Source organism: Streptomyces sp. NPDC021356, assembly GCF_040641015.1.
Classification (GTDB): domain Bacteria; phylum Actinomycetota; class Actinomycetes; order Streptomycetales; family Streptomycetaceae; genus Streptomyces.
Genome location: NZ_JBFACU010000016.1, coordinates 137,857 through 228,901, shown reverse-complemented (window position 1 = coordinate 228,901; position 91,045 = coordinate 137,857). Strand labels below are relative to the sequence as shown.

The following is a 91,045-nucleotide window of genomic DNA, read 5'->3' as shown; positions in this document are numbered from 1 at the left end:
ACGGATACGCACCCGGCTCACCCAGCTTCACCGCCGGGTCCCACCCCTGAAGGGCGTCCGGCCCGTACACCGGCTCGATGGGCAGACCCGACTCGGACTCGCGCGCCATGGTGTGTGCCTCCGCGTTCTTGGTTACTTGCCAGTTACTCGCCGGTACGGCCGACCCTCGCGACGGACTGTAGCGGCGGCCGTGCGCCGGGTGCAGTGGCCCACGCTGGGACCTTGCTCACAGAAGGTGTCCCACTCCCTACTGCTGCCCCTGTCCCAGTCCCTGTTCCTGTCCCTGCTCCTGTTTTCTGATTCTGTCCTTGTTTCCCACCATGCCCCGTGGTTCGCCACCGGTCACGGATGGAAAGACTTCTCGGTGGAGTGCCGCAACCACGGCGACGGGCACCGCAACACCGTTGAGACGGCGGGGGGCCGCATGGGCATCGGGGGTATGAGGAGAGCGGTCGTCGGCGTGGCCGCGGCCGTGGCGCTGACGGGGGCGGCCGGCTGCACGGTGCAGCCGGCCGGCTCGGGCACCGGTCAGGGCCCGGGCTCCGGTCCGTCCTCCGGTTCCGGCGCGGCCGGACGCCACCGCTCCCCCGTGCACATCGAGGTGCCGACCGCCCGGCCGTCCGACGGCGGCGGCAAGGGCCACGGTGACAGCAGCAACGGCAAGGGCAGGGGCACGGCCCGGGACGAGCCGCGGGCGTCCCAGGGCCCGGGCGGATCCGGCGGGAGCGCGCGCACGGCCCCGGCCGCTCCGCCCGCCGCCGCCCCCGTCCTGTGGTCGCGGGGCGCCGGCGGCCTTGCCGTGCGCGAACTCCAGGCCCGGCTGCGGCAGATCGGCTGGCTGTCCGAGGGGCCGACCGGGACCTACGGTCCCGCGACGGAGCGGGCCGTCCGGGGCTTCCAGGGCAAGCGCGGCCTGCCCGCCACGGGCCGCACCGACACCGTCACCTGGCAGCGGCTGCGCGGGATGACGCACGAGCCGGGCCAGTGGGAGCTGTACCTCATGGGCGGCCAGCCGGCCGGCGCCCCGGACGCGCGGTGTCTGACGGGCCGGGTGGTCTGCATCGACAAGACGACCCGGACCCTGCGCTGGATGGTCGACGGGCGGACCGTGTCGACGATGGCGGTGCGGTTCGGCACGGAGGCCACACCGACTCGTGATGGCGTGTTCCAGGTCTACTGGAAGTCGCGCCACCATGTGTCGACGATCTACCACTCCGCCATGCCGTACGCGATGTTCTTCAGCGGCGGACAGGCGGTCCACTACTCCTCGGACTTCGCGGCCCGCGGTTACGCCGGTGGCTCGCACGGCTGCGTCAACGTACGGGACGAGGCGGCGATCGCGCAGTTGTTCGCGCAGGTGAAAGTGGGCGACAAGGTCGTCGTGTACTGGTGAGAGCGGCACCCGTGCCCAGGGAGAAGCGGGGGCGCGGGCGGGACCGGGGGAACGTGTCCCGCCCGCGCCAGATGCACGAGCCGTGGGTACGGGGGGAACCCCGGCTTCGTGCGAGGGCCGATGACCAGTCGGCTCACTCATTACTGCGCCGGGGCGGCCAAAAACGTCACACCTCGCCGGGAGAAAGTTTTCGGCACCCTTAAAACTGCAGGTCAGAGGCTTTCCGACGGGCGAGGTGAGGCCGCCTTGCCGGGGGTCGGCGGAGCGAGTGAGGGGCGGGGCACGACGTCCCTGCGCGGCGGTTCGCCGGCCGGGTGGCCGCCCTCTGCGTGGCCGCCGTCGTCGTCACCGCGCCCGCCCTCGCCGTCGCCGTGCCCCTGATCGCCACCTTTGCCGCCCTTGCCTCCTTTGCCGCCGTTTCCGCTGTCGCCGCCCTTGCCGTCCTTGTCGCCCTGGCCGCCTTTGCCGCCCTGACCGTCCTTGTCGCCCTGACCGTCCTTGCCGTTCCGGTCGGTGTCCTTGTTCCTGCCCTGCCAGGTGCCGTTCCCCTGGCCGGAGCCATGGGCCTCGGCCGCCTTCAGCACGCCCTTGCAGTACGTCCAGACCCGCGAGGAGCCGCCGGCCGCTCCGTCCAGCACGTTCTTGCGGCCGGTGCCCAGGTCCTTGCCGTCCCGCAGGTCCTGGCAGGCGGCGACCAGCCGGCCCCAGCGACCGCCCGGGCCGCTCCGGTCGCCGTCCGGGCCGGTCGCGGTGTCGTGGCCGGCGGCGCTGTCTCCGTCGCCGGCGGAGTCCGAGGCGTCGCCCGCGGAGGAACCGGGCGTGGTCCCGCCGGGGGCCGGCGTCCCGGAGCCGCCCGTCCCCCCGCTGCCGTCGCCGCCCCGGGCGAACGGCGGCGACGGTGCGTCCGAGGCGTCCGAGGGCGTCACGGACGTGGCGGGAGCGGGCTCGTCACCGCCGAACGGGCTCGGCAGCACGCCGGTCGTGGCCGCGGCGGCGACCCCGCCGAGCGCGCCCGCGGCCAGCGTGGCGGACAGGGCCAGGCGGACGGGCCGGCCCAGGCGCGCACCGGGGCGCCGGGAACGCGCGGTTCCCGCGTCCCGCGCCGGGCCGCGCCCGTGCGCGGCGATCCGGACGAGTCCGGCGTCGGCGGAGCCGGCCGCCGTGTACCGGCCGGGGGTCCCGGCGGAAACGGCCTGTCCGGCGCTGGCGGCGGCCTGCCCGGCACGTGCCGTGCGGAAGGCGGCGAGGGCGGCTGCCTCACCGGGCAGCTCGGCGGCGGCCGCGGAGGGGTGGGCGGCCGCGGATTCGGCGGAAAGAGCTTTCAGTGCCTCGGCGAGCCGTTCCGCCCGGTCACGGACGGTGACGTCGACGGTGTCCGGCACCTCTCCGCGAAGCAGGCGCTCCGCGGTCTCGCGGTCCAGCCATCGGTACTGCTCGTCGGCCATCACATGTCCTTCTGCGTCCGGGCGCGCATATGCGTCACACCGGCGGACGTCACCGTGTGGCCTCGCGGTTCTCGTGGGAGCGGCATCGCGCCGAGCGCGTCCACGGATTCCGCATCATCACCGAGCAGCTCCGCGAGCCGTTTCAGACCGCGGTGCGCGGCGGTGCGTACGGCGCCGGGCCGCTTGCCGAGCGTCTCGGCGGCGGTCTTGACGTCCAGGCCCACGACCACGCGCAGCACCACGGCCTCGGCCTGGTCCTGGGGAAGCCGGGCGATGAGGGAGAGGGTGCTGCCGGTGGCGAGCGCCTCGATGGCCTCGCCGGCGGTGTCGGAGGCGGCGGCCTTGCCGGCCAGTTCCGTCTCGTCGCCGCCGATGGCGGGGCGGCGGCCGCGCATGCGTATGTGGTCGAGCGCGCGGTTGCGGGCTATCCGGGCGGCCCACCCGCGGAACCGGTCGGCGTCGCCGCTGAAACGCTCCAGGTCGCGGGCGATCTGGAGCCAGGACTCGGACGCCACGTCCTCAGCGTCGCTCTCGCCGACCAGGGTGCGTATGTAGGCGAGCAGCCGCGGCTGCACGGCGCGGTACACAGTCCGGAACGCGGTCTCGTCCCCGGTCTGCGCGGCAAGCACCGCGGCGGTCAGCTCCGCGTCGTCCCCCAGCACCCCGTGGTTCCTCAGTAGATCGAGCAGGATCGTCGCGGCGTCACGGCCGTCGAACGTTGCGGTGATCATGCATCTTCCGCGCCCGGCGCGAAAGGCACGTTACGACCTGAAACCGCCTCTCGTCCATGACCGTACAACGTGCAACCAACCACTCCGACGGTGAGGTGTGACAGAAAACGCACTCATGGCGCTGAAGGAAGTACGGGTCGCCGCGCGGCCCGTGCCGCGCGACGGCCGGGGCCTCTCCTGTGGGGGGTGGCGGCCCCGGTCGTTGCCTCGGCAGGCCGCCCCCCTGCCTCAGCCCAGCCGCCCGGCCAGTGCCTTGAAGTCAGCCCAGGACAGCGCCGGCTTCCCCGGGTCCCACAGTTTCTGCACGGTCGCGCGCAGCGGCATGCGGATCCCGGCGGCCACCTGGTCCTGGGTCTGGGAGTGCGCGAGGTCGCACCAGACGGCGAAGCCGCCGCCCAGGATCTGGGAGTCGTAGCGGGCGGGCACCGCGTCGGTGCCGCGCAGCACGCGCGGGGTCCACTGTTCGTAGATCCGCTGCCCGGTCGGGTAGACGAAGGTCTGCGGCTGGCCCAGGACGTAGTAGAGGTACTCGTCGTTGTAGTTGATCACCTGGCGGCCGGCGGCGAGGTACTCGGCCGGCGGGCGGGCACCCAGCTCCTTGCCGGTCCAGTAGGCGACCTCGATGTCCTTGTCGGGCCGCACGGAGGTGTGCCGGAAGAAGCCGTCGTTCCAGGCGCGCGGGGCGCGGTGGCGGGCGCGGACGGTGGCGGCGCGGTCGTTCAGCCAGCCGGCCGTCAGGTCGGCGACGGTGCCGCCGGAGCCGTAGGCCTTGCGCGCGGCGGCGGCCAGCTGCGGGTAGGACGTCTCGGGGCTGCGGACGGTCAGCGCCTGGTACTCGTCGCCGCCCAGGTGCCAGTAGCCGCCGGGGAAGACGCCCGCGAACTCGTTCAGGAGGTCGTCGACGATCCGCGCCGAGCCGTCCTTGGAGATGTCGATCGCGCCCTTGGTCGCCACGCCCCGCGCGTCACGCAGTTGCAGATCGGGGTGGGCGGCGATCACCGCGCCCAGGTGGCCGGGCGAGTCGATCTCGGGCACGACGGTGATGTGCCGGCTGCCGGCGAGGTCGACGATCCGCTTGACCTGGGCCTTGGTGAGGTGGTCCTTGGAGACGATCTCCGGGTGGGTGTCGGACTGGAGGCGGAAGGACTGGTCGTCGGAGAAGTGCAGGCCCAGCTCGTTGTACTTGAGGTCGCCCAGCTCCCGTATTCGGTCCTCTATCCAGTCCGCCGTGAACGGTTTGCGCGCGATGTCCAGCATGAACCCGCGCCGCGGCTTTGCGGGTGCGTCGTTCACGACGCCCTCGGGGGCCGTGCCGCCCGCGTGCACCTCCTGTTTCAGGGTCCGGGTGCCGTAGAAGACACCCGCGTCGCCGCCTCCGCTGATGGTGACGCGTCCGCCGCTCACCGTCATGGAGTACGACTCCGGGTCGCCGCCCCTGCCACCGCCCAGCGCGAGGCGTACGTCGCCGTCGCGGACGTCGTCCCGTAACCCCGCGTACGTCAGGCCCAGCTCGCCGGCCAGCAGTTGCCCCTCGTCGGCGAGGGACGCGTCGCCGACCACCACCCGCCCGCCGCGCGCCGGGCGCCAGCCGGGGCCGCGGGCGGCGGTGTGCGAACGCACGGCGGGAATGGTCCGCGGCGCCCGGGAGAGCGGGTAGGTCCGGGTCGGGCTGGGGGCGGGCGGGGTCGGGGAGGGCGTGGCCGTCGCCGGGCCCGCCACGTCCGCGGGGCCGCCGCCGTCACCGCCCGAGGCCCACACGCCGAGACCGGCGCCGAGTCCGGCCGTGACGGCGAACACCCCGCCGGCCACTGCCCACCTGCGCCGCGGGTCGCGCGCCGGGGCACGGCGCCGCCTGTGCTCACTCACACGGCCAACCTACGGCCTCGTCCCGCGCCGGGTGTCCACGAACCGTTCTCAAACTCTTCCGTCCGAGTGAAATCGGGGCATCGGCCGGACACGTCCCGCCCCCTGCCGATAACGTGGCGACACATCTCACACCATCCCCTGCCGACTCACCCGGAACGCCCGTCAGCGGGCGTGCCGTCTCCCACGCCGAGGACCCACGCTGCCCGCGCAGACCCTGGAGCACTTCAACACCGCCCCGCCCGACGAGGCCCGCCGCGCCCTCCTGGCCTGCCTGCGCAGCCCGCGCTGGGCCCGTCGCGTCGCCGCCCACCGCCCCTACCCGGACCTGCCCGCCCTGCTGGCGGCGGCGGACGAGGCGGCGTACGACCTGGGCATGGCCGATCTCGCCGAAGCCCTGGCGGAAGAACCCCTGCCGGCCCTCCCCGACGGCATATACCTGGCCGCCTCCACGGCCCTGAGCGCCGCGTACGCGGCCTACGAGGCGAGATTCGGACACACGTTCGTCATCTACCTGGACGGCGCCGCCCCGGAGGAGGCCCTGAACCGGGTACTGGCGGCGATCCGGTCACGATTGACGAACGATCCGGAGGAAGAGCGCGTGGTGACGGCGGAGGAGCTGCGGCACCTGGCCAGGGGGCGGCTGGTGCGCGCCCTCGGGGGTGCGGGGCGGCATCGGTCAGCGGCTCCGCCGTGGGGGGCGACCAGCGCCGACGCGCCGGCGGTCGGCGCATGACCGCCCACGCCCGCCCGGCGGCCCTCCCCGCTCACCCGTCCGTGCTCCTTTGAGTGCCACTTTGATCACACCGGCAGGCCCGCTGTAAGCACCACTCCCCCACGTCGCTACGATGCTGGGGGCCGGTGGACCGTACCCGGCCGGGCCCGACCGACACCGAAGCCGGCGCGGCCCTAGTCCCCGCTCCCGGAGGGTTCTTCCGTGCCGGCTGGAACGCTGTACCGCGGCCGGGAAGGAATGTGGTCCTGGGTGGCTCACCGAGTCACCGGCGTCCTCATCTTCTTCTTCCTGTTCGTTCACGTGCTGGACACCGCACTCGTCCGCGTGTCTCCCGAGGACTACGACAAGGTCGTGTCCACGTACAAGACCCCGATCGTCGCGTGCCTGGAGTACGGCCTCGTCGCCGCCATCCTCTTCCACGCGCTGAACGGTCTCCGTGTCATCGCCGTCGACTTCTGGGCCAAGGGTGCCCGCTACCAGAAGCAGATGCTCTGGACGGTCGTCATCGCCTGGTTCGTGCTCATGCTCGGGGCGATCTACCCCGTCCTGGGTCACGCCTTTCGAGTCGTCTTCGGGAGCTGACGCGTATGTCCACCACTGAAACCACCGCTTCCGGTGTGGGCCCGGTCGAAGGCGCCTCCTACAACGTCGACAACCCGGCTCCGTTCATCGAGGCCCCGCGCAAGCGCACCAAGAAGACCCCGAGGTCGACCCGGGGCAACTTCGAGATGTACGGCTGGCTGTTCATGCGGCTGTCCGGTGTCGTGCTGGTCGTCCTGGTCATCGGCCACCTGCTGATCCAGCTCGTCCTGGACGGCGGTGTCTCCAAGGTCGGCTTCGCCTTCGTGGCGGGCCGCTGGGCCTCGCCCTGGTGGCAGGTCTGGGACCTGCTGATGCTGTGGCTGGCCATGCTGCACGGCTGCAACGGCCTGCGTACCGTCATCAACGACTACGCGGAGCGCGCGAACACGCGGCTGTGGCTGAAGGGCCTGCTCTACACCGCCACGGTGTGGACCATCCTGCTGGGCACGCTGGTGATCTTCACCTTCGACCCGAACATCCGCTAGGCACGGGGCTGAGGTAATCCACTCATGAAGATCCACAAGTACGAGACCGTCATCGTCGGCGCCGGCGGCGCCGGTATGCGCGCCGCCATCGAGTCGACCAAGCGCAGCCGCACCGCCGTGCTGACCAAGCTCTACCCGACCCGCTCCCACACGGGCGCCGCGCAGGGCGGCATGGCCGCCGCGCTGGCCAACGTGGAGGAGGACAACTGGGAGTGGCACACCTTCGACACGGTCAAGGGCGGTGACTACCTGGTCGACCAGGACGCCGCCGAGATCCTGGCGAAGGAGGCCATCGACTCCGTCCTCGACCTGGAGAAGATGGGCCTGCCGTTCAACCGGACGCCGAACGGCACGATCGACCAGCGCCGGTTCGGCGGTCACTCCCGCAACCACGGCGAGGCCCCGGTCCGCCGCTCCTGCTACGCGGCCGACCGCACCGGCCACATGATCCTCCAGACGCTGTACCAGAACTGCGTCAAGGAGGGCGTGGAGTTCTTCAACGAGTTCTACGTCCTGGACCAGCTGATCACCGAGGTCGACGGCGTCAAGAAGTCGGCCGGCGTGGTGGCGTACGAGCTGGCGACCGGCGAGATCCACATCTTCCAGGCGAAGTCCGTGATCTACGCCTCCGGCGGCACCGGCAAGTTCTTCAAGGTGACCTCCAACGCGCACACCCTGACCGGTGACGGCCAGGCCGCCGTGTACCGGCGCGGGCTGCCGCTGGAGGACATGGAGTTCTTCCAGTTCCACCCGACCGGCATCTGGCGCATGGGCATCCTGCTCACCGAGGGCGCCCGCGGTGAGGGCGGCATCCTGCGCAACAAGGACGGCGAGCGCTTCATGGAGAAGTACGCGCCCGTCATGAAGGACCTGGCGTCCCGTGACGTCGTCTCCCGCTCCATCTACACGGAGATCCGCGAGGGCCGCGGCTGCGGTCCCGAGGGCGACCACGTCTACCTGGACCTCACCCACCTGCCGCCGGAGCAGCTGGACGCCAAGCTGCCCGACATCACCGAGTTCGCGCGGACCTACCTCGGCATCGAGCCGTACACGGACCCGATCCCGATCCAGCCCACCGCGCACTACGCGATGGGCGGCATCCCGACCAACGTCGAGGGTGAGGTCCTGGCGGACAACACCACCGTCGTCCCGGGCCTGTACGCGGCCGGCGAGGTGGCCTGCGTGTCCGTGCACGGCGCCAACCGGCTGGGCACCAACTCGCTGCTGGACATCAACGTCTTCGGCCGCCGCGCGGGCATCGCCGCCGCTCAGTACGCGCAGAAGGCGGACTTCGTCGAGCTGCCGGCGGACCCGGAGAGCCTCGTCGTCGAGCAGATCGAGCGGCTGCGCTCCTCCACGGGCACCGAGCGCGTGGCCACGATCCGCCGCGAGCTGCAGGAGACCATGGACGCCAACGTCATGGTGTTCCGCACCGAGCAGACGATCAAGACGGCGGTCGAGAAGATCGCCGAACTGCGCGAGCGCTACAAGAACGTGGCGATCCAGGACAAGGGCAAGCGGTTCAACACCGACCTCCTGGAGGCCATCGAGCTGGGCAACCTGCTGGACCTGGCCGAGGTCATGGCGGTCTCCGCCCTGGCCCGCAAGGAGTCCCGCGGCGGTCACTACCGCGAGGACTACCCGAACCGCGACGACGTCAACTTCATGCGCCACACCATGGCGTACCGCGAGGTCGGCGCCGACGGGTCCGAATCCATCCGTCTCGACTACAAGCCGGTCGTCCAGACCCGCTACCAGCCGATGGAGCGTAAGTACTGATGGCAACCCCTGTTCTGGACAAGGCGGACGCGGCCGGGCAGCCCGAGCCGGGATTCGCCGACTCCCCCTACATCACCGTCACCCTGCGGGTCCGCCGGTTCAACCCGGAGGTCTCGGCGGAGTCCACCTGGGAAGACTTCCAGCTGGAGATGGACCCCAAGGAGCGTGTCCTCGACGCGCTGCACAAGGTCAAGTGGGACCACGACGGCACGCTCACCTTCCGCCGCTCCTGCGCCCACGGCATCTGCGGTTCGGACGCGATGCGGATCAACGGCAAGAACCGCCTCGCGTGCAAGACGCTGATCAAGGACATCAACCCCGAGAAGCCGATCACGGTGGAGCCCATCAAGGGCCTCACGGTGCTCAAGGACCTCGTGGTCGACATGGAGCCGTTCTTCCAGGCGTACCGGGACGTGATGCCCTTCCTGATCACGAAGGACACCAACGAGCCCACGCGCGAGCGGCTGCAGTCGGCCGAGGACCGGGCGCGCTTCGACGACACGACGAAGTGCATCCTGTGCGCGGCGTGCACCTCCTCCTGCCCGGTGTTCTGGAACGACGGCCAGTACTTCGGTCCGGCCGCGATCGTGAACGCCCACCGCTTCATCTTCGACAGCCGTGACGAGGCGGGCGAGCAGCGCCTGGAGATCCTCAACGACAAGGACGGCGTGTGGCGTTGCCGCACCACCTTCAACTGCACCGATGCCTGCCCCCGCGGCATCGAGGTGACGAAGGCGATCGCGGAGGTCAAGCGGGCGCTGATCACCCGCCGCTTCTGAGGCCGCCGCCCTCCGGCACGTCCGGATCAGGGCCCCGTTCCCTCCTGGGAGCGGGGCCCTCGGCGTCCCTGCGCCGGGCGGGTGACCTGACGGGCCGTCCCGCGGGGTGTGCGCGGGGGTGCACGGCAGGGGCGTACCTAACCTGATCACATGTCAGATGACGAGTCGTACGAGCTGCTCGGGTTCGACAACGTGCTGCTGGCCGTGGGCGATCTCGGCGAGGCCGTGGGGTTCTACGAGCGGGCCGGGTTCGCCGTGGCGTTCCGGCTGGACGAGGCGGGGATCGCGCTGCTGAAGGTCGGCGGTGAGACACCGGGAATCCTGCTGCGCAAGGAGGAGGCGCTCGGGCACCGGCCGCCGCCGTGGCACACCCCGCGCCTGTGGCTGGAGGTCCCGGACGCCCGCGCGGCGGCCCGGGCGCTGGCGGCGGCCGGCATCGAGCCGCTGGACGAGCCGTCCGCCCAGGCCACCGGCTGGACCGTGGAGGTCGCCGACCCCTGGGGCAACGTCCTCGGCCTCACGGACTACACCAAGCGCCCCGAGCTGGGCCGCCGCCCCTGAACCACCGCCCGCCCGGCCCGCGCGGGGCCACTGGCTAGGCTCTGACCGTGCCCGAGAAGAAGAGTCCCGACAGCAAGAGCGGCGGCGGCGGCGCGTCCCCGGCCCAGGCCCCGGAACCCGCGCCGGCCCCGGCCTCGGACCCCACGCCGGCCCCGGCCGCGGCCCCGAGCAAGTCCGAGCAGACCCGGGCCCTGATCCTGGAGACGGCGATGCGCCTGTTCCAGGAGCGCGGCTACGACAGGACCACCATGCGGGCCATCGCCCAGGAGGCCGGGGTCTCCGTCGGCAACGCGTACTACTACTTCGAGGGCAAGGAGCACCTGATCCAGGGCTTCTACGACCGGATCGCCGCCGAGCACCAGGAGGCGGTGCGGGAGGTCCTGGCCCGGGAGAGCGGCCTGGAGGCGCGTCTGGCGGGCGTGCTGAAGGCCTGGCTCGACATCGCCGCGCCGTACCACGAGTTCGCCGTCCAGTTCTTCAAGAACGCGGCCGACCCCGACAGTCCGCTCAGCCCCTTCTCCCCCGAGTCGGAGCACGCGCGCGTGGAGGCCGTCAGCGTCCACCGGCAGGTGCTGCACGGGGCGCGCACCAAGGTGCCGGCGGAGCTGCGCGAGGTGCTGCCCGAGCTGATGTGGCTGGCCCAGATGGGCCTCGTCCTGTACTGGGTGTTCGACCGCACGCCGGGCCGCGAGCGCAGCTACCGGCTCGCCGAGCGCGGGGCCCGGCTCACCGCGCGGGGGGTCTCGCTGGCCCGGTTCCGGGCGCTGCGGCCGCTGGTGCACGAGGTGCACGAGCTGTTCACGGACTTCCTGCCGGGGATGACGAAGGCGCTGCCGGACCCGGCCCGCAGGAGCCGCCAGGACGGGTGAGGGGCACCGGCGCGCCCTCACGGGTGCCGGTGCCCCTCACGGGTGCCGGTGCCCCTCACGGGTGCCGGTGCCCCTCACGGGTGCCGGTGCCCCTCACGGGTGCCGGTGCTCCTCGGGGGGGCCGGTGCCCCTCGGGGGGGCCGGTGCCCCTCTCCCGTGCCCGGGAGGCGGGCTCTGCGCCCGGTGCCTCAGATCCAGTTGAGCTTCCAGAGCCGGAAGACGCCCGTGCCGTCCGACAGGTACTGGCCGCCGCCGACGTCCTCGCTGGTGACGACGTACTCCTTCTGCTGCCACAGCGGTACCAGCGGCACGTCGTCGGCCACCTTCGCCTGCAGGGAACGGAAGTCGGACGCCGCCCGGCTGCGGTCGGTGTACTGCCGGCTGTCGGAGACGAGCGCGTCGACGGCCTTGTTGCTGTAGCCGGTGTTCATGCTGCTGCCCGAGCCGACGAGCGGGCCGCCGAAGGTGTCCGGGTCCGGGTAGTCGGCGACCCAGCCGACCGCCCAGGCGTCCATCTTCCCGGCGGTGTACCGCTTCTGGAAGTCGGTCCACTCGTAACCCTTGACGTCGACCTTGAACAGGCCGCTCGACTCCAGCTGCCGCTTGATCTCCGCGGCCTCCTCGGCGCCCTGGCCGCGCCCCTCGCCGTAGCCGTAGGTGAACCGCACCGGGGTCGAGACCCCCGCCTCGGTCAGCAGCTGACGGGCCTTCTTGACGCTCTGCGCCGGGTAGGCGTCGAAGAAGGAGGTGGTGTGTCCGGTGATGCCGGCCGGGACCAGGGAGTACAGCGCGTCCACCGTGCCGTCGTAGACGGAGGTGACCAGCTGCTCGCGGTTGATCAGCCAGGCGATGGCGCGGCGGACCCGGACGTCGTGCAGCGGGGAGGAGGCGTGCGTGTTGAGGTACAGGTTGCGGGTCTCGGCGCTGTCGGACTCCGACACGCGCTGCGTGGGGTCGCTCGGGTTCAGCGCGGCGAGCAGCTTGGGCGTCAGCGTGCGGGTGGCGGCGTCGACCTGCCGGTCCTGCCAGGCCTTGTCGAGGGCGCTGCCCTCGGTGAAGTAGCGGACCTGGATGGGCCGTCCGGTGCCGCCGATGGCGCCCTTGTAGGAGCCGTTGGGCTTCAGGTCGGCGCTCTTGTCCTTGGTGTATCCGGTCAGGCGGTACGGTCCGGTGCCGTCGGCGTCGGTCCCGGTGCGCAGCGAGTTCAGCGCGTAGCGGGTGTGGTCGACGATGGAGCCGGCGCCGGTGGCGACCTTCAGCGGGAAGGTGGTGTCGGGCGTGGAGAGGTGGAAGGTGACGGTCATGCCGTCGGCGCCCACGGAGCCGAGGGTGGAGAACAGGGCCGACGGGCCGACCTTGGAGTCGATCTTCTTGACCCGGTCGAAGGAGTACTTGACGTCCTCGGCGGTCATCGTCCGCCCGCTCGGGAACTTCAGGCCGTCGCGCACCGTGCAGCGGTAGGTGCGCAGTCCGCCGCCGACGAAGCCGCAGTTCTTGGCCGCGTCGGGCACGGGCTGGGTGCCGTCGGGCTCGAAGGTGAGCAGCGACTGGAAGACGTTGCTGTACAGGGCCCAGGAGCCGGCGTCGTAGGCGCCCGCCGGGTCCAGCGCGGTGACGGCGTCCGTCGTGCCCAGGGTGATCGCCTTGTTCTTGTCGCCCTGGGACGGCAGGAGTTGCCAGCCGCCCACACCGACCACCGCCAGGACCAGCAGCGTCAGCAGAATCCGTATGCGAACCGACCGCATCGGTGATGCCCTCCCCAGGCCCTCAGGCCCTTCGCGAGCCGCTATGCGTATGCCACACCCCTCAGGGCCGCGCACACATAATCACACGACCCTCACGACGGGGAAGAGGATTCTGGAGGGGACGAAAAGACGTTATGAAGAAGTGTTTTCTCTTTGTTTCACAGGATGTCCTCAGGTGTCCCTCAGCGTGGCGATCAGCGCGCCTTTCGCACCCTTTGACCGATTTCGCCGACACGGACAGTAATGCATCGCGCATTTCGTCGATGACGTACATCACACCCCTACCGGACATCCCGTCAGCCGGATCCGGCGGCCGGAGCGTTATGACGTCCCGCGCAGTGCACGCAGTCCGCGCAACCCGAGGCCCCCGATGACCGTCCCCAATACGAAGGAGACGACCGCCAGCGTCAGGTGCACCCAGAAGTACGCCGTCGGATGACCGTCGTCGAACGCGAGCCCGCTGCTGTCCTTGACGAGATTCTTGACGAAAGTGACCCAGATGACCCAGCTCCACACCCCGAAGGCGAGCAGGAACCAGGAGACGGGGCGGCTGAGCTTCATACCTTCAGTATCGCTGCCGGGCCCCCGGCTCCGCGGCCGGGGTCGGGCCGGCAGCGGGGCCCGGGGCCCGGCCCCCGCGGACACGGCAGGTACGTTTCCGACCGTGTCCGCACCCTCCGCGACCGTCCGCCGCTCCGTCCTGGTCGCCTCCGCCGCCCTGCTGTCCGCCTCCCTCACCGCGCCCGCCGCCCTCGCCGCGCCGGCCCTGAAGACCGACTCCCCGGCCGCTCCCCCGGCCCACATGTCCGGCGTGGGCGGCACCCGGCTCGGGCAGGCGGGGACGCAGGTCAACCTGACCCCCGGCGTCCCGGTCCTGCCCAAGGACCTCTCCGGGCGCTCCTGGATCGTCGCGGACGCCGAGTCGGGGCAGGTGCTCGCCTCGCACAACGCGCACTGGCGGCTGCCCCCGGCCAGCACCCTGAAGATGCTGTTCGCCGACACGGTCCTGCCCAAGTTCCCGAAGACTCAGAAGCACAAGGTCGCCCCGAGCGACCTGGCCGGCATGGGCGAAGGCTCCAGCCTGGTGGGGATAAAGGAGAACGAGACCTACGCCGTCCACGACCTCTGGCTCGGCGTCTTCCTGCGGTCCGGCAACGACGCCGTGCACGTGCTGTCCGCGATGAACGGCGGCGTCCCCCAGACCGTCAAGGACATGAACGCGCACGCCCAGGACCTCCAGGCGCTCGACACGCACGTGGTGAGCCCGGACGGCTACGACGCGCCCGGCCAGGTGTCGTCGGCGTACGACCTCACCCTGTTCGCCCGCTCCGGGCTGCAGAAGAAGGACTTCCGGGAGTACTGCTCGACCGTGCGGGCCGAGTTCCCCGGGGAGACGAAGAAGGACAAGAAGGGCAAGACGTCCCGCGGTTCCTTCGAGATACAGAACACCAACCGGCTGCTGAGCGGCGACCCCGGCCTCTCGGTGTACCCGGGCATCGCGGGCGTCAAGAACGGCTACACCACCAACGCGGGCAACACCTTCACCGGCGTCGCCGAACGCAACGGCAAGGTGCTGCTCGTGACGGTGATGAACCCGCAGAAGACGGAGCACGACGAGGTCTACCGGGAGACCGGCCGGCTCTTCGACTGGGGCTTCAAGGCGGTCGGCAAGGTGCAGCCGGTGGGCACGCTGGTGGCGCCCAGGAGCGCCGCGGCCGGCGACGGGCAGCCGGGCTCGGCCCCGGCGGCCGGGCAGGCGGGCGGCCGGACGGCCGGGAGCGGGGCGAGCGCGTCCGCCAAGAGCGGCTCCGGCGGCATGGGTGTCGCTCTGGGGATCGCCGGGGGCGTGCTGGTGCTGCTCGCGGCGGGCGCCTTCCTGGTCAACCGCCGCTGGCCGCTGCCGGAGCTCATGCGGCGCCGCTCGCGCCCCTGAGCCTGCCGTCCGGGCCGTCCTCGCCGCCGTCCCCGCCACCGTCCTTGGGGCGGGCCTCGCCGCCCGCGTCCGCCTTGCTGCCGGTCGCGGTCCAGGACGCGCAGTACAGGACCAGTTTGGACGTGAAGTTGATCCACAGCAGCAGGGCGACGGGGACCCCGAAGGCGCCGTACATGCTCTTGGCCGCCACTCCCTGGATGTAGCCGCTGAGCAGCAGCTTCAGCAGTTCGAAGCCGATCGCGCCGAGCAGGGCGGCGACGAGGAGCCGGCGGCGCGGCGGTTCGGCGCCGGGCAGCAGGGTGAGGACGTAGAGCAGCACCAGGAAGTCGGCCAGCACGGCGACGGCGAACGCGATGACGCGCAGCACCACGCTGCCCGCGCCGTCCTCGCCGAGGCCGACCTGCCGCGACGTCCACCCGACGGCGGCCGAGGCGACGGTGGAGACGGCGAGCGTGACGACCACCGCGCCGCCGAACCCGACGAGGATCCCCGCGTCCTGGACCTTGCTCAGGACCGGGTTCTTCTCGGCGTCCGGCAGCTCCCACACCGCGCGCAGGCAGTCGCGCATCTGCCCCACCCAGCCCATGCCGGTGAACAGCAGGGCGGCCGCCGCGATGATCCCGACGGTGCCGGCGTTCTGCGCCAGGGAGGTGATGTGCAGCTGGTCGCCGAGGCCCGGGAACTGCTGGGCGATCTTGCCTTCGAGCGTGTGCTGCTGCCTGGTGCTGAGGGTGGCGGTGCCGATCGCGGCGGCCAGCGTCAGCAGCGGGAACAGCGCGATGAAGCTGACGAACGTCATGGCCGCGGCGAGGCGTGTCCACTTCACCCGGTCCAGGCGCTCGTACGACCGCCACGCGTGCGTCCGCATCAGACGGGCCAGCCACGGGCCGATCACGGGGAGGTTCTTCAGCCAGTCCATGATCGGACTTGTGCCCGCTCAGAGGCCGCGTCAACACCGCGTTTCTACGACAGAACGCCCATAAGCGGACGATACAGTCGTCTGCCGTGAAGGATGCCCTGGGTCCGCTGCCCCGTCCGCCCCGTTCGAGCCGTCTCCTGCCGCCGCCGGGCCTGGCCGGTCTCGGCGGCCGTGCCGAGGCCGGGCGGCTTCCCCGCTCCCTGCTCGTGCTCGGCGGCACCTCCGAGATCGCGCTGGCCACCGTCCGCCGGCTCGTCGCGCGCCGCACCCGCACGGTGTGGCTGGCGGGCCGGCCGTCCGCCGCGCTGGAGGAGGCGGCGGCCAGGCTGCGCGCCCTGGGCCCCGAGGTGCGCACCGTCGCCTTCGACGCGCTCGACCCCGGCGCCCACGAGGCGGTGCTCGGCAAGGTGTTCGCGGAGGGCGACATCGACATGGTGCTGCTCGCCTTCGGCGTTCTCGGCGACCAGGCGTACGACGAGCGGGAGCCGCTGAACGCGGTGTACGTCGCCCAGACCAACTACACCGGGGCGGTCTCCGCCGGCCTGGTGACCGCGCGGGCGCTGCAGAACCAGGGGCACGGCTCGCTGGTCGTCCTCTCCTCCGCCTCCGCCGAGCGGGCCCGCCGCACCGACTTCATCTTCGGCTCCAGCAAGGCGGGGCTGGACACCTTCACCGAGGGCCTGGGGCACGCGCTGCACGGGACGGGCGTGCACGTCATGGTCGTACGCCCGGGGTTCGTACGCTCCCGCGCCACCGCGGGCCGCGAGGTGCCGCCGCTGGCGAGCACGCCCGAGGAGGTCGCGACCGCCGTCGAACTGGGCCTGCGGCGACGCTCGGAGACGGTGTGGGTACCCGGCGTCCTGCGCGTGGTCACCACGGCACTGCGGCATCTGCCACGGAGGGTGTACCGGCGGCTGCCGCTGTAGGGCCACCGGGCGGGGCCAGACGGGAATCCGGCGACAGGACCTCTAGCGGGCGGGCAGGGTGCCGCGGTCCACGGAGGTCGCCTGCGGGGGGACGACCGTACGGCCGCCGAAGGAGAACTCCCGCAGCTTGCGCCACACCCCGTCGGCGCCCTGCTCGTGCAGGGCGAAACCGGTGCACGGCCACTGGGCCTCGTACCCGGCCAGTTCCTCGAAGGCGCGGTCCATCGCCGCGTCGTCGATGCCGTGCGCCACGGTGACGTGCGGGTGGTAGGGGAACTGGAGTTCGCGGGCGACGGGTCCGGAGGCGTCGCGGACCCGCTCCTGCAACCGGCTGCACGCCTCGGCGCCCTCGACGACCCGCAGGTACACCACGGGTGACAGCGGCCGGAAGGTGTCGGTGCCGGACAGCCGCATCGTGAAGGGCCGCCCGGCCGCCGCCACCTCGGTCAGGTGGGCCTCGACGGCCGGCAGCTCGGCGCGGTCCACCTCGGTCGGCGGCAGCAGCGTGACGTGCGTGGGGATACCGTGAGCCGCGGCGTCGCCGAAGCCCGCGCGCCGCTCCTGGAGCAGGCTGCCGTGAGGCTCCGGGACCGCGATCGACACGCCGATCGTTACGGTCCCCACGTCGTCTCCTGTCGTCGTGCCGGTGTCTGCTGTCGAGCAGGCTCGTCTTCTGTTGCGTTCTCGCGTGCGCTCGGGCGTTCTCGCGTGGTCCGTGCGTTCGCGCGTTCTCGCGCGTTCTTGTGCGGCCTCGCGTCGTCTTGCGCGTTCTCGTGCGTTCCCGGCCGTTTCGTCCCGGCCGTCCGGCTATCGACTGTACGACCACGGACCGGCGATGGGCAGGCGCAGCGGCAGTGATGTGCGGCGCTCTGCCCCTCGCGGATGCGAGCGGTGGTGCGCCTCAGTGCTTGGCCGGCAGGAAGCCCACCCTGTCGTACGCCTGGGAGAGGGTCTCCGCGGCCACCGCACGCGCCTTCTCGGCGCCCTTGGCCAGGATGGAGTCCAGCGTCTCCGGGTCGTCCAGGTACTGCTGGGTCTGCTCCCGGAACGGCGTCACGAACTCGACCATGACGTCGGCGAGGTCCGTCTTGAGCGCGCCGTAGCCCTTGCCCTCGTACTTCTGTTCCAGGGCGTCGACGGCGGTGCCGGTGAGGGTCGAGTAGATGGAGAGCAGGTTGCTGACGCCGGGCTTGGTCTCCCGGTCGAAGCGGATCACCGTGTCGGTGTCGGTGACCGCGCTCCTGACCTTCTTCGCGGTGGTCTTCGGGTCGTCCAGGAGGTTGATCAGGCCCTTGGGCGTGGAGGCCGACTTGCTCATCTTGATCGACGGGTCCTGGAGGTCGTAGATCTTCGCCGTCTCCTTGAGGATGTACGCGGAGGGGACGGTGAAGGTCTCGCCGAAGCGGCCGTTGAAACGCTCGGCGAGGTCGCGGGTCAGCTCGACGTGCTGGCGCTGGTCCTCGCCCACCGGGACCTCGTGGGCCTGGTAGAGAAGGATGTCGGCGACCTGGAGGACCGGGTACGTGAACAGGCCGACGGAGGCCCGGTCGGCGCCCTGCCGGGCGGACTTGTCCTTGAACTGGGTCATCCGCGACGCCTCGCCGAAGCCGGTGAGGCAGTTCATGACCCAGGCGAGCTGGGCGTGCTCGGGGACGTGGCTCTGGACGAAGAGCGTGCAGCGCTCCGGGTCGAGGCCGGCGGCCAGCAGCTGGGCGGCGGCGAGCCGGGTGTTGGCGCGCAGCTCGGCCGGGTCCTGCGGGACCGTGATCGCGTGCAGGTCGACGACCATGTAGAAGGCGTCGTGGGACTCCTGCAGGGCCACCCACTGGCGGACGGCGCCGAGGTAGTTGCCGAGGTGGAACGAGCCTGCGGTGGGCTGGATTCCGGAGAGCACACGCGGACGATGCTGCATGGCGAAGCCATTCCCCTGAGGGCGGTGGTGGGCGACGGGCGGGCGGTCGTTGGCCATGCTCACCATTCTCTCAGGAAACGGTGCCCGATCCGGAACGGGCCGGAAACAGGTGGGAACCGGGTAGAGAGCCGCGGGCGTCGGTCGTCGCCGATGAGACGGGGAACACAGTGCGTGCGGCGGCCCGGCGTGGGGCCGGGCCGCCGTGGGAGGGGCCGGGACGGGAGCCGGCGGAAGCTGACCGCAGCCGACGGGAGCCGGCCGGCCGGTGGGGGCCGGGTCAGCCGAGGTCGATCTCCGGGTAGAGCGGGAAGCCCGCGACGAGGTCCGTGGCCCGGTGGGCGATCTCCTCCGCGATCTTCGGATCGAGGACGTGCTGGGCCTTGGAGGGGCCGCCCTTGGCGGTGGTGCCGGGCTCGGTGGCCGTCAGGACGCGGTCGATCAGTCCGGCGACCTCGTCCATCTCGGCGGTGCCCAGGCCACGGGTGGTCAGGGCCGGCGTCCCGATGCGGACACCGGAGGTGTACCAGGCGCCGTTGGGGTCGGCGGGGATCGCGTTGCGGTTGGTGACGATGCCGGATTCGAGCAGCGCGGCCTCGGCCTGCCGGCCGGTGAGGCCGTAGGAGGAGGCGACGTCGATCAGGTTGAGGTGGTTGTCCGTGCCGCCGGTCACCAGGGTCGCGCCCCGGCGCATCAGGCCCTCGGCCAGGGCGCGGGAGTTGTCGACGATGCGCTGGGCGTAGTCCTGGAAGGAGGGCTGCCGGGCCTCGGCCAGCGCGACGGCCTTGGCGGCCATGACGTGCGGGAGCGGGCCGCCCAGGACCATGGGGCAGCCGCGGTCGACCTGGTCCTTGAGGGAGTCGTCGCACAGGACCATGCCGCCGCGCGGGCCGCGCAGGGACTTGTGGGTGGTGGTGGTGACGATCTGGGCGTGCGGGACCGGGTCGAAGTCGCCGGTGAGGACCTTGCCTGCGACCAGGCCGGCGAAGTGGGCCATGTCGACCATGAGCGTGGCGCCGACCTCGTCGGCGATCTCCCGCATGATCCGGAAGTTCACGAGACGGGGATAGGCGGAGTAGCCGGCCACGATGATGAGCGGCTTGAACTCGCGGGCGGTGGCGCGCAGGGCCTCGTAGTCGAGGAGGCCGGTGGCCGGGTCGGTGCCGTAGGAGCGCTGGTCGAACATCTTGCCGGAGATGTTCGGGCGGAAGCCGTGGGTGAGGTGGCCGCCGGCGTCCAGCGACATGCCGAGCATGCGCTGGTTGCCGAAGGCGCGGCGCAGCTCGGCCCAGTCCTCGTCGGAGAGGTCGTTGACCTGGCGGACGCCGGCCTTCTCCAGGGCGGGCAGTTCGACGCGCTGGGCGAGGACGGACCAGAAGGCGACGAGGTTGGCGTCGATGCCGGAGTGCGGCTGGACGTAGGCGTGGCGGGCGCCGAAGAGTTCCCTGGCGTGCTCGGCGGCCAGCGACTCGACGGTGTCGACGTTGCGGCAGCCGGCGTAGAAGCGGCGGCCGATGGTCCCCTCGGCGTACTTGTCGCTGAACCAGTTGCCCATGGCCAGGAGGGTGGCCGGGGAGGCGTAGTTCTCGGAGGCGATCAGCTTGAGCATCTCGCGCTGGTCGGTGACCTCCTGGCCGATGGCGTCGGCGACGCGGGGCTCGACGGCGCGGATCACGTCGAGGGCGGCACGGAAGGCGGTGGACTCGTTGGAGAGGGGCGCAGACATGTCGGGGGACCTCCGGACGTGGCGTTCGGCGTTCACGGTACGGCCCAGGCGCACGGCACACTTTCTGCTCGGGCCGCTTCCCGATGGTCGGTCCCATCTTCGGCCCCCGGCACCACGCCAGGGTCCTGCGCGCCAGTCACGGCCCGCAGGTCAGCCTACCGGGCGGCCGGTCCCAGGACGCCGCGACGTCCACCATGCGAGCGGGGGTCAGGCGTCGGCGGCGCCGACGACGCGCCAGTGGCCGACCTCCTGGTGGGCGGAGTCGTGGACGGCCGAGCCGTCACCGGGTACGAGCGCGTAGTGGTGGAGGTTGCCGCCCCAGTACCGCAGGATGCGGCCCAGTTCGCGCGCCCTGTCCTCGGCCGGCTGTGCGGCGTCCACCGTGACCTCCAGGACGAACTTCACGTCCGTCGCCTCCCCTCGGGCGGGGTCCGGGCGTGCGGCGGCCCGGGCCTGTGTGAGTCTGTGGTCTCCATTGTTTCATTCAAGTGCTCATGGGGACTTTGCTCGCCTTCCCGGCTGGTCGGGCGGGACGAGTGTCCGGAAAGTCTCAACCAGGGGGGAGGGACCGAATGGCAGGCCGAGGGGAAGACAGGGACCGGGCGGAGGACCGGAGGGAAGGCCGGGTGGAAGGCCGGGTGGAGGGCCGGGTGGAGGGCCGGGGGCGGATCGGCGAGCTGGCGCGGTCGGCGGGGGTGTCGGTGCAGCAGGTCCGCAACTACGTCGACAGCGGGCTCCTGCCGCCGGTCGGGCGCACCGCCTCCGGCTACCGGGTCTTCACCGCCGCGCACGCCGACGCCCTGGCCACGGCCCGTGAGCTGGCCGGCGGTCACGGGTGGCCGACCGCGCGGACGGTCATGCGCGCCGTCCACGCGGGGGACCTGCGGACGGCACTCGCCGCCCTCGACGCGAGCCATGCCCGGCTGGACCGGGAGCGCGCCGAACTGGCCGCCGTGGGCGAGGCGCTGGCGACCGTCCTGGCGGACGGCACCTTCGCCCCGTCCGCCGGGCGCCGCCCGCCGCGCATCGGGGAGGCCGCCCGCGCCGTGGGGGTGAAACCGCCGGTGCTGCGCCTGTGGGAGGAGCGGGGGCTGCTGCGGCCGGACCGGGAGCCGGGCACGGGCTACCGCCGCTACCCCGGGCCCGAGCTGCAGGCGGCGCACATCGTGGCGCTGCTGCGCCGGGGCGGGCACCCGCTCGCCGCCGTCGGGACGGTCCTGGCCGAGTTGCGGGCCGTCGGCGATCCCGGGCGGGTGCGTGGTGAACTCGCCGCGCGGGAGGACGAGCTGCACCGCCGCAGCCTGCGGCGGCTCGCGGCGTCCGCCGCCCTGCACGCCCACCTGCGCAGCCTCGGCCACCTCGCCTGACCGCCGGGGCCAAAGCGGGACGCCTCAGGTGAGCGCTCCGGAGGCGGTCAGAGGATCACGTGCGGGACGAAGCGGGCGTACTCGTCGGTGATCAGGCCGGACGACTCGCGGATGCCGAGCCCGGCGGACTCGTCCTCGACGACCCAGGCGCCGAGGACGACGTGGTTGCCGTCGAAGGCGGGCAGCGGGGCGAGGGCCTGGTAGCAGCAGGCCTCGTCGCGCAGGACGGGAGCGGCGCCCGGCGCGTGCAGGGTCACTCCGGCGCCCTCGCGGCCGAGCAGCGGTTTGGCGACGTAGCCGGTGGAGTCCGCCAGTTCGCGGGGGCCGTCGAGGTAGGCGGGGAGGAGGTTGGGGTGGCCGGGGTACAGCTCCCAGAGGATCGCCAGCAGCGCCTTGTTGCTCAGCAGCATCTTCCAGGCGGGCTCGATCCACAGGGTGGAGCCGGTGCCGCCGCCGTTGTCGAGGGTGTCCAGGACGTGACCGGCGAAGCGGTCCGTGGTCAGCCACTCCCACGGGTAGAGCTTGAAGATGCTGCGGATGAACCGCAGGCCGTTGTCCACGAAACGGCCGGACAGCGGGTCCCAGCCGATCTCCTCCACGGAGGTCCACTCGGTGTCCAGGCCGGCCTGCTCGGCGGTCTCCTTCAGGTAGGCGACCGTCATCAGGTCCTCGCCGAGTTCGTCCTCGACGGAGTGCGCGAAGTGCAGCGGGCTGCCCGGCGGCAGCAGGCGGGCCTGTTTCCGCCAGGCGGCGACGAGGCGGTCGTGCAGCGAGTTCCACTGGTCGGCGCCGGGGAAGCGGTCCTCCATCCAGAACCACTGGGGCGAGGCGGCCTCGACCAGGGAGGTGGGCGTGTCCGCGTTGTACTCCAGCAGCTTGGCCGGTCCCGAGCCGTCGTAGCGGAGGTCGAAGCGGCCGTAGACGGAGGGGAGTTCGGCGCGGCGCCGCCAGGCCTCGGCGACGGCGTCGGCGACCCGCGGGTCGGTGATGCCGAGGTCCGCGAAACGGCCGGTGGTGACGATGTGTCCGGCCGCGGCCAGGCACATGCGGTGCAGTTCCTCGACGACGTCCTCCAGCGCCTCCACCTCGGGGAGCGAGAAGACGTAGCAGGCGCTCTCGTCCCAGTAGGGCACCCAGGCGTCGTCGGGGACGGGTCTCCCCGCGGCCCGGGCGGCCTCGAAGTCCGGCGGGAGGGTGAGCGGGTAGATCAGCCCCTGCGCCTCGACGGTCTGCTGCCAGCCGGGCCGGGGTTCGAGGGTGCGGCGCTCCATGTCCGGCCTCAGCCGCCGGACTTGCCGTGGCCGCCGCCGAAGCCGCCGCGGTCGACGCCGCCGTGGCTGCCGCCGGACCCGGAGCCGCCGGAGCCCTTGCGCGGCTTGGTGAACGAGCCGCCCTGGACCCAGCCGCCGCTCTTCTTGCCGCCGTAGTACCAGGTGCCGCCGTAGGAGGACTTGGTGGACTTGCAGTTCTTGTCGGAGACGACCCGGTAGCCCTTGGAGAGGGAGTAACTGTCACGGTCGACGCACCGCTTGTCCGGGTCGGAGGAGCAGGAGGTGAGCGCGGCGGCGAGCAGCCCCATGCCACCGAGTACGACCGTGCCCGAACGAAGTCGCCGACGTGTGTCCGCCATGTCCCTGTCTCCCCGTTGTCGTTCCCGCTGCCGCTGCCGTGCGATTGTCCGTGGTGCGGTCACCCGGCGGCCAGGTCCCGTCGGCCGGTTCCTGACATTCGCGTCGGCCAGCCTAGAGAGCGGTGAGAACACCGGTGCGGGCGGCCCCGCCCTCCTCCGCTCGCCTACAGTCACTTCGTGCTCTTTGGAATGGTGTGCGCGCTCGGCGCGGCGGTGTGTTTCGGTACGGCGACGGTGTTCCAGGCGGTCGCCGCCCGGGCAGCGGCCGGTTCGGGCGGCGGAGGGACGGGTGCGGGCGGGGACGCGGCGCTGCTGCTGCGGGCGCTGCGGCAGTGGCGGTACCTGCTGGGCCTGGGCCTGGACGGCCTGGGATTCGTCCTTCAGATCGTGGCCCTGCGGTCCCTGCCGATCTACGCCGTGGGCGCCGCGCTGGCCTCCAGCCTGGCGGTGACGGCGGTGGTGGCGGCCCGGCTGCTGCGGGTACGGCTGAAAGGCACGGAGTGGGCCGCGGTGGGCGTGGTCTGCGCGGGCCTCGGGATGCTCGGGCTGGCGTCGGGCGCCGAGGGCCACCAGGCCGGTTCGGCCGCCCTGAAGTGGGCGATGCTCGCGGCCGGGCTGGCCGTGCTGGCCCTGGGCGCGGTGGCCGGACGCCTGCCCGAACGGGGCCGGGCGCTGCTGCTCGGCCTGGGCGCGGGCCTCGGTTTCGGCGTGGTCGAGGTGACGGTACGGCTGATCGACTCGCTCGCCCCGTCGACGCTGTTCACCAACCCGGCGACGTACGCCCTCGTCCTGGGCGGCGGCGCCGCGTTCCTACTGCTCACCTCGGCCCTTCAGCGCGGCTCGGTGACGACGGCCACCGCCGGCCTGGTCATCGGCGAGACGATCGGCCCGGCGGCGGTCGGCGTGGTGTGGCTCGGGGACCGCACCCGGGACGGTCTGGCGTGGCTGGCGGTGCTCGGCTTCGCGGTGGCGGTCGCCGGGGCGCTCGCGCTGGCCCGGTTCGGGGAGGCACCGGTGGAGGAAGCGGCGCAGGAGGAGACCGCCGGGTCGGTCTGAGCCCGACCGAAGCAGGCTCGTACGGCAGGCGCCCGGGGGCACCCCTGAGCGGCCTCGCGACGCAGGCGGCCTGAGCCTCGTCGCGGGACCGGCGCGCGGGACGAGGGACGGGGTGCCCGACGCAGGCTCGTACGGCAGGCGCGCGGGGCGAGGGTCGCAGTACGCCCGGACCAGGCCCGTACGGCAGGCGCGCGGGCGGCCCGGGTCCGCTCGCGCGCCGGGCACCCGAGGCGGGCGGCCCGGCCACGCTCTCCAGCCGGGCGCACCACGCGGCACCGGGCCCGTTCGCTCGGCAGCCGGGTCCGCGCCGTGTTCAGGGCAGGGCCCGGCACAGTGCGGCCAGGGCCGCCGGCCAGGCGTGGTCCGGTGGGGTGGCGTAGCCGACGACCAGGGCGTCCACCGCGGGCCCGGTGGCCGCCTCGTGGCGGAAGCGGGTGAGGCCGTAGAGCGCGAGGTCCTGCCAGGCGGCTGCCTGGACCACGGCCTGTTCGGTGCCCGTGGGCAGGCGCAGGACGGCGTGCAGGCCGGCGGCGATGCCCGTGGGGCGGACGGTGGGGGCCTCGTCGGCCAGCGCCTCGACCAGGGCGTCACGGCGACGGCGGTAGCGCAGGCGGGCGGCGCGCACATGGCGGTCGTAGGCGCCGGAGGTGATGAACTCCGCCAGGGTCAACTGGTCGAGGACGCCGCAGACCTCGGCGTGGCCCTTGGCGGCGGCCACCGCCTCCGCCAGGGGCGGCGGCAGCACCATCCAGGCCAGGCGCAGGCCGGGGGCCAGGGACTTGCTGGCGGTGCCGAGGTAGACGACGTGGCCGGGCAGGAGCCCTTGGAGCGCGCCGACGGGCTGGCGGTCGTAGCGGAACTCGCCGTCGTAGTCGTCCTCCAGGATCAGCCCGCCGGTGCGCCGCGCCCAGTCGGTGACGGCCGCGCGCCTCTCCGGCGGCAGGGCGACGCCCATCGGGAACTGGTGCGAGGGCGTGAGCAGGACCGCCCCGGTGTCCGCGTCCACGCCGGTGACGGTGCCCCGTTCGTCGAAGGGCAGCGGGCGGGTGCGCAGCCCGGCCCGGGTCAGGAGGTCCCAGTGCAGGTCGAGGCCGTAGGACTCGACGGCGACCGTGGTCGTCCCGCGTTCCCGCAGCACCTCGCCGAGGATCCGCAGACCGTGTGCGAACCCCGCGCACACCAGGATGTTCTCCGGTGCGGTCCGCACCCCGCGCACCCGGGCGAGGTAGCCGGCGAGGGCGGTGCGCAGTTCCGGACGGCCGCGCGGGTCGCCGTAGCCGAGGGCGTGGTGGGGGGCTGCGGTCAGCGCGCGCCGCGCGGCCTTGAGCCACTCGGCGCGGGGGAAGGAGGCCAGGTCCGGGCTGCCGGGGCGCAGGTCGTGCAGGGGGCGGTGGGGTGCGCGGCGCGGGCCGGGGGTCCCGGTGGGCGGGGCGGCCGGTGCCCGGTCGGCGACGTGCGTGCCCGAGCCCTGGCGGGCGGTGAGCCAGCCCTCGGCGACGAGGTCGGCGTAGGCGTCGGCGACCGTGTTGCGGGCGAGGCCCAGGTCGGCGGCGAGGCTGCGGGAGGAGGGCAGCCGGGTGCCGGGGGCGAGGCGGCCGGTGCGGACGGCTTCGCGCAGGGCGTCGGTCAGCCCGCGGCGCACACCGCCCCCGGCCGGTTCCAGGTGGAGGTCGATGCCCAGAGTGGCCCACGTTCTCGCCATGGAAATGGACCATACTCCTGGGACGCTTCCCGCCTAGGGTCGAGGGCATGAGCACTGCTGAGGAAACCGTCGAGTACGCCGCCGAACAGGCGCCCCGGATGCCCTGGGCCCGGCACGCCCCCGAGGTCTACAAGGCCATGATCCGCCTGGACACCGCCGCCAAGCAGGGTCTTGAGCCCCGGCTGCTGGAGCTGGTGAAGATCCGGGCCTCGCAGATCAACCACTGCGGCTTCTGCCTGGACATGCACACCAAGGACGCGCTCGCGGCGGGCGAGAGCGTCGAGCGGATCGTGCAGCTCAGCGCGTGGGCGGAGTCGCGGCACTACTACACCGGCAAGGAGCTGGCCGCCATCGAGCTGACGGAGGCGGTCACCGTCCTGACCGACGGCTTCGTGCCGGACGCGGTGTACGAGAAGGCCGCCGCGCACTTCGAGGAGGCCGAACTGGCCCAGCTGATCGCCGCGATCGCGGTGATCAACGCCTGGAACCGGTTCGGCGTGAGCACCCGCATGGCGCCGGGCCACTACCAGCCGGGGCAGCACAAGTGAACCGTTCCCGCTTCCTGGACCCGCAGGTGTTCCAGGCGATGTCCGCGCTGAGCGCGGCGGCGAAGAAGGGGCTGGGCGACCCGGTCCTCGCCGAACTGGTCATGATCCGGGCCTCGCAGATCAACCACTGCGCCTTCTGCCTGGACATGCACCTCCGGGCCGCCCGGAAGGACGGCGAGTCGGAGGACCGTCTCCAGCTCCTCGACGCCTGGGAGGAGACCGAGGACCTCTACACCGCGCGGGAGCGTGCCGCGCTGGCGCTGACCGAGGCGGTGACCGTCCTCACCGACGGGTTCGTGCCGGACGCGGTGTACGAGAAGGCCGCCGCGCACTTCCAGGAGGCCGAACTCGCCCATCTCATCGCCCTGATCACCGTCATCAACGGCTGGAACCGCCTGATGGTCACCCGCCGCGTACCGCCGGGAGGCCTCCAGACATGAGCGGTTCCGCCGTCTTCCGCGCCCTGCACCACCGGCGCCCGCCCGGTGATCCGCTGGTCCTTCCGGGCCCCTGGGACGCGGCCAGCGCCCGGGTGTTCGCGCAGGCCGGGTTCCCCGCGCTCGCCACGCCCAGTGCGGGCGTCGCCGCCTCCCTCGGGTACGAGGACGGGTCCACGCCGGTGGAGGAGATGTTCGCCGCCGTGGCGCGCATCGCGCGGGCGGTGGACGTGCCGGTGTCGGCCGACGTCGAGGCAGGGTACGGGCTCCCGGCGAAGGAGCTGGTGGAGCGGCTGCTGGAGGCCGGCGCCGTGGGCTGCAACCTCGAGGACTCCGACGGGGGTGTCCTCAAAGACCCGCACGAGCAGGCGGAGTTCCTCGCCGAGGTCCGTGCGGCCGCCGGTGACCGGTTGTTCCTCAACGCCCGCGTCGACACGTTCGCGCACGGCGACGGCGATCCCGAACAGGCCGTCCGCCGGGCGGCGCTCTACGTGGCGGCGGGCGCGGACTGCGTGTATCCGATCCTCGCCCCGGTTCAGGTGCTGCCCCTGCTGCGGGCCCAGATCCAGGGCCCGCTGAACGTGCTGGCCCGGCTGGACGACGGTGGTCCCTCGCCCGCGGAGCTGGGCGGGCTCGGGGCCACCCGGATCACCTTCGGGCCGGGGTTGCAGCGGCGGGCCGCGCAGGCGCTGCGGGGGATCGCGCAGGGGCTGACCGGGACGGCCGGTCCGGCCGGGCTCGGCTGACGCGGCTCAGGACAGCCACTTCCGCCACACCGAGGGGTGGCTGTCCACCCACTTCTTCGCCGCCTGGCCCGGGGCCGTCTTCTGGTCGGCGATCATCAGGGAGACCTCGTTCTGGTCCTGTGTCGTCCACTTGAACTTCTTCAGGAACGCCGCCGCCCTGCCGCCCGACTTCGCGAATCTGGCGTTGAGGTACTTCTGCAGCGGGGTGCGCGGGTAGGCGCAGGCGGCCTTCGCCGCGTCCGCGTCGCAGCCCTCCCGGTACGGCGGCAGCCTCACCGGGTGTCACCCACAGGGACCGGCCTGCCCCTCCCCTCGGATTGCATGCGCGATCGATGGGCCGCTTGTGAGGGGTGGGACGTGCGGGGAACGCCGCGGGGCGGCGCGGACGGCGGGCCTTCGATCAGCTCGTGAAGGTGGACGTGGTCGGGGACGCGGACGTGGACGAGGACGAGGACGTGGACGTGGAGGCAGGCGCCGGGCAGACGGAGCCGGGCGGGCAGAACCAGCCCAGTGCCGTCGTGAGGACCCGCAGCTCGTCGTCCGTGCCGTCGGCGGCGGGGCCGTAGGAGGCGATCGCGTAGATCTTGCCGTCGGCGGACCGGAAGCGTTCGTCGAAGACGTGCCAGGTGCCGATGTCCGGCTCACCCTTGAGGGAGTCGGCGACGTACTCCATGCGGGAGCCGCTGACCCCGTCGGTGTCCACGTGGTGCAGGGCGAGCTTGTGGAACCCGCGGGGCTTGGGGACCTTGTCGGAGAGGTACTGCCGGAAGGACTCGTCGGGCGAGGCCTCCGCCACCTGGTACACCTGGATCCGCCGGTCGCCGGAGCCGCTGCGGTAGTTGACGACGTCCATGCCGAACTGGGAACTGACCGTGCGGCGCCCCCAGCCCTCGGGCACGGCTATCCGGAAGCCCTCGGGGTCGTCGTGGAGGGCGTAGCCGTCGGGCGGCAGCGTCGCGGCCGGGGACGGGCTGCCGGTGACGGCCTCGTCGGACACGTCCGGGGAGGGCGGCTGCTCGGAGCGCAGGGCCGGGGCGGCGGACGGGCTCACGGCCGCCGCGCCCTTGTCGCCGCTCCCGCCGCCGAAGCCCAGCACCGCCACCAGGCTGGCGACGACACCGACCCCGGCCGCGGCGGCCACCACCGTCAGTACCGTACGGCGGCTGTACCCGCCGAACGCGCGGGGCGGACCCGGCGCGACCGGCGGAACCGTCACCGTGGGCGGCCCCGCCACGGCTGAGTCGCCCGGCGTGAATGCCAGGCCTGGTGCGGACGCCGGGCCTGGTGCGGACGCCGGGCCTGGTGCGGACGCCGGGCCTGGTGCGGCCGAGGCGCCTGTGGTGGGCGAAGTGCCTGCCGCCGGCGAGATGCCTGTCGCGGGCGGGGCCTCCGGCGCGGGCGGGGCGCCAGTCGTCGGCAAGGTGCCTGCCGTCGGCGAGGTGCCCGGCGCGGGCGGGGCCTCCGGCGCGGGCGGGGCGCCAGTCGTCGGCGAAGTGCCTGCCGTCGGCGAGGTGCCCGGCGCGGGCGGGGCCTCCGGCGCGGGCGGCGGAACCGCCGTGGCCGACGGGCCGGTCCCGGTCCACCAGTCGGCGGGTGCGTCGGGGTGCCGGACCGGGCCGGGCGGGGGCGCCTGCGGCGCTCGGCCCGGCCGGGCGGGCGGGGGCGTGGTCGTTCGGGGCAGGTTTCCTCCGGTGTCCTCCCAGCGCTGGGTCTCCTCGTTCCACTGCCGCCCGCCCCCGTTCGTCACGGTGTGCTCCTCTCACATGCCGATCAGGCCGGCCACCGTCCCGGCCGACGCGAACAGGGTCAGCACCGACTGGGCGTCGGTGAGCAGTTCGCGCAGCCGCTGCCGCCTGCTCTCCCCGGCGGTGCCGGTGCGGGTGATCTCGTCCTCGGTGTCGGCCAGGCTCGCGTCCAGGCTCCGCGTCTGGTCGGTGTCCCGGACGCGGCGCAGGTCGGCGCGGAGTTCCCGGACCGCGGTCAGCAGTTCCTGGGCGGCCGGGTCGGCCGGGGCCGCGTGGTGGTGGCTCTCGGCGTGCGCGTGGCTGCCGATGGCGAAGGTGCTCTGCGAGACGTCACCGATGCTGACGCCGGGCTCATCCGCTGTGGTCATCGTTGCCGGTTCCCTTCTGCGGTTCGGGACCGCCGGTGCTGGAGGAGGCGGAGGAGTTCTCTCCGACGGCGAAGGTGCTGCCCTCGACGCGGCCGATGTGCACGCCCCCGTTGCTGATGTTGTTGATCTGCTGGACGAACTCGCCGGTCTGGTAACCGGCTTCGGCGAGCGCGGCCCGCACGCCGTTCGCCACCCGGTCCTGGATGCTGGTGAGGTAACGGGAGACGTCCATCTCCTGGAACTGCGAACCGGCCTCGGCCGAACCCAGCTCCCGCACGGACAGCGCGGGCCCGTCCGGCAGCGCGCCCGCGTACCCGCCGGTCAGCAGCCGCCAGCCGTAGACCACGGACCTGCCGAGGACGACCAGGGAGCCGGCCAGCGAGCCCGGCACCCGGGTCACCGCCCACACCGCCTTGCCCAGGACGTTGTTGTTCCGGAACCGGTGGGCCGCACGGTCGGCTTCCTTGAAGTCCGGGCGCACCGGCAGCAGCACGTGCGGGGCCATCTCCAGCATGAGCATGCCGCCCTGGGTGTGGATGCGCACGAAGACGGTGACGACCAGCTCCTCCTCCCAGCCGCCGACGCGGATGCGCAGGAAGTGACGGCGCTTCTCGGCGCCCTCCTCGACGGCGTGCGCCCGGTGCTCGTCGAAGGCCTGCGGGTCGTACGGGGCGTCCTCGCGGCGCAGCAGCCCCTCGGCGGGCAGGAACACGCACTCGTCGATCTCCAGCCAACGCAGCCGGTCGCGCACCCCGGCGCCCGCGTACGCGGCGGGCAGCCGCAGCCGCTCCACCAGCGGCCGGATCTTCTCCAGCACCAGCCGGTTGCTGATCGGCTGCTGCTTCTTGAGCGCGTCGGGCTTCAGCTCGACGGCCAGCACCCAGTCCGGGTACGCCTCACCGGCACCGCAGAACGGGCGCGCCTCGTGGTACATGATCAGCGGCGCGTGCTGCTCGGTCCTGATGCGCTGCTTGAGCCACTGGAAGCGGTGGCTCTCGCCCCGCTCGGCGGGGTCGTTCGCGGCGTCCGGGAAGCGCTGCGGTGACAGTTCGGCGGCCAGGACCCGTGCGAACTGGCCGCGCTGCCCGGCCAGGCACAGCGCGATGAGCGCCAGGAGCACCAGGGTGGCCCAGGCCTGCCAGGGCTTGAACACGTGTGCGAGCCCCGTGGAGCCGAGCACGAGGAGGTCGCTCCAGCCGAGCCCGCCGGGCCGGCCGTAGGGGCCGTAGGAACCGGAGGAGCCGGACCAGTCGTAGGAACCGTAGGAGCCGTAGGAGTGGTACGAGCTGTCGTCGTTCCCGGCGCCGAACGCGGCCAGCACGGTGAACAACAGCAGCAGTGTGAAGGTGATGCGGCCCCACCAGCGCAGGAAGAAGGCGGGCACCACCCGGTACAGGGGCGCCTGCGAGGCTCGGCCCCTGATCCAGCGGCCGATCGCGAGATACAGGCTGGGGGCCAGGAAGACGGCGAGCAGGCCCTGGGTCAGCGCCGCTCCCACCAGCCACAGGCCGAGAACCGCCCCGGCCCACTGGATCTCCTGGCGGCGGGCGCGCAGCGCGTGCGCGAGGACGCGGGCCGCGTCGAGACCGAGTGAGGGCGCCACGAACCGCTGCCCGTTGAGGTGCAGTTCGTCGATCACCCGGTGCCGGTACCCGGCATCCAGGTACGTGCCCGCGCACAGCAGCCGGGTGGCCTCACTGGCGTGCGGCGAAGTGGCCGGTGGCGCGGTCGGCGGCGCAGGCGTCGGTTGCGGTTGCGGTTGCTGCGGCACATAAGCGGTGCTCACGCGAGTCCCCCGAGGCGTGGAAAGTCACTGCTCTGCAATGAGTTGACGAGCCATCAGCATAGAGTGACCCGTGCCACAGGGGAAAGCCGAATGCGGGCACGCGGGCCTGCGGGCACCTCGCCCGCGCGCTCACGCCTCCGCGAACCCGCCGCGCACCCGCGCCTCGCGCACCCGCCGTGCACCCGCGCGTCCGCGAACCCGCCGCGCACCCGCGCCTCGCGCACCCGCCGCGCACCCGTGCGTCCGCACACATGACGGACGCCCGGCATCCCTGCGCGGGATGCCGGGCGTCGCGGGGCTTGTCAGATGAGGCCGAGGCCGCGGACCGCCTCGCGCTCCTCCGACAGCTCCTTGACGGAGGCGTCGATGCGGGCGCGGGAGAAGTCGTTGATCTCCAGGCCCTGGACGATCTCGTACTCGCCGTCCTTGGTGGTGACCGGGAAGGAGGAGATCAGGCCCTCCGGGACGCCGTAGGAGCCGTCCGACGGGATGCCCATGGAGACCCAGTCGCCCTCGGCGGTGCCGTTGACCCACGTGTGGACGTGGTCGATGGCGGCGTTGGCGGCGGAGGCGGCCGACGAGGCGCCGCGGGCCTCGATGATGGCGGCGCCGCGCTTGGCGACGGTCGGGATGAAGTCCTCGGCCAGCCACTTCTCGTCGTTGACGACTTCGGCGGCGTTCTTGCCGGCGACCGTGGCGTGGAAGATGTCCGGGTACTGGGTGGCGGAGTGGTTGCCCCAGATGGTCAGGCGCTTGATGTCGGCGACCGTGGAGCCCGTCTTCTTCGCGAGCTGGGTCAGCGCGCGGTTGTGGTCCAGGCGGGTCATGGCGGTGAAGCGCTCGGCCGGTACGTCCGGGGCGGCGGCCTGGGCGATCAGCGCGTTGGTGTTGGCCGGGTTGCCGACGACCAGGACCTTGACGTCGTCCGCGGCGTGGTCGTTGATGGCCTTGCCCTGCGGCTTGAAGATGCCGCCGTTGGCCTCCAGGAGGTCACCGCGCTCCATGCCCTTGGTGCGCGGGCGGGCGCCGACCAGGAGGGCGACGTTGGTGCCGTCGAAGGCGACGTTCGGGTCGTCGCTGATGTCGATGCCCTGGAGCAGCGGGAACGCGCAGTCGTCCAGCTCCATGGCCGTGCCCTCGGCGGCCTTCAGGGCCGGCGTGATCTCCAGGAGGCGGAGCTTGACCGGCACGTCCGCGCCGAGCAGCTGGCCGGAGGCGATGCGGAAGAGCAGGGCGTAACCGATCTGGCCGGCCGCGCCGGTGACGGTGACGTTCACGGGAGTGCGGGTCATGGCGTTCTCCGTATGACAGCTGGCGGTCGGGGCGTCCCTGCCCCGGGGTGCAGGATCCCCGCGTACGGTTGGCGGCCGTACGCCCACCGCGATGATCGATCACGCGTACGGATGATCGATCTCTTGGCGTCAAGAGAGATCCAGCGGTCAGGCTATCGCGCATCGGGCACCCCGCACGGCCGGGCCCCTGTGGCCCGTCCCACAGAGTGAACCGGAACGGGCAGGTGGCGGGCAGGTGGGGACACGGGAGGCGGCCGCCCGTCCGGGAGAGGAGAGACGAAGGCGGCCGCCGGATGGGGGTACCGGAGCACCGGACTCCCGTGGGGGTGAGGTCCACGTGCCCCAAACGGCGTGCCCCATGCACACCGCGGCACAGTTCTTCACCTCATCTCCGCGCCCTGTCCCCGGCGCCCCCTCATGGCACTACTTCGTGCACCCCTGCCGCCCCGACGCCAGCGTCACGCACGCCGTCGCCTGCGCCGCGTCGCGCACGGCCACCATCGGCGTGTACCCGATGGTGTCCCCAGCGGTCGTGACCGTGTCGGTCTCCGTCCGCGCGCCGACCGTGACCTTCACCCGGTCGCCCTGCGCCGCCTGCGTGATACGCCCCCACGCGGCACCGCAGGCCCTGCTGTAGCGGACCTCGACGACGGTCGTGCCGACGGTGACGCTCCGGTCCGTGCTCACCAGTTCGCCACTGCACCCCATGGCCTCGGCGTCCTTGCCGGTGCAGCCGGTCCCGGCGCACTTCACGCCGGGCGGCAGGCTGGGCGCCTTGCTGGCGGAGGGCGAGGGGGACCTGGTCGCGCCCTGCGCCTTCGTCCCCAGGGTGCCGCCCGTGAAGTAGAAGACGACCCCGATCACCGCCAGGGTCGCGACCATGCCGGCGAGGAACATCGCCAGCTGCCGCCGGAATGTTCCGCCGGAGCCGGGTGGGGTGGGGCCGGGGCTCGGGCTGGGGTCGGGAGCGGCGCTCGGGCCGGGGTGAGGGGCGGCGCTCGGGCCGGGGGGAGGGGCGGCGGGGGCAGGCGCGGGGGCGGGGGTGCCGGTGCCCGCGTCGGCGCCGGGGGTGAGGGCGGTGGCGGGCGTGGCGGCGACGGGAGGGGTGGGACCGGGGAGCGCGGGGGCGGCCGGGGGCTGGAGCTGGGGCTGGGGCTGCGGTGCTTCGGCGCCGGGCGCCCGCGCGCCCTCGGGCACGCGCTTGCCGCCCGCCGGGGACGGCCCCCGGTACCCGGCCAGGCCCCACGAGTTGGCCTTCGGGGACGGAGGGACGGCCGGGCCGGCGCAGGCATCGGCACCGGCGACGGAGTCGGCACCGGCGACGGAGTCGGCAACGGCCACGGAGTCGGCAACGGGGCCCGAACCCGGGTCCGGGCTCGGCCCGCGCCCCGCCCGCTCGCGCGCGTCCGCGTCGGGCGCCGTCGGCTGCGGCGGCACCGTCGGGGACACGCCCGCCGGGCCCGCGATGCCCGTGGCGTGCGCTCCGTACGCCAGGGCACCGGCCCACCGGGGGCCCTTCGCCCGCTCGGCCGCCCTGCCCGCGCCGGGCGGGCTGCCGTTCACCGTGTTGCCGGGCGCCGTATCGCCTTTCGCCCTGCCGCCACCCGGCCTGCCACCGTCCGGCCTGCCGCCCTCCGCCTTGATGCCGCTCGGCCTGCCACCGTCCGCCCCGCTTCCTTCCGGCCGCCCGCCGTCCGGCCTGCCGCCCTTCGCCTTACTGCCGTTCGCCCTGCCGTGGGTCGCCGTACCGCCGGCGGGCCTGCCCCCGTCCGGCGAGGCGTCGTTAACCTCGGTTCCGCCCGCCTTGGACCCGTTGACCCGGGACCCGTTCACGTGGGACCCGTTCACGTAGGACCCGTTCACGTAGGACCCGTTTACCTGGGACCCGTTTACATCGGCTCCGTTCGCCTCGGCTCCGATCGCCTTCGTACCGCCGGCCTCTGCCCCCGGCGCCGCCGCCCCCGGTGCCGACGCGCCGAACTCCCCCAGTGCGGCGCGGGCCTGGGCGATGCGGATGGCCTCCATCGTCCGGTCGTGGCGCAACTCGGCGCGGCTCCACGCCCGTTCCGCCAGTTCCCACATCGTGGTCAGGTGGACCGGATTGGTCTCCGTGACCTCGGCGAGGGCGACCACGGCCCCCTTGGGCGCCAGCAGCCGGCCGTTGAGGTAGCGCTCCCAGGACGTCTTGCTGTAGCCGGTGCGGTCGGCGAGCGAGGCGACGCTCAGGCCGCCCCGGTCCACCAGCCGCCGCAACTGGCTCGCGAACTCCTTGACCTGCGGGTCCAGTTCCTCGGGCAAGGCCTTCCAACGAGGCATTGCTGCTTCCCCCTCTTTCCCCCCGGTACGTACCGGTACTTCCCCGCGCGTGGTGCCCGTTCGGGCGGGGGCACGCGCCGTCGTGCTGATGGTCCACGCTAGCCGCGCCGCCGGACGACCCGGCCCCGGCTTCCTATTTTGTCCACACATCGACACACCACGGCGGAGCGCCCCGCCGGTGTCGCGTCACCCCAGCGCGACGGCGCTCACGACCGCGGTCACCAGCAGCGCGGCGAGCAGGGCGACGGCGTACAGGAGTAGACGTCCGCCGGGCCCGCCCCGCGGCGCTCCACCCCGTTCCTCGGGCCGGTCCCACCAGGGGACAGTGGGGACCTCCTCGTAGGCCGCCACCGCCTCGCCGCCGGAGCTCTCCGCCCCGTATCCCGGTGCCCGCCCCGGTCCCGGCACCGGCACGGGTGCCGGTGCCGTCCTGGGCCAGACCTTGACGGCCATCTCCCAGCGCACGGTGTGGCGTTCGGCGTCCGCGCCGACCAGGCCCGCGACCCGGCACAGGGCGGCGACCGCCTGCCGGGGCGGGGGCTGGGTGGCGTTGAGGTAGCGCTGCCAGGACGACTTGCTGTACGCGGTGCGCGCACCGAGGGCGACCAGGCTGAGGCCGGTCCCGTCCTTCAGGAGTCGCAGTTGCTCCACGAAGTGCCGTACCTCCGGCGGCAGATCGTCCGGCAACGGCTGCCAGGCGCCCATCGCTCACCTCCCGGCGTCCCACGCCGCCCCTCGCGCTGCTCCGCGCACCGCTCCTCGCCGCGAGTGACGACGAAGGCGCGGCGAACGGTTCCCGCGCTGGTCACGGACATGGTTGTGGCGAAGCGCGGACACCGTGGCGGAACGGTCACTTCCGTGCCACAGCGCACGGACAGGCGTTGAACCGCCGTTCCCCGTGCCGCAGGGTTGGTCCCGGCGGCGGCCCGTCCTGACTCGGGGGAGAGGATGGGCCGCCGTCAATCTACTGAGGATGATGTAGGAATCGCGTCAGCGGTTGCGCACCGTGTAGTGCAGTACGTCGTCCAGGAACGGGATCTCCAGCCACGGCTGGGGCTGCGCCATCAGTGCCAGCAGCACGATGACGATGCCGAGGATCCCGTAGGTGACGATGTCCGTGAAGCGGGAGCGGACCGCGAGCATGCCCACGCGGGGCAGCAGCCAGCGCATCGCGGACCCGCCCAGCAGGCCGGCGCCGATCAGCAGCAGCCCCACCCGGAACGCGTCGAGGGCGGTCACGAGCAGACCGAGCCCGACGACGATCAGCACGGTGAGCAGCGGCCACTGCCGGGCGGGCGCCGGGGCGTCACCGGGAGCGGCCCGCCCGCCGCCCTCGGGGCGTGCGGTGTCCTTCGTGAACAGGGGGAAGCGGCGCGTGCCCCGGCGCGCGCGGCGCTTGTGCCCGGCCCCGGCCCCCGACTCGGCCCCGGAACCGGAGCCGGAACCAGCCCTGGACCCCGGCCCGGAGCCCTCCGGCGTCTCACGCCGGGCCTTGCGCCCGGCTCCCTCCCCAGCCGTCTCCCGCACGGCGCCGCCCGCCTCAGCCGACACTGCGCTCCGCCGCCTCGACCACGTTGACCAGCAACTGGGCCCGGGTCATCGGGCCGACCCCACCCGGGTTCGGGGAGAGCCAGCCGGCCACCCCGGCGACGTCCGGGTGGACGTCCCCGACGATCTTGCCCTCGTCGTTGCGGGAGACACCGACGTCGAGGACGGCCGCGCCCGGCTTGACGTCCTCGGCGCGGATCAGGTGCGGGGAACCGGCCGCGGCGACGATGATGTCGGCCCGCTTCAGGTGGGCGGACAGGTCACGGGTGCCGGTGTGGCACTGGGTGACCGTGGCGTTCTCGCTGCGGCGGGTGAGCAGCAGCGGCATCGGGCGGCCGATGGTCACACCGCGGCCGACGACCACGACCTCGGCGCCCTTGATCTCCACGCCGTAGCGGCGCAGCAGGGTCAGCACGCCGTTGGGGGTGCAGGGCAGCGGGGCCGGCTCGTTCAGGACGAGGCGGCCGAGGTTCATCGGGTGCAGGCCGTCGGCGTCCTTGTCCGGGTCCATCAGCTCCAGGATGCGGTTCTCGTCGATGCCCTTGGGCAGGGGCAGTTGGACGATGTAGCCGGTGCAGGAGGGGTCCTCGTTCAGCTCTCGGACGGCCGCCTCGATCTCCTCCTGGGAGGCGGTGGCCGGCAGCTCGCGCTGGATGGAGGCGATGCCCACCTGGGCGCAGTCGCGGTGCTTCCCGGCGACGTACTTGCGGCTGCCGGGGTCGTCGCCGACCAGGATCGTGCCGAGGCCGGGCGTGACGCCCTTCTCCTTCAGCGCCGCCACGCGGGCGGTCAGATCGGACTTGATCGCGGCTGCGGTGGCCTTGCCATCGAGAATCTGGGCGGTCATGGTCCCATCCTCGCGGATGACCGGCCCCCTGTTCCAATCAGGGCGGTCCGGCCGCTTCCTGTCGTGCGCATCCATGATCGCGATGTTGCACTCGCACAACACATGACTGATACGACTGGACAAGTAAGCATTCGGTCAAGAACGATGAGCAGCACAGTGCCGCGGGCAGCTCATCGGGGGGATGGACCGCTTTCTGTAGAACTCTCCTCCGTACGGTGCCGCGCGTCGTCCCCGCACTTGATCCACGGAGGAAACCACCGCCATGAGTTACGGCGACCCGAACAACCCCTACGGCGCCCCGCAGCAGCAGCCCGGTTACGGCCAGCCGCCGCAGGGCCAGGCGCCCGGTTACGGCTACCCGCAGGCCCCGCCCGTCCAGCAGCCCTACGGCGGCGGCGTGCCGCAGACCATGCCGGGCAACGTGAGCGCGGCCCGCGTGATGCTGTGGGTGATCGTCGGCCTCCAGGTGATCGGCGCGGGCATCTTCGCCGTCGCGGCGGCCACCATCAACGCCGCCCAGAAGGACGACAGTCTCAAGGACAACTCCGCCTTCCAGCAGCTCGCCGACTACTCGACGGGCAGGCTGTGGGCGCTGGTGGTCTTCGCGATCGCGTGGGGTGTGTTCGCGGCCGTGCTGGCCACCAAGTTCACCTCGGGCGGCAACGGCGCCCGGATCACCATCCTGGTCTTCGGCATCATCACCGCGGTGCTCGGCCTGTGGCCGTTCACCATCGTGGGCCTCGTCCACCTGGTCCTCGCCATCCTGATCGCCTGCTTCGTCGGCGGTTCCAAGGGCAAGGCCTGGTTCAACCGGCCGCGTTACTGAGGTCCGGGCCGACCGTCCGACCATCGCACAGGCCGGCACAGGCCACTTCGCGCCATTCACTCCCAGGGCCGTGTCTCACCCCGCGCAAGGGGGGACACGGCCCTGGTGCGTCGCCCTAGTCTGGGGTCCGTAGCCGTCAGGCACGGGGAGACGCACCTTGTACAGCATCATCGTGGTACCTCCGCCGACCACGGAGGACGAGCGAACCGGCAGCCAGTTCCGGCTCGCGCCCGGCGACCGCCTCGCCTTCGGGCGCTCCGCCCCGGACAACGACCTGGTGATCGGGCACGACGGGGTCTCCCGCCGGGCCGGGCAGATCACCGCGCACGGGGCCTTCTGGATACTGAGCAACCTCTCCGCCCACCAGACCTACGTCGTGGAGAACCCGGAGGGGGCGGGCGAGCACATCAAGGTCGGGCCGGGACGCCTCGACGCCCCCGTCCCCTTCGAGTTCTCCCGGATCGTGCTGCCCGCCGCCGGTGACCTGCTGCCCATCGAGGTGTGGGCACCCCGGCACGACTACCTGGCCGGTTCGGGCGGCCCGGACGGCGAACCCACCGCGCCCGCGTTCTCCGTCGACCGCGCCAAGCGCTACTTCGCCGTGCTCGCCGCCCTGTGCGAGCCCCGGCTGCGGGGCGACCCGCACGCGCCGCTGCCCACCGTCGACCAGGTCGTGGAGCGGCTGCGGCCCGCCTGGCCCGCCGCGTCCCGTACGTCGGTGCAGTGGAACATCGACTACCTGGCCGTGAAGCTCCGTCTCAAACCCGGCCCCGACACCGCCGAGACCGGCCCGCGGCTCAACGGCAAGAAGGAGTCCCTGGTCTCGCTCGCGCTCCGCTTCGACCTGGTGCGCGAGGACGACCTGGTGGTGCTGGCCGCACCGCCGCCGCGGACGGTGCGCGGCGGGCTGCCGGCCGCGCCCGGCCCGGTGGAGCGGTGAGCGAGCCGTACGCCGTGCCGGTGCCCCGCGGCTACCGGGTCGGCGTCTGGGAGGTACGGCGGCCCATCGCCACGGGCGCCTTCGGCAGCGTGTACGAGGCCCGGCGCACCGGGGCGGGAGGCGGCACCGGAGCGGGTAGCGGCGCCCGAGCGGGTGAGGGCACGGGAGCGGGAAGCAGCGCCCGAGCGGGTGACGGCACCGGGGCCGGAAGCAGCGCCCGAGTGGGTGACGGCGTCGGGGCCGGCGGTGGGCCCGGCGCGGGCAGCGCCCCGCCCGACCTGCCGCGGACGGCCGCGCTGAAGTTCCTGCCGACCGGCACCGGCACCCCGCGCCGCCTCGCCCATCTGCGGGAACTCGTCGAACGCGAGGTGACGCTGCACCGCCGGCTCCGCCGCCCCCGGCTGATCCGGATGTACGAGACCCTCACCGTCGACGACCCGGATTGCCCCGGCCTCGACGGGGCCACCGTCCTCGTCCTGGAGAAGGCGGAGGGCTCCCTGGCCGCCCTGCTCGCCGCCGGGCCCCGGCCCGCCGCGGGACCCGCGCTGCTCGCCGAGATCTGCGAGGGCCTGGCCCAGCTGCACCGGGCCGGCTGGGTCCACGGTGACCTGAAACCGGCCAACGTGCTGCTGATGCGGGACGGTTCGGCACGCCTGGCCGACTTCAACATGGCCGCCGAACTCGAAGGCACCCACGCCTACTCCCCCGCCTTCTCCACCCCCGACTACACCCCGCCCGAACTGCTCTGGTCCGAGATCGGCGAACGCGGGCGCCAGGTCCGCCCGTCCGCCGACATCTGGGCCTTCGGTGTCCTCGCCCATCTGACCCTCACCGGCAGCTTCCCGCTGCCCGGCGGCACCCCGACGGCCCGCCGGGACGCCGCCGTCGCCTACGCCCGCGGCACGGACGGGCTGACCCTGTGCGCCGAACTCCCCTGCGCCTGGCGGGAGATCCTGCGCGACTGCCTGACCCGTACGCACGCCGACCGGATCGGCACCGAGGCCCTGCTGCGGCGCGTGGAAGCCGCGGCGGGCACCGCCCGCCCGCCCGGCGTCCTGCGGCTGCGCGTCCGAGGCACGCCTGGCGTACGACGGGGCCCCTGGGGCGTACGGGGCGTTCCGCAGGGCGGCCGTGCCCGGCTGTTCACGGGCGGCGTGCTCGTCACCGCCGCCGTCGCCGCGCTCGGCTACGGCATCGGCGCCCTGGCGAACGACCCGCCGCCCTCCCCCGCGGCCACCGCGACCCGGCCCCAGGACACCGCGGCCCTGCCGGCCGCGGTCGCCCCCGCCACCTACGGCGCCCCCGAACTCCGTACCGACCAGGGCGTCCCGCCCTCCTACCGGCCGCTGATCGTCGACGCCGCGCACGCCTGCCCGAACCCGGACGTCACGCCCGCCCTGGTCGCGGCCATGCTGAAGGCGGAGAGCGACTTCGACCCCAACCTGTCCGATCCGGCCAAGGACGAGTACGGCATCGCCCGCTGGACCCCGCGCGTGCTGCGCTGGTGGATCCGGCCCGACGGACAGCCCGCGGCCACGATCCCCCGGCCCCCGTTCCCGGCCGCCGTGTCCATCCCCGCCATGGGCCGCTACCTGTGCTTCATCGCCCCGAACCTGAAACCGGGCCTGCCCGGCGACAAGCGGGTGCTGATCGCCGCCGCCTACCGGACCTCGTTCCGGAAGGTGAACGGCGCGGGCGGAGTTCCCCCGAAGTACCGCGACTACTGCGCCCGCGTCGCTCACTACCTCAAGGAGTACACGCCCCCGGGCCGCAAGTGACCCTGAGACTTCCGAGGTACCCGCGGGACGCGGCCCCTGCCACGGTGGAACCACTCCGCTCCGGCGGAACGACCACCTTCGTCACATGGGGGAACCTGTGAACGTGAAGAAGCCCGCAGCGCTGCTCGCCGCAGCCGCCGCACTGATCGCCGGCACCTCGGTCGCGGCCTCCGCCGCCGATCCGGCCGGCACCCGGGTGACCGGTCTCCAGCAGCAGGCCGAGCAGGTCCTGGCCGGTCACCCCAAGGCCCTGCACGTGTCCGCCGACGCGGTCCGCTACGACGGCCTGACCGTCACCGCCGCGCCCAAGGGCAAGGCAGCGATCAAGGACCTGGCCTGCGCCTACGGCCATCTCTGCATGCTCGTCAACGGCCAGAAGTTCGACTTCTACAAGTGCCAGACGTGGAACCTCAACAACTGGACCGGCAACGGTCCCTTCACCAACAACCAGACGCCGGGCACGGTCGCCAGGTTCTTCAACAAGGACGGCAGCGTCCGCTGGACGTCCACGGCCTACCAGGCCGGTACGGCCACGTGGGACCCGATCTGGTCCCTGCGCCCCTGCTGAGCCGGGCCCGCCTGACGGCGGTGGCCTCCGGCCCCTCCTGGGGGAGGGCCGGAGGCCACCGCCGTCGTGCGTTCACTGGTTCTTGAGTGCGGAGAGGAACGGTGTCCAGGCGCTCCGCTGGAGGAGGAGGACGGGTCCCCCGGGGTTCTTGGAGTCGCGGACGGGGATGAAGGTGACGGGAGAGACCCCTACTTCGACGCAGTCACCGCCGTCGCCGTTGCTGTAGCTGCTCTTGCGCCAAGCTATGGTGCGCGGGTCAATCCATTTGCTCTGCTTCATGTTTGTAGGTCCTCGCTGCATGTTTCATCAAAGCCAGGGACGCCTGTGGTGACAGCGCGACGGCCCTCAGCAGGTCGTACTTACGACGGTACGTCGCCACCTCAGCCGGGTAGTCGATGAGCTGCCCCGTGTGATCGCCCTCTGTGTATACCAACGGCGGGGCGTCGGCAAAGGTCATGATCTTGACCATGCCGTAGTCGAGCGGGCACCAGAAGGACGTTTCCGGGACCACTTGGATAACGCTCCGCGTGGAGCGGACGATGTCGAGGATGTGTTCCACCTGCTCAGCCATGACTGCCGGGGTAACCGGCGCTTGCCGGATGGCCGACTCTCGGACGATCCCCCAATAGGTGGGACGGTCCGGGCACTTCCACAACTCGCCACGCGCCAGTCGCCCATGGACGCGCTTCTCGACCTCCTCCGGAGACGCCTCCGGGTCGATGCATTCGATGCGACCGCGGAGGTACGCCCCGGTCTGAAGAAGACCCGGCAGGCCGATAGGCGCCCACTCTTCTACCGTTAGCGCCCGTTTCTCCATATCCGGGATGTCGGCGTAGTACCACGCGTGCCCGACCTGCCGCGCCTTGGCGACGTCTTCACACCGCCGCTGGAAAAACCCGTCCGTCCCCAGCCTCTCGTCCACGTGCCGGGCGAGATCGACCGGCATCCGCCGCTCCCCCCGCTCGATCTGGCTCAGGAACGAGATCCCCCGGAAGCTCCCCTCGGCCAGCTGCTCCAGCGTCAGGCCCGCCGCTTCCCGCTTGAAGCGCAACTCCGCGCCGTAGAAGGAAGGGACGCTCGTCGACGCGTCGGGGTCCTTGCGAGCAGGCACAACTCATCACCGCCGTTTACCAGTTACCGTGCGCAACCCAAACTCTTCTCACGGTACGCCGCCCCACGCCACTGTGTGAGTGCTTCGTCACGCATCGCACACAGAAAGGCGTACGTCCGTGCCGCACCCCCACGTCCAGGAAGCCGAGGCCCACCTGGAGGCACTGCGCGCCGCACTCGCCGCGCACGGCATCACGCTCCCCTCGCTCGGGCTCGAACCGCCCTCGTTCGCGGGGACGTACGCCGCCCCGCTCATCGCACTCGGGAACTGCAACCTGACCACCGCCGAGGCCCTGGCCGCCGCGCTGCGCAAGGGAGCGGCGGGGTGAGGCCACCGCTGGCGCTGGATCTGCTCGCGCTGCCCAAGGCCGTGCCGGAGGTGCGGCGGGCGGTGCGCGAACACCTCGGCGTGCCGTGCCAGGACGTGCAGCTGTGTGTGAGCGAGCTGCTGGCGAACGTGATCCGGCACGTGGGAGAGGGCACCCCCGTGTCCGTACGGGTGCAGGACACGGGCAGCGGCCGGGCCCGGGTGGAGGTCACCGACCGGGAGCCGCACGGGTGGCTGGTGGTGCGGCACGCGGGCGCGGAGGAGGAGGCCGGGCGCGGGCTGCTGCTCCTCGACACGGTCGCGCTGCGCTGGGGCGTGCGCCAGGAGCCGGACGGGAAGACCGTCTGGTGCGAGGTGCCCGTCAGCTGATCCGGGGATCGGCGGCGGAGTGGCGTTCGTAGACCGTCACCCGCCGCCCCCGCACCCGTTCGTCGGCGACGACCGTGAAGTGCTCGCGCAGGACGGCCAGTTTCGCGCCGTCCCGCGCCACCAGCGCCGTACCGGCCGACGGGGACGCGTCCGTGACCAGCAGGACCCGTCGCTCGGCCAGGGTCAGCGCACGGATCGTGGCCGGATCCGCCTCCTCGCCGCCGAGCGTGCCGGACTCGGCGGGGCCGCGGACCAGCGCGATGTCCCGCAGGCCGGTGAAGGCGCCGGGCGAGACCAGCGCGGTGTCCCGCCGGAACGCGGGGACGAAGAGGACCGCGTCCCCGTCCCCGTGCAGCCCGCGCACGTGGTCGGACACCGCCAGCACGTCGTCCACCCTGCTGCCCGGCGACCGTACGGCCAGTGACTGCGGCAGCAGCGCGGCCACCGCCGCCACGAGCGCCACGGGGGCCAGCCACGGGGACGCCCTCGGGAATCGCGGCGCCGCCGCCCGTGCCGCCGCGTCGAGGGCGGCGCCGATGAGCAGGGCCAGCCCGAGCTGACTGAACGTGACGTACCGGTCCAGGAACACCGGCTGGACGAACGAGAGGCCGATCAGGCCGAGTTGCGGCATGGCCAGCAGCGGCAGCCCGACCGCCGCCACCGACAGCCGCCCGGCCCGCGGCCGGTCTGCCAGGGCCGCGAGGCCGCCCACCGCCAGCAGGACGGCGGGGCCGATCACCATGTGCCAGGTCAGCGGCGGTATCCAGGTCACCTGGCCGGCCTGGGCCCGGCTGTAGAGGACCAGCGGCAGCACCCCGGCCACCGCGCACGCCGACGCCCCCGCCCACCGCGCCCACGCGCCGCGCCCGGCGCGCGTCCAGAGCAGGGTCACGGCGTGCGCGGGAAGCACCAGCAGGGACAGCCAGTGCAGCAGCCCGGTCACGAGGACCACACCGGCGTAGGCGGCCCACCGCCCCGCCCCGCCGCGTCCCTGGAGCAGCGTGACCAGCAGCAGCGTCGAGGCTCCGGCACCGGCGGCGACCAGCGCGTAGGAGCGGCCGTCCTGGAGCTGGAACTGGACCGCCGGGAGCAGCGCCAGGGCCAGCCCGCCCACCAGTCCCGCCCGTACTCCGCGAAGGCGGCGGCCGATGACCGCGACGCAGGCCGCCGCCGCGGCCATGGCAAGGACGGACGGCAGTCTGAGGGTCGTGATGCCGGGCCCGAAGCAGACGAAAAGGGCGTGCATCCACAGGTAGTAGAGCCCGTGCACGGCGTCGACGTGCTGGAGGGTGTGCCAGATCTGGCCGGTCGGCCGCTGCGCCACCAGCCAGGTCGCGGCCTCGTCCCGCCACACGCTGTGCCGCCGGGTGAGCCCCCACAGGCCGAGCAGGACGGTCCACACCGCCGGGAGGGACCAGACGGGCAGGCGCGGGCGGGGCCGGTGACCGGCCGGGTGAGAGGTCATGAAGACGGCCGGTCCTCGCAGCGGTGATCATCCGGATGGGCCGCACAGGGTACGTGCGGCGCCGGCCCGGATGACCACCGACCGTAAAGAACCGGCCAAGGGTGCTGCTCAGGAGAACCTGAGGGAGGTGCTCAGTGGAAGAAGTGCCGCGTGCCCGTGAAGTACATGGTCACGCCCGCCTTCTTCGCGGCCTCCACGACCAGCTCGTCGCGGATCGAACCGCCCGGCTGGACGATGGCCTTCACCCCGGCCGCGATCAGGATCTCGGGGCCGTCCGGGAAGGGGAAGAACGCGTCCGAGGCGGCGTAGGAACCGCGCGCCCGCTCCTCGCCCGCCCGCTCGACCGCCAGCTTGCAGGAGTCGACGCGGTTGACCTGGCCCATGCCGACGCCGACCGAGGCGCCGTCCTTGGCGAGCAGGATCGCGTTGGACTTCACGGCCCGGCAGGCCTTCCAGGCGAAGGCGAGCTGGGCCAGTTCACCGGCGGACAGCGCCTCGCCGCTGGCCAGCGTCCAGTTGGCCGGATCGTCACCCTCGGCCTGGAGGCGGTCGGTGACCTGGAGCAGCGCGCCGCCGTCGACCGGCTTGACCTCGGCCGGGTGGGAGGGCGCGCCCGCGGCCTTCAGCACCCGGATGTTCTTCTTCTTGGCGAGGGCCTCCAGCGCCCCGTCCTCGTAGTCGGGGGCGACGATGACCTCGGTGAAGATGTCCGCGACCTGCTCGGCCATCTCCTTGCTGACCGGCCGGTTCACGGCGATCACGCCGCCGTAGGCGGAGACCGGGTCGCAGGCGTGCGCCTTGCGGTGCGCCTCGGCGACGTCCGCGCCGACCGCGATGCCGCACGGGTTGGCGTGCTTGATGATGGCCACGCACGGCTCGTCGTGGTCGTACGCGGCACGGCGGGCGGCGTCCGTGTCCGTGTAGTTGTTGTACGACATCTCCTTGCCGTGCAGCTGCTCCGCCTCGGCGAGGCCGCTGCCGGTGCCGTCGACGTAGAGCGCGGCGGGCTGGTGCGGGTTCTCGCCGTAGCGCAGGGTGCTCTTGCGCTCCAGGGTGGCGCCGAGGAAGTCGGGGAAGGCCGAGTCGTCGACGGGGGCGTAGGAGGCGGCGAACCAGCCCGCCACCGCGATGTCGTACGACGCCGTGTGCTGGAAGGCCTCGGCGGCGAGCCGCTTGCGGGTGGCCAGGTCGAAGCCGCCGTCCTGCACGGCGGCGAGGACGTCCGCGTAGCGCTCGGGGCTGGTGACGACCGCGACCGAGGGGTGGTTCTTGGCGGCGGCGCGGACCATGGAGGGCCCGCCGATGTCGATCTGCTCCACGCACTCGTCGGGCGAGGCACCGGAGGCGACCGTCTCGCGGAACGGGTAGAGGTTGACGACGACGAGGTCGAACGGCTCCACACCCAGCTCCGCCAGCTGCCGCCGGTGGTCCTCCAGGCGCAGGTCGGCGAGGATGCCCGCGTGCACCTTCGGGTGCAGGGTCTTGACCCGGCCGTCCAGGCACTCGGGGAAGCCGGTCAGCTCCTCCACCTTGGTGACGGGCACGCCGGCTGCGGCGATCTTCGCGGCGGTGGAGCCGGTCGAGACGAGTTCGACGCCGGCCTCGTGCAGCCCGCGCGCGAGCTGCTCCAGACCGGTCTTGTCGTAGACGCTGACGAGCGCGCGCCGGATGGGCCGCTTGTTGCTCTCGGCGGTCACTGGATAACTACCTTTCGTCCCTCGATGCGATAGCCGTGGCGGGCGAGCCGGCTCACGACCTCGACGAGCAGCCTTCGCTCGACTTCCTTGATGCGCTCGTGCAGCGCGCTCTCGTCGTCCTCGTCCCGGATCTCGACCACGCCCTGGGCGATGATCGGTCCGGTGTCGACGCCGTCGTCGACGAAGTGGACGGTGCAGCCGGTGACCCTGGCGCCGTACGCGAGCGCGTCACGGACGCCGTGGGCCCCCGGGAAACTGGGCAGCAGTGCGGGGTGCGTGTTCACGAACCGCCCGCCGAACCGCGCGAGGAACTCCTTCCCCACGATCTTCATGAACCCGGCGGACACGACGAGGTCGGGTTCGTGGGCGGCGACGGCCTCGGCGAGCGCCGCGTCCCACTCCTCGCGCGTGCCGTAGTCCCTGACCTTCCGCACGAAGGTCGGCAGCCCGGCGCGCTCGGCGCGCGCCAGCCCCTCGACGCCCTCGCGGTCGGCGCCCACGGCGACGACCTCGGCACCGTAGGCCTCGGCCCCGGACTCGGCGATCGCGTCGAGGAGCGCCTGCAGATTGGTGCCGGATCCGGAGACCAGCACGACGAGGCGCTTGGCCACGGGCTTGGCGGCCACGGTGGGGCCCTTTCTCGGGGAAGCTGTCTTTGTACGGTCGTACGAATGCTTCGCGTCCCCGGATACGGGGAAGCCTACGAAGCAGCCGACCGCCAGCAACGATACCGGCACTCCGGACGGCCCCCATGGGACGGGGGCGTGGCCGGAAGGTAGCGTCTGCACAGACCTGGTACGGGAACGCGCCGGGGACGCCCGGGGAAACCGGGGGAACGCACTCCGCGCTCCGGGCGTTCAAGGGGTGAGGGACCTGTCGGACCGCCCGTCCGATCGCCTTCCGGATCGCCTTCCGGATCGCCTTCCGGATCGCCTTCCGGATCGCTTTCCGGATTGCTCTCCGGATCGCCTCGCGGATCGGACGACGGGCCCGCCGGGTCCGCCGGACCAGTCGACCAGTCGTGACTCACCAAGGGGAAGACGCTCACTTGAAGCCCGACCGCAGCCCGCGACTCCTCACGCTCCCTCCGCTGTCGGTGCAGGGAGGGGAGCGCGGCGCCGTGCTGCTGCGGGAGCGCCCCGCCTCACCGCCCGACGCGCCCACGGGCGGGGACGACGGCGGCGGGCGCGGCGGCTCCACAGGCGGCACCGGCAGCGCCGGTCAGGACGACAACCCCTTCGCACCGCCCGCCGAGGGCACGCCCGACCGGCCCTGGCAGCCCCGCCACCCCTCGGGACAGGGCTCCGGCTCCTCCGGGCAGGGCCAGGGCCAGGACCAGGGGAACGGCCAGGGGAACGGTCACGGGCAGGGCGGCGGGCAGTCTCCCTGGGGGAGCCAGTGGAGCGACCGTCAGCCCGGCCGCTCCCCCGGCGGCTTCGGCGAGCGGCCCGAGCGGCCCGGCGGTGGCGACGGACAGCCCGGCGGTGGCCCCGGACAGCCCGGCGGCGGGCCGAACAGGCCCGGCCCCGGCACGCGCTGGGACCCGACGGACCCCACCCAGCGCCGCGCCCGGTTCTCCCTGCTGTCCGGCATGTGGGCCTTCTTCTTCGTGCTCTTCGGCTGGGCGCCCGTCGCACTGCTGCTCGGTGCGCTCGCGCTGTACTGGGGCATCAGCGCCCTGCGCGCCAAGCCCCGCAAGCCCGACCCGCACAGCCCGGCCCCGGCCGCGGCCCCGGCGCCGGAGACCAACCGCCCCCAGGTCACGGCGGCGGTCAGCGGCCTGGTCACCGCGTCCCTGGCACTCGCCCTGGTCGCGGCGGGCTTCGCCGCGCAGTTCGTCTACCAGGACTACTACTCCTGCGTGAACGACGCGCTCACCCACCAGGCCAAGCAGTCCTGCGACCAGCACCTGCCGCGGGAACTGCGCGGCATGCTGGGCACGGACGGCTGAGAAGGGCTGAACGCGCCGGGGCACTGCCGCACTGGCGCACAGCGTCAGTAGGTCCGCGCAGGCGTCAGTCGGTGCGGGCGCGCGTCAGTCGGTGCGGTCGGGCGGCTGTTCGGTCCGTACGGTCGGCTTGAGCGGGTCGGTGCGCTCGGACGGCTCGGTGCGCTCGTCGGCGGCCTCGGGCCCGGACTTCAGCTCCGGCTCCGGGTCCGGGTCCGGTTTGACGGGGTCCGGCTCGGCGGGGCCGCGGTGGACGGGTCCCGGTTCGACCGTCACCGGCGAGAGCGAGCCGGTCGGGGCCGGGCCCGGGTCGGCCGTGGCCGGGTCCGGCCCGGACGGGCCCGGACCCCTCTCCCAGGAGGCCACATCGAGGGCGGCGGGCGGTTCGAGGGGCAGGACGTCGTACGGTTCGAGGGTGACGTCGTAGCGCGCGGGCAGCCGCCCGGCGGTGTCCGCGAGCCGGGCCGGCCGGGCACCGCTGCCCCCGCCGCCCTCGCGGGGTTTCCCGATCCGCTGCCCGGCTGCCGCGCCGGCCACGAGGACCCGGCCGCCGCGGCAGCGCCAGGCCCGTACCACCACGGCCGTCGGCACGGCCGCCGCCGACGTCCACAGCAGAGCGGCCCCCATGACCTGCCACCCCACCGGTCCGAAGGCGTCGAGGGCGGCGTTCCCCAGCGGGCCGCCCGCCAGTTCGGCGGCCAGCCCGAGTCCGATCGCGCACAGCAGGCACGCCAGCGCCGCCCCGCCCGCCGTCCGCCGCCAGGACCAGGCCCGTACCCCGTCCCGCGCGTCCCGCCGGTCCCGCACCGCCCCCTCCCGAACCGCCGCGCCCGCGACGAACCAGCCGATGGTCACTCCGGCGGCCACGGGCACCGCGGTGGTCACCAGGTGCAGCGGGGAGCCGGGCCCCGCGTCCGGCACCGCCGCGAGCAGCGGGAAGGACGGGAGCAGCGGGGCCGGTGCGGAGGCGAACGGGTCGACGGTGTGCCCCACGCCGAGCACGAAGCCGGGGCCGAGGGCGTACGCCGCCGCCCACAGCACCGCGTTCGGCAGCAGCGCCAGGCAGAGCAGCAGCACGGCGAACCGTCCCGACCAGCCCTCCGTAAGCTTCAGGAAGGCGCCCTGGGCGGCTCCGCCGTGACCCACCAGCGACACCCCGAGCACCAGTGCCCCGCCCCCGACGAACACCACGCCCCCCGCCCCGGCGGCGCGCGCCGAGGCGCCCAGCCGCGCCCGAGGCCCCGGCCCGAGCAGCAGGCGCCGTACGCCGGGCGACAGCGCGCCGAGCGCCCGGTCCAGCGGGGCGCGCGGGCAGCCGTACGCCGCCCAGACGCCGCCGGCCGCCGCCGACGCGGCGACGAACGGCACCCACACCACCGTCGAGAACCACGCCGGGTGCAGCGCGCCGCCGGCCGCGTAGACCGCGGCGCCGACGGCGACGGTGAGGTAGCCGAGGAGGACACCGGCCCAGGCGGTGCGCGGGGGGACGAGCGGTCCGCCGTCACCGCCGTCGGTGGCGTCCCGCGCCGCGCGGTGCACCAGCAGGAGGGGCAGCACGGCCGGCAGCAGCGGGGTCAGCCCGATCGGCGCGGGCACCGAGGTCAGGGTGTCGGTGCGGACCAGTTCGGCGCCGTGCGCCAGCAGCCACAGGGCTGCGGCCACGTGCAGCGTGCTGCCCGGACCGCTGTCGGGGTACGGCGAACTGATCCACAGCACGATGTCGAGCACGGCGAACGAGCCGAGGCCGAGGCCCGCCGCGACGGCACCGCCCAGGAAGCCGGCGCCGAGCCCGGGTGAACGGTCCCGTACCCGGGTGCGCAGACGTGGCAGCGGTGGACGTCGAGGGGTCGTCTGGATCACGCCCGCCATGCTCCCAACGTCACACGCATTCCCGGCGCAACAGGCGAACCTCCGCTGTGTCGCTCAATATACGTTTATGTGCCTATTCACACGGAGGGACGCACGGTGACGTACAGTCATGCGAACCCACGGCCACCGCACTCGACGGACCGGCCCCCCGGCGCGAGCCCCGCACCGACCGGCACTCAGGTCGCCGGAAACACCGACGTGAGCACGCGGGAGCCTCTGACACCCGCTCAGGCCTTCGACGCGCTCTACGAGTTCTGCGCCCCGGCCCTCGTACGCCAGGCCTACCTGCTCACCGGCCACCGCGAGCGGGCGCGCGAAGCCGTCGAACGCGCCTTCCAACTCGCCTGGCAGGACTGGCCAAAGGTCGCCCGCGACCGTGACCCGGCGGGCTGGGTCCGGGCGACGGCGTACGACTGCGCGCTGTCCCCCTGGCACCGCTGCATCCCGCGCAACCGCATCCCCGACCCGCCGCCCGCCCCGGTCGACCGCGCGTTGCAGCACGCCCTGCTGCGCCTCCCGCCGTCGTACCGCCGCACGCTGGTCCTCCACGACGGTGTCGGGCTCGATCTGCCGGAGACCGCGGCGGAGACCGAGGCGAGCACCCCGGCGGCGGCGAACCGGCTGATGCACGCCCGCGAGGCCGTCGCCGCATGCCTCCCGGAACTCGCGGACCCGGCGGAACTGCACCGGCGCCTGGTCCGGCTCGGCTCGGCCTGGCACCTCGCCGGGGCGGGCGCGGGAGCCGCAGGGACGACCGGGGCGGTGGGGGCGGGAGCGGACACGAGCGCGGCCGCGGGGGCGGCGGTGACCGCCGGGGCTGCAGTGGCCGCCGGGGCTGCGGTGGCCGCCGGGGCTGGGGTCGCGGTGGGGGCGGGGGTCGTGGCGAAGACGAGGGCGGCGGCCGTGGCGCGGGCCGGGGCGGGGGCTGCGGCACGGGCCGGGGCGGGGGCTGTGGGGTGGGCCGCCGGGTCGGTGCCGGCCTCGGCGGCGCCCGTGGCACCCGCGCCGCCCGCGACGGTGCGGACCGCCGGGGAGCGCAGCACCCGCTTCTGGACGCGGTCCGCCATCGCGTTCACGGTCACCATCATCGGCGCCACCGCGCTCACCCTCCGGACCGCGCCGACGCACTACCTCGCGCCGGTCTCCCCCGGTCACGCGGTGCAGGGCCTGCCCGCCCAGGGCCTGCTCGGGTCCTTGTCGCGACGCGAGCAGAAGCTGCGCGCCGTACTGGAGAAGGAGGTGACGGCGGGACCGGAGCGGCTGGCGCCGGAGGCCAGGTAGGCCATGTGGCCGACCGGTCGCGGCGAGGGGCGGGTCCGTCCGGACACGGCGGTGGGCCCGCCCCGGCATGTCGCCGGGGACGGGCCCACCGATTCTGCTGGTGTCCGCTGTTCCGCTGCCGCGGAACCGGGCTCAGGCGCTGAGGATGGCGCGCGCCAGCTTGGCCGTCTCGGTCGGGGTCTTGCCGACCTTGACGCCCGCGGCCTCCAGGGCCTCCTTCTTCGCCTGGGCGGTGCCGGACGAACCGGAGACGATGGCGCCGGCGTGGCCCATGGTCTTGCCCTCGGGCGCGGTGAAGCCCGCGACGTAGCCGACGACCGGCTTGGTCACGTTCTTCGCGATGAAGTCCGCGGCCCGCTCCTCGGCGTCGCCGCCGATCTCGCCGATCATGACGATCAGGTCGGTCTCGGGGTCGGCCTCGAACGCGGCGAGCGCGTCGATGTGCGTGGTGCCGATGATCGGGTCGCCACCGATGCCGACGGCCGTGGAGAAGCCGATGTCACGCAGCTCGTACATCATCTGGTACGTCAGCGTGCCGGACTTCGAGACCAGGCCGATGCGGCCCGGCTTGGTGATGTCGCCCGGGATGATGCCGACGTTCGACTGGCCCGGGGTGATGATGCCGGGGCAGTTCGGGCCGATGATGCGGGTCTTGTTGCCCTTCTTGCCGGCGTACGCCCAGAAGGCGGCCGAGTCGTGCACGGCGATGCCCTCGGTGATCACGACGGCCAGCGGGATCTCGGCGTCGATGGCCTCGACGACCGCGTCCTTGGTGAACTTCTCCGGAACGAAGATGACGGAGACGTCGGCGCCGGTCTTCTCGATGGCCTCCTTGACGGTGCCGAAGACGGGTACCTCGGTGCCATCGAAGTCCACGGTCTGACCCGCCTTGCGCGGGTTCACGCCGCCCACGACGTTGGTGCCGTCGCCGAGCATGAGCTTGGTGTGCTTCATGCCGGTCGAGCCGGTCATGCCCTGGACGATGACCTTGCTGTCCTTGTTGAGCCAGATAGCCATGGTGTGTTGGTGTCCTCGTCCTGAGTGATTACTTGGCGGCGTGGGCCAGCTCGGCGGCCTTGTCGGCCGCGCCGTCCATCGTGTCGACGCGCTGCACCAGCGGGTGGGCGGCGTCGGTGAGGATCTTGCGGCCCAGCTCGGCGTTGTTGCCGTCGAGGCGGACGACGAGCGGCTTCTCGACCTTCTCGCCGCGGTCCTCCAGGAGCTTCAGCGCCTGGACGATGCCGTTGGCGACCTCGTCACAGGCGGTGATGCCACCGAAGACGTTGACGAAGACGGACTTGACGTCCGGGTCGCCGAGGATGATCTCCAGGCCGTTCGCCATGACCTGGGCGGAGGCGCCGCCGCCGATGTCCAGGAAGTTGGCGGGCTTGACGTTGCCGTGCTTCTCACCGGCGTACGCGACGACGTCCAGGGTGCTCATGACGAGACCCGCGCCGTTGCCGATGATGCCGACCTCACCGTCGAGCTTGACGTAGTTGAGGTTCTTCTCCTTGGCCGCGGCCTCGAGCGGGTTGGCCGCCGCCTTGTCGTGGAGGGCCTCGAAGTCGGGGTGACGGAACTCGGCGTTGTCGTCGAGCGACACCTTGCCGTCCAGGGCGATGACCTCGCCCGAGGCGACCTTGGCCAGCGGGTTGACCTCGACCAGGAGGGCGTCCTCCTTGATGAAGGTGTCCCAGAGCCTGACCAGGACGTTCGCGACCTTGTCGGCGACCTCGGCCGGGAACTTGGCGGCCGCGACGATCTCGCGGGCCTTCTCCGGCGTCACACCGTCGATGGCGTCGATCGGGGTCTTGGCGACGGCCTCGGGGCGGGTCGCGGCGACCTCCTCGATCTCCATGCCGCCCTCGACGGAGGCGATGGAGAGGAAGGTGCGGTTCGCACGGTCGAGGAGGAAGGAGACGTAGTACTCCTCGACGATCTCGGGGGCCGTCTCGGCGATCATGACCTTGTGGACCGTGTGGCCCTTGATGTCCATGCCGAGGATGTCCGTCGAGCGGGCGACGGCCTCATCCGGGGTGGCGGCGAGCTTCACGCCGCCGGCCTTGCCACGACCACCGACCTTCACCTGCGCCTTGACGACGGACTTGCCGCCCAGACGCTCGGTGATCTCGCGCGCCGCCTCAGGCGTGTCGATGACTTCACCGGCCAGCACCGGTACATCGTGCTTGGCGAAGAGGTCCCTCGCCTGGTACTCGAACAGGTCCACGCGCTTCCGTCCCTATCAGTGATCTCGCGGTTCGTTGGATGCGTGGGCGTGCCGCGAAGGGCAACGTGACGTCCGCTTGTCACAAGGGGGGCGCACACGGTGTCCGAGCGCGCGGCATGTCCATCTCGCAGGTTATCGCCGCTTGCGGGGGCGCCATAAATCGAGGGTCACACCTGAGCGGTGATACCTGTCACATGATGCCGCCTTCCCTGGCACCGCGTGCCGCGCGGGAGGCCTCGGGAGGCCCGCGGGCCGGGGCTTCCGTGCGGGGTCTCACCGGGCTGGGGTTGACCCGGTGAGACCCCAGGAAGAGCCCCTCGGGGCTCGGGCCGACTGATCCCCACCCCAATGGGGACCAGCCGGCCCTTCCGCGGGTTGCCGGGCGGACGACCGGAGAAACCGACGGTTTTCGGCCAACCGGGCCCACTGGTCCCGCGGGGTCGCGTGGCTCTCGCGGGCCGCTGTGGAGTGCCATGGACCGCCGCTGACCGCCGCTGACCGCCGCTGACCGCGGTGAACCGCCGCAACTGTCGTGGACTGCCGTGGCCGCCGCGACTGCCCTGCGGCCCGGTGGCCGGCGGGCCGGCGAGGCACCGATCCTTGCACGCACCTCCCGTCGTGGCGCAAGACCCTGCTACCGATGAGTAGGAAACCTTCCGCCCGCGCTCCCCGCACCTCTGGCCCCCTCCGTCTCGCCTCACGCGGTCTCGGGGACCGGCAGCGGACGCTTCTCGATCGCCGCCGCCATCACCTCCGGGAACAGGTCGGGGGTGCAGGCGAACGCCGGGGCGCCGAGCGCCGCCAGCGCCGCCGCGTGCTCCCTGTCGTACGCGGGGGCGCCCTCGTCGGAGAGCGCGAGCAGCGTCACGAACTGCACCCCCGACGCCTGCATCGCCGCGACTCGCTTCATCATCTCGTTGCGTATGCCTCCCTCGTACAGGTCGCTGATCAGCACGACCACCGTCTCGGCGGGCCGGGTGATCTGCGACTGGCAGTACGCCAGCGCCCGGTTGATGTCCGTGCCGCCGCCGAGCTGGGTGCCGAAGAGCACGTCGACGGGATCGTCGAGCTGGTCGGTGAGGTCGACGACCGCGGTGTCGAACACGACCAGCCGCGTGGTGATCGACCGCATGGACGCCAGCACCGCACCGAACACCGACGCGTACACCACCGAGGCCGCCATCGACCCGGACTGGTCGATGCAGAGGATGACCTCCTTCTTCACGGACTGCGCCGCCCGCCCGTACCCGATGAGCCGCTCCGGCACGATCGTGCGGTACTCGGGCAGGTAGTGCTTGAGGTTGGCCGCGATGGTGCGGTTCCAGTCGATGTCGTGATGGCGGGGCCTGCTGATGCGCGCACTGCGGTCGAGCGCGCCGGTGAGGGTGGCCCGGGTACGCGTGGCGAGCCGCTTCTCCAGGTCCTCCACGACCTTGCGCACCACGGCCCGCGCCGTCTCCTTCGTCGTCTCCGGCATCGCCTTGTTGAGCGACAGCAGCGTGCCGACGAGGTGGACGTCCGCTTCCACGGCCTCCAGCATCTCCGGTTCGAGCAGCAGCGTGGACAGTCCGAGCCGGTCGATGGCGTCCCGCTGCATGACCTGCACGACGGAGGCGGGGAAGTACGTCCGTATGTCCCCCAGCCAGCGCGCCACCGAGGGCGCCGAGGCCCCGAGCCCGGCCGAACGGTCCCGCCCGGCCCGGCCCGCCTGCGGCTTGTCGCCCTTGCCGTAGAGCGCGGCCAGCGCCCCGTCCATCGCCGCGTCCCGTCCGGAGAGCGCGCACCCCGTGCCGTCGGCCGCGTCACCCCCGAGCACGAGCCGCCACCGCCGCAGCCGCTCCTGGACCACGTCCACCGCTCCGTCGTCTCCCCCCTGCACCGACGCCATACCGCCGCCCCCGCCCTTCTCCACCGCCGACGTCATACCGCCACCCCCTCGAACTCGTCGCCCGACTCCCCGCCGAGACCGGAGCGACCGGAACCCGAGCCACGGCCCCAGCCTGGGCCGATGCCGAAGGGCGAACCAGAGGCGGGGCCCGCCCCGGGGGCCGAGTCCGAGTCAGGGCCCGTCCCCGGGGCCGAGCCGACAGCCGCGTCCCGGCCGACGGCCGCGTCCGCGTCGGCGTCCGCATCCGGTGCGCACGCCGCGGCCGGGCCGGGCACCGCGTCGTCCAGGCCCAGCAGCAGGCGCACCACCGGCAGTACCGCGTCGGCCCGTTCCTGGTCGAGGTGGGCCGCGAAACCGGGGGCGCCGGCCACCGCCGTCGTCCCGGTCGTGCGGCCGTCCTGTCCCGGAGCGCGCCGGACCAGCTCGCCGAGTGTTCTGCGCACCCCGGGCTCGTACGCCGAGAAGGTGCGCCGCAGCAGCGGCAGCACGTCGGTGAACGCGTCCGCCGGCACTCCGGTCAGCCAGGCGTCGACCAGCCCGAGCAGCCGCTCGTCGTGCACGAGCAGCATCCCGCCCCCGCCGCCTACGAACCCCTCGATCCACGCGGCGGCGTCCGGCGGCGGTGTGCCCGGGGAGAGCGCGAGCCCCATGAGCCGCGCCGCCCGGTCCTGCGCGACCGCGCCGTCGTCGAGCAGCAGCCGTACCGCCCGGCCCCGGACGACGCCGGGCACCCTGTCCCGCCCCGACAGCACCCGGAGCACGCCGTGCCAGCGGGCGCGCAGATCGCCGTGCCCGGTGTCGAGGGTGTCGCCGAGCAGACCCACGGCCGTGTGGACCGCGTCCACGTGGCGTCGCATCTCCTCGGCCGCGTCCGCGTCCAGGGCGGCGCAGGCCGGGGGCAGGCCGACGAAGACGCGCTCGGCGAGGCCCGCCGCGACCCCGGCCAGGGCCTCGGTGTCCGTGCCGCGCACATCGCCGTAGCGCAGCGAGCGGACCAGGGCGGGCAGCGCCTGGGCGAGGTGCCCGACGTCGGCGTCGAGCGCCGCCCGGTCGGCGAGCACCCGCATCACCACGGGCAGCGCGTCGGACAGTCCCGCCAGCAGGCAGCGCTCGGCGAGCGCGGTCACCTGCGCGAGGACGTCCGCACCGACGGCGTCCGCCTCGGCCTTGGCGGTCGCGGCGGCGAGCACGGTCGTCCCCCACACCCCGGCCTCGGCGACCCTGACCGACAGCTCGGGCTCCCAGCGCAGCCGCCAGGTCTCACGGAAGGTTCCGGTGCTGCCTCGGGAAGCCGTGGGCTCGCCCCAGCCCACGCCCAGCAGCCGCAACCGGTGCAGCAGCCTGCTGCGCCCGGCGTCGGTCTCCTTGCGCAGGTCGAGTTCCACCTCCCGCTCCAGCGCCTCGGGTCTGAGGCGCAGCCGGCGCTGGAGGCGGCTCAGGTCCCGTTGCAGCGGCACGGCGGGCGCCGCTTCCGGCACCTCGCCGAGGACGTCCCCGACCACGAGCCGGTCGTGCACCAGCGCCAGGGGCACGTCCGAGCCGTCCGACATCACCGCCCGTACGGCGTCGGTGGTCTCGCTCAGTCCCGGCAGTGGGCGGCCCCGCATCGCCGCGAGCGTCCCGGCCAGCCGCACCGCCTCGATGACGTGCGCGGAGGACACGATCCGGTCCTCCTCCCTCAGCAGCCCCGCCACCTTCGTCAGCCACCGCTCGACGGGACGGTCCGGCACGCCGAACAGGTGGGCGTACCAGCCCGGCGAGTCGATGCCCGCGCCGTACCCGCTGAACCGGGACAGTCTGCGGTGTGTCCACGGCACCCACGTCATGTCCGCCTTGACCTTGGGCAGCCCCTTCAGCAGTGCCCGGTCCGCGGTGGCGGTGGTCCTCTGCCGCAGCGCGGGGACGTGCCAGGCGCCGCACACCACGGCGACGCCGTCCGCGAACTCGCGCCGCGCCGCCCGTACCCGGAGCCGCATGTGGGCCTCCCGTACGAGATCGCGGTGGCTGCTCCCGAACGTCTCGCGCAGCGCCCCCATGGCCTCCTCCAGCACCAGGAACGGAGCGAACGCGTCCGTCCGCCCCGCGCCCCGGTGCTCGACGACGTCCTCCCACCAGCGCTCGGGATCGTCGTACCCGGCGGTGTCGGCCAGCACGGCGAGCGGATCGATCCGCACCTCGTCGCCGGCCGAGCGTTCCGAGGGCTCCGCGGTCCCCTCCTCCGCGGTCCCCTCCTCCTCCGCGGAACCCTCCGCCCCGGCGGGGTCACCGCCGTCCGTGGGCTCCCCGGCGGTGTCCGTCTCCCAGGCGAGCGTGTGCGTGGCCGGGAGGTCGATGAAGCGGGCCGGGACGCCGTGTTCCAGGGCCCAGCGCAGGGCGACCCACTCCGGGGAGAACCCGGCCAGCGGCCAGAACGCGGAGCGGCCCGGCTCGTCCACGGCGTGGGCGAGGAGGGCGACCGGTGGCCGCATGCCCTCGTCGGCGGCGAGCGGGACCAGCGCGTCGGCCTCCGGAGGGCCCTCGATCAGCACCACCGACGGCCGGGCCGCCTCCAGGGCCGCCCGCACCGCCCGCGCGGAACCCGGCCCGTGGTGCCGGACCCCGAGCAGCAGCGGCTCCGCGCCGGACCCGCCGCGGCGCTCCCCCTCGTTCCTCTCAGCGCCTGTCACGCCGTCCCCCCAGTGCCCGTCGTCCGCCCCGGCCGCCCGTCCAGCTGGGCTCCTCGTCGGCGCCGGCCCGCACCGCGCCGCCCGCCCCCGGGCCCGTCACGTTCACGCCCGCCACCGGTCCCGTCCCGCTCACGCCCGCCCCGCCGCCGCTCACGCGCTCACCTCACGGCAGGCCCGGTAGAAGTCCTTCCAGCCGTCGCGCTCGCGGACCACGGTCTCCAGGTACTCCTGCCAGATGACGCGGTCGGCCGCCGGGTCGCGCACGACGGCGCCGAGGATGCCCGCCGCGACGTCGCCGGCCCGCAGCACGCCGTCGCCGAAGTGCGCGGCCAGCGCGAGCCCGTTGGTCACCACGGAGATCGCCTCGGCCGTCGACAGCGTGCCGCTGGGCGACTTCAGCTTCGTCCGGCCGTCCGAGGTGACGCCGTCGCGCAGTTCGCGGAAGACGGTCACGACCCGGCGGATCTCGTCGACGCCGTCCGGTACGGACGGCAGGTCGAGGGAACGGCCGATCTGGTCGACGCGGCGGGAGACGATGTCCACCTCGGCCTCGGGAGTCTCCGGCAGCGGCAGCACCACCGTGTTGAACCGCCGGCGCAGGGCGCTGGACAGGTCGTTGACGCCGCGGTCGCGGTCGTTGGCCGTGGCGATCAGGTTGAACCCGCGGACCGCCTGCACCTCCTGGCCCAGCTCCGGTATGGGCAGGGTCTTCTCCGACAGGATCGTGATCAGCGTGTCCTGGACGTCGGCCGGGATACGGGTCAGCTCCTCGACCCGGGCGGTCATGCCCTCGGCCATGGCCCGCATGACGGGGCTGGGCACCAGGGCGTCCCGGCTCGGGCCGTGCGCCAGCAGTCGCGCGTAGTTCCAGCCGTAGCGGATGGCCTCCTCCGGCGTCCCCGCCGTGCCCTGCACCAGCAGCGTGGAGTCGCCGCTGACCGCGGCGGCCAGGTGCTCGGACACCCAGGTCTTGGCCGTGCCGGGCACACCGAGCAGGAGCAGGGCCCGGTCGGTGGCGAGGGTGGTGACGGCGACCTCGACGATGCGGCGCGGGCCCACGTACTTCGGGGTGATCACCGTGCCGTCCGGCAGGGTCCCGCCGAGGAGATAGGTGGCCACGGCCCACGGCGACAGCTTCCAGCGCACCGGGCGCGGGCGGTCGTCCTGCGCGGCCAGCGCGGCCAGTTCGGCGGCGAAGGCGTCCTCGGCGTGCGGCCGCAGCGCCTGCGTGCCCTGCTCGTCACCCGTGTTCGCGGGCGCGGAGTCGCTTCGGCTCGGTGTTACGGACGTCGGTCCTACGGTCACAGACATGGCTGAGGCCCCCTCCAGCTCGGCCGGTTCGGATCTGTCACCAACCGTGCACCACGGCACTGACAATCCGTTGTGACCTGCGCAAACGCTCTCGTCGGGTCGATTGTCAGTGGGGGGATCTACCTTCGATGGCATGACTCAGCAGGGGGCGCGCTGGACCGCTGACCAGGTGCTGGCACTGGCGCCTGACGTCGCGTCACGCAAAGCGGGAAGCAAACTCGGCACGGCGGGGCCGTGGTCCGAGGCGGGGAGTTCCGACGAAGGGACGGTGTGGGGGCTGTGCAAGGGAAGCGGAAGCAAGCCGTACCAGACGGTCGTCGACACCGCCGGCGCGGCGGGACCGGCGTACAAGTGCAGTTGTCCGAGCCGTAAGTTCCCGTGCAAGCACGCGCTCGGACTGCTGCTGCTGTGGGCGGGCGGCGACGGCGCGGTGGCCACCGTGCCCGCCGATCAGGCACCTCAGTGGGCCGGACAGTGGCTCGCGGGCCGACGCGGACGGGTCTCGCGGAAAGCGGAGAAGACGGCCGGTGCCGCGGACGGCGGCGCCGATCCGGAGGCGGCGCGGCGCCGGGCGGAGCGCCGGGCCGAGCGGATCACCGCGGGGGCGACCGAGCTGGAGCAGCGTCTGACCGACCTGCTGCGCGGCGGCCTGGCCGCCGCCGAGCAGGCGGGGTACGGACTGTGGGAGGAGACGGCGGCCCGCATGGTCGACGCCCAGGCCCCCGGGCTCGCGGCCCGGGTGCGGGAGCTGGGCGCGATCCCGTCGTCCGGTCCGGGCTGGCCGGTGCGGTTGCTGGAGGAGTGCGCGCTGCTGCACCTGCTGGACGAGGGCTGGTTGCGCCGCGAGCGGCTGCCGCTGGATCTGGCGGCCACGGTCCGTTCCCGCGTCGGCCTGCCCGGCTCCGCGGACGGCCCGCCGGTGCGTGACAGCTGGCTCGTCCTCGCCCGGTACGACACCGCGGACGCGAAGCTGACCACGCGCCGGATCTGGCTGCACGGCACCGGCTGCGGCCGCACGGTCCTGCTGCTGTCCTACGGCGCGGCCGGCCGCGCACCGGAGCCGGCGCTGCCGGTGGGGCTGTGCCTGGAGGCGGAGGTGGCCGCCTATCCCGGCGCGGGACAACTGCGTGTGGCGCTGGGCGAGCAGTTCGCGCCCCCGGCCCCCACGCGCGCCCGTCCGCCCGGCGTGACCACGGCGCAGGCGGCGGCGCGCTACGGCCGGGCGCTGCGGGACGATCCGTGGCTGGAGTCGGTCCCGGTGACGCTGAGCGAGGTGATACCGGTCCCGGCGGGCGACTCCTGGCAGCTGGCCGACGCCGGGTCGGACCACGCGCTGCCCCTCACCGCCGCGGCCCGTTCCCGCCCCGGGCTCTGGCGGCTGGTCGCGCTGTCGGGTGGTGCGCCCGTCACGGTCTTCGGGGAGTGCGGCCACCGAGGGTTCACCCCACTGACTGCCTGGCCCCAGGGCGAGGGCGCAGCGGTGACGCTGTGCTGACCGGATGTACACCGTCTGCGACATCCGCACCGGTCGGCGGGGTCCGCGTGTCCGGCATCGGAGTGACGTCGGAGCACGGAGCGGGGTGTTCCCGGCACAGCGGGAAGTCTCACCCGAAAGGCGCACACAGGCGACGACCACGGCTACCGGCGAACCTCACGAGCCCGCCCTTTCTCACCAGATTCACGCATTTCTTCCGCCCCAGGGGAAACCCGGTCCGGGTGACCCTCCGACCACCCTCAGGCACCCGGCAACGGAAAGGACGCTCATGATCAGGACCTCCGCCCCGGTGGAAGCGCCCGCAGCGGGCGCCTGGGAGGAGTTGGTCACCACCGCCCTGCTCGGCACGGACCGCCGCAGGCCTCCCGCCGGCGCCCCCGGCCGGGACGCACCGGTGGCACTGCTGGACGCGGCGGCCGCGCACACCGTCAGCCGCCGTGCGGGCCTGCTGCCGGCACCCGCGGCCGAACGCCCCCGCCCGGCGCCCGCGGACACCCGCCCCGCCCTGCCCCCGGCCGCGGCCCGCAGGCTCACCCAGCTGCTGGCCGACCGGTCCGGGGCGGGCGGCGGTGGCCGCAGGGGCACGGCGCCGGACCTCATGGAGTTGCTGCCCCAGTGGCTGGCCGCGGCGAACGCGCGCGGCTACGCGGCACCCCCGCAGGCGCTGCCCGCGCTGCTGGACGCGGCGCGCGGGCGCACGGACCTGCGGCCCGCCGCACTGGCCTTCGCCGGCCCGCGCGCGCTGTGGCTGGCCCGGCTGAACCCGGACTGGCGGTTCGCGCTGCGCGCGGCCCCCGGCAGCAGTGGCGCACTGCCCGGCCCCGAGGACACGGACCGCATCCGTCGGCTGTGGGAGGAGGGCCTGTTCGCCGAGCGGATCGCGCTCCTCGCGGAGATCCGCCGGCAGCGGCCCGGGGCGGCCCGCGAGCTGCTCGCCGGCACGTGGGCGAGCGAGCGGGCCGAGGACCGGCTGATGTTCGTCGACTCGCTGCGGACCGGCCTCGGCCCGGACGACGAGCCGTTCCTCGAGCAGGCCCTCGCCGACCGGAGCCGCAACGTACGGGCCACCGCCGCGGAACTGCTGTCGGCGCTGCCCGGATCGGCGCTGGCCGCACGGATGGCGGAGCGTGCCGCGGCCTGCGTGGCCGTCGACCACACCCGCAGCACGCCGACGATCGCCGTTGAGACCCCCCACGAGTGCGACGCGAGCATGGAGCGCGACGGTGTCCTCGCCAAGGCTCCGGCGGGGAGGGGTGAGCGGTCGTGGTGGCTGGGTCAGCTGCTGGAGGCGTCCCCGCTCGGCACCTGGTCCGCCCGGCTGGGCGGCCGCACCCCGCGGGAGATCGTGGCGCTGCCGGTGGCGGACGACTGGCAGGGGGAGCTGCACGCGGCCTGGTGCCGGGCGGCGGTGCGGCAGCGGGACGCCCGGTGGGCCCGGGCCCTCCTCGGGGAGCCCGCGGCACCCGAGGCCGGCGGGCCGGGCGCGGTGTCCCTGGCCGAGCGCGCCAAACTGCTCGGCACCCTGGGCGCCGCCGAACGGGCCGACTGGGTCGCCGGATTCATCGCGGCACACGGGCTGTCCGAGGCGTTTCAGCTGCTCGGGGTGTGTGCGGTGCCGTGGGCCGGGCCGCTCGGACGTGCGGTGGTCGACGCGCTCAACATCGCGCGGGACGCAGGGAGCTACCCATGGAGTTTCAGTGGAGTGATGGGACTGGCCGAGCGGTGTCTGGACCCCGCGCAGGCGGCCCGGCTCGACGGGCTGCTGGCGGTGCCGGACGAGATGGAGGACGCCTCACCCGGGGCCGGCGGGTACTGGGCGGAAGCCTTCCAGCGGCTGGCGACGACGTTGCGGCTGCGCTCGGCGATGGCCGAGGAACTCGGCGCCCGCACCGGCTGAGGCCCACGCCGTGTCGGGGCGGGCGCCTGTGGGCGCCACCCCGGCGAGGAGACGCGTCCGCCCGGCCGGCCCGGGCGCTACGCCTGAGCCGGCTGGCGGACGTTGGCCCTCACCCAGTCCACGATCGACTGGGTGGTCGCGCCCGGGGTGAAGATCTCGGCGACCCCCTGCTCCTTCAGCGGCGCGATGTCCGCCTCGGGGATGATGCCGCCCCCGAAGACGACGATGTCCTCGGCCTCGCGCTCCCGCAGCAGCCCGATCACGGCGGCGAACAGCGTGTTGTGCGCGCCGGAGAGGATGGACATGCCGATCGCGTCGGCGTCCTCCTGGATCGCGGTGTCGACGATCTGCTCCGGAGTCTGGTGCAGGCCCGTGTAGATGACCTCCATGCCGGCGTCGCGCAGGGCCCGCGCGATCACCTTCGCACCGCGATCGTGGCCGTCGAGCCCCGGCTTGGCCACCACCACGCGGATCGGACCGGCTGCCACACCCATCACTGCCTCCATGAAGCGACTACATACGTCCACCACGGGACGGACGCCCCGCACCACGTCGTCCGGGGAAGTGAACGAACGTTATCGCCAGCATCCCGCACCCGGCAGTTTCGCGGTGCGGACCGAGGGGGAAATCACACGGAGGGACAGTTCCCCGGAGGCATCCCGCAGCGGGGGCCCGCACACCACGCATCCTCACACCGCGCACCGTTCCCCGCCGCCGCGGGCCGGGAGCCCCTGCGGGAACAAGCGTCACGGCAGCCGCGGCGAGGTGGTCGTACCACCGCGGAGCAGGCCGGGCACCGCGGAGGCGCGGCGCACCGACGAGGACACGAGGCAGCCCCGAGCGCCGTACACACCGTACGCGCCGCACAGCGGACGGCGGCCTGCTCCGCGTCCCCCGTCCGCGCCCCGTCGGGAGCCTCCGCCGCGACTGCCCACAAGCGCACACGGGGGACAGAGCCGTCCTCCCGCGTGCCGACAGGAGGTCGGCCATGAAGGTCACCAGCGTCGCAGATCCCCTCCTCCCGTTCTGCCAGCGCCTGCTCCCGGGCCGGATCGCGGGGGTGTCGCTGGGCCTGCTCAAGGCGACGGCCCTGGAGCTGGCGATCCTCGCCGGGCACGTTCTCCTCTACCCCTCGGGAATCGTGCAGGAGCGCCGCGCCGCCGAGACCCCGCTCCCCGCACCGGATGCCGCCGCGCAGTTGCCCGTCGAGGCCAAGCCGCCGGTGGTGCTGCTGCACGGCTTCATCGACAACCGCTCGGTCTTCGTACTGCTGCGCCGCAACCTCGCGCAGCACGGCAGGCATCGCGTGGAGTCCCTCAACTACTCGCCGCTGACCTGCGACATCCGCTGCGCGGCCGAACTGCTCGGCCGGCACATCGAGGAGATCTGCGAGCGCACCGGCAGCGAGCGGGTCGACGTCGTCGGACACAGCCTCGGGGGGCTGATAGCCCGTTACTACGTGCAGCGGCTGGGCGGCGACGCCCGCGTCCGCACCCTCGTCACCCTGGGCACCCCGCACGCCGGCACCCGGGTCGCCCCGCTGGCCAACGCGCACCCCATCGTCCGTCAGATGCGGCCGGGTTCGGAGCTGATCGAGGAGTTGTCCCGGCCCGCGCCCGGCTGCCGTACGTACTTCGTCGGCTTCTGGAGCGACCTGGACCACCTGATGGACCCGCTGGAGTCGGCCTGCGTCGAGCACCCGGACCTCCGGGCGGAGAACGTCCGGGTGAGCGGCATCGGCCACCTCGCCATGCCCGTGCACCCCGCCGTCGCGAGCGGCATACGCCAGGCCCTGGACACCGTGCGGCCCGGGGACCCGTCCGCGGCACAGGGCGGAGGGCTCACCGTGGCCTGACCAGCTCCGTGAGCCCGGCCGACCGGCTCCACGACCTGACCGGCCCGGCCCCGCGACCTGGCCCGTCCAGCTCCACGACCTGACCCGACCGGCTCCACGACCTGACCCGACCGGCTCCACGACCTGACCACTCCGGACCCGCGACCTGACCCGACCGGCTCCGTGGCCTGTTCAGACGTGTCTCCGTGGTCCGGCGTTGACCCATCAGGGGTCGAACATCGTCCCGAACACAAGCCCAAGGCCGTGTCCGCAGTCCGCCGAATCACGGCCGATTGCCCGTTTCCCCAGTACGGGAAACCTGCCGAAGATTGTCGCGCCCGCATACCGCCGGGTACAGTCGCCGCACTGCTCTGGCAGCCCTGTCGTCGAGGCGAAAGAGAAGTTGGTGAACGACCGTCACCCGTCGGGGACCGCGACGCCCCCGGCCCCGGCTCCGGCCTCCGACGACGCCTCGGCGCCTTACGCGCCGTACGGCGGGCAGGAAGGCGCCTACGGTGAGTTCACCACGTACGGCGACCACGACGCGACCGGTTCCCCCACCGGTTTCCACACCGGCGTCCACAGCACGGCGGGCTTCGCGGCCGACCCCCTCTTCGGCGACCTCCACCCCGGCAACAGCCAGGCGGGAGACGGCGGGACGACCGGCGCGTACGACGCCACCCAGTGGTCGACGGGCAGCCACCACACCCTGAACCACGACGCGTACGCGGCCCAGCACCACGCCGCCTACGACACCGGTACGTACGACACGACCGCTTGGTCCGCGGGGTTCCAGCACCTGTCCGCCGTACCGCAGCAGCCGGCGCCCGCCGAGGCCACCGGCCAGTGGGACGCGGGTGCCTGGCTCCAGGGCGCCGCCTCCACGACCGCCGCGGACCAGACCCAGCAGTGGGACTGGGGCACCCAGACGTTCGACACCGGCGCCTATGACGCCACCCAGTGGAACACCGGCGGCGCGGCCGACGACGGCACCGCGGCACCGGAGGGTTCCTCCCACCCGCAGCCGTACGGCGAGCAGCAGACGCAGGGCGAGGCGCACCCGTACGACGAGTCCCGTGCATACGACGAGACCCGGGCGTACGACGAGACCCGGGCGTTCGGTGACACCTTCGACGTTCTCGACGCCACCGCCCCCGAGGCCACCGCTCCCGGCGGGGAAGGCGCTCTGGCCGCGACCGGCGAACTGCCCGCCGTCTCCCTCCTGGAGGGCCAGGCAGAAGTCGCGCCGGTGCCCGCACCGCGCGCGGCCTCGCGCAGCGGCGGCCGATCCCGGCGCCGGCCCCCGGCCAAGCGCTCCGCGCTGCTGACCGTGGCGGTGCCCTCGGCCTGCGTGATGGGCGTCGCCGGAATCGCCGCGGCGTCCGTCGGCACCTTCACCGACGGCGGCAAGGACGCTTCGGCGTTCGCCCCCGAGGCGCATCCCGTGCAGCCGTCCACCGCCAACAACAAGCTGGACACCCAGCTCCAGAGCCTGTCCGCCGGGGCGAACGACTTCGCCGACCGGGCCAGCCGCACCCAGGAACGCATCGACCTCAAGGCGCAGCAGGAGACCGAGCGGAAGAAGGCCGCGCAGGAGGCGGCGCGCAAGGAGCGGCTGCGCCCCAAGTTCGTGCTGCCGGTGGCGCAGAAGGGGCTCAGCGCCTACTTCGGCCAGGCCGGCGTCAACTGGATGTCCGTGCACACCGGCATCGACTTCCCCGTCTGGTACGGGACGACGGTCATGGCCGCCACCGACGGCACGGTCCGCACCCAGTTCAACAGCGCCTACGGCAACATGCTGATCCTCACCGCGAAGGACGGCACGGAGACGTGGTACTGCCACCTCTCCCGGTACCAGGTCGTCACCGGCGCCACCGTCAAGGCCGGACAGCCGATCGCCTACTCAGGCAAGTCCGGCAACTCCACCGGCCCGCACCTGCACTTCGAGGTACGGCCCGCCGGCGGGGCCCCCATCGACCCGCTCCCCTGGCTGCGCAGCCACGGCCTGAACCCGACCTGAGACCGGCCCGGCCCCGGCCCCGGCCCGGGTCTGGCCGGGGCCGGGGCCGGGCTGCGGACGCTGCCCGGGCCGCGTCCGCCTTCCGCTCCGTCTCCCGCCCCGCCTCCTGCCCGTCCGTCCGTCCGTCCTACAGCTTCTCGACGGGCGCGTACCGCAGCAGCAGCCGCTTGGGTTTGGTGTCGCCGAAGTCGATCGTGGCCTCCGCGTTCCCGCCCGTGCCCTTGACCCCGACCACCGTGCCCAGGCCGAACTGGTCGTGCGTGACCCGGTCGCCGACGGCGAGGGACACCACCGGCTTGTCCGCGGCCCGCCGGGTGGCGAAACCCGAGGCCCCCGACGCCGACGAACGCGAACGGGACGACGACAGCGAGGCCGCCACGCCGGAGGCCGGACCGGAGGACACCGGCGCGGAACCACCCGTCCGCTTCCAGTCCACGTGCACGGCCGGGATCTCCTCCAGGAACCGGGAAGGCGGGTTGTACGACGGCTGTCCCCACGCGCTGCGCATCGCCGAGCGGGTCAGGTACAGCCGCTCCCGCGCGCGTGTGATGCCGACGTAGGCCAGACGGCGCTCCTCCTCCAGCTCCTTGACCTGGCCGAGGGCGCGCATGTGCGGGAAGACGCCGTCCTCCATGCCGGTGAGGAAGACCACCGGGAACTCCAGGCCCTTGGCGGTGTGCAGTGTCATCAGCGTGATGACGCCGTCGCCGTCCTCCTCGTCGGGGATCTGGTCGGAGTCGGCGACCAGGGCGACCTGCTCCAGGAACTCGGACAGGGCGACCGACTCGCCCTCCCCGCGCTCCTGCTCGAACTCCAGGGCGACGGCGGCGAGTTCCTGGAGGTTCTCGATGCGGGTCTCGTCCTGCGGGTCGGTGGAGGACTGCAACTCCGCCAGGTAGCCCGTGCGATCGAGGACTGCTTCCAGTACCGTGGCGGGGCCCGCGCCCGACTCCACGATGGTGCGCAGCTCCTCCATCAGCGTGTTGAACCGCTTGACGGCGTTCGTCGACCGCGCGGCCATGCCGTACGCCTCGTCGACGCGGCGCAGTGCCTGCGGGAAGCTGATCTTCTCCCGCTGGGAGAGCGCGTCGATCATCGCCTCGGCGCGCTCGCCGATGCCCCGCTTGGGCACGTTGAGGATGCGGCGCAGCGGGACGGAGTCCTCGGGGTTGGCCAGCACGCGCAGGTAGGCCAGGACGTCCCGGACCTCCTTGCGCTCGTAGAAGCGGACGCCGCCGACGACCTTGTAGGGCAGGCCGACGCGGATGAAGATCTCCTCGAAGACACGGGACTGGGCGTTGGTGCGGTAGAAGACGGCGACGTCGCCCGCCTTGGCCTCGCGCGCGTCCGTGAGGCGGTCTATCTCCTCGGCGACGAACTGCGCCTCGTCGTGCTCGGTGTCGGCGACGTACCCGGTGATCCGGGCGCCCGTGCCCGCATTGGTCCACAGGTTCTTCGGACGGCGGGACTCGTTGCGCTCGATGACCGCGTTGGCTGCGGACAGGATCGTCTGCGTGGAGCGGTAGTTCTGCTCCAGCAGGATCGTCGTCGCGTCCGGGTAGTCCTCCTCGAACTGGAGGATGTTGCGGATGGTCGCGCCGCGGAAGGCGTAGATCGACTGGTCGGCGTCACCGACCACGCACAGCTCGGCGGGGTGGAGGTCGTCGGGGCCGGGCGGTACGTCCGCGGGGTGCACGGCGGTGCCGACGAGTTCCCGTACGAGGGTGTACTGGGCGTGGTTGGTGTCCTGGTACTCGTCGACCAGGACGTGCCGGAAGCGGCGGCGGTAGTGCTCGGCGACGTCCGGGAAGGCGCGCAGCAGATTGACCGTCGTCATGATCAGGTCGTCGAAGTCGAGTGCGTTGGCCTCGCGCAGCCGCGACTGGTAGAGGGCGTAGGCCTGGGCGAGGGTCTTCTCGAAACCGTCGGTGGCCTGGGCGGCGAAGTCCTCCTCGTCGATCAGCTCGTTCTTGAGGTTGCTGATCTTCGCGCTGAAGGACTTGGGCGGGTAGCGCTTGGGGTCCAGGTCCAGGTCACGGCAGACCAGGGCCATCAGGCGCTTGGAGTCGGCGGCGTCGTAGATCGAGAAGGACGAGGTGAAGCCGAGCTTCTTCGACTCCCGGCGCAGGATGCGCACGCACGCGCTGTGGAAGGTCATCACCCACATCGCGTTCGCGCGCGGGCCCACGAGCTGCTCGACGCGCTCCTTCATCTCCCCGGCGGCCTTGTTGGTGAAGGTGATCGCCAGGATCTGGCCGGGGTGGACGCCGCGTTCGCCCAGCAGATAGGCGATGCGGTGCGTGAGCACACGGGTCTTGCCGGAGCCGGCGCCGGCCACGATGAGCAGCGGGGAGCCGGAGTGGACGACGGCGGCGCGCTGGTTCTCGTTCAGCCCGTCCAGGAGCGTCGCCGGGTCGACGACCGGGCGGGGGGCGCCGTCGCGGTAGTAGGCGTCCCGGGGGGCCTCTCGGTCCGGTGGCAGGTCGAACTTCCCGCCGAACAGATCGTCCGGAACCGGCTCCGGAGCATGGTCGTCCTCGGGCGGCGGCGGAGGCTCGTCCTCGGAACCGCGAGGGGTCTGGAGGTCCGCCAGGAAGCTGTCGTCAAAGAGGCTGCTCATCGCTCTACGAGTCTAGGGCTCCCCACCGACAACCCGGGGCCGCCCCGGAAACGTGACCGGTTTCACCGGCCGAGACCGATCGGGCGACCGGACCGCACTGCGACGACAACGACCACCCGCCCATCAGGTCACGAAAACATATCGGGCGCATCACGCCTCGATCTTCACAGGCGCCACACCGGTTGGTTACGGTGCCCGTCGGGTCGCGCACCTCGCTCCCTCCACCCCCGGTGGCCCGACCGGACAGGTGGCGACGGCGGGCGGCGGCAGCGGCAGCGGCAGCGGCAGCGGCAGCGGCGGACGAGTGGACTACGCAAGGAGTCGCCTGCTTTGGCGTCGCACATCCGCTTGTACGCCGGCGGCGGGCCCAGCCCCGAAGAGGTCGAACGCGAGATCGGCGAGCTGTACCGGCGGTCCGATCCGGTGGCCGGCGGCACCGGCGGCACCGATGCGGAGGGGGCCACCGGGCAGGCCACCAGGCAGCGCGGCCGGGTCGCCGCACTTCTCGACGGCGTCACCAGGCGCACCGACCGGTCCGGCAGGGCACGCGGCAGACGGGACGCGCCCCCGGCCGGCCGGCCCCGCGCCCGGACCGGGGCTCCCGAGTCCGCGGCGCTCCTCCTCACCGGCACTCCGCCGGGCTACTTCGATCAGGCGCAGTTGATGAGCCGGCTGACCGTCCGCCAGAAGCACCTGTCCGACGCGTACGCGGCGCGCTCCGCAGCCGTGCGGACCCTGCGGGGGCGGGCAGGAGCGGCGGGAACCCGAAAGCGCGGACGACAGCAACGCCAGCGGCGGCAGCGGCAGCAGCGGCAGCGGCAGCAGCGGCAGCGGCAGCGGCAGCGGCAGCAGCGGCAGCGGCAGCGGCGAGAACGCCTGCTGTCCGGCCGGCCCTGCGCAGGACATCAGGGTGGCCAAGGCGGCCGTCCAACGGAAGCTCGCCGACGCCCGCGCGCTGCTGCCACCGGCCCTGAGCGCGCCCGCGCCGCCCGGCGTGCGGGCTCTCCGCGCCGCCCAGGGGCACAAGGCCCTCGCGTTCGCGCGCGCGGAGATCGGCAAGCCGTACGTCTGGGGAGCGGCCGGGCCCGGTTCCTACGACTCCTCCGGCCTCAGCCAGGCCGCGTGGAAGGCCGCCGGTGTCGCCCTTCCGCGCGGCACCCGCGAGCAGAGCGGCGCGGGCACACCGGTGCCGCTCACCGACGCGCTCCCCGGTGACCTGGTCTTCTTCCGGGGCGGCACGGGCCAGGTGGGCGTCTACGCCGGTGACGGCATCATGATCCACGCCCCGCGACCGGGCGCCCGAGTCCGCGCGGAGCCGGTCCTGCGCGCCGGGGCACCGGCGATCCACCGTGTGGTACGACCGGCGTAGCCCGCGCCGCTCCGCACCCCGCCCTGCCGGCACCCCACCCTGCCGCACCCCACCGAACCGTTCACCGCGCCGCTCGGGATCGCCCGCGGGCAGGGCGGCGCGTGCTCCCGCCGGTACGCGCCCCGCCGATGGTTTTGCGTACCGGCGCGCGTGCCCCGGCGCACACGACGTGCAGGGCTTCTAGCATCGGCTTCATGCCCGTCACCTCACCTCTGCGCGCCTGGCTGGCGCAGCGACCGCCCGCGGCCGGGGCCGCGGTGATGGCCAGCGGCATCGTGTCGATCGGGCTGGGGCTGACGGGCCACGAGGTGCTGTCCCTCGCCGTCCTCGCGGTGGCCTGCCTCGCGTGGCTGGCACTGGCCGCGGACTTCACCCTGCGGCTGCTGCGCGAACGGTCGCGCTGGAAGGCCGAGGCGGGGACGCCGGCCGCCCTCACCGGGGTCGCCGCCACCGCCGTGCTGGGCACGCGCTTCTCGAACCTGGGGTGGCAGCCGCTGGCCGAGGCGCTGCTCGCGCTGGCCGTGGTGCTGTGGCCGTGGCTGCTCGTGCGGGTCGTCCGGAACTCCCGGCGGCCCATGCCCGGGGCGGTCTTCCTGTGCTGCGTGGCCACCGAGGGACTCGCCGTGCTCGGGGCGTCGGTGGCCAAGGCCCAGGCCGCGGCCTGGCTGGCACACACCGCGCTCGTCTTCTTCTGGCTGGGGCTGGCGCTCTACCTGTTCGCGCTGTCCCGCTTCGACCTGCGGCAGGTGTTCGAAGGGCACGGGGATCACTGGGTCGCGGGCGGCGCGCTGGCGATCTCCGCGGTCGCCGGGGCGAAGCTGATCGCCGCAGAGGGCGCCGGCCGCTATCTGTGGGACAACGACGACCACGGCGTCCTGCACACCGTCACCCTCGCGGTGCTGGTGCTCGACTTCGCCTGGTACGCCGTCCTGCTCGTGGCGGAGCTGGTCCGGCCCCGGCTGCGCTACGACGTGCGGCGCTGGTCGACCGTCTTCCCCCTGGGGATGACGGCCACGGCGGCGCTGTCGGTCGCCACCGCCCTGCACGTCCCCGAGTTCGAGGGGCTCGGAGAGGTACTGATCTGGGTCGCGGTCGCGGCCTGGCTGGCCGTCGCGGCGGGGGCGGTCGCGGAGGCGCGCACCGAACTCAGGGACGCCGCGCACTGACCTGAGCGCCCCGCGCGGCGCTCAGGTCCACAGCACCGCGATGAAGATGTTCGCCATGGTCAGCAGGCCCACCAGCCCGAACATGCCCTTGTCCACCTTCTCGTCGTCGCGCTTGACGTAGACGAGACCGAGGATCACGATCAGCAGCGCCAGCTTCAGGCCGATCTTGACGGTGTTGACGTGGTGGTCGTCGGCCTGGTTGAGGCCGACCAGGACGACGCCGGTGACCAGCATGGTCAGCGCGCCGTGCAGCATGCCGGGCACGAACCGGGCCGTGCCCCGGCCCATCGCCTTCATCTGGGTGAGGAAGCCGCCGAGCAGGGCGGCGATCCCGATGATGTGCAGGCCGACGAAGAGATGGATGAGTACGTCCATGAGTCCGGAGCCTAACGAGAGGCCACCGGCCTCCCGGACACTGGCCCCTGCGCCGGAGTCCGCCACCTGTTGCGCCGGACTCCGCCACCTGGTCCGCTCACCGACTGCCGCCGCCGACCCACGGCTCCCGCCGCCCGCCCTCTGTCGGCGCCCTGCCGACACCCTGACGGCACTCTGTCCGCACCCTGGCGGCGCATGAATGCGACCCATAGCACCCGCTCGACGCCCTCTGCCCCGGAAACCGTCACATCGGTCATCGCTCTGTGCGAAGGCGCCGCCGCGGAACGCGCCGCACGGTCACTTCCGGTCACCGTTCGATCCGGTCGCGGCAGTTCCGTACAACCTGTCACTCCTCCGGTACGGCGAGTCCTAGCGTCCTTCCCCAGGTGACCGGCTCCCCACCGCCGCCCGGGCCAGGGGCGGCTGCCGGACACCACCGCCAAGGAGTCCGGCGGCGGTCCGTCCCCCTGTGCGGGCCGCCGCCGGACGCGCAGAGCCCGCCGCCCCGCGGCCGGCCGGACGAAGGGACGTGACGGTCCACGTGGCCACGCACCGCAAGCCCCGACAGCGCTCGCTCAGCGGCAGCACAGCCCGTACGGCGGCCACGCTCGCCCTGGCGGGCGCGGCGACGGCGACGGGTTTCGGCGGCACCGGACAGGCCGCCCCGCAGCTGACGCCGGAGCAGGTCAGGGCCAAGGTGGACCGGCTGTACCAGGAGGCGGAGACCGCCACCGAGAAGTACGACGGCGCGAAGGAGAAGGCGGACGCGGCCGGGAAGCGGCTGCGGACCCTCGGCGACGAGGCGGCGCGCGGCCAGGCCAGGCTGAACGCGGCGCGCGACACCCTCGGTTCCATCGCCGCGGCACAGTACCGGGACGGCGGGATCGACCCCACCGTGCAGTTCCTGCTCTCCACCGATCCCCGCCACTACCTGGAGGGCGCCGCGCTGGCCGAGCGGGCGGGTGTCCGGCAGAACGCGGCCGTGGCCGGTGTGCGCCAGGAACTGAGGAAGCTGGACCGACTGCGCAGTGCGGCGCGCACCGAACTGGGGTCCCTCCGCTCGCGGCAGGCGGAACTGCGCCGGCAGAAGAAGACGATCACCGCGAAACTGGACGAGGCCAGGCGGCTGCTGGCCCGGCTCACGCCACGGCAGCGGACGGCGATCGGCGAGGACGGAGCGGCGCAGCGGGCGTCCCGGTCCGCGGCCGGGGCAGCGCGGGAGGCGCTCGCCGCCCCGCGCTCGGCTCCGGCCCCCACCTCACGGGCGGCGGCAGCCGTCGCCTACGCCTACGCGAAGCTCGGCAGCCCCTACGTGTGGGGCGCGACCGGCCCCGACGCCTTCGACTGCTCCGGCCTGGTGCAGGCGGCCTACCGCGCCGCCGGGATCGCGCTCCCGCGCACCACCTACGCCCAGATCGGTGCCGGCCACCGCGTCTCCCGCTCCCAACTGCGCCCCGGTGACCTGGTGTTCTTCTACTCCGGGGTCAGCCATGTCGGCATCTACGTGGGCGGGGGGCAGATGATCCACGCCCCGAACCCCTCGGCGCCGGTCCGGCTGGCGCCCGTCGACCAGATGCCGTTCGCCGGAGCGACCCGGGTGGCGTGACATCGCTCGCGCCCCCGCGCGGCGTGCGTTGCGCGCCCCCCGGCCCGGCCGGTCAGACCAGCCGCCGCGCCGTCGCCCAGCGGGTCAGCTCGTGACGGTTGGACAGCTGGAGCTTGCGCAGTACCGCGGACACGTGGGACTCCACCGTCTTCACGGAGATGAAGAGCTGCTTGGCGATCTCCTTGTAGGCGTAGCCGCGGGCGATGAGCCGCAGGACCTCGCGCTCGCGCTGGGTGAGGCGGTCGAGGTCCTCGTCGACCGGCGGGGCGTCGGTGGAGGCGAACGCGTCGAGGACGAACCCGGCCAGGCGCGGGGAGAAGACGGCGTCGCCCTCCTGGACCCGGAAGATCGAGTCGATGAGGTCGGAGCCGGTGATCGTCTTCGTCACGTAGCCGCGGGCCCCGCCGCGGATCACCCCGATCACGTCCTCCGCCGCGTCCGACACGGACAGCGCGAGGAAGCGGACGGGCCGCTCGGTGTCGGCCATCAGCGCGGCGCAGCGGCGGAGCACCTCGACACCGCCGCCGCCGGGGAGGTGGACGTCGAGGAGGACCACCTCGGGACGGGTCTCGGTGATGACCGCCACCGCCTGGTCGACGTCCGGGGCCTCCCCGACCACCTCGACACCGGTCTCGTCGGTCCGCCCGATCTCGGCCTGGACCCCCGTACGGAACATGCGGTGGTCGTCGACGAGGACGACGCGCGCGTGCCGCCCGGTCGCGCCGCCCGCGGCCGTGGCCGCCGCCTCCGTGGTGTCCGCTGCCGCCGTGCCGTTCGCCTCGGTCGGGTCGCTCATCACGTGTTCTCCGCCCTCTCCATCTCCAGCTCGACCTCCGTGCCGCCGTCCGGCACCGCGCGCAGCCGGGCCGTGCCCCCGTTGCGCTCCATGCGGCCGATGATCGATTCTCTGACACCCATGCGGTCGGTGGGTATCGCGTCGAGATCGAACCCCGGGCCCCGGTCACGGACGGACACGAAGACCGTCCTGCCCTCGACTTCGGCGTACACCTGCACGGCGCCGCCCTCGCCACCGTACTTGGCGGCGTTCACCATGGCTTCCCTCGCGGCCTGCATCTGGGCCCCGACGCGTTCGTCGAGCGGGCAGTCGCCGACCACGACCACCTCTATGGGTACGCCGTGCTTGTCCTCCACCTCGGCGGCGTTGCGCCGCACGGCTTCGGCGAGGGTCGCCGGCTCGTCGTCCTCGTCCTTGCCGTTGCCCTCGGGCTTGTAGAGCCAGGCGCGCAGGTCGCGTTCCTGGGCGCGGGCGAGACGGCGCACCTCGCCCGCGTTCTCCGCGTTGCGCTGGATCAGGGTCAGGGTGTGCAGCACCGAGTCGTGCACGTGGGCGGCGACCTCGGCGCGCTCCTGGGCACGGATGCGCATCAGCCGCTCCTCGGAGAGGTCCTGCGTCATCCGCACGAGGTACGGCCCGGCGAGCAGCGTGATGCCGACGAGGACGGCCAGTCCCGCCTGGAGGACGGAACCGAGATGGGCCGCGGATCCCTGGAGGACGAAGATGGCGGAGACGCCCGCGGTGACCAGCAGGACACCCGCGCCGGCGCGCAGCAGCGTGAGCGTACGGCGGCGGCGGCCGACCTCGACCCAGCGGGCCCGGCGCGCGTTGTCCGCCTGGCGCCAGACCAGGGCGACGCCCGCGGCGACGAGGACGGCCGGCAGGAGGTAGGCCTTCGCGCCGCCGCCCAGGTCGACACTGCCGACGAAGACCGACGCCACGACGACCATGAGGAGCAGGGCGACGAGCTGGCCCTTGTCCGGTTTGCGGGTGACGATCCTGCGGCGGCCGTCCGGCGAGGTCTCCGTGGTGACCAGGGACGGCGGTCTCTGCCCGCCGACGCCGCCGACCCCGAGGGGGACGAAGAACCAGAAGGCCGCGTACAGCAGCGCGCCGAGACCGTCGGCCATGACCAGTCCGGCGAAGACGAGCCGCACCCAGACCACGGGCAGCCCGAGATGCCCGGCGAGGCCCCGCGCCACTCCGCCGAGCCAGCGTCCGTCGCTGCTGCGGTAGAGCTTGCGCGGCGGCCGCGGGTCGTCGAGGGGCAGTGCTGCGGCTTCCGGCATGCCATTGATGGTCACATGCCCGTCGTACGGGGGCATCAGGGTCCGCCCCCGAGACTCCCCTGATCTTCGCGCCCGTCGCCCGTGCGGTCCGCGCACGGGTCCGCGCCGGCCGGTCGAACGTGTCCCCGGCGGGGGCTCAGGGGCGAATCAGGGTTCTGCCAGGGTCGTCCCGACTGCCGCGGCGGCGGCCCGCCCGTCACCATGGACGCATGACGAATCACCAGCACGCCACGACGGGTCCGGGACCCGGCCCCGGCCTTCGCCCGGTCCCGGGCGCGGCCGGAGCCGCCGCGCCCGGCACGGGTGCGGGTGAGGAGCCCCGCGCACACGAGAGGGCGCGGACAGGCCCGCGAGACACGGACGGGCAGCCGGGTGCGGGCGACCGGCCGGATACAGGCGGACAACCGGGTCCGGGCGACGGGCCCGGCCGGACCGGAGAGGCGAATGTGACGGGGACAGCGGGGGCGGCCGGCGGGCCGGAAGCGGTGGCCGAGCCGGGCTCCGCGACCACCGGCGGCCCGGAAACCGGCGGGGGCGACTCGACGCGGTTCCGGCGGGACCGGCGGCACAAGTTGATCGCCGGGGTCTGCTCGGGCCTCGGACGGCGGTGCGACATGGACCCCGTGATCTTCCGGATCACGCTGGCCGTGCTCGCCGCGACGAGCGGCATCGGACTCATCTTCTACGGATTCGCCTGGCTCTTCGTGCCGTTCGACGACGAGGAGGAGAACCAGGTCCGCAAGCTGCTCACCGGGCGGGTGGACGGCCATGCGCTGGCCGCCGTGCTGTTCGCCCTGGTCGGCTGCGGAGTGTTCCTGTCGATGCTGACCAACGGCGACGTGCTCACCTTCAGCGTCGTCCTCTCCCTGCTCCTCGCCGGGGCCGGATACTGGTCACAGCACCGTGGCTCCGCCGATCCCGACCCCCTGGCGGCGCAGGCCGCCGCCGACGCACCGCCGGAGGCCCAGGCGCCGCCGGTCCCCGCGGCCTACCCGTCCTGGTGGCGGGACCCGATCGTCAAGGACGGCACCCACGTCGGCGGAACCGGCTATCTCTGGGGGCCCCAGGAGTCACGCGCCCGAGACGTCGCGGCGGCCGTCAACATCAGCCGGGGCGAGCGCGACAGGCAGCCCGCGAGCCCCTCTCGCCCACGGCCGCCCCGCCCGCGGGGGCCGCGCTGGATCGGCGGCTGGGTCTTCCTGTTCGCCCTGGTGGCCGGCGGCCTCGGCACGCACCTGAGCCGGGACGACCACAACGTGGCCATGAGTCTGCAGACCGGCCTGGCCTGCGCGCTCGGCGTCTTCGGCCTGGGCATAGCGCTCAGCGCCTTCCTGGGCAGGACCGGCGCCGGCACGGTCCTGCTGGCCGTCGTCACCGCCGCCCTCCTCGCCGCTTCCACGACGCTCCCCGGCAACATCACCGCCCACTGGTCGCACGCGACGTGGAAGCCCGCCACGGTGGCGGACGTCCGGCCGAGGTACGACCTCGGCACCGGCGAGGGCACCCTCGACCTGACCCGAATACACATCGGCAAGGACCAGAAGGTGACGGCGCGGGCCGAAGTGGGTGCGGGACGGCTGCGGGTGATCATCCCCAAGGACATGACCCTGCGGGCGCAGATCGACGTGGGCGTCGGCGACATCCAGTTGCCGGGGGACGGCTCGCAGGACGTGGACGTGGCGCCGGGCCGGCACCAGCAGGTCACTCTGGTGCCGGAAGCGGGCGGCAAGAGCGCGGGGACAGTCGATCTCGATCTGCACGTGGGTGTCGGACAGGCGGAGGTGAGCCGTGCTGCTTCATGAGTTCCAGCCCGGAAAGCTGGTGGCGGGCGTCTGCCTCGTCGGCGCGGCCGTCGCCTACGCCGGCGACGCGGACGGCCTGTGGGAGACACCGTGGTACGTGGCCGTCCCCGTGGTGGTGGGCGGCCTCTGCCTGGCAGGTGCGGTGGGGGTCGTCGACCGCACGGTACGCCGGCGCAGGGCGCCCCGCGGCCCCGGCCTCGGTGAGGGCCGGCCGGACGGGGGGCATCCCGGCTAGTAGCGGTAGTGGCCCAGGCCTCGGCGTCGCCGTCCCGGCAGGACGGCGTCCAGGGAGAGCAGGGGGGTGCCGGCCAGGACGAGGGGGATCCAGGCCATCAGGTAGGCGAGGTCGTTGCCGTAGTAGTAGGGGGTGGTGGCCCAGCTGACCGTGAGCCAGAGACTGAGGGAGATGAGCGCGCCGCCGAGCGCGGCCAGGCGGCCCAGCAGGCCGAGCAGGACACCGATACCGACGGCGAGTTCACCGAGGGCGATGGCGTAGCCGAACCCGACCGGGTTCTTCAGGGCCAGGTCGACGAGGGCCGGGACGGCGGAGGAGTCGCGGACCGCGCGCATCGTGTCCCCGAGCGACCCGGGGCCGGCGGCCTTCATGAAGGCGCTGTCGGTGAGTTTGTCCAGGCCGGCGTAGATGAAGGTGATGCCGAGGAAGAGACGGAGAGGAAGGAGGGCGTAGCGGGCGGCGGTGTTCCGCCAGGTGCGGCGCCGGTCGAGGTACGGGGTCTGCGTGTTCGTACGAAGGCCGTGAGTCATCGTTACCAGCCGCCTCTCGCCTCTCACCGCACTGCCGTTCACCTCTCGACAGACCATACGTGTGCGAGAAAGGAGTCGCTCACTCCGGTCGGTCTTTTGTGCGACGTCCGTATGGATTCGGCGTCCGGTTGGCCCTGGGTTCTCACTCCATCGGTGCGCTGCCCCGTCCCGCGCAGGGGACGGCACCCGCTGTCACTCCGTCACGTCGATCGTGTACCGGTTGGTCTCCACGCCCGCCGCGGTCACCAGTTGCACCTCGACCCGGCCCGGTTCCACGTCCGCCGGGACCGGGACGGTCAGCACCGTGTCCGCGGGGTTGCTGAAGCCGCCCGTGACGGGCACCAGGGGCACGTGGACATTGACCGCGCCGATGCGGACCACCATCCGCGACAGCCGGTCGGCGCCCTGCGCTCCCGGGGGGACGAACCCGGCGCCGCGGATCTCGATGTCGTCGCCGGTGCGGATCGGCGCGTCCAGGTCCCCGGCCTCCCGGGCCCTGACCACCGAGAGGATCACCGGGCGCCCGCCCTCCGCGTACTTGCCCGCCAGATAGGTCGCGGCGGACACCAGCGTCACCACCGCCAGCCCCCAGGGCAGGTCGGGCAGCTGATCGGGCCGCCGGGCCAGCCGCACCGCCGCGAAGACCAGGGCGACGGTGCTGATCACGACGTACTGGATGTCCGCGAAGGCGCCGCGTCCCGCGTCGTCGGTCAGCAGGTCGGCCGCGCGCGGCCGGTCCGCGCGTACCTTCTGCAGCCGCTGTCCCAGGACCCGCAGCCCGACCACCCGCCGCACCAGCACGGTGATCCCGCACACCACGGCGAGCACGGTGACGACGCCGGCGCCCCGGGCGAGTTCCAGGCCCGAGATCACGGCGTCGCGCTCCGCGTGGTCCGAGGCGGCAGCCAGTCGGCCCACCAGCACCAGCACCGCGTACGCCACGAACAGCACCCACAGCGCAGCGATCGAACGGGAGGTGGAGAGCCTGTTGTCCTCGCCGATGACCGGGGCCAGCGCGCCGCCGCGCGCCCGGTGGAACCAGGAGGCTGCCGTCAGCGCCACGGCCACCACCGTCGCCGCCAGCAGGCCCGCCGTGCGGGCGGTGCTCCAGCCCGCCCCGATCGCGGTGAGCGCCTGGACCAGAAGCAGCAGGACGACCGCGGCCCAGACCGTGTACGCCGTCCAGCGCCACAGCCGGGCCAGCCAGGCCTCGCCCTCGGCCCGGCGGCGGACGGCGACGAGTTCCGCGGACTGCGTCAGTTCCTCCGAGACCCACTGCCGGGAGGCCGACACGGAGTGGGCCACGGCGGCGGGCAGCCCCTGCCCGGCGGCGAACCCGTCCCGCTTGACCAGGAATTCGGCCACGGCCCGCCGGTGTCCCGCACGCGCCCCGTGCGGGCAGTCCCCGCAGGTGCAGCCGCCCGTGTGGGCGTGCGCCCCCGCCCCCGCGCCGTCTCTCGCTTCCTGCACCGCCACGCCCGACGCCCGCCTTCCCCGGAACCCGCAGCCGCCCTGCGGACAACACCCCTACGCCGACTGCGAATTGTGCCCTACACCACCCCGTGTGCGTCCGCCCGGTCTGGTCAGGGCGGGTGAAGCCCGGGTCGCCGTGTTGACCCGGCTGGGAGAATCGGCGTATGGCCGAGATCATCCAGCGGGACGGGACCTGGGCCTTCGACGGCAGCACGGTGCGGATCACGCCGGGCCTGCACCGGTCGGTGCCGCTGTTCCGGCAGGCGTACAGGGAGATCACGGTGCCGCTGGCGGCCGTGGCGGGCGTGGTCCACGAAACCGGGCGCAGGCGCGGCCGGCTGTGTCTGCGGCTGCGGGAGGGCGCCGATCCCCTGCTCCAGGCGACCGGCGGCCGGCTGCCGGAGGCGGCCGATCCGTACCGGCTGGCCGTGGACCTCGACCGTTCCGGCGCCGCCGCCGAGTACGTCGCGGACGAGATCCGCCGGTCCCTGCTCCTCGACCGCATCCCCCAGGAGCCGGTCGGCGCCTACCTGCTGACGGGGCCGCCGGTGCCCGTCGCCGTCCGCTGCTCGGACGGCACCGTCTCCTTCGACGGTTCCCGGGTCCGTATCGACTGGGCCGACACCTCCGACCGGGTCAAACGGGCCACCGGCCCGCGCACCGTCGCCGTCGGCGAACTGGTCCGGGTCGAGTGGCTGCCCAACAGGGGGCACGAGGACGGCTTCCTGCGGTTCGTGACCCACGGGACGGTGGGCTCCGAGCTGCCGCCCGAGAAGGAGCCGTACACCCTCCACCTGTGGGGCAGCGCCCGCCGGGACCTGCTCACGGCGCTGGTCGCCGCCGCGGTCACCGCCCGGCTGCCGCATCCCGCCGCCCGCGCCGCCGCCGAGGCCGCACCCGGACGGGAGCGCGCGACGGTGCCACCGTCGCGGGCCGGCCGGCACGACGTGCTGCTGCGCCGGCTGCGGGAGCTGGGCGAGCTGAGGACCGGCGGTGTGCTCACCGAGGAGGAGTTCGCGGTGGCCAAGGCGGCCGTGCTGCGGGACTTCGGCTGAGGGCGGCGGGTGGCGGGCGGCGGGCGGCGGGTGGCGGGTGGCGGGTGGCTCAGGTCAGCAGGTCGGGTTCGCCGCGGCTGACGTCCTGCCACAGGGGCTGGTAGCTGATCCAGGCCACCAGGTCCGTGCCGAGCTGTTCGCGGGTCGACACCGCCGCCTTGTGGTCGATCAGGACGGGCCGGCCGGCCGCGCGGGCGGTCAGCTGCACCTGGGCGGAGCGTTCCATGGACAGGAACCACCAGGCGGCGGCGTCCACCGAGTCGCCGACGGTCAGCAGTCCGTGGTTGCGCAGCACCAGTGCCTTGCGGGAGCCCAGCGTCGCCGCGATCCGGCGGCCCTCCTCCGCGTCGACGACGACGCCGGTGTAGGTGTCGTACAGGGCGTGGTCTTCGTAGAAGGCGCAGCTCTCCTGGGTGATGGGGTCCAGCAGTTCGCCGAGGGCCGCCAGGGCCCGGCCGTGCACGGAGTGGCAGTGGGCGACGGCGACCACGTCCGGGCGGGCCGCGTGGACCTGGGCGTGCACGGTGAACGCGGCCTGGTTGACGTGGTGGCCGCCCTCGATGACCTGGCCGTCCTGGTTGGCGAGGACGAGGTCGCCGACGGTGACGTGCTTGAAGGGCATCCCGAAGGGGTTGACCCAGAAGCAGTCGCTGAACTCGGGGTCGCGGGCGGTGATGTGGCCCGAGACGCCGTCCTCGAAGCCGTACCGGCCGAAGATCCGCAGGGCGCCCGCGAGCCGTTCCTTGCGGTGGCGGCGTTCGTCCTCGACCGACTCGTGCCGGGGCGGCATGGCGAACCGCAGTCTGTCGGTGGGCAGGGGCGGGGGCGGTGTGGGGCCGCGACCGTGCATGGGTCCTCCGGCGGGGTGATCGGCGTACGGGCGGAAGGTACCCGCGGACGGCCGGGAATGGCAGCACGGGGGCGTGAAGATGCCGCAGACCCGACCGGAGCCACCCCCGTGCCCGGCGGTGGATGTCCGGTTGCACACCCTGGCGGTAGACGTCCCGTTGCACACCCCGGCGGTAGACGTCCCGTTGCTCACCCCGGCGGTACGTCCGGTTTCGCACCCGGGCGAAGATGTCCGGTTTCATACCTGACAAAACATGTCCGGTTTCCGCGCCAGACTCACCGGCATGGCTATGAACTGGGCGGCTTTCACCGCGACGGAACCCGAACTGGCCGGCCTCGCCGCGGGGCGTTTCGGCACTTTCCGGCACCACGTCCTCGTCACCCTGCGCCGGGACGGCTCGCCCCGCACCAGCGGCCTGGAGGTGCGGTTCCTCCACGGCGAGCTGTGGCTCGGCATGATGCGGGACTCGCTCAAGGCGCTCGACCTGCGGCGGGACCCGCGGTTCGTCCTCCAGTCGAATCCGGGGCCGGACACCTCCCTGACCGGCGGGGACGTGCGGATCGGCGGCCGTGCGATCGAGGTGGACGACCCGGAGGCGAAGGGCGCGTACGTGAAAGAGGTGGAACCGCCGCAGCCGTTCCACCTCTTCCGCACCGAGCTGACGGAGGTCGTGCGGACCTTCGTCGAGGGCGACCGGTATCTGGTCACCCAGGTCTGGCGGCCCGGAGCGCCGGTGCGCACGCTCAAGCGGACCTGACGGGTGGGACTACTCCCACTCGATGGTGCCCGGCGGCTTGCTGGTCACGTCGAGGACGACGCGGTTGACGTCGCTCACCTCATTGGTGATCCGGGTGGAGATCCGCGCGAGCACGTCGTAGGGCAGCCGGGACCAGTCGGCCGTCATCGCGTCCTCGCTGGAGACCGGGCGCAGCACGATCGGGTGGCCGTAGGTGCGTCCGTCGCCCTGGACGCCGACGGAGCGCACGTCCGCGAGCAGGACCACCGGGCACTGCCAGATGTCCCGGTCCAGGCCGGCCGCGGTCAGCTCCTCGCGGGCGATGGCGTCGGCCTCGCGCAGCAGGTCCAGCCGGTCCTTGGTGACCTCGCCGACGATGCGGATGCCGAGGCCGGGGCCCGGGAAGGGCTGGCGCTGGACGATCTCCTCCGGCAGGCCCAGCTCCTGGCCGACCATGCGGACCTCGTCCTTGAACAGCTTGCGCAGCGGCTCGATGAGCTGGAACTCGAGGTCCTCGGGCAGACCGCCCACGTTGTGGTGCGACTTGATGTTGGCGGTGCCGGTGCCGCCGCCGGACTCGACGACGTCCGGGTAGAGCGTGCCCTGGACCAGGAACTCGACCGCCGGGCCCTCGTCCGCGATGATCTCGGCCTGGGCCTGCTCGAAGACCCGGATGAACTCGCGGCCGATGATCTTCCGCTTCTCCTCGGGGTCCGAGACGCCCTTGAGCGCGGTGAGGAAGCGCTCCTCGGCGTCGACGACCTTCAGCTGGACGCCGGTCGCGGCGACGAAGTCCTTCTCGACCTGCTCGGTCTCGCCCTTGCGCATCAGGCCGTGGTCGACGTAGACACAGGTCAGCTGGGAGCCGATGGCCTTCTGGACGAGGGCGGCGGCGACCGCGGAGTCCACGCCTCCGGACAGGCCGCAGATGGCGCGCTTGTCGCCGACCTGCGCGCGGATGGCGGCGACCTGCTCCTCGATCACGTTGCCGGTGGTCCAGGACGGGGTCAGGCCCGCCCCGCGGTACAGGAAGTGCTCCAGGACCTGCTGGCCGTGCGTGGAGTGCATGACCTCGGGGTGGTACTGGACGCCGTAGAGCTTCTTGTCGTCGTTCTCGAACGCGGCGACCGGGACGACGTCCGTGGCGGCCGTGACGGTGAAGCCCTCGGGGGCGGCGGAGCAGGCGTCGCCGTGCGACATCCACACGGCCTGCTCGGCCGGGGTGCCCTCGAAGAGGGTGGAGGACGGCTTGGAGACGGCGAGATCGGTGCGGCCGTACTCGCGCGCGCCGGAGTTGTCGACGGTGCCGCCGAGGACCTGCGCCATCAGCTGGAAGCCATAGCACATGCCGAAGACGGGGACGCCGGCCTCGAAGAGCTCACGGTCCAGGCGGGGGGCGCCCTCCTCGTACACCGAGGAGGGGCCGCCGGAGAGGATGATCGCCGCCGGGTTCTTGGCGAGCATCTGTGCGACCGGCATGGTGCTCGGCACGATCTCGCTGTAGACCCGGGCCTCGCGGACGCGACGGGCGATGAGCTGGGCGTACTGCGCGCCGAAGTCGACGACCAGAACGGTGTCGGGGGCGGCGGCAGCGGGAGTCGCTGATGACACGGGGTGCCTTCCGGCGGTGGGGCGGGTCGTTGTACCTGCGATTCTACCGAGACGGCGGCGGGACCCGCCCCGTGCTCCGGCCCACCCGCCCCGCGAGGCCCGTCCCAGCATCCGAACCGCCTTGGACACCCGCGCCCGCCACGGCATACTGGGCCCATGCTCACGCACGCGACGACCTTCGTCTTTACCTATGGCACCCGGCCCGCCGGCTGCCATGGTCGTGCCGCTTGAGCTACTGACAAGCGACTTCCCAGGCGCCCCGGGCCGACAAGGCCCGGGGCGCCTGGCGTTCTCCCGGTCCTTGAGCCCCGGGGCACCGCACCCGCCTTCCAGTGAGGAGCCCGCGAGATGACCGCCACCGCAGCAGAGAAGACCGGCACGAGCGCCACCGCAGCACAGAAGACCGGCACGGCCGCCGGCACAGCGGAGAAGACCGGCACGGCCGCCGGCACAGCGGAGAAGACCGGTACGTCCGCCACCGCGGCGGAGCACCCCGATACGTCCGCCACCGCGGTGGAGCGGACCGATACGTCCGCCACCGCGGCGGAGCGGACCGGCGCCCGCACCGAGGAGGCCGTGAGCGTCATCACGGGCGCCCGTGAACGCATCGACACGCTCGACGACCGGATCCTGGGCCTGGTCCAGGAACGGATGGCCGTGTCGGCCGTCGTCCAGGAGGCCCGGATCGGTTCGGGCGGCAGGCGCGTGAACCTCTCCCGCGAGATGGAGGTCCTCGGCCGCTACCGTGACGCCCTCGGCAGGCCCGGCACGGCCCTGGCGATGACCCTGCTGGAGCTGTGCCGCGGCAAGATCTGACCTCCCGCGGCCGCGCCTCTCCCCGCCCCGATCCCGGACCGGCCTCACCCGTACGGGCCCCTCACCCGTGCGGCGCGTGACCGCCGCGGGCTCCGCGTCGTTGGTCGGGATGGCCGTGCCAGCCAGGGACGCGCCCGGGAGAACCACGCGTGGCTCTCCGGAGCGGTGAGACGTGCGGATCGTGCCGTACGTCGTGGGACCCCGCTCCAGGGAAGTGGCCGGACGGCAGGGGACAGCAGCCCGGTCACCAGGTGACGGCCGGCTCCGGGGACGCCCGGGGCCGGCCGCGCTCACATGTGTGATGCAAGCCACATGAGAATCCTGTGAAAGACCGCGCAACCATTCACAGGGGCCCCGGGTCACATCAGCGGAACCAACGGCCACACCCGCGCCCCACAGCGGAGGCCTCCCGCAACCTCCGTACCGCTCCACCGCGGTACGCCGGACTCCCCGAGGTCTTCATGAAGCTTCGCCGTGCCATGGCAGCAGTGGCCGCGACGGCCGCGATAGCCCCGCTGGCACTGCTGTCGGCTCCCGCCGCGTTCGCCGAGGAGCCGGCCGGCACCCAGACGACCGCCTCGGCGCCCGCCTCCAGCCCCGAGTCCACTCCGCCCGGCGCCCCGGAGTCGACACCGGCCGGCGCCACGCCCGAGTCCACCCCGCCCTCCGACGCGGCCGGGACCACCACCCCGTCGACCGGCGCCTCCGGCACGACGACACCGTCCGCCACCGCTTCCGCCCTGGCATCGTCCTCGGCCTCCCAATCCGCGTCCGCGTCCGTCTCCGCCTCGGCCAGCCGGCCCGCCGAGCCGTCCGAGGAGCCGTCGCCGTGCACCACGGACGACGTGGACAGCGACTCCCAGCTGACGATCGCGGTCTCCGGCCTGCCCGGGAAGATCGTCGCAGGCAGCGGCTGGCACACCTTCAAGCTGACCGCGGCCAACCACGGAGACCGGTCCCTCGGCCAGGTGCAGTGGCTCGCGCTCATCGACAACGACTCGATGAGCGAGAACGAGAAGGACTGGCTGAGCACCTACGCGCTCCTGGAGTACCTCGACCCCGCCACCAAGAAGTGGGAGTCCCTCGCGGACGAGATCGGCGGCGGCATCTACTTCGGCGAGACGCCGCTCGGCCCCAGGCAGACGGTCGACATCGACCTGCGCGTCAACATCACGGCGAAGGCCCCGGCGGGCGACGGCTACACCGTGGGCCTCGGCGGTTACGTCGACCAGGAGAAGAACTGCGTCCACAACGCGTTCGACTACTACACCTTCACCGTCCTGAAGCCCGGCAGTTCCAACGACGACCCCGGGAACGCCAAGCCGGCGGACGGTGCCGAGCCGGCCGGCGGCAAGCGGCCGCAGGGCGGTGCCGAGGAGATCCCGCCCACCGGCAGCCTCGCCGCGACGGGCTCCAGCTCAGTGGTGCCGACCCTCGGTCTCGTCGGCGGCATCGCGGTCGTCGTCGGGGCCGGCGCGCTGGTCGCGGTGCGGCGCCGCAAGGGCGGTGCGGACGCGTAACGCGATCCGTCATCCCACAGGACGAGAAGGACCTGCGCCAGGAGGGGGGCGCGGGTCCTTCTTCACTTCTCCCCGCTGTTGCTACTTCTGATCCTGCTGCTGCTCCTTCGGCGGTACCGCCGGTATGCCGAGGAACGGCAGGCGCAGCGCGCCGAACGCGTCCGCCGGAACCACCGGGTCGCGGGGCTCCACCGGCTTCAGCCGCTCGTAGGCCGCGCCCTGCGCCGGGCGCGGGTCCGTCTCGCCCTTGTTCGGCCAGTACGACATCGCCCGCTCGGCCTGCGCGGTGATGGTCAGCGAGGGGTTCACACCCAGGTTCGCGGAGACCGCCGCGCCGTCGACGACGGAGATGCCCGGATGGCCGTAGAGGCGGTGGTACGGGTCGATGACGCCGGTCTCGGGCGAGTCGCCGATCGGGCAGCCGCCGAGGAAGTGCGCGGTGAGCGGGGTACCCATCAGCTCGCCCACGTTGGACCCGGCGAAGCCGTTGATCTCCGCGGCGAGCGCGGAGGCGCCCTCGGTGGCGGCCCTGATCTGCTTGGGATTGGGCGCGCCGTGGCCCTGGCGGGCCGTGAGCAGGCCCTTGCCGACGCCGTCCGGTTTCAGGTACGTCGTCAGGGAGTTGTCCAGGGACTGCATCACCAGGCCGATGATCGTCCGCTCCGACCAGCGCCGGTTGGACAGGGACCGCAGGACGAGCAGCGGGTGGCGGGCGGCGTTCGCCAGCCAGGCCGCGACCCTGGACCCGCCGTCCACGAACGGCACCTGGAGGATCGACAGTCCGCCCATCGAGTTGGAGCCCTTGCCGTAGCGGACCGGCTCGATGTGGGTGTTCTCGTCGGGGTGGACGGACGACGTGATGGCGACGCCGCGGGTGAAGTCGGCCCGGGTCCGGCCGGTCGCCGCCCGGTAGCGCCGGTCGTCGGTCTGCGCGCCCACCAGCGCCTCGGAGTTGGTGCGGGTCAGCTCGCCGAGCCGGTCCGAGAGGTGGGGCAGCTGACGGCCGGCCTTCATGCGGTGCAGCAGGGTCTGGGTGCCGTAGGTGCCGGCGGCCAGGACCACCCGCCGGGCGGTGAGGACGCGGCCGGCGCCCTTCTTCTTGTCGTCGGTCGGCAGCGTGGCGACCGCGTAGCCGCCGCGGGAGTCGTCGGTGACCGACACGACCGTCGTCATGGGGTGGACCACCGCGCCCGCCTTCTCGGCGAGGTGCAGGTAGTTCTCGTTGAGGGTGTTCTTCGCGCCGTGCCGGCAGCCGGTCATGCACTCGCCGCACTCGGTGCAGGCCCTGCGGTCCGGTCCGGCCCCGCCGAAGTACGGGTCGGTGACCTGCCGGCCCGGCTGGGCCTTCGTCTTGCCGTCGGCGTCCTCGCCGTCCCCGAAGAACACCCCGACCGGGGCCATGTGGAAGGTGTCGCCGACGCCCATGCGCTGCGCCGCCGCCTTCAGGTGCACGTCGGAGGGGGTCATCGTCGGGTTGAGCCGGACGCCGAGCATGCGCTTGGCCTGGTCGTAGTACGGGGCGAGCTCCTCCTCCCAGTCGGTGATGTGCCGCCACTGCGGGTCGTCGAAGAAGGGCTTCGGCGGTACGTAGAGGGTGTTGGCGTAGTTGAGGGAGCCGCCGCCGACCCCCGCGCCGGCCAGCACCATGACGTTGCCCAGCAGGTGGATGCGCTGGATGCCGTACATGCCGAGCTTGGGGGCCCACAGGTAGTTCTTCAGGTCCCAGGAGTTCTTCGGCAGGCTCTCGCGGGTGAAGCGGCGGCCCGCCTCCAGGACGCCGACACGGTAGCCCTTCTCGGTCAGGCGCAGGGCGGTGACCGAGCCGCCGAAGCCGGAGCCGACGACGATCACGTCGTAGTCGTACGCCGTGTCGTCGCCGTACGCCGTGTCGTAGTCGTACGCCGTGTCGTCGCCGTACGCCGTGTCGTCGCCGTATGCCGTGTCGTCGCCGTGCGCCGTACCGTCCCTGTGCGCCGTACCGTCCTGCTCTCGGGCAGAGTTCTCCTGCGACACATGCGCTCCTCGTCGAGAACGGGTGTGGTCTAACGGAACCTGAGTGCCTTCAGCGCCTTCAGGCTCCGGTTCATGAACGCCGCGTACTTCTCGTCGTCCATGCCGAGCGACGGCGCCATGGGCAGCAGCCGCTGGTGGGCGATCGTCTGGGCCTCGGTGTACTTGAGGATTCCCTCGGAGCCGTGCCGGCGGCCGAGGCCGGAGTCCTTCATGCCGCCCATCGGCGACTGGACGCTGCCGTAGGCGGGCGCGTAGCCCTCGTTCAGGTTGACCGTGCCGGTGCGCAGCCGGGCGGCGATCGCGCGGCCCCGCCGGGCGTCCTTCGTCCACACGGACGAGTTCAGGCCGTACGGCGTGGAGTTGGCGCGCTCGACCGCCTCGTCGTCGCTCGCGAAGCGGTAGACGGAGACGACCGGGCCGAAGGTCTCCTCCGTGCACACGGCCATGGGGGCCTCGACGCCGTCGAGGACAGTCGGCTCGAAGAAGTACGGGCCGATGTCGGGGCGGGCGACGCCACCGGCCAGCACCCGGGCGCCCTTGGCGACGGCCTCCTCCACGTGCCGGGTGACGGTCTCCAGCTGGCGCTCGCCGACGAGGGAGCCCATGTCGGCGCCGTACGCGAGCGAGGTGCCCAGCCGCATCGCCTTGGTACGGGCGGCGAAGCGCTCCAGGAACGCGTCGGCGACGGTCTCGTGGACGTACAGCCGCTCGATGGAGATGCACAGCTGCCCGGCGGAGGAGAAGCAGGCGCGGACCGCGCCGGCCGCCGCCTTGTCGAGGTCGGCGTCCTGAAGGACCAGCATGGCGTTCTTGCCGCCGAGTTCGAGGGAGACGCCGACCAGGCGTGCGGCGGCGCCCTGGGCGACCTCGCGGCCGGTGCGGGTGGAACCGGTGAAGGAGACGTAGTCGGCGTGCCGGACGACCGCCGGGCCGACGATTGGGCCCTCACCGATGACGACCTGGAACACCTCGGCGGGCAGCCCGGCCTCGATGAGCAGGTCACGGGCCCACAGGGCGGTCAGGCAGGTCTCCGTGTCCGGCTTCATGACCACCGCGTTGCCCGCGGCGAAGGCGGGCAGCGCGTCGCCGACGGACAGCTCCAGCGGGTAGTTCCAGGGGGCGATCTGGCCGACGACACCGCGCGGGTGGCGCAGTTCGGTGACCTTCGTCAGGGCCGGGATGGCGCCGGTGTGCCGCTTCGGCCGCAGGTACGCGGCGGCACGGCGGCCGTAGTGCCGGGCGGCGACGGCGACGGCCTGCACCTCCTCGTGGGCGTGCAGGCGGGCCTTGCCGGTCTCCAGCTGGATCAGGTCGAGGACCTCGGCCTGGCGGGCGAGAACCAGGTCGTGGAAGCGGAGCAGGACGGCGGCGCGCTGCCGTACCGGCGTCCGCGCCCACACGTCCTGCGCGGCCCGCGCCCGCTCGAAGGCGAGGGCGACGTCCTCGGGGGTGGACTCGGGCAGGTCGGCCAGCTTCTCACCGGTGAACGGGGTGTGGTTGGCGGTCCGGCCGGATCCGGCGACGCCCTTGGTGAGCCGGGCGACCAGCTCGGGCGTCACCACGTCGGCGGCGGTACGGGCGCCCGCGGGGGCGGGGGCCAGAGGATTCGTGCCGGTCTGAGCCGGGGCCTGCGCGTCCGTCATGCAGCGCAGCGTATGACGGAGCCGGAGGTTTGTGTACCCGTCGGTAACGGGGATTCACCGACCGCACACATACCGCCAGCGATCACTGGCAACGAATGCGCTGATCAGGGGGTCCGCAGACCGGCCGGGAGCCGCCGCCCGCCCGCACCGGCGAGCGGGGGCGCGACGGGCGTGGGGCGGGGGCGCGACGGACGGGACGGTGCGCGCGGGGCGGGGCGGAGGTGGCGGGTGCGGAACCAGCCGGAAGTGGCGGG

General features: G+C 73.1%; 79 protein-coding genes, 2 pseudogenes and 1 riboswitch. Of the genes and pseudogenes, 36 read left to right on the top strand and 45 right to left on the bottom strand.

Annotation, left to right across the window (positions count from 1 at the left end; translation table 11 throughout):
• The first annotated feature begins 439 nt into the window (after positions 1 to 439).
• Positions 440 to 1,393 (top strand): L,D-transpeptidase family protein, encoded by a 954-nt coding sequence (locus AB0G56_RS23260; protein WP_360972277.1) that lies wholly within the window; start codon positions 440 to 442, stop codon positions 1,391 to 1,393.
• A 212-nt stretch (positions 1,394 to 1,605) separates the two neighbouring features.
• Here AB0G56_RS23260 and AB0G56_RS23255 read toward each other — a convergent pair whose 3' ends face one another.
• The 3 genes from AB0G56_RS23255 to AB0G56_RS23245 all read right to left on the bottom strand — a co-directional run bounded on the left by AB0G56_RS23255 (position 1,606) and on the right by AB0G56_RS23245 (position 5,378).
• Positions 1,606 to 2,838, bottom strand: coding sequence for an extensin (locus tag AB0G56_RS23255; protein WP_360972243.1), 1,233 nt, complete (start codon positions 2,836 to 2,838; stop codon positions 1,606 to 1,608).
• Positions 2,838 to 3,500 (bottom strand): RNA polymerase sigma factor, encoded by a 663-nt coding sequence (locus AB0G56_RS23250; protein ID WP_360972275.1) that lies wholly within the window; start codon positions 3,498 to 3,500, stop codon positions 2,838 to 2,840. The genes AB0G56_RS23255 and AB0G56_RS23250 overlap by 1 nt, the downstream gene beginning before the upstream one ends.
• A gap of 297 nt (positions 3,501 to 3,797) precedes the next feature.
• Positions 3,798 to 5,378, bottom strand: coding sequence for a glycoside hydrolase family 20 protein (locus tag AB0G56_RS23245; RefSeq protein ID WP_360972273.1), 1,581 nt, complete (start codon positions 5,376 to 5,378; stop codon positions 3,798 to 3,800).
• A gap of 271 nt (positions 5,379 to 5,649) precedes the next feature.
• On the opposite strand from AB0G56_RS23245, the gene AB0G56_RS23240 reads away from it, so the two are divergent.
• The 7 genes from AB0G56_RS23240 (at position 5,650) to AB0G56_RS23210 (ending at position 11,223) form a co-directional block, all read left to right on the top strand.
• On the top strand, positions 5,650 to 6,168 hold the full coding sequence (locus tag AB0G56_RS23240) for a 2-oxo-4-hydroxy-4-carboxy-5-ureidoimidazoline decarboxylase (protein ID WP_360972271.1): 519 nt from the start codon (positions 5,650 to 5,652) through the stop codon (positions 6,166 to 6,168).
• A gap of 201 nt (positions 6,169 to 6,369) precedes the next feature.
• Positions 6,370 to 6,750 (top strand): succinate dehydrogenase, cytochrome b556 subunit, encoded by a 381-nt coding sequence (gene sdhC / locus AB0G56_RS23235; protein ID WP_360972241.1) that lies wholly within the window; start codon positions 6,370 to 6,372, stop codon positions 6,748 to 6,750.
• Positions 6,751 to 6,755: 5 nt separating this feature from the next.
• Positions 6,756 to 7,235, top strand: a complete 480-nt coding sequence (locus AB0G56_RS23230) for a succinate dehydrogenase hydrophobic membrane anchor subunit (RefSeq protein ID WP_360972239.1) — start codon at positions 6,756 to 6,758, stop codon at positions 7,233 to 7,235.
• Between the two features lie 24 nt (positions 7,236 to 7,259).
• Positions 7,260 to 9,014: a succinate dehydrogenase flavoprotein subunit gene (gene sdhA / locus AB0G56_RS23225; protein WP_360972237.1), complete on the top strand. Its 1,755-nt coding sequence runs from the start codon at positions 7,260 to 7,262 to the stop codon at positions 9,012 to 9,014.
• On the top strand, positions 9,014 to 9,793 hold the full coding sequence (locus tag AB0G56_RS23220; RefSeq protein WP_360972235.1) for a succinate dehydrogenase iron-sulfur subunit: 780 nt from the start codon (positions 9,014 to 9,016) through the stop codon (positions 9,791 to 9,793). The genes sdhA and AB0G56_RS23220 overlap by 1 nt, the downstream gene beginning before the upstream one ends.
• 150 nt (positions 9,794 to 9,943) lie before the next feature.
• Positions 9,944 to 10,354 (top strand): VOC family protein, encoded by a 411-nt coding sequence (locus AB0G56_RS23215; RefSeq protein ID WP_360972233.1) that lies wholly within the window; start codon positions 9,944 to 9,946, stop codon positions 10,352 to 10,354.
• 191 nt (positions 10,355 to 10,545) lie between these two features.
• The gene (locus AB0G56_RS23210; RefSeq protein WP_360972269.1) at positions 10,546 to 11,223 is read left to right on the top strand and encodes a TetR family transcriptional regulator; all 678 of its coding nucleotides are present in this window, start codon (positions 10,546 to 10,548) and stop codon (positions 11,221 to 11,223) included.
• 188 nt (positions 11,224 to 11,411) lie between these two features.
• On the opposite strand, the gene AB0G56_RS23205 is transcribed toward AB0G56_RS23210, so the two are convergent.
• Complete coding sequence (locus AB0G56_RS23205; protein WP_360972231.1) at positions 11,412 to 12,968, bottom strand: ABC transporter substrate-binding protein; 1,557 nt, start codon at positions 12,966 to 12,968, stop codon at positions 11,412 to 11,414.
• Between the two features lie 321 nt (positions 12,969 to 13,289).
• Positions 13,290 to 13,529: a hypothetical protein gene (locus AB0G56_RS23200; protein ID WP_360972229.1), complete on the bottom strand. Its 240-nt coding sequence runs from the start codon at positions 13,527 to 13,529 to the stop codon at positions 13,290 to 13,292.
• A 103-nt stretch (positions 13,530 to 13,632) separates the two neighbouring features.
• Between AB0G56_RS23200 and AB0G56_RS23195 the strand changes: the two genes are divergently transcribed.
• Positions 13,633 to 14,901, top strand: a complete 1,269-nt coding sequence (locus tag AB0G56_RS23195; RefSeq protein WP_360972227.1) for a D-alanyl-D-alanine carboxypeptidase — start codon at positions 13,633 to 13,635, stop codon at positions 14,899 to 14,901.
• Here AB0G56_RS23195 and AB0G56_RS23190 read toward each other — a convergent pair.
• Positions 14,876 to 15,820: a YihY/virulence factor BrkB family protein gene (locus tag AB0G56_RS23190; RefSeq protein ID WP_360972225.1), complete on the bottom strand. Its 945-nt coding sequence runs from the start codon at positions 15,818 to 15,820 to the stop codon at positions 14,876 to 14,878. The genes AB0G56_RS23195 and AB0G56_RS23190 overlap by 26 nt on opposite strands.
• A 137-nt stretch (positions 15,821 to 15,957) precedes the next feature.
• Between AB0G56_RS23190 and AB0G56_RS23185 the strand changes: the two genes are divergently transcribed.
• Positions 15,958 to 16,746 (top strand): SDR family NAD(P)-dependent oxidoreductase, encoded by a 789-nt coding sequence (locus AB0G56_RS23185; RefSeq protein ID WP_360972267.1) that lies wholly within the window; start codon positions 15,958 to 15,960, stop codon positions 16,744 to 16,746.
• 42 nt (positions 16,747 to 16,788) lie between these two features.
• Here AB0G56_RS23185 and AB0G56_RS23180 read toward each other — a convergent pair whose 3' ends face one another.
• The 4 genes from AB0G56_RS23180 to AB0G56_RS23165 form a co-directional block, all read right to left on the bottom strand.
• Entirely contained in the window at positions 16,789 to 17,370 is a 582-nt protein-coding gene (locus AB0G56_RS23180; protein ID WP_360972223.1) for a 2'-5' RNA ligase family protein, read from the bottom strand.
• Between the two features lie 277 nt (positions 17,371 to 17,647).
• Complete coding sequence (gene trpS / locus AB0G56_RS23175) at positions 17,648 to 18,658, bottom strand: tryptophan--tRNA ligase (protein ID WP_360972265.1); 1,011 nt, start codon at positions 18,656 to 18,658, stop codon at positions 17,648 to 17,650.
• Positions 18,659 to 18,935: 277 nt separating this feature from the next.
• Positions 18,936 to 20,381 (bottom strand): glycine hydroxymethyltransferase, encoded by a 1,446-nt coding sequence (locus tag AB0G56_RS23170; RefSeq protein ID WP_360972221.1) that lies wholly within the window; start codon positions 20,379 to 20,381, stop codon positions 18,936 to 18,938.
• Between the two features lie 35 nt (positions 20,382 to 20,416).
• Positions 20,417 to 20,531, bottom strand: a riboswitch (ZMP/ZTP riboswitch).
• Positions 20,532 to 20,588: 57 nt separating this feature from the next.
• On the bottom strand, positions 20,589 to 20,786 hold the full coding sequence (locus AB0G56_RS23165; protein WP_360972219.1) for a hypothetical protein: 198 nt from the start codon (positions 20,784 to 20,786) through the stop codon (positions 20,589 to 20,591).
• A gap of 221 nt (positions 20,787 to 21,007) precedes the next feature.
• On the opposite strand from AB0G56_RS23165, the gene AB0G56_RS23160 reads away from it, so the two are divergent.
• Positions 21,008 to 21,748, top strand: coding sequence for a MerR family transcriptional regulator (locus tag AB0G56_RS23160; RefSeq protein WP_360972217.1), 741 nt, complete (start codon positions 21,008 to 21,010; stop codon positions 21,746 to 21,748).
• A gap of 47 nt (positions 21,749 to 21,795) precedes the next feature.
• Here the strand turns inward: AB0G56_RS23160 and AB0G56_RS23155 are convergent, their stop codons facing one another.
• Together AB0G56_RS23155 and AB0G56_RS23150 are read right to left on the bottom strand one after the other, a co-directional pair.
• Complete coding sequence (locus tag AB0G56_RS23155) at positions 21,796 to 23,019, bottom strand: glutathionylspermidine synthase family protein (RefSeq protein ID WP_360972215.1); 1,224 nt, start codon at positions 23,017 to 23,019, stop codon at positions 21,796 to 21,798.
• A gap of 8 nt (positions 23,020 to 23,027) precedes the next feature.
• Entirely contained in the window at positions 23,028 to 23,378 is a 351-nt protein-coding gene (locus AB0G56_RS23150) for a hypothetical protein (protein ID WP_360972213.1), read from the bottom strand.
• Positions 23,379 to 23,567: 189 nt separating this feature from the next.
• Between AB0G56_RS23150 and AB0G56_RS23145 the strand changes: the two genes are divergently transcribed.
• Positions 23,568 to 24,434 carry a hypothetical protein gene (locus AB0G56_RS23145; RefSeq protein ID WP_360972263.1) on the top strand — a complete coding sequence of 289 codons (867 nt, stop codon included), beginning with the start codon at positions 23,568 to 23,570 and terminating at the stop codon, positions 24,432 to 24,434.
• Positions 24,435 to 24,747: 313 nt separating this feature from the next.
• Here the strand turns inward: AB0G56_RS23145 and AB0G56_RS23140 are convergent, their stop codons facing one another.
• A complete protein-coding gene (locus AB0G56_RS23140) occupies positions 24,748 to 26,136 on the bottom strand; it encodes a PLP-dependent aminotransferase family protein (RefSeq protein WP_360972211.1) in 1,389 nt (462 codons plus the stop codon).
• Positions 26,137 to 26,183: 47 nt separating this feature from the next.
• Between AB0G56_RS23140 and AB0G56_RS23135 the strand changes: the two genes are divergently transcribed.
• From AB0G56_RS23135 to AB0G56_RS23125, 3 genes are read left to right on the top strand one after another with little or no spacing between them, the layout of a single operon-like run.
• Positions 26,184 to 26,684: a carboxymuconolactone decarboxylase family protein gene (locus AB0G56_RS23135; protein WP_360972209.1), complete on the top strand. Its 501-nt coding sequence runs from the start codon at positions 26,184 to 26,186 to the stop codon at positions 26,682 to 26,684.
• Positions 26,681 to 27,124 (top strand): carboxymuconolactone decarboxylase family protein, encoded by a 444-nt coding sequence (locus AB0G56_RS23130; RefSeq protein WP_360972207.1) that lies wholly within the window; start codon positions 26,681 to 26,683, stop codon positions 27,122 to 27,124. Before AB0G56_RS23135 ends, AB0G56_RS23130 begins: the two co-directional genes overlap by 4 nt.
• A complete protein-coding gene (locus AB0G56_RS23125; RefSeq protein ID WP_360972205.1) occupies positions 27,121 to 27,867 on the top strand; it encodes an isocitrate lyase/phosphoenolpyruvate mutase family protein in 747 nt (248 codons plus the stop codon). The genes AB0G56_RS23130 and AB0G56_RS23125 overlap by 4 nt, the downstream gene beginning before the upstream one ends.
• Positions 27,868 to 27,873: 6 nt before the next feature.
• On the opposite strand, the pseudogene AB0G56_RS23120 reads toward AB0G56_RS23125, so the two are convergent.
• From AB0G56_RS23120 to AB0G56_RS23080, 9 genes and pseudogenes are all read right to left on the bottom strand, one after another.
• A pseudogene (locus tag AB0G56_RS23120) lies at positions 27,874 to 28,143 on the bottom strand (glycine betaine ABC transporter substrate-binding protein); the annotation flags it as partial.
• 124 nt (positions 28,144 to 28,267) lie between these two features.
• The gene (locus tag AB0G56_RS23115; RefSeq protein WP_360972203.1) at positions 28,268 to 29,011 is read right to left on the bottom strand and encodes a hypothetical protein; all 744 of its coding nucleotides are present in this window, start codon (positions 29,009 to 29,011) and stop codon (positions 28,268 to 28,270) included.
• Between the two features lie 615 nt (positions 29,012 to 29,626).
• A complete protein-coding gene (locus AB0G56_RS23110) occupies positions 29,627 to 29,980 on the bottom strand; it encodes a hypothetical protein (protein WP_360972201.1) in 354 nt (117 codons plus the stop codon).
• A complete protein-coding gene (locus tag AB0G56_RS23105; protein ID WP_360972199.1) occupies positions 29,964 to 31,766 on the bottom strand; it encodes a hypothetical protein in 1,803 nt (600 codons plus the stop codon). The genes AB0G56_RS23110 and AB0G56_RS23105 overlap by 17 nt, the downstream gene beginning before the upstream one ends.
• A gap of 302 nt (positions 31,767 to 32,068) precedes the next feature.
• The gene (locus tag AB0G56_RS23100) at positions 32,069 to 33,058 is read right to left on the bottom strand and encodes a malate dehydrogenase (RefSeq protein ID WP_360972197.1); all 990 of its coding nucleotides are present in this window, start codon (positions 33,056 to 33,058) and stop codon (positions 32,069 to 32,071) included.
• A gap of 423 nt (positions 33,059 to 33,481) precedes the next feature.
• Complete coding sequence (locus AB0G56_RS23095; RefSeq protein WP_360972195.1) at positions 33,482 to 35,374, bottom strand: DUF2690 domain-containing protein; 1,893 nt, start codon at positions 35,372 to 35,374, stop codon at positions 33,482 to 33,484.
• Positions 35,375 to 35,560: 186 nt separating this feature from the next.
• The gene (locus tag AB0G56_RS23090; RefSeq protein WP_360972193.1) at positions 35,561 to 36,079 is read right to left on the bottom strand and encodes a helix-turn-helix transcriptional regulator; all 519 of its coding nucleotides are present in this window, start codon (positions 36,077 to 36,079) and stop codon (positions 35,561 to 35,563) included.
• Positions 36,080 to 36,364: 285 nt separating this feature from the next.
• Entirely contained in the window at positions 36,365 to 36,925 is a 561-nt protein-coding gene (locus AB0G56_RS23085) for a DUF3017 domain-containing protein (RefSeq protein ID WP_360972191.1), read from the bottom strand.
• A complete protein-coding gene (locus tag AB0G56_RS23080; RefSeq protein ID WP_360972189.1) occupies positions 36,915 to 37,769 on the bottom strand; it encodes a bifunctional methylenetetrahydrofolate dehydrogenase/methenyltetrahydrofolate cyclohydrolase in 855 nt (284 codons plus the stop codon). The genes AB0G56_RS23085 and AB0G56_RS23080 overlap by 11 nt, the downstream gene beginning before the upstream one ends.
• Before the next feature lie 262 nt (positions 37,770 to 38,031).
• On the opposite strand from AB0G56_RS23080, the gene AB0G56_RS23075 reads away from it, so the two are divergent.
• From AB0G56_RS23075 to AB0G56_RS23060, 4 genes are all read left to right on the top strand, one after another.
• Positions 38,032 to 38,595 carry a hypothetical protein gene (locus AB0G56_RS23075; protein ID WP_360972187.1) on the top strand — a complete coding sequence of 188 codons (564 nt, stop codon included), beginning with the start codon at positions 38,032 to 38,034 and terminating at the stop codon, positions 38,593 to 38,595.
• A gap of 157 nt (positions 38,596 to 38,752) precedes the next feature.
• Entirely contained in the window at positions 38,753 to 39,535 is a 783-nt protein-coding gene (locus AB0G56_RS23070) for an FHA domain-containing protein (RefSeq protein ID WP_360972185.1), read from the top strand.
• On the top strand, positions 39,532 to 41,313 hold the full coding sequence (locus tag AB0G56_RS23065; protein WP_360972183.1) for a protein kinase: 1,782 nt from the start codon (positions 39,532 to 39,534) through the stop codon (positions 41,311 to 41,313). The genes AB0G56_RS23070 and AB0G56_RS23065 overlap by 4 nt, the downstream gene beginning before the upstream one ends.
• A gap of 103 nt (positions 41,314 to 41,416) precedes the next feature.
• Complete coding sequence (locus AB0G56_RS23060) at positions 41,417 to 41,881, top strand: hypothetical protein (protein WP_360972181.1); 465 nt, start codon at positions 41,417 to 41,419, stop codon at positions 41,879 to 41,881.
• Positions 41,882 to 41,953: 72 nt separating this feature from the next.
• Here AB0G56_RS23060 and AB0G56_RS23055 read toward each other — a convergent pair whose 3' ends face one another.
• Together AB0G56_RS23055 and AB0G56_RS23050 are read right to left on the bottom strand one after the other, a co-directional pair.
• Entirely contained in the window at positions 41,954 to 42,160 is a 207-nt protein-coding gene (locus AB0G56_RS23055; protein ID WP_360972179.1) for a DUF397 domain-containing protein, read from the bottom strand.
• Complete coding sequence (locus AB0G56_RS23050) at positions 42,138 to 42,992, bottom strand: helix-turn-helix transcriptional regulator (protein ID WP_360972177.1); 855 nt, start codon at positions 42,990 to 42,992, stop codon at positions 42,138 to 42,140. The genes AB0G56_RS23055 and AB0G56_RS23050 overlap by 23 nt, the downstream gene beginning before the upstream one ends.
• Positions 42,993 to 43,110: 118 nt before the next feature.
• Between AB0G56_RS23050 and AB0G56_RS23045 the strand changes: the two genes are divergently transcribed.
• Entirely contained in the window at positions 43,111 to 43,320 is a 210-nt protein-coding gene (locus AB0G56_RS23045; protein ID WP_360972176.1) for a hypothetical protein, read from the top strand.
• A complete protein-coding gene (locus AB0G56_RS23040; RefSeq protein WP_360972174.1) occupies positions 43,317 to 43,688 on the top strand; it encodes an ATP-binding protein in 372 nt (123 codons plus the stop codon). The genes AB0G56_RS23045 and AB0G56_RS23040 overlap by 4 nt, the downstream gene beginning before the upstream one ends.
• On the opposite strand, the gene AB0G56_RS23035 is transcribed toward AB0G56_RS23040, so the two are convergent.
• The 3 genes from AB0G56_RS23035 to purN form a co-directional block, all read right to left on the bottom strand.
• Positions 43,681 to 45,153, bottom strand: coding sequence for a glycosyltransferase family 39 protein (locus tag AB0G56_RS23035; RefSeq protein WP_360972172.1), 1,473 nt, complete (start codon positions 45,151 to 45,153; stop codon positions 43,681 to 43,683). The genes AB0G56_RS23040 and AB0G56_RS23035 overlap by 8 nt on opposite strands.
• A 131-nt stretch (positions 45,154 to 45,284) precedes the next feature.
• Positions 45,285 to 46,850: a bifunctional phosphoribosylaminoimidazolecarboxamide formyltransferase/IMP cyclohydrolase gene (purH, locus tag AB0G56_RS23030; RefSeq protein WP_360972170.1), complete on the bottom strand. Its 1,566-nt coding sequence runs from the start codon at positions 46,848 to 46,850 to the stop codon at positions 45,285 to 45,287.
• The gene (purN, locus tag AB0G56_RS23025; protein WP_360972168.1) at positions 46,847 to 47,476 is read right to left on the bottom strand and encodes a phosphoribosylglycinamide formyltransferase; all 630 of its coding nucleotides are present in this window, start codon (positions 47,474 to 47,476) and stop codon (positions 46,847 to 46,849) included. Before purN ends, purH begins: the two co-directional genes overlap by 4 nt.
• A gap of 422 nt (positions 47,477 to 47,898) precedes the next feature.
• Here purN and AB0G56_RS23020 point away from each other — a divergent pair, with 422 nt between their 5' ends.
• Positions 47,899 to 48,801 (top strand): hypothetical protein, encoded by a 903-nt coding sequence (locus tag AB0G56_RS23020; RefSeq protein WP_360972166.1) that lies wholly within the window; start codon positions 47,899 to 47,901, stop codon positions 48,799 to 48,801.
• Positions 48,802 to 48,885: 84 nt separating this feature from the next.
• Here the strand turns inward: AB0G56_RS23020 and AB0G56_RS23015 are convergent, their stop codons facing one another.
• A complete protein-coding gene (locus tag AB0G56_RS23015; protein ID WP_360972164.1) occupies positions 48,886 to 50,667 on the bottom strand; it encodes a DUF6350 family protein in 1,782 nt (593 codons plus the stop codon).
• A 216-nt stretch (positions 50,668 to 50,883) separates the two neighbouring features.
• Here AB0G56_RS23015 and AB0G56_RS23010 point away from each other — a divergent pair.
• Positions 50,884 to 51,948, top strand: a pseudogene (locus tag AB0G56_RS23010) (sigma factor-like helix-turn-helix DNA-binding protein); the annotation flags it as partial.
• Between the two features lie 132 nt (positions 51,949 to 52,080).
• Here the strand turns inward: AB0G56_RS23010 and sucD are convergent.
• The 5 genes from sucD to AB0G56_RS22985 form a co-directional block, all read right to left on the bottom strand.
• The gene (gene sucD / locus AB0G56_RS23005; RefSeq protein WP_360972162.1) at positions 52,081 to 52,965 is read right to left on the bottom strand and encodes a succinate--CoA ligase subunit alpha; all 885 of its coding nucleotides are present in this window, start codon (positions 52,963 to 52,965) and stop codon (positions 52,081 to 52,083) included.
• Positions 52,966 to 52,993: 28 nt separating this feature from the next.
• Entirely contained in the window at positions 52,994 to 54,175 is a 1,182-nt protein-coding gene (gene sucC, locus AB0G56_RS23000; protein ID WP_360972160.1) for an ADP-forming succinate--CoA ligase subunit beta, read from the bottom strand.
• A gap of 697 nt (positions 54,176 to 54,872) precedes the next feature.
• Complete coding sequence (locus AB0G56_RS22995; protein WP_360972261.1) at positions 54,873 to 56,063, bottom strand: VWA domain-containing protein; 1,191 nt, start codon at positions 56,061 to 56,063, stop codon at positions 54,873 to 54,875.
• A 32-nt stretch (positions 56,064 to 56,095) separates the two neighbouring features.
• Positions 56,096 to 58,729, bottom strand: a complete 2,634-nt coding sequence (locus tag AB0G56_RS22990; protein ID WP_360972158.1) for a DUF5682 family protein — start codon at positions 58,727 to 58,729, stop codon at positions 56,096 to 56,098.
• Positions 58,730 to 58,879: 150 nt separating this feature from the next.
• Positions 58,880 to 60,040, bottom strand: a complete 1,161-nt coding sequence (locus AB0G56_RS22985; RefSeq protein WP_360972156.1) for an AAA family ATPase — start codon at positions 60,038 to 60,040, stop codon at positions 58,880 to 58,882.
• 133 nt (positions 60,041 to 60,173) lie between these two features.
• Between AB0G56_RS22985 and AB0G56_RS22980 the strand changes: the two genes are divergently transcribed.
• Together AB0G56_RS22980 and AB0G56_RS22975 are read left to right on the top strand one after the other, a co-directional pair.
• On the top strand, positions 60,174 to 61,535 hold the full coding sequence (locus AB0G56_RS22980; protein WP_360972154.1) for an SWIM zinc finger family protein: 1,362 nt from the start codon (positions 60,174 to 60,176) through the stop codon (positions 61,533 to 61,535).
• Between the two features lie 268 nt (positions 61,536 to 61,803).
• On the top strand, positions 61,804 to 63,432 hold the full coding sequence (locus tag AB0G56_RS22975) for a DUF5691 domain-containing protein (RefSeq protein ID WP_360972152.1): 1,629 nt from the start codon (positions 61,804 to 61,806) through the stop codon (positions 63,430 to 63,432).
• Positions 63,433 to 63,509: 77 nt separating this feature from the next.
• Here AB0G56_RS22975 and AB0G56_RS22970 read toward each other — a convergent pair whose 3' ends face one another.
• Positions 63,510 to 63,926, bottom strand: coding sequence for a cobalamin B12-binding domain-containing protein (locus tag AB0G56_RS22970; RefSeq protein WP_360972259.1), 417 nt, complete (start codon positions 63,924 to 63,926; stop codon positions 63,510 to 63,512).
• A 494-nt stretch (positions 63,927 to 64,420) separates the two neighbouring features.
• Between AB0G56_RS22970 and AB0G56_RS22965 the strand changes: the two genes are divergently transcribed.
• The gene (locus tag AB0G56_RS22965) at positions 64,421 to 65,287 is read left to right on the top strand and encodes an alpha/beta fold hydrolase (protein ID WP_360972150.1); all 867 of its coding nucleotides are present in this window, start codon (positions 64,421 to 64,423) and stop codon (positions 65,285 to 65,287) included.
• A 385-nt stretch (positions 65,288 to 65,672) separates the two neighbouring features.
• Positions 65,673 to 67,286, top strand: coding sequence for a M23 family metallopeptidase (locus AB0G56_RS22960; protein ID WP_360972148.1), 1,614 nt, complete (start codon positions 65,673 to 65,675; stop codon positions 67,284 to 67,286).
• Between the two features lie 127 nt (positions 67,287 to 67,413).
• Here AB0G56_RS22960 and pcrA read toward each other — a convergent pair whose 3' ends face one another.
• Positions 67,414 to 69,906 carry a DNA helicase PcrA gene (pcrA, locus tag AB0G56_RS22955; protein WP_360972146.1) on the bottom strand — a complete coding sequence of 831 codons (2,493 nt, stop codon included), beginning with the start codon at positions 69,904 to 69,906 and terminating at the stop codon, positions 67,414 to 67,416.
• A 309-nt stretch (positions 69,907 to 70,215) separates the two neighbouring features.
• Positions 70,216 to 70,824, bottom strand: coding sequence for a hypothetical protein (locus tag AB0G56_RS22950; protein ID WP_360972144.1), 609 nt, complete (start codon positions 70,822 to 70,824; stop codon positions 70,216 to 70,218).
• Here AB0G56_RS22950 and AB0G56_RS22945 point away from each other — a divergent pair.
• Both AB0G56_RS22945 and AB0G56_RS22940 read left to right on the top strand, forming a co-directional pair.
• A complete protein-coding gene (locus tag AB0G56_RS22945; RefSeq protein WP_360972142.1) occupies positions 70,817 to 71,275 on the top strand; it encodes a C40 family peptidase in 459 nt (152 codons plus the stop codon). The genes AB0G56_RS22950 and AB0G56_RS22945 overlap by 8 nt on opposite strands.
• Positions 71,276 to 71,469: 194 nt before the next feature.
• Positions 71,470 to 72,441, top strand: a complete 972-nt coding sequence (locus AB0G56_RS22940) for a tellurite resistance/C4-dicarboxylate transporter family protein (protein WP_360972140.1) — start codon at positions 71,470 to 71,472, stop codon at positions 72,439 to 72,441.
• A gap of 21 nt (positions 72,442 to 72,462) precedes the next feature.
• Here the strand turns inward: AB0G56_RS22940 and AB0G56_RS22935 are convergent, their stop codons facing one another.
• On the bottom strand, positions 72,463 to 72,816 hold the full coding sequence (locus AB0G56_RS22935) for a hypothetical protein (protein WP_360972138.1): 354 nt from the start codon (positions 72,814 to 72,816) through the stop codon (positions 72,463 to 72,465).
• Between the two features lie 529 nt (positions 72,817 to 73,345).
• Here AB0G56_RS22935 and AB0G56_RS22930 point away from each other — a divergent pair.
• Positions 73,346 to 74,422 carry an NlpC/P60 family protein gene (locus tag AB0G56_RS22930; RefSeq protein ID WP_360972136.1) on the top strand — a complete coding sequence of 359 codons (1,077 nt, stop codon included), beginning with the start codon at positions 73,346 to 73,348 and terminating at the stop codon, positions 74,420 to 74,422.
• Between the two features lie 52 nt (positions 74,423 to 74,474).
• Here the strand turns inward: AB0G56_RS22930 and AB0G56_RS22925 are convergent, their stop codons facing one another.
• Together AB0G56_RS22925 and AB0G56_RS22920 are read right to left on the bottom strand one after the other, a co-directional pair.
• A complete protein-coding gene (locus tag AB0G56_RS22925; protein WP_360972134.1) occupies positions 74,475 to 75,218 on the bottom strand; it encodes a response regulator transcription factor in 744 nt (247 codons plus the stop codon).
• Positions 75,218 to 76,507 carry a PspC domain-containing protein gene (locus tag AB0G56_RS22920; RefSeq protein WP_360972132.1) on the bottom strand — a complete coding sequence of 430 codons (1,290 nt, stop codon included), beginning with the start codon at positions 76,505 to 76,507 and terminating at the stop codon, positions 75,218 to 75,220. Before AB0G56_RS22920 ends, AB0G56_RS22925 begins: the two co-directional genes overlap by 1 nt.
• 209 nt (positions 76,508 to 76,716) lie before the next feature.
• Between AB0G56_RS22920 and AB0G56_RS22915 the strand changes: the two genes are divergently transcribed.
• Both AB0G56_RS22915 and AB0G56_RS22910 read left to right on the top strand, forming a co-directional pair.
• Positions 76,717 to 78,309, top strand: a complete 1,593-nt coding sequence (locus tag AB0G56_RS22915) for a PspC domain-containing protein (RefSeq protein ID WP_360972130.1) — start codon at positions 76,717 to 76,719, stop codon at positions 78,307 to 78,309.
• Positions 78,296 to 78,544 (top strand): hypothetical protein, encoded by a 249-nt coding sequence (locus AB0G56_RS22910; protein WP_360972128.1) that lies wholly within the window; start codon positions 78,296 to 78,298, stop codon positions 78,542 to 78,544. Before AB0G56_RS22915 ends, AB0G56_RS22910 begins: the two co-directional genes overlap by 14 nt.
• On the opposite strand, the gene AB0G56_RS22905 is transcribed toward AB0G56_RS22910, so the two are convergent.
• Together AB0G56_RS22905 and AB0G56_RS22900 are read right to left on the bottom strand one after the other, a co-directional pair.
• A complete protein-coding gene (locus AB0G56_RS22905; protein WP_360972126.1) occupies positions 78,541 to 79,074 on the bottom strand; it encodes a DoxX family membrane protein in 534 nt (177 codons plus the stop codon). The two genes, AB0G56_RS22910 and AB0G56_RS22905, sit on opposite strands and share 4 nt — an antisense overlap.
• A 192-nt stretch (positions 79,075 to 79,266) precedes the next feature.
• Entirely contained in the window at positions 79,267 to 80,550 is a 1,284-nt protein-coding gene (locus tag AB0G56_RS22900) for a hypothetical protein (protein ID WP_360972124.1), read from the bottom strand.
• 161 nt (positions 80,551 to 80,711) lie between these two features.
• On the opposite strand from AB0G56_RS22900, the gene AB0G56_RS22895 reads away from it, so the two are divergent.
• A complete protein-coding gene (locus AB0G56_RS22895; RefSeq protein ID WP_360972122.1) occupies positions 80,712 to 81,602 on the top strand; it encodes a DUF4429 domain-containing protein in 891 nt (296 codons plus the stop codon).
• A gap of 49 nt (positions 81,603 to 81,651) precedes the next feature.
• Here AB0G56_RS22895 and AB0G56_RS22890 read toward each other — a convergent pair whose 3' ends face one another.
• Entirely contained in the window at positions 81,652 to 82,452 is an 801-nt protein-coding gene (locus AB0G56_RS22890) for a class II aldolase/adducin family protein (RefSeq protein ID WP_360972120.1), read from the bottom strand.
• Positions 82,453 to 82,735: 283 nt separating this feature from the next.
• On the opposite strand from AB0G56_RS22890, the gene AB0G56_RS22885 reads away from it, so the two are divergent.
• Positions 82,736 to 83,209, top strand: a complete 474-nt coding sequence (locus AB0G56_RS22885) for a pyridoxamine 5'-phosphate oxidase family protein (RefSeq protein ID WP_360972118.1) — start codon at positions 82,736 to 82,738, stop codon at positions 83,207 to 83,209.
• A gap of 9 nt (positions 83,210 to 83,218) precedes the next feature.
• Here AB0G56_RS22885 and guaA read toward each other — a convergent pair whose 3' ends face one another.
• The gene (guaA, locus tag AB0G56_RS22880) at positions 83,219 to 84,799 is read right to left on the bottom strand and encodes a glutamine-hydrolyzing GMP synthase (RefSeq protein ID WP_360972116.1); all 1,581 of its coding nucleotides are present in this window, start codon (positions 84,797 to 84,799) and stop codon (positions 83,219 to 83,221) included.
• Positions 84,800 to 85,312: 513 nt separating this feature from the next.
• On the opposite strand from guaA, the gene AB0G56_RS22875 reads away from it, so the two are divergent.
• Positions 85,313 to 85,615, top strand: coding sequence for a chorismate mutase (locus AB0G56_RS22875; RefSeq protein ID WP_360972257.1), 303 nt, complete (start codon positions 85,313 to 85,315; stop codon positions 85,613 to 85,615).
• Positions 85,616 to 86,094: 479 nt separating this feature from the next.
• The gene (locus AB0G56_RS22870; protein ID WP_360972114.1) at positions 86,095 to 87,135 is read left to right on the top strand and encodes an LPXTG cell wall anchor domain-containing protein; all 1,041 of its coding nucleotides are present in this window, start codon (positions 86,095 to 86,097) and stop codon (positions 87,133 to 87,135) included.
• A gap of 81 nt (positions 87,136 to 87,216) precedes the next feature.
• On the opposite strand, the gene AB0G56_RS22865 is transcribed toward AB0G56_RS22870, so the two are convergent.
• Both AB0G56_RS22865 and AB0G56_RS22860 read right to left on the bottom strand, forming a co-directional pair.
• A complete protein-coding gene (locus tag AB0G56_RS22865) occupies positions 87,217 to 88,986 on the bottom strand; it encodes a GMC family oxidoreductase (RefSeq protein ID WP_360972255.1) in 1,770 nt (589 codons plus the stop codon).
• A 191-nt stretch (positions 88,987 to 89,177) separates the two neighbouring features.
• On the bottom strand, positions 89,178 to 90,791 hold the full coding sequence (locus tag AB0G56_RS22860) for a succinic semialdehyde dehydrogenase (protein WP_360972112.1): 1,614 nt from the start codon (positions 90,789 to 90,791) through the stop codon (positions 89,178 to 89,180).
• Positions 90,792 to 91,045 lie beyond the last annotated feature (254 nt).

Coding starts and splice junctions, on each gene's coding strand:
- AB0G56_RS23260 (WP_360972277.1), top strand. CDS start 440: ATGAGGAGAGCGGTCGTCGGCGTGGCCGCGGCCGTGGCGCTGACGGGG.
- AB0G56_RS23255 (WP_360972243.1), bottom strand. CDS start 2,838: ATGGCCGACGAGCAGTACCGATGGCTGGACCGCGAGACCGCGGAGCGC.
- AB0G56_RS23230 (WP_360972239.1), top strand. CDS start 6,756: ATGTCCACCACTGAAACCACCGCTTCCGGTGTGGGCCCGGTCGAAGGC.
- sdhA (WP_360972237.1), top strand. CDS start 7,260: ATGAAGATCCACAAGTACGAGACCGTCATCGTCGGCGCCGGCGGCGCC.
- AB0G56_RS23220 (WP_360972235.1), top strand. CDS start 9,014: ATGGCAACCCCTGTTCTGGACAAGGCGGACGCGGCCGGGCAGCCCGAG.
- AB0G56_RS23215 (WP_360972233.1), top strand. CDS start 9,944: ATGTCAGATGACGAGTCGTACGAGCTGCTCGGGTTCGACAACGTGCTG.
- AB0G56_RS23205 (WP_360972231.1), bottom strand. CDS start 12,968: ATGCGGTCGGTTCGCATACGGATTCTGCTGACGCTGCTGGTCCTGGCG.
- AB0G56_RS23200 (WP_360972229.1), bottom strand. CDS start 13,529: ATGAAGCTCAGCCGCCCCGTCTCCTGGTTCCTGCTCGCCTTCGGGGTG.
- AB0G56_RS23190 (WP_360972225.1), bottom strand. CDS start 15,820: ATGGACTGGCTGAAGAACCTCCCCGTGATCGGCCCGTGGCTGGCCCGT.
- trpS (WP_360972265.1), bottom strand. CDS start 18,658: ATGCAGCATCGTCCGCGTGTGCTCTCCGGAATCCAGCCCACCGCAGGC.
- AB0G56_RS23170 (WP_360972221.1), bottom strand. CDS start 20,381: ATGTCTGCGCCCCTCTCCAACGAGTCCACCGCCTTCCGTGCCGCCCTC.
- AB0G56_RS23155 (WP_360972215.1), bottom strand. CDS start 23,019: ATGGAGCGCCGCACCCTCGAACCCCGGCCCGGCTGGCAGCAGACCGTC.
- AB0G56_RS23150 (WP_360972213.1), bottom strand. CDS start 23,378: ATGGCGGACACACGTCGGCGACTTCGTTCGGGCACGGTCGTACTCGGT.
- AB0G56_RS23145 (WP_360972263.1), top strand. CDS start 23,568: ATGGTGTGCGCGCTCGGCGCGGCGGTGTGTTTCGGTACGGCGACGGTG.
- AB0G56_RS23140 (WP_360972211.1), bottom strand. CDS start 26,136: ATGGCGAGAACGTGGGCCACTCTGGGCATCGACCTCCACCTGGAACCG.
- AB0G56_RS23135 (WP_360972209.1), top strand. CDS start 26,184: ATGAGCACTGCTGAGGAAACCGTCGAGTACGCCGCCGAACAGGCGCCC.
- AB0G56_RS23125 (WP_360972205.1), top strand. CDS start 27,121: ATGAGCGGTTCCGCCGTCTTCCGCGCCCTGCACCACCGGCGCCCGCCC.
- AB0G56_RS23110 (WP_360972201.1), bottom strand. CDS start 29,980: ATGACCACAGCGGATGAGCCCGGCGTCAGCATCGGTGACGTCTCGCAG.
- AB0G56_RS23100 (WP_360972197.1), bottom strand. CDS start 33,058: ATGACCCGCACTCCCGTGAACGTCACCGTCACCGGCGCGGCCGGCCAG.
- AB0G56_RS23095 (WP_360972195.1), bottom strand. CDS start 35,374: ATGCCTCGTTGGAAGGCCTTGCCCGAGGAACTGGACCCGCAGGTCAAG.
- AB0G56_RS23090 (WP_360972193.1), bottom strand. CDS start 36,079: ATGGGCGCCTGGCAGCCGTTGCCGGACGATCTGCCGCCGGAGGTACGG.
- AB0G56_RS23080 (WP_360972189.1), bottom strand. CDS start 37,769: ATGACCGCCCAGATTCTCGATGGCAAGGCCACCGCAGCCGCGATCAAG.
- AB0G56_RS23075 (WP_360972187.1), top strand. CDS start 38,032: ATGAGTTACGGCGACCCGAACAACCCCTACGGCGCCCCGCAGCAGCAG.
- AB0G56_RS23055 (WP_360972179.1), bottom strand. CDS start 42,160: ATGAAGCAGAGCAAATGGATTGACCCGCGCACCATAGCTTGGCGCAAG.
- AB0G56_RS23035 (WP_360972172.1), bottom strand. CDS start 45,153: ATGACCTCTCACCCGGCCGGTCACCGGCCCCGCCCGCGCCTGCCCGTC.
- AB0G56_RS23015 (WP_360972164.1), bottom strand. CDS start 50,667: ATGGCGGGCGTGATCCAGACGACCCCTCGACGTCCACCGCTGCCACGT.
- sucD (WP_360972162.1), bottom strand. CDS start 52,965: ATGGCTATCTGGCTCAACAAGGACAGCAAGGTCATCGTCCAGGGCATG.
- AB0G56_RS22995 (WP_360972261.1), bottom strand. CDS start 56,063: ATGGCGTCGGTGCAGGGGGGAGACGACGGAGCGGTGGACGTGGTCCAG.
- AB0G56_RS22985 (WP_360972156.1), bottom strand. CDS start 60,040: ATGTCTGTGACCGTAGGACCGACGTCCGTAACACCGAGCCGAAGCGAC.
- AB0G56_RS22980 (WP_360972154.1), top strand. CDS start 60,174: ATGACTCAGCAGGGGGCGCGCTGGACCGCTGACCAGGTGCTGGCACTG.
- AB0G56_RS22975 (WP_360972152.1), top strand. CDS start 61,804: ATGATCAGGACCTCCGCCCCGGTGGAAGCGCCCGCAGCGGGCGCCTGG.
- AB0G56_RS22970 (WP_360972259.1), bottom strand. CDS start 63,926: ATGGGTGTGGCAGCCGGTCCGATCCGCGTGGTGGTGGCCAAGCCGGGG.
- AB0G56_RS22965 (WP_360972150.1), top strand. CDS start 64,421: ATGAAGGTCACCAGCGTCGCAGATCCCCTCCTCCCGTTCTGCCAGCGC.
- pcrA (WP_360972146.1), bottom strand. CDS start 69,906: ATGAGCAGCCTCTTTGACGACAGCTTCCTGGCGGACCTCCAGACCCCT.
- AB0G56_RS22940 (WP_360972140.1), top strand. CDS start 71,470: ATGCCCGTCACCTCACCTCTGCGCGCCTGGCTGGCGCAGCGACCGCCC.
- AB0G56_RS22935 (WP_360972138.1), bottom strand. CDS start 72,816: ATGGACGTACTCATCCATCTCTTCGTCGGCCTGCACATCATCGGGATC.
- AB0G56_RS22925 (WP_360972134.1), bottom strand. CDS start 75,218: ATGAGCGACCCGACCGAGGCGAACGGCACGGCGGCAGCGGACACCACG.
- AB0G56_RS22920 (WP_360972132.1), bottom strand. CDS start 76,507: ATGCCGGAAGCCGCAGCACTGCCCCTCGACGACCCGCGGCCGCCGCGC.
- AB0G56_RS22915 (WP_360972130.1), top strand. CDS start 76,717: ATGACGAATCACCAGCACGCCACGACGGGTCCGGGACCCGGCCCCGGC.
- AB0G56_RS22905 (WP_360972126.1), bottom strand. CDS start 79,074: ATGACTCACGGCCTTCGTACGAACACGCAGACCCCGTACCTCGACCGG.
- AB0G56_RS22895 (WP_360972122.1), top strand. CDS start 80,712: ATGGCCGAGATCATCCAGCGGGACGGGACCTGGGCCTTCGACGGCAGC.
- AB0G56_RS22890 (WP_360972120.1), bottom strand. CDS start 82,452: ATGCACGGTCGCGGCCCCACACCGCCCCCGCCCCTGCCCACCGACAGA.
- AB0G56_RS22885 (WP_360972118.1), top strand. CDS start 82,736: ATGGCTATGAACTGGGCGGCTTTCACCGCGACGGAACCCGAACTGGCC.
- AB0G56_RS22870 (WP_360972114.1), top strand. CDS start 86,095: ATGGCAGCAGTGGCCGCGACGGCCGCGATAGCCCCGCTGGCACTGCTG.
- AB0G56_RS22860 (WP_360972112.1), bottom strand. CDS start 90,791: ATGACGGACGCGCAGGCCCCGGCTCAGACCGGCACGAATCCTCTGGCC.